The sequence below is a fragment of the Streptomyces sp. NPDC002088 genome, assembly GCF_040296605.1.
Taxonomy (GTDB): domain Bacteria; phylum Actinomycetota; class Actinomycetes; order Streptomycetales; family Streptomycetaceae; genus Streptomyces.
On record NZ_JBEOXO010000024.1, the window covers coordinates 1 to 115,343 of the forward strand.

Consider the following 115,343-nt stretch of genomic DNA (forward strand, 5'->3'; position numbering starts at 1 on the left):
GCCGGACGGGCCGACGATCGCCAGCATCTCTCCGCGCCGGACCATGAGGTCCGCGTCGGCGAGGGCCCCGCCCCTCCCCCGTCCCCGGCGTCTCCGGACCGCCCGCGAAGTACGGCCCGGGCCGCTGCTCGGTCGATCCCGCCTCGCAGCCTGGTCGCCGCCACCATGCTCATGATGGGCCGGCTGCTGCCGGCCGGCGCCCGACCGCCCCGCGTTCCGTACCGCTTTGCCGCTCGTCGAACTCCATCGCCCCCGGGGCGCGCATCATCGAAGGAGGGAAGACAGTCGACGAGGAGTGGCGATGAGGTTGTCGTTCCTTGATCCCCTCTACGCGGAGCCGGGCCCGTTCGCCTCCGTGTACCTGGACACCTCCCGAAACGTCGAGCATCCCGAGCGGGCGATCGCGCTGCGCTGGCGGCGGCTGCGCGAGAGTCTGTCCCGTCAGGGCTCGGACCGGGCGCTGCTGAACGTACTGGAGGAGGTGGTCGGCGCCGACACAGAGGTGCCGGGGGTGCACGGTCAGGCCATCTTCGCCGCCCACGGCACGCTCGTCCTGGACGGGGAGCTGCCCAGGCCGCCCGAGCACGACTCCGCGCGCTACAGCACCCTGCCGGACGCGATGCCCCTGGTCACCCAGCACGTTCCGGAGATCCCCTACATGGCCGTAGTCGTCCACTACGGCGGCCTTCCGACCGCCGAGACCCACGGCTGGGTAACTCTGGAGGCGGAGACCGGCACCTGGCCCGCGTCCACCGTCACCCCGGGTGAGCGACTGCACCTCAGGGTCACGGTGGCGACCTGGCACCGCACCTCCCTCCGGCTCGGCCACCGGCTGGACGAATGGGCGCGGCGCGCCCATGCCGACGCCGTCGTCGTGGGCGGGGACGAGTGGGCGTGCAACGTACTGATCCGCCGCCTGCCGCACACCCTGCGGGACAAGGTCGTACGCGTGGGTGGCCGGACCCCCACCGACACCGGACGCGCCCTGTTGGAGCCGCAGCTCGACGGTGTCTTCCGCGGCCGCATGGCCGCGCACGACCGGGAACTCGTGGACATCTTCATCGGCCGGCGTGCCCTGGACGGACCCATGACGGAGGGGCTGGCCGCCACCGTCGCCGCCCTCCAGCGCGGCCAGGTCGCGGCACTGCTGCTGAACCGGCCGCCAGAGTCTTCGCTGCGGCTCTGGGCGGGCTCCCAGCCCACTCAGCTCGCCCTGACCGAGGCGGAGCTGGTGTCCTTCGGCGTGCGGGCCCCGCGCGAGGAACGCGCCGACGAGGCCCTCGTCCGGGCCCTCGTCGGCACCCGTGCCGAGCTGGTCGTCGTACCGGAGAGCGAGCTGAGGCTGTACGAGGGCGTGAGCGCCCTGCTGCGGTACAGCGACCCGGGGACCCCGTCCTGACGCCGGCGCGCTGCGCAGGACGGTCACCGCGGCCAGGTTCGTCCGGCTGTACGGCGCCCATGGCTACGACCAGCGGTGACGCGCTCAGCGCTGATAGGTCCCGACCAGGGTGCCGGAGGCCAGCTCCCTGCCCTTCAGGGCACGGTGCACGTCCTCGGCGCCCGGGTGGTCGTGCAGCGGCAGCGGCTCGGACAGGGCGTACAGGCGGAAGAAGTAGCGGTGCGGCCCGTGCCCCGGTGGAGGCATCGGCCCTCCCCAGCCCATGCGGCCGAAGCCGTTGGGCCACGGCAGGCCCCCGTGGGGCTTCTGGCCCTCCACCGTCCCGGTGGTCCCCGGATCAATGCCGGTCACCAGCCAGTGCAGGAAGGTCGTCCCCGGCGCGTCCGGGTCCTCGCACAGGAGCACCAGCTCCGTGGCCTCGTGGGGCACCCCCGACCAGGTCAGGGGCGGTGAGATGTTCTCACCCTCCCCGCTGTACCGACGGGGGATCACCGTCTTGTCGTCGAACGCGGTGCTGCTGAGTTCAATTCCGCTCATGGGCGCCGCCCTACCCGCAACGGCGGCACCGGCACCGGTCCGCACCCCAAAACCCCCGTTCGGCCGAGCCCACCCGGGCCGCCGCCGGAAGCGCGGGGAAGATGGCAGTGTGCCGACAAGGATCCTGCTCGAGAGCCGCCCTGGCGCGGGCAAGACGACCGCCCTCCGTCGGCTGGCCGCGCTGCTGCCCACCCACGCGGCCACCGGCTTCACCACCGAGGAGATCCGGCAATCCGGCGCCCGCGTCGGATTCGCCCTGGAGACTCTGGCAGGCCGGCGGGAGGTACTCGCCCACGTCGACCTGCCCGGTCCGCCACGGGTAGGGAAATACGGCGTCGACCTGGGCGTCATGGAGCGACTGGCGCTGCCGTCGCTTCGGCCGGCAGCAACCGAGGAGGGTGCGGGGCGGCTGGTGCTCATCGACGAGCTGGGGCGGATGGAACTGGCGTGCACGGCGTTCCGGGACGCGGTCGACGCGCTGTTCGTCGCAGAGGTCGACGTCGTCGCCACGGTCCACGCGCACCGCGATTCGTTCACCGACGCCCTCAAGCGGCGCGCCGACATCGAGGTCGTCCAGCTCACTCCGGCAAACCGGGACGTCCTGCCGGGGGAGCTCGCGGCCCGGCTGCAGCAGCCCAGGACACACGGAAGGCCCCCCTCTCGCGGATGAGAGACCGGCCTCCGGCCCGCTCCTCGGTCGTGCGGATCACGGTGGCCTGGTAGTCGGCGACGCGCTCGATGAAGAGGGCTGCGGGATCGTCTCCGGCGTGACTGCTCCGGTAGTCGCGGGGGACGGGCGACACGCTCGGCATTCCGGTGGTCGGCCGGCTGGACCGCCGGCACGACGACGAGCCCGTGAGGCATGGGAGAAAGCTGAGGTCGGGTATCCCGGCCGGGCGTCCCGTGCCCGGCCGGGGTGTCCGGTCGCGCGCTCAGCGTCCGCCGAGGGTGGCCGCCAGGTGGTCGCCGATGATCCAGCCGAAGCCGAGGGCGGTCAGCAGGCCGTTGCCGGACATGTAGCCCTCCGAGGAGGGGCCTGAGATGCCTGCTGCGGAGCCGCCGCCCGCGTACAGGCCGGGGATCGGGTGGCCGCAGTGGTGCTGGACGCGGCCGGTGGTGTCGACGAGCAGGCCGCCCTGGGTGGTGAGGACGCCGGGGGTGACCCAGCCCGCGTAGAGCGGGAACCGTAGGGGGCCGTGGTCGGTGCCGGCCGGGTCGTCCACCACGGAGACCGATCGGAAGCCGGCCAGCGTCTCGGCGAGGCGGGAATCGGAAAGGCCGGTGGCGGTGGCCAGGTCGGCCAGGGTTTCGTGGCGGCGGAAGGCCCCTGCGGCGGCGGATTCGCGCATCAGCTCGGAGTGCATCGCGGCCTTGTGGGCGCGTTCGTCCCAGATGAGTACGGCGCGGCCGCCGGGCTGCTCGGCGATGACGCGGCCCAGCTTGGAGTAGCCCTGGGCTTTCTCGTCGACGAACCGCCGGCCGTCGGTGCCCACGAGCAGTGCGCCCAGGAACGGCAGCACCGGGTTGAGGCGGGTGCCGTGGCCGGGGACCACCAGGCCGTGCCCGAGGAAGCTGCCCATGGTGCGGGTGGTGGCACCCAGTTCGAGGCCCCAGCGGATGGCGTCGCCCGTGCTGGTGCTGACGCCGCCATAGAATGCGCCCGCCGCGTCGGGGCAGAACTCGGCCATCATGTCGGGGTTGTTGGCGAAGCCGTCGGCTGCCAGTACGACTGCCTGGGCGCCGGCCCGCCGCTGCTCACCGCCGTCCAGCACGTGTACGCCGGTTACGGAGCCGTCCTCGGCGGTCAGCAGCCCGGTGCCCGGGGCGTTGTCGACGAAGACGATGTTGTCCGTGGCTTCGACGGCGCGCCGTAGTGTGCTGATCAGCCGCGCTCCCCCGGCACGGCCGGTGTCGGTGTGCAGCCGGGGCACGCTTTGGCCTGATCGGGCCATGTCCATGCCCAGTTCGACGGGGTGGCCCAGCTCGTCGGCCAGCCACTCGACGTAGTGGGGCGCGACCTGGCACAGGGAGGTGACGATCGGTTCGGCCTCGGGGTCGCCGTTGACGGTGAGGATGTCGCGGGCGTGCCGCTCGGGTGAGTCGTCGATGCCGGCGGCCCGCTGGTAGCGGGTGCCTCCGGCGGCCAGGCTGCCGCTGGAGAACTGGGAGTTGCAGCCTTCCTTGGTGCTCTTCTCGAACACGGCGACGAGGAGGTCGGGGTTGCGGGCGGCGCGCAGGGCGGCGACGAGGCCGCACGCCCCGCCGCCGACCACCACGACGTCCACCTCGTAGTCGGCGTCAGACGTCATGTCCGCCTCCCGCTGCGGCTCCCGCTCCCGCTCCGGCTCCGGCTCCGTAGTAGAACTCCCGGGCCGCCTTGACCAGTGCCGCGTCCGGCCGTGAGAAGTACAAGCCGGTGCGCGCTGGGTGCAGCCCGGTGCGGCGCCAGGCCTCGGCGCGGACCTCGGCGAGCGCCAGGCCGGTGCCGAGCGAGTCGATGACGGGGACGTCGTCGACCCGCGACACGCCTTGGTCGGCGAGGAACACGTTGAGCGGCCCCTCCCCCGGCACGATCACGTCGGCGCCGAGGGCGATCGCTTTCCGGGCCGCCGTCCGGAACGCCTCGAGCAGCGGCCCGGGGTCGGTGTACGCGGCCATCACATCGGTGAACTCCCGCTCCACCTGCACGATCGGGCCGACCAGCCGGTCGAATCCGTACGTCGCCATGTTCCGCCGCAGCTGCGGCTCGAGATCCGCGATGAAGTTGACGATCCCGATCCGGCTGCCCAGCGTGGCCGCGTACGCCACCGAGGCGTTGCCGAAGGCGACGACCGGGATGTCCACGAGGGTGCGGATCTCCTCGAAGGCGGTGTCGGGGATGGTGGCGATGAAGAAGGCGTCGTACCCCTGCTCCTCGGCGGTCAGGGCGGCCCTGACGAACTGCTCCTTGTGCAGGTTGGTGAGGTAGAGGTGGCCGATGTGGGTGCCCGGATAGGCGCTCGGGTAGGTGCCGGGTGCCATTCCGTGCAGCTCCACGGTGGTGCCCGTGCGGGCCGCGGCGGTCAAGTGCCGCTTCAGGGCGTCGCGGTAGTGCGGCACATCGTCGAGGACGGTGAAACTCTGGTGCCAGATCCGCATGTCAGCTCCCCACCGCTGCGGCCGCACGCCCGGCGATGCGGCCGAAGACCGCGCCGCGCAGCACCGAGGTGGAGCCGGTGTAGTTGGTGTAGTACATGCCGGTCAGCTCTCCGGCCGCGTACAGGCCGTGGATCGGGTTGCCGTCGAGGTCCAGCACCTCGGCCCGCTCGTTGGTCTTCAGGCCGCCGAAGGTGAAGACGTTCGAGGCGATGATCGGGTACGCGTGGTAGGGGGCGGTGTCGACCGGCCGGGCCCAGTTGGACTTGGGCGGGACAAGTCCGTCAGTGGCCAGCCCGTCCGTCTCCAGCGGCCGGAAGTCGCCGCCGGTGCACGCCTTGTTGTACTCGGCGACGGTGTCGGCCAGCGCCCGCGCGGGGATCTCCAGCTTGGCCGCCAGCTCCTCCAGGGTCGCCGCGGTGATGGCGGGCTGGTCGCTGCGCACCGCCGTGGCCAGCCCCGGTACGTCCGCGCTGCGGGCGTCGAAGACGGCGTACGCGATGCCGTCGGTCTGGGCGTGGATGCGCCGGGCGACCCGCTCGTACCAGGCGTCGACCGGACCCGGCGCCTCGTCGGTGAACCGGCGGCCCTCCTTGTTGACGAGGATGCCGTACGGGAAGGAGAAGACGGCCGCCTCGGGGACGCCGGAGCGGGGGTCCACCGGCTCGGCGTGGAAGAGGCTGAAGTCGCCGGCGGTGGCGGCTCCGACGGCCAGGCCCATCAACAGGGCGTCGCCCTTGTTGTAGTGGCCACCGCGGGCGACCGGGCGGGTGTGCCGGCCGCCGCGACCGTGGTAGCGAGCCATCAGTTCGGCGTTGCCCTCGTACCCGCCGCAGGCCAGCACCACCCGGCCGCGCAGTTCCCGGACGATACCGCCAAAGGCCGCCCGTACGCCGATGACCAGGCCGTCGGCGTCCTGCACGAGCGAACGCGCGGTGGTCTCGTACGAGAACGTCACCCCGGCTGCCTCCGCGGCGGCCGTGAGCGCCTCCACCAGGGCCAGACCGCCGCCGACCGGCATCAGCCGGGTGGTGGACGTGGTCAGGAACGGCGTGGGCAGGGCCTCGAACCGCACCCCGTGGGAGGCGATCCAGCGCAGCGTCGGGCCCGCGGATTCGGCCAGCTCACCGACGAGCTCGGGGCTCGCGGTGCTCAGCGACTTCAGCGGCGCCGACCAGGAGGCGGGGGCGCGCAGCGACTCGACCAGCAGGGACGGGTCCGGGTAGCCCATGAAGTCGCCGAGCAGCCGCTCCTCGAAGTCGTCGGAGACCTCGTCGAGGGACTTCATGCGCAGGAACGCCTCGGTGTGCCGGGTGTTGCCGCCCGCGTCGTGGCGCGGAGCCCGCTCCACGACGGCGACCCGGGCTCCGGCCTCGGCGGCGGCGAGCGCGGCGGTCAGCCCGGCGATGCCGCAGCCGACGACAACGACGTCGTACTCGGTCTCGGGCGTGGTCATGCGGTCCTCCCACTCAGCTCGGCGATGATCTCGTCGGCCGTACGCACGGCCGCGAACATCGGCAGGATTCGGGTGATCGCGATGTCATGCAGTTCGGGGTCGAAGGAGGCGCACATGTCCTCGACGACGGTCACCTGCAGGCCGCTGTCGACGGCGTAGCGGGCGGTCGACTCGACCACCAGGTTGGTGGCGACGCCGCCCAGCACGACATGGCGTACTCCCGCGCCGAGCAGCATCTGCAGCAGGGGTGTGCCGTTGAAGGCGCCGACCCCGCCCTTGTCCACCACAGGCTCGGCGGGCAGCGGGGCCAGAGGGCTGACGATCTGTGCGCCCGGCGCGGTGGTGAGCATGGCGCGCTCGCGCGGGTAGGCGTCGAAGCGGGCGGAGCGGTTGGTCCGCAGCTCGTAGGAGGGGTCGAAGGCGAGGCGGACATGCACCACATAGGCGCCGGCGTCGCGGGCGGCGGTCAGCACCTTCTCGGCGGTGGCCAGCACGCCGCGCTTGTCGACCTGTTCTGCGAGGGCGGGCATGCGCAGGTGCTCGCCCTGCTCGCAGAGGGCGACCTGGTAGTCCAGCATCAGCAGGGCCGTGCGGCCCGGCGGGGTCTCGGTCATCTCGGGACTCTTTTCGTTCCGTGCGGAGTACGGGTCGGCACGCGTCGTGCGGTACGGGTCACCACGCGGACCAGCCGCCGTCGACGTAGACGATCTGGCCGGTCATGTAGCGGCCGGCGTCGGAGGTGAGCAGGAGGAGCGGGCCGTCGAGGTCCTGGCCGGGTACGCCGAGCCGGCCGAGCATGGTGCGCTCGGAGAACCAGTCCAGGCGTTCGGGGTCGTCGCCCAGGGCGGCGGTCATCTCGGTGGGGTAGAACACGGCCGGGGCCAGGCAGTTGACCCGCACTCCCTGCCGGCCGAGCTCGGCGGCCATGGCGCGGGTGAGGTTGCCGATGCCGGCCTTCGAGGCGTAGTACGCGGACTCGGGTACGGGCCCGACCCGCTCGGCGTAGACGGTCGAGAAGTTGACGATCGTGCCGCGCTTCCGTCCGGCCATGAGCCGGCCCGCCGCCCGGTTGAGCAGCCAGGTGCCGGTGAGGTTGACGTCGAGGACGCGCCGCCACTCGTCGAGAGTGGTCTCGAAGGCATCCTTGCGGAGCATCACTCCGGCGGCGTTGACCAGGATGTCGAGGCGCCCGTCGGGGTCTGCGGCGTGCGCCACCAGGGTCTCCACCTGGTCCTCGCGGGTGACGTCCACCCTCAGCGCGCGGGCCTTCGCTCCGGTCGCGAGGAGGGTTCCGACGGTGGCGTCCAGGTCGGCGCCGCGCGACGGCAGGTCGGCGACCACCACCTCGGCGCCCTGCCGGGCCAGTGCGAGTGCGGCGTACGCGCCGAGGCCGCCCTTCGCCGCGCCGGTGACCAGTGCCCGCCGCCCGGTCAGATCGAACAGCTCGCCGCTCATACGGACTGTGCCTCCTCGCTCGCCGACAGCCCCGCGATCCGGCCGAAGATGGCGGCCTTGCCGATGGAGGTGCCCGTGACATAGCCGGCGCCGTGCAGGCCGCCGGTGATCTCGCCCGCCGCGTACAGGCCGGGTATCGCCTCGCCGTACACGTCGAGGACCCGGGTGCGGGGGTCGATGGTCAGGCCGCAGTACGTGGCCAGCACGACGGCGGTGGACGGGTGGGCGTAGAAGGGCGCGGTGGCGATGGGGGTCTGCGTCCCGACCCGGCCCGACAGGGTTCGCCTGCCGAGGTGGTCGGGGGTGCCCTGCTCGATCGCGGTGTTGTACTGCGTGACCGTGGCGGTGAGCGCGTCCGCGGGGATGTCCAGTTGCTTCGCCAGCTCCTCCAGGGTGTCGGCCTGCAGCAGCAGGCCGTTGTCCAGCCGGGCGGCGAAGTCGTAGATCGGCACGCCGGCGTCGCTGAGCGCCATCACGCGGGCGTCGAAGATCTGGTGGGCGATGCCGCCGTTCTGCGCCAGGCAGGCGTCGCCGATCACCTTGTACGGCAGCGACTCGTCGATGAACCGCCGCCCACTGCCGTTGACCGCGATCGCGCCCTTGTAGACGGCGAGGATGCCGGTGCCGCCCTCGGCGCCGCCGGGGTCGGGGTGGATGCCGAAGGTGCCCTTGATGTACGGGGTGTCGGTGACCCCGGCGCCGGCCTTCCAGGCCATCAGCAGCCCGTCGCCCGTGCTGCCCGCGCCGCCGCCGCGCAGCGCCCGCTCCATCTGCGGGGCGAACCGGGTCAGCAGGTCGGGGTTGCGGGAGAAGCCGCCGGAGGCGAGGACCACCGCCCGGGCGGCCAGTTCCCCGCCGTCCGTGGCGATCCCGACGACCTGGCCGTCCTCGACCAGCAGCCGCCGCACCGCGGTCCCGGGCAGGAAGTCCGCGCCGAGCTCCCGTGCCCGGTCCAGCAGCGTCCGGACCAGCACCCGTGTGTCGGTGGGGTGCGAGCGCGGCACGCTCTGCCCGGATGCGGCGTGCACCTCCCCGTACACGATGCCCATGCCGCGCAGCCACCGGTACGTGGCCAGCTGCTCGGCGCAGTACGTGTCGACCAGGGCCGTGTCGTTGCGGTGCTGTCCCGTCTCCAGCAGGTCGCGGCGGAGCACCTCGACGTCATCGGCGACCCCGTCGGCGGCCTGCTCGTCGGTGCCGGCGAAGGCGGACAGGCCCGCGCTGAGCACCGTGCTGCCGCCGATCTCGGGTTGCTTCTCGCAGATCACGACCCGGGCTCCGGCCTCGGCTGCGGCCACGGCCGCGGTCAGCCCGGCCAGTCCCGCGCCGACCACCGCCACATCAGTCATCGTTGAACTTCCTCTCCAGTGCGGTGTATTCGGGGAGTCCGAAGAGGGACTGCCGGTCGGCCCACGGCAACAGATACGGCGTACGGCTGCTGGTTTCGCCCGCGGTCCGCAGGTGGGCGAGCGCCTCGCGGCCTGCCTGCAGCATGCTGCGCATCAGGTAGTTGGCGAACAGCGCGACGGAGAAGCCGAGTTCGGCGAGCTCGGCGGCGCTCAGCTCCGGGGTCTTGCCGCCCTCGACGATGTTGGCCACCAGCGGCACGCCCGCCAGTTCGGTGCCGATGGTGCGCATCTCCTCGACGCCGCGCGGCGCCTCTATGAAGATCACGTCGGCTCCGGCCTCGACATAGAGGTGGGCGCGCCTGATCGCCTCGTCCAGGCCGAGCACCCCGCGGGCGTCGGTCCTGGCGACGATGACGAGCTGGGAGTCGCCGCGGGCGGCGACGGCGGCTTCGATCTTGGTCCGCATCTCGTCCGCGGTGACGAGCTGGTGCTCGTCGAAGTGGCCGCAGCGCTTGGCGAGCACCTGGTCCTCCAGTTGCACCGCGGCGGCACCGGCGGCCTCCAGCAGACGGACCGTACGCATCACGGACAGCGGTCCGCCGTACCCGGTGTCGGCGTCGACGATCAGCGGCAGGTCGGTGGCGGCGGCCAGTCGGACGACGTGGTCCACGACCTCCCGCTGTGAGATCAGCCCAATGTCGGGCAGCCCGTACTGGGCGTTGGCGAGGCCCGCCCCGGTCACGTACGCCGTGGCGAAACCGGCCTCCTCGACCAGCCGCAGCCCGGCCGCGTCCGTCACGCCGGGCGTGATCAGCGTCTCGCCCGCGGTCAGCAGCCGGCGCAGCTCGCGGCGACGCTGCTCGGCCGAGAGTCCGGGGAGGGCTGCATGTGTCCTCACAGGTGGACCCCCGGCCGGTCCTCGGCGCCCAGGTGCAAGGCGCTGAAGGCCTGGCCCAGCGGGTCGGCGAGCAGGAATGCATGGCCGACCGCGGCGGTGACGTCCTGGAAGCGGCGGTGCAGCGGGTGGTCGAGGTAGGCGACCCGGCCGCTGGAGGCGCGCATCAGGCGGGTGACGGCGGCACCCGCCTCCTGCGCGGCGCGGGCGACGTCGTACCGGTAGAAGGCGCGCGCCTCGCGGCTCGGCCACTCCCCCGCCTCGGCCGTCTCGGTCAGCTCGACGGCGGCGCGGCGCAGCTTGAGCAGTCCGGCGTCGACGGCGTAGAGGTTCTCGGCCAGGTGGTTCTGGATGAGCGCGTCGTCGCGGAGCATCCCGCCGTAGTTGGAGCGGCGGGTACGGGTGGCCTTCACCCACTCGTCGACGAAGCCCTGGGCCGCGCCGAGCGCGCCGGCCGCGATGATGAGGTTGAAGACGACGGCCCACGGCAGCCGGTACAGCGCACCGGAGTTGAGCTCGCGCCCGGGCAGCGGAGCACCCAGGTGGTACGTGTAGTCGACGTGCGACTGGCCCCGGTGCTCGGGCACGAACAGCTCGTCCACCACGATGTCGTTGCTGCCGGTGGCGGCAAGGCCCGCGGTGTGCCAGGTGTCCTCGATCCGGTACTGCTCGCGGTCCAGGATCACCGAGGTGAAGTCGGCGACGTCGTGGCCGTTCCACTCCCGGGTACCGGCGATGCCGCCGAGGATCACCCCGTCGCAGTGCAGGCTGCCCGAGGAGAACGACCAGCGGCCGGAGACCCGGTAGCCGCCGTCGACACGCTCGATCCTGCCGGTGGGGGTGTAGGAGGAGGCGATCGCCCGGTCGGGTTTCTCACCCCAGATCTCCTGCTGGGTCCGCTCGGGGAAGAGCGCGATCTGCCAGGGGTGCACGCCGACCACGGCGGTGACCCAGCCGGCGGCCGGGTTGGCACGGCCGACCTCGACGACGGCGTCGAGGAACTCGGCCAGGGGCACTTCGCCCCCGCCCCAGCGGGCGGGCTGCAATGCGCGCAGCACGCCGGTTTCGTTCAGTTGTTTCCAGGCGACGTCGGTGAGGCGCCGCTGTTCGGCCCCGGCCGCGTCCTCGGCGGCCAGGGCGGGCGCGGCGGCGCGCACCGCTTCAACGAGGGACATGAGTTCCGGCCTCCAGAACGGAGTGAATGCAGTGAGCGAAGTAGCGTTCACTACAGAGAGATGGGCGCACGAGTACCAGGTCCTCCGGCCAGGAGGAGGGTACGGCGCTGGAGGAAGGTACGGCGCTGCAGGTAGAAGGGGATGCTCGCTGCGCGCTCAGGACGCGAGCTGCGTCCGGTAACCGCCGTAGCTCCCGCGGTAGAAGATGAGCGGGGCGCTCTCCGGCCTCGCACCCAGGTCGAGGACCCGTCCCAGCGCGAGGAAGTGGTCGCCGGCCTCGTCCACGCGTTCCAGCCGGCAGTCGATCCAGGAGATCGCGTCGTCGAGGACCGGGGCGCCGGAAGCGCCGGGTGCCCAGTTGAGGGAGCCGAACTTGTCGGCGCCACGCGTGGCGAAGAGTCGGCAGAGGCCCTGGTGGTCCTCGCCCAGGATGTTGACGCAGAAGGCGCCGGCCTGCCTGATACGGGGCCAGGTGGTCGAGGAGGCGTCGGGGAAGAATCCCACGAGCGCGGGGTTGAGCGACACCGAGGTGAAGGAGCCGACAGCCATGCCGACCGGCTCGTCCTCGTGCATCGCGGTGACCACCGCCACTCCGGTCGGGTAGTTGCCGAGCACCCGCCGGAAGTACGCCGGGTCGATCTCGCTGTGGACCGGCTCCGTCTCGGCGGCCGGGCCGGTGCCGTGGTCCTCAGAGATGGATGCGGGAGGCTGCTGATGCAGGGTTTCGGACATCGATGTGTCCCTCTCAGTCATGCGGCGGCAGGTGCTCAGAACTCGCCTCGGACGAAGCCGGAGACCAGGTGGGCAAACATCTCGGGGTACTCGATCTGGCTCCAGTGACCGCACTTGGGGACGATGTGCAGCCGGGCGTTCGGAATGTGCTGCGCGAGGTAGTGGCTGCACTCGACGGGCACGATCTTGTCCTCGCGGGCCGCGATGACGAGCACGTCCTGCTCGATCTTCGCCAGCTCCTCCGGCGGCCAGCCGATCTTCGGTCCTGCGGTGAAGTCGAACGTGGCCAGGTGCGAGCGCTTGACCTCCTCACGGGTGGCGCGGGGGACGCGGACCGCGGCGATCTCGTTCAGCTGGTCGCCGAAGGAGGCGGGGTCGTAGACGAAGAGGGACAGCAGCTCGGCCATCTCCTGCTCGGTCGGGTTGTCGTAGAAGTTGACCAGCTTGGCCAGGCCGGGCAGTGGCTTGAGGCCGGGCATGCCGCCGCTGCCCATGAGGATGACCTTGTTGATGCGTTCCGGCCGCTCCAGGACCATGGCCAGGGACATCTGGCCGCCGTAGGAGTTGCCGACGAGGGTGACCTTGTCGACGCCCAGCTTGTCCAGCAGCTGCCAGGTGGCGGCGAGCCGCAGCTCGGTGAAGGCGGCCATGCCGCGCGGCGGCGGGTTGGGGTGGTCGGAGTCGCCGAAGCCCAGGGTGTCCGGGGCGATGCAGTAGTAGCGGTCGCCCAGGTCGCCGATCAGGCGCTCCCAGTTGGACAGTCCGGTGACGCCGGGACCCGAGCCGTGCAGGAAGAGCAGCGCCTCAGCGGAGGGGTCGCCTGCGGTGCTCACGTGGAGGGTGTGGTCGCCGACCGGGATGTCGGTGGTGGTGATGGGGGCGGTCATTCCGCGTTCCTCTCAGGGGCGTTCGACTCGGGGGCGTTCGACTCAGGCGAGTTCGGCTTGTTGAACAGGGCGAAGGGCAGCTCGTCGCGGTGCTTCGTGCCCTGGTGGCCCCAGATCTTGGTGCGGGTGTACGTGGCCGGCTCCCAGAGGCTGTCGTCGACCTGCAGGCCGCCGTGGCCGTACTCCAGGTGGAACCCCGCCGGCGTGTAGAGGTAGAAGGACGTCATCAGGTCGTTGGTGTGCCGGCCGAGCGTCAACACGACCGGTACGTCGCGCTCCTCGCACAGGTCGTACGCGGTGCCGACGTCGTCGAGCGAGGCGACCTCGACCATCAGGTGCTGGAAGCCGCTCGCTCCCGGCACCTCGGCGATCGCCAGCGAGTGGTGACGGCCGTTGACGTGGTAGAACTGCGCGTTCAGCGGCGGGTCGATGATCCGGTCGGACAACCTGAAGCCGAGCACATCGGTGAAGAAGTCGTTGGCCTGCTGCATGTCCGGGACGACCAGAACCGCGTGCCCGAGGCCCTGCTCGCCGGTGACGAAGCCCGAGATCGCCCGGCCCGGGCGGAAGCTCGCCGGGTGGCGGGACTGGCCCCAGGTCAGCTCATGGCGGTTGCCGAACGGGTCGATGAACCAGGCCAGGCCCGCGACCGCGCGCTCCTGCAACAGGTCCGGCTTGCCCTCGTGCACCTCGATGCCGTACTCGGTGAGGCGGCGCACCAGCGCGTGCAGGTTGTCGGGCGTACGGACGTTCCAGCCGAGGTATTCGTTGGCGTGCTCCTCGCCGGGGTGAATGGCGAGCCGGTAGTCCGCGTCGTCGACCTTCAGACGTACGGCGCCGTCGGGGCCGCGCCCGGCGACCTGCATGCCGAGCACCTCGGGACCGAACGTCAGCCACTCCTCGTAGCCGGGAGAGGAGAAGCCGATGTAGCTGAGCGAGTGGATCACAGTTGTACCTCCGGAGGAGTCGCGCCCAGCTCGCGGGCGGCATAGGCGAGGCCGACCGCGTCCGGAACGAGGAACGCGTGGCCGAGGGCGGTGACGATGTCCTGGTAGCGCCGGTGGAGCGGGTGGTCCACGTAGGCGACCCGGCCGCTGGAGTTGCGGTACAGGTCGGCGATCGCGTCACCGACCAGCTCGCAGCCGCGGGTGATGTCCCAGCGGTAGCGGGCCCGCACCGCCTTGGAGACGTGCTCCCCCCGCTCCGCGGCCTTGGTGATCTCGATGGCGGCGCGGCGCATCTTCATGGTCGCGGCGTCCAGCGTCCAGTAGGCCTGCGCCAGATGACGCTGGGTCAGCGGGTCATCGCGGTAGAAGCCGCCCCAGTTTCCCCGCCGGGTGCTGTTGATCTCCGTCCACTCGTCGAGGAAACCCTGGGCCATGCCGAGCGTCGGAGCCACCAGCACAAGGTTGAACAGCGTCGCCCACGGGAGGGCGTACCGCGGGCCGGGGTTCGTCTCCTGGCCCGGTGCGCGGACGCCCGGCACGTACTCGTAGCGGATGTGCGAGAGGAACCGGTGGGCGGGGACGAAGGCGTCCTCGACCACGATGTCCTTGCTGCCGGTGGCCTTGAGACCCGCGGTGTGCCAGTTGTCGTCGATGCGGTACTGGTCGCGCAGCAGGATGATCGAGCCGTAGTCCGGGACCCGGACGCCGTCCGCGACCTCGGTCTCACCGGCCACGCCGCCGAGGATCACACCGTGCCCGTGGTCGCATCCCGACGAGAAGGACCAGCGGCCGCTCACCCGGTAGCCGCCGTCGGCCGGGATGATCTTCCCGGTCGGCGCATAGGAGGACGACAGCATCCGCGAGGCGTCCTCGCCCCACAGCTCCTGCTGGGTCTCCTCCGGGAACAGCGCGCTCTGCCAGGGATGCGACCCGACCACGCCTGCCACCCACCCGGCAGCGGGCGCGACCCGGGCGATCTCGAAGACCGCGTCGAGGAACTCGGCCAGCGGCAGTTCCCCGCCGCCCCAACGGGCGGGCTGGAGGGCGCGCAGCACGCCGGTCTCCTGCAGGTACTTCCACGTCGTGTCGGTCAGGCGGCGCTCGTGGGCACCGAGCAGTTCCTCGGCGGCGAGCTCTGGAGCGAGCTGCTGAACTTTGTCAACGATCGTCACAGATGACCCCTTCCGCTACATCGATGTAGCGAGAGCCGTTCCCTGTAGCGATCGCTACAGGGAGTTCATGAGCCGGAAACTTAGACCTGCTGGGAGGCCTTGGCAAGACTTCCGGTCGCGAGAACTGCGCGGCACCTTGCGCACGCAGGTCCCCCGGAAACCGCGTGATAGAAGGTTCCTGTGGCCAGAAAGACGGAGCGGACCCACCAGCAGGGCGACGAGTCACGCCGCCGGATACTCGACGCGACCCTGGAGATCGCCGCGGAGCGCGGCTACGACGGCACGTCCGTCGCACTCGTCACCGAGCGGACCGGCCTGCCCGCGAGCTCGATCTACTGGCACTTCGGCAACAAGGACGGGCTGATCGCGGCGGTCCTGGAGCACAGCTACCGGGCGTGGCGTGAGCACGCGCCGGACTGGGACGGCGACGCCCCACCGGAGCGGCGCGGCGAAGCCCTTCAGGACTTGCTGCGCGAGGTCGGTCAAGCCTTCGTCGACAAGCCGGAGTTCTGGCGCCTCGGCCTGATGCTGGCTCTCGGCAAGCACCCCAAGGAGCCGGCCGCCAGGACACGCTTCCTGCAGGTGCGGGCCGAAAGTCTGGAGCGGGTGGCCGGCTGGTGGACCCGGGTTCTGCCCCCGGACGCACTCGCCCAGGCACCGGACACCCCCCGCATACTCGCCCTGCTCAACGTGGCCACCACGGACGGGTTCTTCCTCGCGTCCCGGGCCGGCGGCAGCTGGGACTTCGTCCAGCTGCTCAGCCTGTTCGCGGTGGGGCTGGATGCCGCGGCCACGTACCTCGTGGAACGTGCGCCGGCCGGCGACGCGCCCTCCCCCGGACCCACCCCGAAACCGCACCGGAGTGCCCCCGACTCATCCGCCACAGAGGCGGCCGGCTCCCGGATGCGGATCCTGTCCGCCGCCGCGGAGATCGCGGCCGAGAGGGGTTACGAAGGGACGTCCATCGCCCGGGTCTGCAAGCGGTCAGGGCTGCCGGTGAGCTCCCTGTACTGGCACTTCAAGGACAAGGACGAACTGCTCGCTGCGGTCGTGGAACACAGCTTCGAGCAGTGGTCGGCAACGCAGGCCACCTGGGAGCCGGCGCCCGATCCGGCCGGACGCGCGGCCGGACTGCGCGCAACCCTCACCCGGTCCCTGGGCAGCCTCGCCACCGCACCCGACTTCCTGCGGATCGGTCACCTGCTCGCGCTGGAACAGAGGGAGGCCGAGCCCACCGCCCGGGTGCTGTTCCTCGACGTCCGCCACCGTGTCCTGCGCTCGATGGCCGGATGGTTCACCGCGAACCTGGACACGGACCTGACGGACCACGCCCCGGACCTGCCGTTGCAGCTGGCCATGCTGCTCATGGCGTTCTCCGACGGCCTCTTCATCGCCGAACAGGTCGGGGACGACTGGGAGCTCGACACCTACGTGGAGGTCATCGTCGAAGTCATCCAGGCGGTCATCGCCAACGCCAGGACAAACCAGACAGGTTGACCTCCAGGCGTGTTCGCCGGCAGACGGACAGGACGTCAGGGATCCCGGACCACGACAGGGCCGCATCCGATCGGCGAGGGAGCCGATCCGCCCCGATCCGTCTTCCGGTGGGTACAGCCTTCATATCGAGAGATACTTCCCTTATACGCCGGTCTGTCCACTCATGCGTGTTCCCGTGGGCGGGCGGTGAAGGCCGGGGTGCGCGTGCGGTGCGTCGCGGGGAGCGTCGAAGATGCGAAAACCATTGACTTGTCTCACCAGCGCGTCGATACCCCCGGACGCGGCAGAGGAGGCGGCGTGACATGGACACCAGGTCCGCTCGCGAGCAGGTGGAGTACCGCGCCGCCGAAGCCGTTCCGCTCGCCCCGGGATCCCTGCTCTGGGACATCACCGGTGACATCAGGACCCTGTTCTCCCTGCCCGCGGCCATGGTGCTCCAGGTCGCCCACCCGGCGGTCGGTGCCGGCGTCGACGACCACTCGGTGTTCCGCACCGATCCCTGGGGGAGACTCGAACGCTCCCTGACATCCCTCCAGTTGTGGGTCTACGGCAACGATCGCGCGCTGGAGGAAGGCCGCAGGCTCCGCAAGCTGCACCAGGCCATCTCCGGCACCGACGCCCACGGCCGCCCCTATCACGCCCTGACCCCCGCCCACTACGCCTGGGTGCACGCCACCGCCTACCCGATCTTCCTGCGGACCGCGCGCTACCTGTCCCACCCGCTCGACGAACGCCGCCTGTATGACGAGTTGCTCCAGCTCGGCGACGTCCTCGGCATCACACGGCACGACATGCCGAAGACCCCCGAGGAGTACTGGCCGTACTTCGAGCGAATGGTCCGCGAGGAACTGGAGCTGACCGTCGTCGCCGCCGAACTCCTCGACCCGCGCCGGCCGATCCCGCCCCCGCCCGGCGCCCACGCCCTGCTCCGCCGTATCTGGCCGGTGCTGTGCCCGCCGCTCGCCCGCCTGCACGTCTTCGTCACCACCGGCCTGCTCCCGCCCGCCGTCCGCGACCGCCTCGGCCTGCCCTGGACTGCCTGCGACGAGCGCCGGCTGCGCCACCTGTGCGCCGCCGTACGCACTCTCTTCCCCCTGCTCCCCGAGCGCCTGCGCTACTTCCCCCTGGCCCGCGAGGCACGGCGCGCGGCCCGGCACGCAGGCCGACCGCGGCCGGCGCAGTCCTGATCCCACCCCGGCGTCACCGCTCGGGGCGGCATGCCTGAAGGGCCCGCGGGCAGGATCGTCCGGTGACTCATCTCGGGCTGGTGACCCTTGTCGTGCGCGACTACGACGAAGCCATCGCCTTCGTGACGTCCGCGGGCGCGACCACGCGCGGATGCGGGCGGCCGGGGTCGTCTTCGAGGAGGCGCCCCGGCAGGAGCCGTACGGCACCGTCGCCGTCTACCGGGACCTGTACGGCAACCGGTGGGACCTGATCCAGCCGAACAGGCCTGACAGCGTTGCGGGTTGAGGGATCGGGCCGACGCCGGTCTTTTGGACCGACCGGCAAATGGGGGGCGGCGTCGCCCATTTGCCGGTCGGTCTTGGTCGAAGACGGCCGTGAGTCACGTACCCGATGCCCGTGATGCGGCGTGCCGCGGATGGTCCGGCCCCCTCAACTCGGCATTCCCGCCCCGGACATGGCACCCATCCGGAGCACCGCGAACCGAACGACACCAGTCTCAATTGATCACTGGGAAACAAGAAGGACATCCGGGTGATCAATAGCGGTGATGATCTGCGTGCTGTCCGGCGTCGCACCGGACGTGGCATTCGCCCTCCCCGTGCGGCGTCGATCACGCACGAGAGGATCCGCCGCATGTCCATACCGAGTCCCCGCCGCCCGAGACGGCGCCGGGCCGCAGGCCGGGTGCGGGTAACCGTCGCCGCCCTCGCCCTCGGCCTGAGTCTTCCCCTGACCGGCACCTCCATGGCGGCATCGGCCACCCCCGAGCCCGTTGCCACCACCGTGACCGGCTCCGCGGCCGACCGCAGCTGGTCCGTCACCGAGTCCGGCGACGGCTACCACCTCACCCTGGAACTGAACGACCCGCTGCCCGTACGCGACGCAGTCCCCGAGATCGCCGTCGACGGCGCCTCCCTCGGCTACGCCCGACAGACCGCCGACGGCCGCACCCTCACCCTGGTCACCACCGACCCGCGCGCGGCCCACCCGGACGACGTCCAGGTCGCCTGGAACGGCACCGCCGACACCACCACCTCGTCGCGGCATGCGCCCAAGGGCACCGGCCGCCCGGGCAAGCCCACCGCCGACGCGGCCGCACTCACCGCCGCCGCCACCGCGCAGGGCCCCTACACCGTGGCTCGCGCCGACTACGACTTCGGCGACACCGCCGTCACCCTCAGCGGCCTGAGCGATCGCAGCGTCGAACTCCGCGCCGCCGTCTGGATACCGACCGACGCCAAGGGCGAACGCCCCGTCGTGCTCTTCCTGCACGGCCGGCACTCCGCCTGCTGGAACGCGGACACCGCCAAGACCAACAACACCGCCTGGCCCTGCCCCGACGGCTACCAGCCGATCCCCAGCTACCTCGGCTACAACGACGCCGCCCAGACCCTCGCCTCCCAGGGCTACGCCGTCGTCTCCATCAGCGCGGACGGCATCAACTCCCAGGACGCCTCGTACACCGACGACGCCGGCACCCTCGCCCGCGGCCAGCTCGTCCTCGACCACCTCGACCTGCTCGCCCGCGCCGACAAAGGCATCGCGCCCGGCATGAGCCCCCTGCTGAAGGGCCGTCTGGACCTGTCCCACGTCGGCCTCATGGGCCACTCCCGCGGCGGCGAGGGCGTGGTGAAGGCGGCGCTGCTCAACGCCGGCCGCGCCCACCCGTACGGCATCGAGGCAGTGCTCCCGCTCGCCCCCATCGACTTCGGCCGCGAGACCCTGCCGGACGTGGCCATGACGGTCGTCCTGCCCTACTGCGACGGAGACGTCTCCAACCAGCAGGGCCAGCACTTCTTCGACGACACCCGCTACTCCGGTGCCGACGACGACGTGCTGCGTTCCTCGCTCATGGTGATGGGCGCCGACCACAACTTCTTCAACACCGAGTGGACGCCCGGCGCCGCCGTCGCCCCCGCGAGCGACGACTGGTCCGCCTCCACCGACGCGGTGTGCGGCAGCGGCTCGTCCACCACGACCCGACTGACGGCCGCCGAACAGTCGGAGGCCGGAACGGCCCTCATGTCCGGCTTCTTCCAACTCACCCTGGGCGGTCAGGACCGCTTCCTGCCCTTGTTCGACGGCAGCCAGGGCGCGTCGACGACGGTCGGCGCGGCCACCGTGCACACCGAGGTCCAGGCCCCCGGCCGCAGCCGCTCGGACATCGCGCCGCTGACCGGCCCGTCGCCCGACGTCACCGTCACCGGCGGCACCGGCACCTACTGCGCCGGCTTCACCGGCCGCCCCACCATCAGCGCCCTGGGTGCCTGCACCACCTCCACCTACACCTCCCGCTTTCCGTCCTGGACCCCTGCCAACTACGCGGGCAACGTGGAGGCGACCCCGCTGCTCCACTTCACCTGGCCGGACAGCGCGGAGACCCGCGCCGAGGCGGTCGTGGACGTGCCCAAGGGCTCGCGCGACGTCCGCCGGTACGACAGCCTCGCGTTCCGCGCCGCCGTCGACGAGACCGGGCCGGACACCGACCTGACCGTCCAGCTCACCGACGGCCGGGGCCGTACGGCCGCCGTGGCCGTCTCCTCGCTCAGCGACGCCCTGAAGGGCAACCCGTCCTCCGGCACCAGCACCCTGCTGCCCAAGACCTGGCTGCAGACGGTGAGTTGGCCGCTGCGTACGGCACGCGGCGTCGACCTGTCGGACATCCGCCGCATCACCCTGACCGCCCCGGCCACCGCGGGCGGTGTCTACCTCTCCGACGTGGCCTTCCAGACCGTCCGCGCGGGCAGTGGCGGACCGAGCGACCTGCCTCAGGTCTCGGTCGCCGGTGCCTCGGCCGCCGAGAACGCCGGCACCGTCCCGGTCACCGTCACCCTGTCCTCGGCCTCCCGCACCCCGGTCACCGTCAACCTCCAGTCCGTGGCCGGCACCGGAACCCAACTCGCCACCGCCGCGCAGAAGATCACCTTCCCGGCCCGCACCACGTCCCGCACGGTCCGACTGCCGGTCGTGGACGACACCGTCGTCCAGTCCACCGCGGACACCGTCTACAAGATCTACGTCTCGGTGCCCGTCGGCGCGGTGATCGGCCAGGACTACGCCCGCGTCACCGTCCACGACGACGAGTCCACCGCCTGACCCACCCTGAACGCGCCCACCGCACCGGGGCCCACGAAGGTCGCGGTGCGGCGGGTACGGCGACGGCGGCCCGGCCGAAAGACCTCGGACGGGCCGCCGTTCTTGCCGTCCGGCACGACACCAAGTCGCCTCGTGACGAGGGGAGTTGGGGCGGTTACTACGCTGCCCAGGTGACCGACCTCAAGCGGACGGGCGGCGAGTGGTTCGCCGTCCTGGCCGGCGGCATCAACCACTTCGTGCTGCCCGCCCTGCTGGAGGTGGCGGTGGAGGCGGCCGTGCTGCCCGTCGCGCACTGGCTGTACTCCTGCCCACGCCCGGAGCGGCGGAACACCCCGGTGTCCCTGGCGGGCCCGCTGTGCACCCCGGAGGACATCCTGGCCAGGGGCATCACCGCGGACCGGCTGCGGGTCGGGGACATCGTGGTCTTCCCGACGGCGGGCGCGTACGGCTGGGAGTTCGCCGTACGCGGCTTCCTGGGCCACCCGCCGGCGGTGCGGGCGACCGCTCAGCCGACCTCGGTGCGCACCTCGGGGGCCGGCGTCCCGGCCGGGGGTGTCTCCTCCCGACCCGAGTACCGCAGCAGCCACAGCCCGGGCAGCCCGGCCAGCGCGACCATCACCGCCGCGGTCCAGCCGATCCCGCCGTGCAGCAGCAGCGGTGCGGCAATGGCCGAGCCCACCGGGGAGGTGCCCTGCATCAGGGTGCGCAGCGCGGCGAAGGCCCGGCCGTGCATCTCTGACGGGATCCGGCGCATCCGCAGGGACTGCGCCCACACCGTCATCGGCGCGCTCAGCAGACCCACGCAGAAGTACCCGATCCCGACCACCACGGGCTGAGACACGGCCAGGACGGCGAGGAAACCCAGCGCCGCGCCCGCCTGGCACCAGCCAATCCGGCGCACCGACCCCCGGCCCGCGCGGGCCCCGGCCAGCGACGCCCCCACGAACTCGCCCGCCGCGAGCGACGCCATCAGCGCACCGAGCGCGGACGCCCCGCCCAGTTCGTTCTTGGCCAGCCACGGGCCACTGCTCGGTGAGCAGACGGACCGCCAGTTCGAAGCCGTCCGCGCAGCCCGGCACGCGCAGACCCGGCGTCGCCCGGACCAGCGGACCCAGCCGGGGGTCCGGGCCCAGCGCCTCGGTCACCGCGGCAGGGTCGGAGTCGAGATCGAGGAGGTCGCGGCAGCGCCGTACCGCGGCGGTGACGTCCCGCAGGTCCGACAGCCACAGCCGCACGGTCACCTGCTGGTGCTTCGCGTCCCGGTCCGACCCGGCGCCGGTGAAGTCGAGCTCCGCCCGGCCGCCGCCGCGCGGCAGCCGCAGGGTCCGGTGGAGCCGACGGTCCCCGACGTCCTCCACGCCGGGCAGCGCCATGTCCCGGAACCAAGAGAGCAGGGCGGCCGCCGCGAGCGGAGGGCGGTAGCGCAGCCGGAGCACCAGCGGCTCCGCCTGCGCCCCCTGTGCCCCGTCGGCCCCTGTCCCGGACGGCGCCGCGGCCTGTCCGCTCCCCCGCGTCTTCCCGGTGCGGCGCAGTTCCCGCGGCGAGCAGCCGAAGGCGGCGCGGAACCCGTCGTTGAACTGGCGGATGCTGGAGTACCCAGCGGCGAAGGCGACGTCCAGCAGCGGCAGCGAGCTGGACTCGATCAGCAGCCGCGCCACCTGGTTGCGGCGGTTCAGGGCCAGGGCGAGCGGGCCGACCCCGACCTCCGCGACGAGCTGACGGTGCAGATGGCGCTCGCTCACGGCGAGTTGTGCGGCGACGCCCGCCACGCCGATCTCGTCCACGGCGCCGCGCGCGATGAGCCGCAGCGCGCGGGCCACCAGGTCGCCGCGCACGTTCCACTCGGGTGAGGAGGGGTGAACCTCGGGACGGCAGCGGCGGCAGGCCCGGAAGCCGGCTGCCTCGGCCGCCGCGGCGATACGGAAGAAGCGCACGTTCTCCGGCTTCGGTGTGCGTGAGCCGCACACGGGGCGGCAGTAGATGCCCGTCGTGGTGACCGCCACGTAAAAGGTCCCGTCGAACCGGGAGTCTCTGCTGGCCATGGCTCGGTAGGAGGTCTCGAAATCCAGCACGCCGACATTTTTGCCTCACTTCCGCCGCCGCGTCTGGCGGGAATCGGACATGGTGATCCGGGGCCGGGCGCGTGCCATGGCCGCGGAGGACCTCAGCAATTGGAATGATCGTCCGATCGAACCCGCTCCAGGATGTCCCCTACCGTCGGCCGAACGGCCGCAGTGAGGACGTCCGATGACAATCCGTCAGGGGGGAGGCGGAGTGCGCTCCGGGAATTGGGTGGTCGATCTCGGCGAGGCTGAGGCGTTTTTCCGCCAGTACCACCAGGAAACCGGCCGCGGCGACCTGCTGTATCCCCGCCTTGCCGAGGTGCGCCGGCAGATGGACGAGACCGGAACGTACCGGCACACTCCCGAGGAACTCACCTTCGGCGCACGCGTGGCCTGGCGGAACTCCGCCCGCTGCATCGGCCGGCTCTACTGGCAGAGCCTCCAGGTGCGCGACCGCAGAGACGTCACGGACGCCGCCGAGGTGGCCGCCGAGTGCGTCGCCCATCTGCGGGCCGCCACCAACGGCGGCCGGATCCGGCCGGTCATCACGATCTTCGGCCCGGACGACGCCGCCGGTCCGCCCGTACTGATCTGGAACGAACAGCTCGTCCGGTACGCCGGCCACCTCAGGTTCGAGGGCGGCTACACCGGAGACCCGCGTGGCTTCGGCCTCGCCGAACTCGCCACCCGCCTGGGCTGACCGCCTCCCGGCACATCGTTCGACGTGTTCCCCCTCGTCATCGAGACCGGGGAGCAGGGCCTGCGCATGTTCGAGATCCCCGACGAGGACCGTCCTCGAAGTCCCGATCGTCCACCCCGCCCTCGGCTGGTTCGCCGACCTCGGCCTGCGCTGGTACGCGGTGCCCGCCATCTCCCACATGCGGCTGCGCATCGGCGGTCTCTCCTACCCGGCAGCGCCCTTCAATGGAACCTCATGCGGGACGAAGAGGTTCAAATTTGGACTCCCAAGTACCGTGCGGTGCACTGGGCATGCGCACGCCACCATGCCTCGATACCGTCCACATGCTGGGAATGAGCCGCTCCGGCCGTCCGTCGCACCGAGCGAGGACTACGCTGCTGTGCAGACGTCCCAGACCCCGGCGGCATGTCGTTGCTGAGCACGGATCGCCGCGGGGAGCGGGCCCTTCGCCCGTCGCCCGGCGCATCCCTGGAGGGAACCGGGTGGGTCCGCAGTTCTGCCGCGCAGGCCGGCCAGTCGGCCGTTGCCCGACCTCCGCCGAATGTACTCCGCTGCCGGAAGTGGGGCGACGGTGCCGGGAGCCCGGCGCCACCGCGTCCGCTGCCGGACGGGCTTCCGAAGCGAGGCGTCATGACCCTTCCGCCGCTCACCATCTACCGTCACGACCGAAAGAATCGGGCACTGATCACGCTGGCCGGTGAGATCGACCTGGAGACGGTGCCCCTGGTGCGCGCATCGCTGGAACGGTGTTTGCGCGACGGCATCCGCACCATCGACGTCGACCTCACCCCCGTCACCTTCTGCGACTGCAGCGGCCTCAACGCCTTCCTCAACGCCTCACAGCGCATCACCGCAGCCGGGGGGACACTGCGACTGCACCATCCGCCGCCGACGCTGGTCCTCATGCTCGACGTCGCCGGATGCGAATTCCTGCTCCTGGGCCTTCCGTTCGGGCATCTGCCGCCTCCTCCCGAGAAGGCCCCGGCCACGACCGCCCCCGTCCCGCCGCATCGGCCTGTTCCGCCTGTGCCTGCCCTCGCGGGCGGTGCGGTGTGATGGCTCGGCCGCATCAGGGACGGTCACGGCAGCCCCGCACAGACGAGAAGCCCCGCGTGAACTCCAGCGTGAACTCCAGCGTGGATACCGGCGCGGACGCGGTGCGGTTGCGCCGGGTGAACCGATGGCTCGTGGAGGACATCCGTGAGGATCTCGGGAATCTGTACGAGGAGTCCTGCGCGACGGGATCCGGTAAGGCATACCGCAGTCCCAGCCGCCAGGACTTCCTGAACCATCTGGCGGGCGACATCCGCCGGCCGGGGTTCGCCATGGTGATCGCGGAGACGGACAGTCTGATGGGGTGCGCCTTCGGGTTCCCCCTACTCAGCGACGGCCGCTGGTGGCTCGGTTTCGACGGTGCGCTACCACGCAGCATTGAGCGGATCACCAAGTCCAGCAGTGTCTTCGCGATCAGCGACACCCTGGTCCGCCCGTACCCGCAGGACCAGAAGCTGGCCCACCGTCTGCAGGAGAGGCTGCTCACCGACCACCAGGCCACTCTCGGCGCCACCTTGGTGGATCAGGCCGATCGCCCGACTCTCGACTCGCTCCGCTCCTCGGGATGGCTGGACGTCGGAGAGGTTCGGAGGCCGACAAGCCCCACCACGTTCCGTGCGCTGGTTCTCCCCCTCGGGGAGCGGACGGCGGCAAGGCTGGAGGATCTTGTGCACGAAGCCTGGATACGGTGGCCCGGGTGAGGTCCGACAGCCGGTCGGCCCGGATCCAGGTACTGGTCGCCGAGCAGGCGGCCCGACGGGGTGCCCGGGTCGGCGTGGTGGATGTGTGCACCGCTGCCGTGGCCGCACTGCCGGTCGGCGGGGCCGGACTTTCCGCGATGTCCAGATCCGCGGCGAGCCATCCGTTGTGCAGCACCGACGATGTCAGCGAGCAGTTGGAGGAACTCCAGCTCACCTTGGGCGAGGGGCCTTGCGTGGATGCCTTCATGCAGGGCTCGGCCATACTGACGCCCGATCTGCTCACCGCTGAAGTGCAGAATCGCTGGGCCGTGTTCGCCGACGCGGCCCTGGAAGCCGGGGCACGCGCCGTCTTCGCCTTCCCTCTGCAAATGGGGGCGATCAGCCCTGGAGTTCTGGACCTGTACTCCCAAGTCCCGGGCCGGTTGAACGCGGGCGAGCTGGCCGACGCGCTGGCTTTCGCCGACACCGCCACTCTGGTCCTGCTCGACTCCCGAATCGACGGAGAAGAGGACCTGGCCGGCGGATGCTCGACGGACGGTCGCTACGAGGACCTGGGCGCGTACCGGGCGGAGATCGACCAGGCGACGGGCATGCTCACGGCCCAGCTCGGAGTCAGTGCCGAAGAAGCCTTCGTCCGGCTGCGCGCCTACGCCTACGCGAGAGGACGCCGCCTCGCCGCGGTGGCCGCCGACGTGGTCGCCCACCGGCTCACGTTCCCCCCGGGCGCGGACACGGATCAGACCCACGATGAAGCCTGACACCTTTGCCGGGCCAAGAAGCCGAACAAGCCGAACCAGGAAACCGGACAAAGAAGTGAGTTGCGCTTCCCGTCCCTTCACCCGGGCCGGGATCAGTCTCAACGGAGGGTGTGCACGATGAATCAGCGACTCCTGGCCAAGACCTTCGTCGAGCTGGCGGACAACCTGGTCGCCGACTTCGACCTGATCGATTTCCTGCGCCTTCTGACCGACCGCTGTGTGGGCATGCTCGGCGCGAGTGCCGCAGGCGTGCTGCTCGCGGACCGCGACGGCGAACTCCGCGTCATGGCCGCCTCCGACGAACAGGTGCGCCTGCTGGAGCTCTTCCAGCTGCAGAACGACGAAGGGCCCTGCCTGGACTGCTTCCGCACCGGCGCACCGGTCATCGTCGCCAACCTGAGCGGGGAGTCCGACCGCTGGCCACGCTTTGTCGCGACGGCCCACCGCAGCGGGTTCGGGGCGGTCCAAGCCCTGCCGATGCGTCTACGGGACGAGGTCGTCGGGGCCCTGAACCTCTTCCATGCCACCCCAGGCCCCTTCGAGCCGGACTCCACGCCGCTCGCCCAGGCCCTGGCCGACGTCGCCACCATCAGCCTGCTGCAACAACGCACCGCGCAGCGCAGCACCGTCCTCAACGAGCAATTGCAGAGCGCGCTGAACAGCCGCGTCCTGATCGAACAGGCCAAGGGGAAACTCGCCGAACGCCGGGGCATCGACATGGAACAAGCCTTCACCACACTGCGCGGTTACGCCCGTGCTCACAACCGGCGCCTGTCCGACCTGGCCCGCGCGTTCATCGACGACTCCGAAGCCCTGCCCGGCCTGAGGTCCTGACCGATGTCTCGGCCGGTCAGCAGCAGCTCCCCGGCTGTGGTTCACGGGCTGCGGTCCAGGAGCTGCGATTCACAGACTCTGCTTCCCGGACCGGACGGCCGCCGCCGATGGTGTTCGGCGACGGCCGTGGTCGCGACGACGCGAGGCCCCCCGGCCATCGTGTCATCGCGCACTGTCCTCCGCGGCGACGGGGTGGCGGGAGCACCCCGAGTGGAAAACGCCAGGAGGACGGAAGCTGGAGCCGCGTTCTCCGGCGATGCGGCTCCGGCCGGCCTCGATTGCGACTCGGGGGCTGGGAGCCTGAGTGGGGGACTTGCCGGTCGCGTCGATTCCTGACACGAACGCAGTCCCGCCTGCCTTGCTCTGACCGTAGAGCAGATGCACGACGAGCGGAACAGGGCATGACGTACGCGTTCTGGCCTCGATGCCGTTTCGGAACGGACCTGGCGGCAGCGGCCGGCCACCGTTCGCAGGCGGCGCCGGCGGACACCTTGTCGGTCACCCGCGGCGCTCGCGATCCCGCCGGTCCTCACGGTTCCAGCGCGCTCGGTGCTGTCGGCTGTAGCGGCGATCCCAGCGGTCCTGACGCTCCCGGCGGTCCCGGTAGTCCTGGTACTCACCGAAGTCGGACCCCCCGCCGCGGCCTCGGCCCCCGCGGCCGTAACGGGCGGCTCCGAAGACCAACACAGCTGCGGCGACCCACCACATGGGATGGAGGAAACCGAAGCCGAACAAGACCACGATCAGGACGAGAAGCAGAACGAACACAGCGGGCCTCCCCGTGAGCGGAACACAGCATCGGTACCGGGGACTGGGGCCTCACCCCACAGCGTAGTCCTGCCCGAGGACTACCGATAGGTCCTACCCGAAGGCTGCCGACAGTGACCGCCGGACACCTTCACCGAAACCTCCTTCACCTCAGCGGCCCCAGACCCGCCCCAAGAACTCCCCTGTGCCGAAGTCCCGTTGACGCGGGAGGATGCCGGGCGTTGACTGACAGCACGGCGTAGGGCCATGCCACTCCGGATCGTTCGGGCGAGGCGTTCCCCCTTCCCGCTCCGCCCGGCCCCCGCGGAACCAGGAGATTCCCGCGATCCGGAGGTCCGGCGATGTCACGGATTCCTCTCCTTCCGCTGATCCGTTCCGACGGCGGCCACAGGTAATCAAAAGCGAGGCACGCCTTCAGACGGTGACCACGAAAGCCCCGGGTGGTGCCGTAGTCGTGCGGACACCACCCGGCAGGCATCTACGCGGAATTCTCTAGGAGGAATTGGGGAATGGCAGCCGTGTTCATCGTGGTGATCACCGTCCTGATCGTCCTCGCGACGACAGCCGTACTCGTGGGACGCGGACCGGTCCGGGACGGCGGTCGGGGACCCGGCGAGCACTGAAGCCGCACGGCTCCCTCCGGAACGATCACCGATGCGCGTCCGGCCGACACCATGCACAGGCAAGCGGCACACGATGATGTACGACCAGACGCGCGCCCGGCAGACCCCGGACCAGCGACCCGCTTCCGCTGGACGCCGCACCCCGGACCCAAAGCCGCTGCGAAGGGGCCGGCCGGGGGAACGTCCGAGCCGTGCGGACCGCAGTATCGTTGGTTATGGGTTGGTTCACTCTCACGTGAACCGCCCGGAAGGGCGGCTCCGGCGTGTTTGCGCCGGAGCCGTTGGCACGTGCCTCGTGAGGGTGCCGCGCCCGGAAGGGAGGGGGCATGATCCAGGCAGCCGATATCCGTGAGTGGCGCGACCATGATGTGGTGGACGCGAAGGGGCGCAAGATCGGCGTGCTCGAAGCGATCTATGTGGACACCACCACCGACGAACCGGCCGTGGCCACCGTGCGGGCCGGGCTGCCGACCCGCCACCGCCAGGTTTTTGTCTCCCTCGACGAGGCAGTCCTCGGGCCGGGCTATCTCAAGGTCTCCTACGCCAAGAGCCGACGTGGCCATCGCCTACGTCCGATGGTCCCGACGCGCCGGCCGTCGCTCCATCCGAGGCCGCCATCGGCCGCGTGCCGATTCCGGCGGCAGCCATGTGACGGACATACAGTCGTCCCGATCGTCCCAGGCCGGGCGTGGGTGAGCCGACGGTCTTGACGCTGCCTGGCGACAGGGCGTGCTCCGGCCTTCCCGGCCCACCTCAGCGTCTTTCGCCGCGGGGTCCTTTGCCGCGACTGGACGCGCTCGATCGGCCCCGGTGTCGATGAGGATCTGTCCGGCCGCCAGACGGACGAGGTCTGAAGCGACCCGGGCGGACCCGCGCGGTGCATGATGGCGCGGCGCGTGATGGGCGGCGTTCGGAACCGGTGCCTCGCCGGGGTCCATCCGACGTGCCGCGGGAGTAGCGTGGAGGCATCGAGAGTATTTCGCACACCAGCCGCCATGCCGGTGTCGTTCTCGGCGAGTGACAACACCGGGCCGCCGCCCCAAGCAGCGGCCGGGAGACAGGTGCGCGCGATGTCCGCGACCACCGACCGACCCCCGCTGCGGATCGTGCCCTTCAGGGCTCCGACCGCTCGCCTCGCGCTGAAAACCGTGAGCACGTCCCGAGGACCCCTCGACGGTGCCTGGTGGCCCCGCTCCCGGGATCTGACACACGAACTCTCCGCTCTGGCCGACGTACTGGACCCCCTGTCCGGACGGATCACCCGGATCGCCGTCAACCCGACGTACTGGCCTACCATCCCGAGCCGAGTGCCCGTCAACGGTCACGTGGTGAAAGTCGGTTGGTTCACTACAGAGCTGGACCCCCACAAGATCCTGCTGCTGTCCCACACCACGGGCAGCTGGAACCTGCTGGTGATACCACCGGAGACCAGCGCCCCGGCAGCCGCCCGCTTGATGGCCGGCGCGAGCGACAGCGCCCGCCCTCCGACGACCGCGAGCGCGCTCATGGCAGCGGAACACGCCCTCCACGGCAGTTCCCATGCTGACCGGGACCAGGATTCCGAGGACACCTGGGAGGACTGGGATGCCGCCTCCTCCTACCGGGCGGCTGCCGCCCGGCCGTACCGCCTGATCACGGCGAAGTAAGCGTCATGGTCACCGCCGTGGCCTTCAGCGCCCTACTGATCCTGACCGTCGCGGCCACCCTGGTGATCACCCGGCTCAACGCAAGCACGCGGAAAGCAACGGTCCCCACTCTTACGACACCACCTACCTGGAGAAACAACCCAGGCAAGCCGTCGCCGAACCCGCGTCGTCGGCCGCCCCCGAGGCCGGAGGCCGCCGGAACCACTCCCCACTCCCCAGGGGCTCCCGCACACGGACGGCCACGCGGCCCCACTCCGCCGGCTTCCTTCACACACCGGCTTCCGCGCTGGTGCCGTTCTCGCCGATCCATTGCAACGGACGCTGAAAGACCCGCCATCATGGCAACACTGCACGAGCGGAAGAACTACCGCCAAGCGATCATGAAAATGCTGTACGAGGCCACGGAAGGCAATCGCCTCCTCGGCGTCACCGGGGCGAGGCTGCGTGACGATCTCCAGGTCCCTGAGCAGGATCTGGCCGCGGCCTGCGCATATCTGGTGGGCGAAGAGCTGATCACCGTCGACTGGGCGCAGGGAAACACACCCGCGATGGTGATGTTGACGCATCAGGGGATCCGGCTCATGGAGGCCGAGGAGGAGGAACGCGACTGACGCGACCCTGGAGCCGGTGCGGCGAGGCGACTGCCCCCAGCAACAGGGACGGGGCTACGAGGGCCGTGGCCGCCAGCCGGGTACGTACCAACACCATCCCGTCTCCTCATGGCGTGAGATGCCGACCAGAATTGTCGGGCAGGTCACGATGACCATGGGGGATCGCGGAGCCGGCTCTACCGGCAGCGTGTTCGCGGCAGCGGGTCTACGGGCCGTCGGCTCGGTCCATGGTGGTGCGGCTGTCGGCTCACTCCAGGACGGCAAGGTAGTCGGCTGCGCCCCCGCGCCATTCGATCAGGAAGAGGGTCGCGTCGTCGCTGGTGCGGCCGCCCCGTTGCTGCTTCAGGGCGTGGGAGAGCGAGCGCACCACCGCTCGTACTCCCTTCTCCCCGTGTTCGATGCGGTTGACCCAGTGGATGAGCTGTTCCTCGCCGAACTGTTCTTCGCCGGCCTCGTGCTCCTCGATCAGGCCGTCGGTGAAGCACAGCACTCGGTCACCGCGTTGGAGCATCTGCTGGCTGATCTGGGGCTCTTCACCGCCGAAGCCGACCGGCAAGGTGGTCGGGCCTCCCAGCTGCCGGACGACCCGGTGGTCGCGGATCAGCAGTGGTGCGGGGTGGCCGGCGTTGACCCACTGCAGGTGACCCGTTGCGATGTTCAGACGCATCATCTGCGCGGTGACGAAGTGGTCGGGCCCGAACTGCTCGGCGATCGCCCGATCCATGAACGCGTAGATCTCGGACAGGCCGATGTCGGCACGTCTGGCGTGCCGGTAGGCCCCGACGGCGACGGTCGCCATCGTGGCGGCGTCCAGGCCGTGGCCCATCGCGTCGACCATGGCCACGTGCAGGATGTCCTCGTTGAGGGCGTAGTCGAAGCTGTCGCCTGCGACGTTGTAGGCGGGCTCCAGGATTCCGGCCACCGCGACCTGCGGGATGGACATCGCCAGCGGCGGCAGCAGGGACCACTGGATCTCCGCGGCCACGCTCATCGGTTCGCGGCGCCGGGCAAGGAAGAACTGGTCCGTGTAGCTGTGCTTGGTGACCAGCATGTCAGCAACCAGGCCGGCGAGCCTGCGCAGCAGCCGCCGGTCGTCGTCATCGACGGTGTCCAGGGTGAGGGCCATCACGCCCACCTGGTCGCTGCCGTCCAGCAACGGCAGGTACATCCGGACGCCGTCGGACTGCGGCACCTCGGCGACGGTCGCGTACAGGAAGGCCGTGCCGGCGGGAGAGTCACCGATCGGCTCGGGCTCGCCGACCATCAGCCGCCGACCCGGCAGCGGCACCAGCACCAGCTGGCCGTAGTCCTGCAGCAGGATCGAGACGTCGCGGCCACCGACCCTGGCCACCTCTTCCGCGATCAGCGGGGCGATCAGCTGCGGCGGCATCTCGTGTGCCCGGTCCAGCAGCACCCCCAGCAGCCGCTCACCGAACCCTTCCGACCGGTCCACCATGCCCTTGTCGGGCGGCCGCTCACCTTCCGCCACAGCCGAACCCCCGCACCGGCGACTTCAAAGCCTCGACCACCGTGTCCCTGCTCATCTCGTGCCGCGGATCCAGCGACCGCCCCGACGTCCTCGGGTCCATCCGACAGTCACGGCGGATGCGCTTGACCCGCTCACGTGATCTGTACACACGAGCTCCTGACACGACCGTGATCAACCCGCACAGAGTGACGCGGCCGGCCAACCCAAAGAGCCCATTACGCCACATGCGGCATGTCACGCGCGGTCAGAACAGATTGCTCTCCATGTCGTTGTGACGCCTGGCAGGGTGTGCTCGCCTACAGTGGGGAGCAGCGGCGCCCGGTGGCAGACCGATCCGCGTAGGTACGGCGGAAGCCGTCTGCCCTGACCTGCACGAATGCCAAACAGGCGGGTGTGGATCCCGCCCGAACCTCATTCGGGACGAAGAGGTCGTGGGTTCAAATCCGCCGCCCGACCGCGCAGGACCATGACGCTCACGGGCTGATCACGCACGAGGCGGGCTGCATTCGGTGCGGCCGGAATCCGACGCTACAGTTCCGTCACATACATCAGCCAAGGAAGCTCAGCCGCACCTGACGGTTGGCATTATCCGCATTCGTATCCACCAACCTTCGTTAAGGCAACCCATAGTTCAGCTGACCACAGCGGCACAACCGCTGGCGGCAGAGACCTGCCACGAAGTCCTGTCCCGGCATCGCAGTGATCACCATGCCTGTGTAACGGCCGTCCCCCGATCCGTCCCACAAGAGCCCGGGCAGGTCGGCAACCCGCAGAAGGCCAACACTGCTGCCGCCTTTCGCACGTCACCGCGGCGAACACCGACGAGCAGAACGCCTTCTGCGGCGAGGCGCTGGACCACTTCGCCCGGAGTTCGATTGGCGTGCCTCCCCTGGCCTGCCTCGTGGATACCGTGGTGACCATGGGCAAGCAGCGGAATAACACACAGCTCGACGACCTGGTCGCACAAGCCACCGTGGATGCCTACGCCGAAGAGGAGCAGCTCGCTGGGTTGTTCACCATGATCGCAGAGCATCTCGCCGTCCCGTTCGAGACGGTCGTTCTCGGGGTTGAGGTGACGGTCAGGAAGGTGGACCTCGTTCCCGGCGGCCAGATCGTAGCGGTCTGCGCGCGCGGCAGGCATCGGCAGACGATCGGCATTCTCGATCTTCCGTTGCCCACCCCGGCCCGTGAGGGAGCCGAGTGGATCGAGGCATACCGGCACTGGGGCCCGTAAGGCCTCTGTGGGGCAGTGGCCTCCTGGTGATGCGGACCTGTAGCCGTGGTCGGCGAGCCGGCCCCGGGCCCGGCCCAACCGTCGTTCCTCCGCGGTTCGGCGAGCCGGCGGACACAAGGCCGGGGCGCGGACGGGTCCCCGCGCCCCGGCGTTCCGGGTCAGGCGCCCGGAGCCAGACGGCCGGAACGGATGGCCGCGACGACACCGCCGTCCACCAGTAGGTCATTGCCGGTGATGAAGGTGGCGCCGGGGCCGAGCAGGAAGGCGGCGGCCTCGGCGATGTCGTCAGGAGTGCCCAGACGACCGGTTCCCGACGCGGAGATCATGGCGCGCATCATCTGGCCGCTGTCCCCGTCGAGTTCCTGCTGTCCCATGGGAGTGGCGATCACGCCGGGGCTGATGGAATTGATCCGGGCTCCCCGCTCGCCCCAGGAGGCGCTGGCGGCCTGGACACGCAGCCGGTTGCCGTACTTGGCCAACCCATAGGCGCCCCGTCCCACGACATCCGGATCGGTGAAGGGCAGGTCCAGCAGATCGTCGGCGGGCGTGTGTGCGAGAGCCTGCTCCTGCTCTGCGCTCAGGGGGGCGGGCAGCATGTGACCGGCCATACTCGAGATCACCAGGCCGGCTCCGCCGGGCGCGATGACCCGCCCGAACTCCTCCAGGACCAACGCCGTGCCGAGCAGGTCCACCTTCAGGACAGCGGGGGCGGGGGCCTGAACGGGAGAGAGGCCCGCGGTGTGCACGACCTGGGCGACGGGCCCGAGCTGCGCCGCCGTGTCCGCGAGAGCGGCGACCGAAGAACGTGAGGAGACGTCGACCGTCTGCGTGACGATGTCGTGCCCCTGCCCGCGCAGGAGATCCGCGACGGAGGCGAGAGTCTCCTCGTTGAAGTCGGCAAGCAGCACCTTGTTGCCCATGCCCTGGCGCCGGGCGATGGCCTGTCCCATTCCGCCCACACCGATGACGACGACCACGTTCGTGCCCACAGGCACCCCTCCCATTAACTTTACGATACGTTTCGTAATTGAAGTCTACCTCTCGTAGGATGGGCCGCTATGGATGAGGTGCGGCGGCCTGGACGGCCCCGGGACGCAGGCAGGGACGAGGCCATCCTCGACGCAGCCCGGGAAGTCCTCCTGCGCGACGGCTATGCCGGTCTGTCGATGGAGAAGGTCGCTGCCGAGGCCCGGGTCGGCAAACCCACGGTCTACCGGCGCTGGTCCTCCAAAGCGGCCCTCGTCGGCGACGCCGTGCTGCACAGCTTTCTCGCTGCCGTGCCCGGCATCCGCCCGCCCGGCCAGCACATCGCCGACGGCGCCGCCCAGCAGCTGACCGCCTGGTTCCGGGCCTACGCCACATCGGTCCGCGACCCGCACCATGCGGCCATGATCCTCGCTTTGACCGCTGCTGCCGCCGAGAGCCCCCACGACGCCGAAAGCCTCTACCGGCACCACACCCGCACGCAGCACGAGACCGTCGTGAGCTGCCTGCGCGCGGGAGTGACGAGCGGCGAATTCCGCGCCGACGCCGACCTCGAAGCGGTCGCTGACGCTCTCATCGGCTCTGTCCTCTACCAGCTCCTCACCCGCACAAGCAACGCCTCACCCCGACGAACCGAGCACCTGCTCGATGTTCTGCTGGCCGGACTGCGCACCGCTGATCACTGACTGAAGCATGATGTCGTCATGGTGGGGCAGGCCAGAGCCCAGTGCCAGTACAGAGTTGGCCGCCCCGTGCGGGCCGTTTTGAGGACCGGCCCGCACGGGGCGGGAAGGGTGTGCTCAGCTGCGGTAAGCAGTGATCACGGCGCCTTCTTCAGGGTGAAGTCGCCGATGGTCGTCTCTCCCTTCTCGATCTTCACCTTCGCGGTTGCGGGCTGGTAGCCGTCCTTGGTCACGGTCACGGTGAGCGGGGCGTCCCGGGCGTCCAGCCACAGGGCGAAGGTGCCGTCCTCGGCGGTCGTCAAGGTGTGGCTCGACGTCTTGGCGTCGAGTCGGACGGTGGCCCCGGCGAGCGGAGCGGTGCCGCCCGCGCCGTCGGCGCCGAGGACCGTACCGGCGTACTTGCCCCAGTGCTTCGGCGGGTTGACGTGCATCGTCACCGGGATGGCAGGAACCCGGTACGGGGTGTCGGTGCGTACGCTCAGCTTCGCGGTGTACGCGCCGGGCTGGGTGATCTCGGCGACCGTGGCGTCCAGGGAGACCTCCACGGTGGTGCTGGCCCCCGGGGCGAGGGTCGCCTGCCGGGTGTCGAAGCCGAGCCAGGTCACATCCGCGCTGCCATCAACCTGGTCGTACCCGGGCAGCACCTCGACGGTGGCGACCGACGGGGACCCAATGGCGTTACTGCTCTTGCCGCCGACGGTGTAGAAGCCGGGGGCTCCTCCGCCGCGGTAGACCGGTGCGCCGGCGTTGGGCAGGGCGGTCCAGGTGCCGGCCTGCGGGTCGAAGGCGAAGCCCTGGTTGGTGATGCCGCCGGGGGTCCTGCCGCCGATGGTGAGCAGCAGCCCGTTCGCTGCGGTGGAGGCCGAACCCCAGAGGGTGGTCGGTAGATCGGCGATCGGCGACCAGCTGTCGGACTCGGGATCATATGCGTAGCCGTGCTGTGTGGAGCCGCTGTCAGCCGTACCGCCGGCGCAGTAGAGCATGCCGTTGATCGCACCGCAGGCGGTCCAGGAGATGGGCTCGGGATACGGGGCCATCTCCGACCAGCTGTCGGTGGACGGGTCGTAGGCGTAAACGTCGGTGGTGTTGCAGGAGGAGGCGGTGCAGCCGCCGACGACGTACAGCTGGTCGTCCAGGACCGCGCTGCCGGAGGCCGCGTAGGGCTTGGGTGAAGGGGCTCCGGTGGTCCAGGTGTCGGACGACGGGTCGTAGATCTCCAGCTTGGCGTCGGGCGAGCCGTCGGCACCCCAGCCGCCGACGGCGTAGAGCTTGCCGTCGATGAAGCCTTCGGCCGGTGCCTCACGGGTGTCGGCCGCCGAGGCCAGCTTCGACCAGGAGCCCGAGTCGGGGTCGTAGGCGTACAGGTCGCTGGTGTCGGCGCTGCCGGTCCAGCCGAAGGCGGAGTAGAGCTTGCCTCCGCCCGCGGCGACCGCGTTGCTCGAGACGGCCACCGGCAGGTCCGCCACCGGTTTCCAGGCGTCACCGGCGGCTGCGGGCGCCACCGCTGACCGCGCTGGCTCGGTACCGGACTTGTCGGCCTGCTCCTGCAAGGGCGAGTAGTCGCCCGGTACCAGTTGGAGCGGTGCGCCCTGGGCGGCCTGCGTCTGGAAGCCGCCGGACTGCTCGCGGAGGGTGAAGGTGGCGGGGGCTCCTCCGGTGTTCTTCACGGTCAGCTTCTGGGTGCCGGTGCCGTCCCAGGGCAGCGTCTTGTCGACGGTTGCCGGGGTGATGGTGAGCTGTCCGGCCTCGAGGGCTTGGCCGGCCTCGGTGATGCTGTCCGCGGCCACTCGCACGCTCTTGTCCCCGGAGGCGTACCTGCGCTTGGCCACCGTGAAGGAGTGACTGCCGACGGTGTCGGAGAACAGCCAGTAGAAGCCGTCGGCGAGCTTCGGGTCGTCCGGGGTTGCGGCGGTCACGGCCGACTGCGCGGTGGCGTCGGCGTTGGTGACGGTTGCTCCGACGACGCCGTCACCGGTGTTGGCGTCGGTGACGGTGCCCGCCACCAGGCCGCCGGTCACCGGGACGTAGGGCCGGTTCCCGACGAAGATGTTGTCCAGTTCCCACCAGTAGCCCCAGGTGGCGACGAAGCGGAACCGCAGCTGGACGGCCTTGGCACCGGCATAGTCGGTGAGCGGGATCTCCACATGGCCGCCCAGGGGGGTGTTCCACGTCCGCACGGTGGTCCAGGTGGCACCGCCGTCGGTGGTGATGTCGACGGCGGCACTCTGGCCGTTGTAACTGACGTAGTTCGTGTCGAACGAGATCCGGGGCCTGGTGTAGTCGCTGAAGTCGTAGACCGGGCTGAGCAGTGAGCTGTCCTGGTGCTCGCCGGCACCGATGTGGTCGCTGTCGACTATGGCGAAGCCCCCGCTGCCGCCGGTGCGGTTGTAGCGGTGTCCGGGGTCGGAGAACTCCCAGCCGCCGGCGGTGTTGTCGGCGTTGACGACGCTCCAGCCGGCCGGCGGGGCGGTCGTGGAGTCGAACGGCTCCGTGGAACCGGTGATCTGCAGCTTGTAGCCCGCAGCGGTGGCCGCCTCGGCGTCCACCGGGACGGCGATGTCGACGGTCTTGGCCGAGGTGCCGACGGTGACGTTCCTGGTCACCGTCTGGTAGCCGGGGTACCGGGCGGCGACCTTCAGCGTGTAGTCATGGTCCTCGGGGAGCTGGAGCTCGTAGGTTCCGGTGTAGGGGTCGGTGAAGACCGGTGCGCCGGGCACGCCGTCGACGGTGACCGTGGCGTACAACGGCCAGCCGTGGCCGGAGCCGTCGGTGACCTTGCCGGTGACGGTCTGGCCGGCCGCCGCGTCCAGCGCGAAGCTCTCGGTGACCGATCCGCCGTCGGTGACGTCCACTGCGGTGGTCGTCCTGCTGCGGTAGCCGTAGGCGGCGGCGGTCAGGTCGTAGCTGCCGGGCGGCAGCGTGAGGGAGTAGTGGCCGTCGGCGTCCGTCGTGGCCTGGTAGTCGCCGGCGGTGATGGTGGCCCTGGCCAGCGGAGCCCCGGCGGTGCCCGTGACGGTGCCGCTCACCTTGCCGTGCGGGTAGCTGCGGAAGGCCGCGGTGCCGTTGGGGGTGCCGAGGCCTGTCGGACCGTCGTAGCCGAGCCTGGCGGTGCACAGATAGCTGGTGGTGCATGTGCCGTTGGCGCCGCTGGTCACGTCGTTGAGGGCGGACGGCTTGAAATACGGGTAGGAGTTGGGGTAGCTGTCCTTGGCGGGAGCGCCGGCGGCCGCGTATGCACCGGCGATGATCGGGGCGGAGGCGCTGGTGCCGCCCATCACCCCCCAGCCGCTGCTGCCGTAGGTCTGGTAGACCGCCACACCGGTGAGCGGGTCGGCGACCGCCGCCACGTCCGCCACCGATCGCATGTCACAGCCGGTGTCGCTCTGGAAGGCGGGCTTGGGCTCGTACGCCGAGCAGCCCGACCCGGTACCGCCGTAGCCGTTGTGCCACACCGACTCCGACCAGCCGCGGGTGGTGTCGTCTTTCTTCAGCGCGGTGCCGCCGGCAGCGGTCACATACTGCGAGGCGGCCGGATAGGTGACGCCGTAACCGAAGTCGCCCGAGGAGGCGACCATCGCGACGCCCGGGTGGTTGTAGTGGGCGTCGAACTCGGCGGTCTCGGCGGGGTCCTCACCGCTGCCGGGCGTGCTATCGTACTCGCTCCCGTAGGAGTTGGAAACGTACTGGGCTCCCTGGGCAACGGCCTGGTCGACCGCGGTGAAGATGTCCTCGAAAGTGTTGCTGTCGGCCTCGACCAGCAGGATATGGGCACCGGGCGCGGCCGCGGAGACCATGTCCAGGTCGAGCGAGGCCTCACCGGCCCAGCCCGCGTGAGGCTCGGGATAGTCGGAGCCTCCCCGCTGGTCGATCTTACGGAAGCAGCCGTTGGCAGTGGTGCACTCCGGCAGACCGTACTGGGCACGGTAGACAGCCAGGTCGGACTCGGCCGTCGGGTCGTCGTAGGCAACCACGACGGCCACCGTCCGGCCCTCGCCCCCGTCGCTCGGCAGGTTGTACGCACTTTGCAGATCCGCCGCGCCGTAGCCGCTGGGCGTCACGGTGGCCGGCAGGACCCCCTGTCTTCCGCCGACGTCGTTGCGCCGCAACGCGAGACACCCGACCTTGCCGGGCTGGGGCGTAGTGCACACCTGCTCGACGGACGGCTTGTTCCCCCGTGACGACGTGCCGGCCGGCTCCGCTCTCGCGATCGAGGCGAGGGGCAGCCCCGCACTCACCACCGCCATCACAGCAGAGACGACAACGGCCAGGCGTCTGGGCGTGCGCCCGGTGCCTGGTCTGAACGGCCTTGATATTCGCAACGTGTGGCTCCTGTGCGGTTACGCGCTGGGGGCGACCTCTTGCACGGCCCAGCGGCCGACGACGAACATACGTTCGCCGTACATTTTTTCGCAGATGAATTAATGAAACGTCAAGCAAAGTCCTGCAACAAGCGGCATGTCAGAAACGCGTCACTCCACTGGCCACGGCAACAGCGATCCCCACCACCCCCACGAACCCAGACACTACGACCGCCTTATCGCACACCATGAGTGACATGGCGCCAGGCACTCACGGCCCGCAGAAGGATCTCCAGGAGTATGCGGGCTCGCCACAGGCGCTGCCGAATGAGGGCCGGTGCCTCGTGGCGTTGACCAACGCCCGCGACGAGTAAGGGCTTCACTCCCACCGATGCCCTGTAGACCTGCGCCCCGAGCGGCCCGGAACGTGGTCGCCCTCGTCGACCGGGCGCATTTCCGGGCACGGCAGTTGCGGGCCCAGGGCCACCCGCCACACCTGGGACCCCGCTCACCGCCCCCCGACACGACCCCGGCCGACGCTAGGGTGGTCCTGGTGGACACCCGAGCAGATGACCGGCGCCGTGCTCAACAGCCCCGACGCGGTACGGGTAGAGACGGACACGGTCACGAAGGATCTGCTGAGTTCCTGGCTGACCGCCATGGTCCGGGACGCCGGCGCCGAGCGGTACACCCTCCAGGCCGACGGTGCTGTTGATGATGGCGGTGCGGTCGCCGCTGCCAGTGCCGAAGAACATCTGCGGCTGGTGGTCGACGAAGAGCATGACCGCGTTGTCCGGGGTGAGCAGGTCGGGGCCGGGGGCAGCCTTCACCTGGGCGAAGTCGACCATGAGGGGTTCCTCTCTGACAGGAGTGTGACCGCGCCCGCGGGGAAGCGCGGGGCGGATGGAGCGGCGACGCCTCGGGCCGCCGCTGGTTGGCAAGGTGGACGGACCGCTCTCCCGCGCACCGGTCGGGGCGGGATTCGGCGGCCTGACGCCACATCAACGAAGCTAGTCCGGTGGGACGGCCGCTTCTTTCCTCACGGCGCCCTGTGCTGTTCCCGTACTGCACAGCACCGGACGTGCTCATCCGCTCCCGCGATTTCTGCCTGTGTTTCTGCCTGGAGAGAGGGATGGTCCGCTGCTTGGCTGTTCGGTGCGGGCGGGAACCCGGGCCTCGCCGAAGCGGTCCGGTTGCGCTCCAGCGAGGTCGCTGCCCGTACGACGAGCCGTCCGGCCCTGCCGGGCACCGGCCGCCACCTTCCGGGGAGGTGGAGCCGTCCGTCCTGTTCCCGTCCGTTGCAGCCCTGGAGTCATTTCCCCTGGGGGGAGAGCAACTTGAGTTTGGTGTTGACGACCGCTTCCGTGCCGGACCGGGACAAGGTCGCGTACTGGAACGATGCGGTGAGCAGGACGCTGGTGCCGATGACGGTCGCCCCGCGGGGCGACGGCCCGTTCGACGGCCGGATCGCCACCGACCGCCTGGGGTATCTCCAGGTCTCCACCATGGAGGCCGACGCGGAGCGGGTCAGCCGCACCCCGGCGCTGATCGCCCGATCGTCCGAGGCGCTGATGGCGGTCGGTGTCCAGATATCGGGCACGGCCACCTTCATTCAGGACGGCCGGCGGGCCGAGGTAAGCGAGGGAGATCTCGTGGTGTACGACACGACCCGGCCGTACTCCTTCGACTATCCGCAGCGGTTCGCCACGCACGTCTTCCAGTTGCCCCGCCGCATGCTGGGCGTTCCGGACAGCGACATCCGTCAGGTCACGGGGAACGCCATCGGTACCGGGGACGGCTTCGGCGCGATGCTGCTTCCGTTCCTGGCCACCCTGGCCTCCTCGGCGGACGGCTACCCGCCGGCCGTCGCGGACCGGCTGGCCGGCAACGTCGTCGACCTGTTCGCCACCCTGATCGCCGAGCGGGCCCACCCGGACGGCACGGACGCCGACACCGCCCGCAGCCACCTGCTGCTGCGCGTCCGCGACCACATCAACCGGAACCTGGGCGACCCGGACCTGTCACCGGAGAGCATCGCCCGGACGCACCGGATATCCGTCCGCTATCTGCACCGGCTGTTCGAAGGCGAGGGGACCACCGTCAGCCGGCTAATCCAGCAACGGCGCCTCGAGGAGTGCGGCCGCGAACTGGCCCGCCGTGGCAGGACAGTCCCCACCGTGTCCGCCGTGGCCCAGCGGTGGGGCTTCGTCAACCCCGCCCACTTCAGCCGGGCCTTCCGCGCCGCCTACGGCGTCTCCCCCCGTGAATGGCGCCACCTGCGCACTGCCCAGAACGACGGTGGGCGGTCCCCGGCGCTCACCTCGGCGCCGTCGTCCACCGTGGCCGACCGACCGGGGGCTGACCTCACACCGTCCGGGGGGTAAGGTGCCCGCTCGGAGCCGTGCGGGCCGCCCTGCGCCCGCGGCGGCAGTGCCCCGGCCCGGTAGCCGCACCATCACGTTCGGCCGCGCGACCCGGTACCCGGTGCACCGAACAACCCTTTTACCTCAAGTTCCCTTGACCCTCTCCGCAGGAGACCGTGTGACCGACTTCGCCCCTTCGTCTGTTCGGCACCCGGTCCTGGACCACCCCACCCGAGTGTTCGTGGACAGGCACACCTGCCCGCCGTCGGCGCACGACCAGGACCCGGTACAGGCCCGGCTGAACCTGGCCCGTCTGCAGGGCGAGGACGAGCCTCTCGACGATGAGGCCACCTCCACGGAGTGGTTCACGCTGCCGGGCGGGCCGACCGGTCACGTACGGGTGAAGGTTGTCAGGCCCGCCGACAGCTTCGGCGACATCCCCGTCGTGCTGTTCCTGCACGGGCTGGGCTGGGTCCTGGGCGACGCCGGCACCCATGAGCGCCTGGTCCGCGCGTTCGCCCTCGGTACGGACGCGGCCGTGGTCTTCGTCGACTACGAGCGAGCCCCCGAGGCGCAGTACCCCATCGCCGTCGAGCAGTGCTACGCGGTCGCGAAGTGGATCTGCGAGCGAGGCGGCGAGATCGGTCTGGACGGAAGCCGGATGGCCGCCGTGGGCGACTCGGCGGGTGGCAACCTGGTCGCGGCGCTGACCCTGCTCGCCAAGGAACGCGGAGGGGTGCGGCTGCTGCAGCAAGTACTGCTCTGCCCGGTCACCGACGCCGACTTCGACACCCCCTCGTACCAGGAGTTCGCCAAGGGCTATTTCCTCGGCCGCGAGACCATGCGCTGGTTCTGGGACCAGTACCTCCCCGACGTACGCCGGCGCAGCGAGGCCACCGCATCACCGCTGCAGGCCTCCCTGGAGCAGCTCACCGGACTCCCCCCGGCACTGGTGCTCACCAGCGAAGCCGATGTGGTACGCGACGAGGGTGAGGCCTACGCGGCCAAGCTCCGCGCAGCCGGCGTCGCGGTGGTCTCCATGCGCTACCACGGGACGATCCACGGCTTCATGGTGCTCGATCCGCTGCGCGACACCAACGCGGCCCGCGCCGCTCTCGTCCAGGCCCTCGACACCGTGCACGTCGCCCTGCACCGGCACCGCGGCTGATTCCTCCGCTCCAGGACAGGTGCACGAAGGTGCGCCCACGGCACATCCCCCGTGCGCGAGCAGGCAGGTGCCGCCGACCGTACCGGGTTGGCTTCGGGATGCGGCCGCGGGACGGACAACGGACCGGCAGGAGCCGCAGAACACGCCCGAGAGACGAGGAAGACCACTGTGGAACCCTTCAAGATCGTGGCTGTTTCGGCCGGCCTCAGCCAGCCCTCGTCGACACGCCTGCTGGCCGACCGACTCGCCGAGGCGACCCGACGGTCGCTCGAGGAACGGTCGCCCCGCCCCGTCGACGTGCGGGTCGTCGAACTGCGCGAGCTGGCCGTCGACATCGCTCACAACCTGGTGACCGGATTCCCCGGCCCCGCGCTGCGCGCGGCGGTGGAGGCGGTGACCGGCGCGGACGGCGTCATCGCCGTGACACCGATCTTCAGCGCCTCGTACAGCGGGTTGTTCAAGTCCTTCATCGACGTCATCGACAACACCGAGCTGATCGCCAAACCGGTGCTGATCGGGGCCACGGGGGGCACGGCCCGGCACTCGCTGGCCCTGGAGCACGCACTGCGCCCGCTCTTCGCCCACCTGTGCTCACATGTGGTCCGCACCGCGGTCTTCGCGGCTTCCGAGGACTGGGGCGCGGGCGACGCCCAGTCCGACAGCCTGGGCGTGCGCATCACCCGAGCCGGTCAGGAACTGGCCGAACTCGTGCTCCAGCAGCCGAGCGGCGCCAAGTCCGATGCCGCCCTCGTCCCCTTCGAGCAACAGCTGACGAAGCTTCGGATCGCGCAGTAGGAGCCGTCCCGCGGGCCGCACCACCTGGCAGCGACCTCGGTCAGCCGCCGTAAGATCCTTCTCGCCGCTGGACGCCTCGCCGTGTTCGGGCACGATGTCGGAGCCGTTCGGGTGCAGGCGGTGCGAGGGGCGCCGGGCGCCCCGGGGCCGGGGGAGTCAGTGGCTGGGGTCCTCGCCGCGCGCCATCGCTTGCCCGCATGTGCCGGCGCACCGGTCGCAGGGCGGCGGGGGCTCGCGGGCCGTGGCCGCCGAGTCAGCGGCACGGACAGGTCAGAGGCAGGGCACCGATGGACAAGGCGGCCAGGCTGATCGCTCTTAGTGTCCTGTGCGTGGCTGCGGCTCCACTCCGTCGGATGCCGCCGCGCGCAGGTCCGGCCCGGCGAAGCCCTCTGGATCGGCTTCCGCTGACATGCAAGCACCGGGCCGGCGCACCACACATGTTGGCCGCCCCGTCCGTCCAGGGGCGATCCGTCCGACCGCACCCTTAGGAAGTGAATCGTGGACTCACCGATCTCCCGGCGTACTGTCACCGTTTCCCTGCTCGCCGGCGCCGCCGTCCTGGGAATCCCCGGCGTCGCGTCCGCCGTACCCGGGCCGGCCGCCGGCCGACCGGAAGATACGGACCAGCAGCCGGCCAGGCCCACCATCGTCCTGATCCACGGCGCGTTCGCAGACGCCTCCAGCTGGAGCGCTGTCATCACCCGTCTCCTGCGGCAGGGACACCGCGTCCTGGCGCCGGCACTGCCGTTGCGCGGACTGGCGAGCGACGCCGCCTACATCCGCAGCGTCCTGGACAGCGTTCCGGGCCCGATCGTGCTCGTCGGCCACTCCTACGGCGGATCGGTGATCAGCGCGGCCGCGGCCGAAGCTCCGCAGGTCAAGGCGCTGGTCTACGTAGCCGCCTTCGTCCCCGACATCGGCGAGAGCGCGCTGGAGCTCACCGACAAGTATCCCGGCAGCACCCTGGCACAGGCCACCTCCACGCAGCTCTACCCCCTACCGGGCGGCGGTGAAGGCGAGGAGCTGATCATCAAGAGAGACCTGTTCCGCGACCAGTTCGCGGCGGGCATCCCGGTGGCCACCACGCGGGTGATGGCCTCGGGCCAGCGCCCGATCACCCTGGCCGCGCTCCAGGAAAAGGCCACCGCGGCCGCGTGGAAGAAGATCCCCAGCTGGTACCTCGTAGCCGGAGAGGACCGCAACATCCCACCGGCCGCCGAGCGGTGGATGGCCGCCCGCGCCGGCGCCCGCACCGTGACCGTCCGCGCACCCCACGCGGTCGCCGTCAGCAACCCCGACGTCGTCACCAGCCTGATCCTGCGTGCCGCCCGCACCGTCCACTGACACACCGAAAGCGCGCCCTTGACACGCGGCCTCCCTCCTGGAACAGCGTGCTGAACAACGCAGCGCCACGAGGCTCCCGTGGTGAACGGCGGCCTACGTCGTCGGTCCACGTCGGGAGCCTCGTCGCTTTGCCCCGTACGGCGGTCAGTCCGGTGTCACGCGGAGCCAGGGGTGACGTCCGCTGCTGGACGGTCCTGTCGAGTCGCCCTCGTCGGCGGACCAACGTGTCGGCCCCCTCGCAGCCGGCCCGTCACTCGCCGCCCGCCAGGAGTTCGGCCACAACGCGGTCGATGTCGATGTACTGTCCCTCCGCGCCCGGTGGCACGACCATGCGGGCCCGCTCGAGGAACGCGGTGACCGCCGAAGCGGCGATGTCCAGCACGGCGGCCCCCGCCGGAGACCTGACGACGATCCGCACCGAATGCCGTTGGCAGCCGTGCCGGGGTATCACCAGGACATCTCCGACACCCGTCGGCCGGCGCATTCCCTCCGACAGGAGACTGCGCGCAAACACCCACTCGACCGTGCCGGTCGACGTCGTGCCGAGGGAGAGGCACACGGCGTAGGGGTCCGACCTGTCGTAGCGCAACTCGGCGGGCAGTGACACCGGCGGTTCGTCCGCGACGGCGATGTGCGCAACCACCTCATGGGTGACCGAGGTTTCGGCGGCGCTGGGAAACGGCTGAGTCATGTCTTACCTCGTTCAGCGAATTGTTGGAGGGAGCGTCTGTGCGCATGACGCTAAAACCGCTGGTGAAAAAAGCTTGCCGAGGAACGTACGAAGCGTTGCCCGCGGAAGCACCGAGTGCGGACGCCGGCGCATTCGCTCCTGGTCAGTCGTTGCCCCCGGGCGAGTGCCCTGGCCAGCGGCTTCCGGCACGACTTCACATGACGTGCGGGGGTCGACTCGTGTCCGCGCATCCCCCAGCCCCCGACCAGCGACTCTCTGCCGGCCTATACCATGTGTGGTCGCCGACTGACGCTCAGAGACAGGGGGTTTCCCGGGGCCGCCTGATAGGGGCCCAGGTCCGCGTGTCACGTCGGAGCGGTTCGGGTGCAGGCGGTGCGAGGGGACAGGGTGGGGCGGGGTGGCCGACGCGAGTGGTGCGGAGTTCGGGTCGCTGCTGCGGCAGTTGCGGTTGGAGGCGTCACTGACGATCGAAGCACTCGCGGAGGCGTCGGGGGTGAGTGTCCGCGGAATCGGGGATCTGGAGCGGGGGCGGCGGGCGACTCCCCAGCGGGGAACGGTCGCCGCACTCGCGGACGGACTGGGGCTGGGCGAGGCGGAGCGGGAGCGGCTCCTGGCCGCCGCCCGATCCGGCCGCAACCCCCGCCACCACCCAGCCGGGTTGCGCGCCTTCCCCCGCGGCATCGACGACTTCGTCGGCCGGGAGACGGAACTGGCACAACTGACGGCACTGGCCGGGCAGGCGGCCGCCGGGTCGCCGGTGGTGGTGGCTGTGTCCGGGCCACCCGGGACGGGCAAGACCACCCTGGTCCTGCACGCCGCCCGCGAGCTGGCCGACGGCTTCCCCGGCGGGCAACTGGTGGTCGACCTGCGTGGCATGGAGGACAACCCACCCGGCCCCGCCGAGCTGATACTCCGCGTGCTGAAGGCGTTGGGGGTGGCCGACCGGGACCTGGCCAAGGCGGGCCCGCAGAGACACCCGGAGCTGTACCGGCAGGCACTGGCCGAACGACGCTGCCTGCTGGTGCTGGACAGCGCCCGTGACGAGGCGCAGGTCCGGCCGCTCCTGCCGAGCGCGGGTGCGGCCATGGTGGTGATCACCAGCCGAAGGATGCTCACCGGCCTGGAGAGCATCCACCGCCTGCCCCTCGGCGAACTCTCCCCCGCCGACGCCGCCACCTTCCTGACCGCCCTGGTCGGACGAGAACGTGCGGACGCCGACCCGACCGCGCTCGCCGAGGTCGTCGACCGGTGTGCCCACCTGCCACTGGCGCTGCGCGTGGCGGGCAACTGGCTGGCCACCCGCACCGGCTGGACCGTGCGCCGCCTCGCCGACCGCCTCGCCCTCGAAGAACGCCGCCTGGACACCCTGACCGCCGGCGACCTCCACCTCTCGTCCGCCTTCGACCTGTCCTACCGCCAGCTCACCCCCACCGCCGCCCGCCTGTTCCGGCTCCTGGCACTGGTCGACGGTCCCGACGTCAGCGCCGCCGGCGCAGCCCAGCTCACCGGACAGCACCTCTTCGACACCGAGGACACCCTCGAGGAACTCGTCGAGACCGGCCTGCTCGGCACCGACCAGGACCGCTACCGCTTCCACGACCTGCTGCGCCTGTACGCCCGCAGCCGACTGAGAGCCGAAGAGCCCGACGGCAAGGCGGAGACGGCCCTGTCGGCACTGCGCCGCTGGCTGCTGGAGACCGCCGTCGTGGCCGGCCGCTGGTACGAACCCGACCACGGCGCCCCACCGGCCACCTGGCAGGGCACCGTCGACCTGTCCACCGCCGAGCACGCCCGCCAGTGGCTCCAGGCCGAAGGCGACAACTGGCTCGCCGCCCTCCGCGCGGCCGCCACCGCAGGCGCCCACGCCACCGTCGTCGAGGTCGCCGAAGCCCTGCACTGGTTCTCCGACCAATGGATCTTCTGGGGACACTGGCCCGAGGTCTGCCGTACCGCCGCGCACTCCGCCCAGGCCCTCGGCGACCCCCGCCTCGAAGCCTTCCACCTCAACAACCATGCCTGGGCCCTGCTGATCTGCGAAAGCCGCCCCCGCGACAGCCTCGAGCGCTCCGCCCAGGCCCTCGCCGCCGCCCAGCGCGCCGGAGACCTCCCCCAGCAGGGCTGGGCCCACAGTTACACCGCCTGGGCCCTCGGTCTGCTCGGCGATCACACCGCGGCGGCACATCACAACCACGAGGCAGCCAGGCTCTTCGAAGCCGCCGGCGACCTCCACGGCACCCTCCACGCCATGAGCAGTACAGCCCAAACCCTTCTCGTGGCGGGCCGGTACGAGGAATCCATCGCGGAGAACATCCGCGCCCTCGCCTTCCTGGAGCAGGCCAACGACCGTATCGAACGGCACAGCGCCGACTTCAATCGTGCGAACCTGCAGACGTCCATCGGCCAAGCCCACATCTTCATCAAGAACTGGTCCGAGGCCGCCGACCACCTGCGCACCGCCGTGAACCTCTGCCGCACCAGCGGCCATCCGGGGCTGGAGAGCCGCGCCCTGGCCCACCTCGGCGACGCCCTGCTGGCCGCCGGGCACCGCGACGAGGCCCGGGACGCCTTCACCCAATGCCTCACTCTCGGCTCGGCAGCCAACCCCCAGCACGTCGCCACGGCCCGGGAACGCCTCGCCGACCTCGACGCCCGGTGAACCGCCGGGGTCCCTCAACCGCCGACGCCCCTCAACGGACCGCAGTCCGCCCGCCGCCCCGCGCGGTGACGACGGCGGCCAGCAGCGCCACCAGCAGGATCCCTGTGACCAGGGCCGGCGCCGGGGAAAGGGCGGCCAGGAGGACCAGGACGGTCGTAAGCAGGAAGGGCGCCCCCTCTGCGCTTCGCCTGTGGTGGGGCCTCAGATGCAGCGCCCACACGGCGGCCAGGAAGACGGCCGCCGGTACGGCGACCATGGCGCCCGCGGCCTGCGGGGTGATGTCGGCGCGGTGGGTGACCCGGTCGGCGTTGACGGCCAAGCCCGCCCCGACGGCGGCCGCGGACGCGAAGATCAGGTAGTGGCCGTAGGCCCACGGGAACCTTCTGCCGGGCCCTCGGTGCGTGGTGGCGAGCAGGGTGTGGGCGGGCCGGGCGAAGTACAGCCACCACATGGCGAAGACCGTCAGCAGGCCGCCCGCCGCCACCGCGCACAGCGGTCCGCTGCCGCGATGCTCGTCGAATGCGGTGCGGACGGCGGCCGTCGCGGAGGCGACGGACTCGCCGAGCACGATCAGCGTGAACAGCTCGTACCGCTCGGCGATATGGTGCGGATGCCAGGGCGTCATTCCGGCGGACTGCGCCCACACCGGGACGCAGACCTCCGCCACCACCAGCACCGCGATGCCCGCCGGGCGGATTCCCCCGGGCAGGAGCAGCAGCCCCACCCACCCGATCTGGCATGCCACCACCCCGACGGCGAAGCGCAGTGCGGTCCTGCGCCGCAGCGGGTCCGCCCGCGCGGCGCGCAGCCACAGCCCGGCCAGCGCGCCGCGCATCACGACGTATCCCAGGGTGATGATGCTCAGGTCGTCTCCCTCGAACGCCCGTCGCACCCCTGCCGCGAGGATCAGCGATCCGGTGATCTGGACGAACACCGTCAATCGATACGGGGTGTCGTCCGGGTCGTAGGCGGAGCCGAACCAGGTGAAGTTCATCCACGCCCACCACACGCTGAAGAAGACGATCGCGAAGTGCAGCACACCCGCCGCGCCGTGCCCCCCGGCCACCGCGGCGCGCAGTCCTGCGGACGCCTGGCTCACAGCGACCACGAAGCACAGGTCGAAGAGGAGCTCCAGTGAGGTCGAGACCCGGTGCTTCTCCCCGGGATCCCGGGCTCGCATGGCGCCCTCCCGGCGCCGCTGCTCCGCAGCCACATGACGCGTCGTCATACCAAGGCCGTGCTGGGCACGCAGCCCCGGTACGGGCACTCGCCCCCGACGAGTCCCGCCTCCCCCATGACCGCGTCCGGCCCGGCCTCGGCCAGGGTGCCCGCGAGGTACTCCCGGCTCGTCCCCGGGCCGACCGCGACCACGTCCGTCTGCTCGCTCACGCCCGTCCTTCTCCTCCGGTGACGGCTCGCCCGCCCGATACGGGAGCGGCCGCATGCCGACGGTAGGCCGGTGCGGCGGCGCCGACGTGTCCGTCAGCGCCCGCGACCTTGCCCGAGAGCGCACCGTCGTACGCGGTCACTTCTCCAGGAAGGCGAGGAGTGCCGCGTTGACCTCCTCCGCGTGGGTCCACAGCAGGCCGTGCGGGGCACCCTCGACCTCCACGTAGTCGGCGGAGGGGAGTGCCCGGTGGAACAGGCGCGCGGTCCCCTCGGCGGGCAGGATCCGGTCGGCCGTGCCGTGCAGGATCAGGGCCGGCACGTCGATGGCCGGGATGTCGTGCCGGAAGTCGGTGTACCAGGTCGACGGCGCAGCGGCGGCGGCGAAGAAGCCGCCGCCCGCCGCCACGTTCCAGCTGTTGCGGACCGCCTCCTCGCTGATCCTGGTGCCGAGGTTCTCGTCGAGGTTGTAGAAGTTCGCGAAGAAGTCGGTGTAGTACGCGTAGCGGTCCGCCTTGACGGCCGCGACGACGCCGTCGAAGAACTCCTTGGGAGCGACCCCGTCCGGGTTGTCGTCGGTCTTGAGCAGGTACGGCTCGAGCGAGGCCAGGAAGGCGACCTTGGCCACCCGGGCGGAGCCGTGGGCGGACACGTACCGGGCGACCTCGCCGGTGCCCATCGAGAACCCTACGAGGACAGCTTCCCGCAGGTCGAGGGTCTCCAGCACCGTGTTCAGGTCGGCCGCGAAAGTGTCGTAGTCGTATCCCGTCGTCGGCCGGCTGGACTGCCCGAAACCGCGCCGGTCGTAGGTGATCACGCGGTAGCCCGCTTCGAGCAGCACGGCGCTCTGCCGCTCCCAGGAGTGGCCGTCGAGCGGGAACCCGTGAATGAGGACGACCGGCTGACCGGTTCCGTGGTCCTCGTAGTAGAGGTCGATGGGGGTGGAGTTCTCCTGGCCCACAGTGATGTACGGCATGGGTGTCTGCTCCTTCGTCGGGGAGTACCTGAGCGTCACGGAATGCCGCCACGCTAGGAGGGGCTCCCACCGCTGCTGTCCCCCACGCGCACCGCCTCTTGCCCGCGAGTGCCCTCCGGCACCGATTGCCCCCATGAACCGAACTCATGAGCAAAAACGTCGAGTTGGGCGCGGGCAGACCAGAAACAGGTCACCGACGGCAAAGTGCTGTGCCGAATCGCCCATAGCGTCCTGTCCGAACCTACGGCTCCCGATCCGGCCGGACGGCCGCGCGCCCAGGTCCGGCCTGCCCAGCCCTATCTCGCAGGAGGCAGACAGCCATGTCCGATGATCTCACCACTCCGGTCACGCCCGTGTTGGAGACGGCCGCCGCGGACTTCGCCGCGGCCACCGCCAACCCGCCCTACCTGTTCCAACTGCCGCCCGCCGAGGGGCGCAAGGCGGTCGACGAGGTGCAGTCCGGCGAGATCGCCAAGCCGGCGGTCGACGAGGAGTGGATCACCGTCCAGGGCGGCCCCACCGGTTCCGTCCGCGCCCGCATCGTCAAGCCCGCCGGTGCCACCGGCGTGCTGCCCGTCATCATCTACATCCACGGCGCCGGCTGGGTGTTCGGCAACGCGCACACCCACGACCGCCTGGTGCGCGAACTGGCGGTGGGTACCGGGGCCGCGGTGGTGTTCCCCGAGTACGACCTCTCGCCGGAGCACCGCTACCCGGTCGCCATCGAGCAGAACTGGACCGTCGCCCGCTGGATCGTCACCGATGGTGCGAGCAAGGGCCTGGACGCCACCCGCATCGCAGCCGCAGGCGACTCGGTGGGCGGCAACATGACCGCTGCCCTGACGCTCATGGCCAAGGAGCGCGGCGGTCTCCCCCTGGTCCAGCAGGTGCTGTTCTACCCGGTGACCGACGCCTCGTTCGACACGCCCTCGTACCACCAGTTCGCCACGGGGTACTTCCTGCGCCGCGACGGCATGCAGTGGTTCTGGGACCAGTACACCACCGACCCCGCCGAGCGGGCCGAGATCACCGCCTCCCCGCTGCGGGCCACCACCGACCAGCTCGCCGGCCTGCCGCCGGCGCTGGTCATCACCGGCGAGGCCGACGTCCTGCGCGACGAGGGTGAGGCGTACGCCAACAAGCTCCGCCAGGCCGGGGTTGCGGTGACCGCCGTCCGCTACCAGGGGATCATCCACGACTTCGTGATGCTCAACGCGCTGCGCGGCACCCACGCCGCCGAGGCGGCCATCGCCCAGGCCGTGCACACCCTGCGCACCGCGCTCCACGCCGACTGACCCACGCTCCGTCCTTCGAAAGGAAGTTGAACCATGTCACGTCCCGACAGTCCGACCGTCGTCCTGATCCACGGCGCGTTCGCCGACGCCTCCAGCTTCGCCCGCGTCATACCAGAGCTGCTCGACCGCGGCCTGAACGTGGTGGCCCCCGCGGTACCCAACCGCAGCCTGCTCGGCGACTCCGACTACATCGCCTCGGTCGTCCGTCAGATCCCCGGACCGGTCGTCCTGGTCGGCCACTCCTACGGGGGCGCCGTGATCACGGTCGCGGGAGTGGAGGAGAACGTCAAGGCGCTGGTCTACCTGGCCGGTTACGCTCTCGCGGAGGGAGAGAGCCTGGGTGAGCTGCAGGGCGGTTTCCCCGACTCCGACCTGGCCGCCGCGCTGGTCTACACGCCCTTCCCGATCGAGGGCTCCACCGAGTCCGGCACGGACGTCTCGGTGCAGGTCGACAAGTTCCACGCGATCTTCGCCGCCGGCGTGGACCCCGATCTCGCCGCGGTCCTCGCCGTCTCCCAGCGCCCGCTGGCCGCACAGGCCTTCGGCGAGAAGGCCCCGGCCGCGGCCTGGAAGACCAAGCCCTCCTGGGGCCTGGTCGCCTCGTCCGACCACACCATCAACCCCGATGTGGAGCGCTACGGCTACCAGCGGGCCGGCATGACCACCGTCGAGGTCGACTCCTCGCACCTGGTGATGCTCGCCCATCCCCGGCGCGTCGCCGACCTGATCGAGGAGGCCGTCCGCGCCGTCAGCTGACCAACCGCGGGCCTGTCTTCGGCGCAGCGCTGAGGCCCCCGTGGTGAACGGCGACTTGGAAAAGTCGTCCGTCCGCCGCGGGGGCCTCTCCTTTGGGCAACCAGGCCTGCAGGCGTCAGGCAGACGCCGCCGACCCGTCTCCGGGCTCAACCCGCGGACAGGCCGCTCCTCGCTCGCCGGGCGAGCCGCCTGCGTTCCGCCTCGGTCAACCCGCCCCAAACACCGTATGTCTCACCCAGCGTGAGCGCGAACTGCGCGCACTTCTCCTGTACGGCGCAGGTCCAGCACACGCTGCGCGCTCGCTCCTCACGGCTGCGCCGGTCGGTGAAGCCCTCTCCGTGAGGGGAGTAGAAAAGGGTGCTGTCCAGGTCCCGACAGGCCGCCTCACGCTGCCAAGCCCACAGATCGACAAGGGGGCGGTTCCCCTTTTTCGCACGCATCGATCACACCAACTTCCATTCGGTATGGTGGCCAATTGACCCGCCCGATGCAGCTGATCGGACTGCTCATCACGCTAGAGGAACCGGCCCCTACCGCATGATCGAGTGTGCATAACCACCACACCCCCTGCGAACTGCTTTTTCGCAGGGGGTGTCAGCGTCAGGATGCGTGGACCTGTTGACGGCGGGGAATGTCAGCCCAGTGCCTTGTGGAGCCACTGCCTGACGTCCCGGGTTACCGGGTCGGCGATGTCGGCGAATTCGCCGTGCTTCTGCAGGAATCCCGCCACGTAAGGGCAGACCGGCACGACGCGCTTTCCTGTTTTGCGTACGTCGGTCAGGGCCTGCTGGACCAAGCGGGACGCGAGACCCTGTCCGGCGAAGGTCTCGTCGATTTCGGTGTGGTAGAAAACGCGCTGCTCGTCGCGGTCCAGGTACTCGGTGAAACCGGCGAGTTCGCCGTCGACAAGGATCTCGTAGCGGTGTTTGTCATCCGCTCGTTCGACGACGGGAGTTGCGGGCGTGGCCATGGGATGCCTTTCAGGTACTGGGGGTGCGGGATTCCTGCCCGGGTCGATGGCGGCGTTGGGCAGGGAGAGCGGGCGCGCGGTCCCCGCCGTGGCCTTCGCGGTGAACCGGAGCATGTCCGTCACAGGAAGCAGGGGTCGTACAGCTCCGTGCCGCCCTCCGGGGTCAGACCGCGCCGCACGCGCCACTGCCGGTGCAGTTCCGACTCGGCAACGGCCTGCCCCAGCAGCTCCGCCTGCCGGACACCGGAGCTGCGCGGCGCGCCGGCGGCCTGGTAGCCGCCGAAGTGGGCCACCGGGCTCCACTCGGGGCTGACGGCCGGGAGTTCCTCCGCCATGCCCTCGTACTCGGCTTCGGCATGCACGATCCGGCCGCCGACCACGGTCAGCACGGACTCGATGTGCGGGATGTCCTGCTCCGGCACGGTGAAGTAGTCGTCGGACAGGACCGCCAGGTCGCCGTAGTAGCCGGCTCGCAGGATGCCCTTGACATCCTCCTCGCCGGTCAGTGCGGCACCGGCGCGGGTGTACATGGCCAGCGCGGTCTCCCGGTCGACGCGGTTCTGCGGTTGCCGGAGGGCCAGGCCGCCCAGGGTCCGGCCGGAGACCAGCCAGTGAAGGGCGACCCAGGGGTTGTAGCTTGGACCCGGGTGGCGTCGGTGCCGGCGCCGACGGTCAGCCCACGTTCCAGCATGGCCCGCACCGGCGGGGCCTCCGCGGCCGCGCCAAGCTCGTCGTCGGCACCCTGCTGTCCACCACCTGGATCCTGTCCGCCAACAGTTGGATGCAGGACCCCGTGGGGTTCACCGAGGTCGACGGCCAGTTCCGGGCGAACGACTGGTGGCACGTGCTGTTCAACCCGGCGTTCTCCTACCGGTACCCGCACATTCTGCTCGCGGTGCTGATCAGCGCCAGTTGGTTCATCGGCGGGATCGCCGCCTGGTATCTGGTCAAGCGGCGTGCGCTGCCCTTCGCACGCCGCACTCTGTCCATCGCCCTGGGGGTGCTGGCCGTCCTGATGCCCGTGCAGCTGTACATGGGGGACGCCACCGCCGTTTTCATGGGTGCACACCAGCCGGCGAAGCTGCAGGCCTTCGAGGGCAACTGGAAGACCGACAACAACGGCTACAACCTGCTCGTGGTGCCCAACTCGGACAAGGGCAGGAACGAGTTCCATGCCGAGATACCGCACCTGGGCGCCGTCATCGGCAAGGATCTGTCCGGCAAGGCGAACGTCCCTGGGCTGCTGCAGACGCCGAAGGACGAGCGCCCCAACATGTGGTCCGCCTTCTACGGCTTCCGGGCGATGTACTTCACCGCTCTGGTGATGTTCGGCATGGCCTTCGCCGGAGTGGTGTTGCGGCTGCGCGGCAAGCTGTACACGGCCCGTCGGTTCCACCGGCTCATGGTCTGGATGGCCCCCGCCGGTGTGGTGGCCATCAGCGGCGGCTGGATCACCGCGGAGACCGGCCGGCAGCCCTGAGTCGTCTACGGGCTGATCCGCTCCAGTGACGCCGTCTCCCAGCTCTCCGTCGGCGCGGCGATCGCCGGCCTCACCGGCTTCGTCGCCGTCTACGCGCTGCTGCTCGGGCTGTGGATCCGCTACATCGTCCGCACGGTGCGGACCGGCCCCGAGCACCTGGTGACCGACGACGGCACCACCGTCCACCCCTCGGAGGTCAGCCATGCTTGAGTACGCGTCATACGCCTTGGTCCTGCTCGCACTCGGTGCCTATCTGCTGCTCGACGGCTACGACCTCGGCATCGGCATCCTGAGCCTGTTCGATCGCAGCGACCAGCGGCGCAAGGAGTACAACGAGCTGATCGCCACCGCCTGGGACGCCAACGAGAGCTGGCTCATCCTGGCGGGCGTGGCGCTGTGGGCGGGCCTGCCCGGTGTCTATCTGCCGCTCATAGGCATGCTGCTCGCCATCGTGCTGCGCGGCACGGCCATCGAGCTGCAGAGCGCCGCCTCCGGCTACCGGCGCGGTTGGGGGCTCGTGTTCGGGATCTCCTCACTGGTGGCCACTTTGTGCCAGGGGCTCGTGGCCGGGGCCATGCTGTCCGGACTGCCCCACCGCGACGGGGTGTTCACCGGCGGCTCCTGGGACTGGCTGACGCCCTACAGCGTGCTGTGCGCCCTGGGGCTCGCGGCCGTCCACCTGCTGGCAGGTGCCGCATGGCTGCAGGACAAGACCACGGGTACAGCCCACGACCGGGCGGGTCGAGTGGGCCGACCACTGCTCGTGGGGGTCGCGGTGGCCTCCGTCGTCCTGGGATTCGGGCTCCGACTCGCCGACCCACAGCACCTGCGTTTCGACCAGCCGCTCCGCGCGGCCCTGTTCGGCCTCGCAGTGGCGGTGACCGTCGTCTGCGGGGCGATCGCCTGGTACGGCTTCGGCCGCCGACCGGACTGGCGTCCTTTCGCCGCCGTGGCCGGTGCGGAGGCCGCGGGCCTTCTCGCGCTCGTCGCCGTCACCGCACCCGTCGTCGTCCCTCCCGACCTGACCGTGCACGCCGCGGCCGGCCCGCACGGGTCGCAGCTGTTCCTGCTCATCGGAGTGGGCGGGTGCATGCCGGTCGTCCTGGCCTACAACGTCTACGCGTGGTGGGTCTTCCGCGGGAAGTTCGCCCAGCCACCGGCCCACACCGACGCGGCCGGCCCATCCGACACATCGGCTGCTGCGGAGCGGCCCGCGGCGGCTTCACCGACCGCGGGTGACGGTCCGTGGGCGGCCGTTGTCGCCCGGCGCGTGCTCCTGACGCTCCTGGCCGTCGCGGTAGCCGCCCTCTCGCAGGACGTCTTCGGTGGCGTCCGCGTGTGGATCGCCCCGGCTGGGGTCGCGGTGTGCTGCGTGACCGCACTCGCCGTGTGGATCCGATCCGACCGCCGCTCCGCGGCCGCCGGCGAATTCGACCTCCGGGCAGCCGAAAAGTGAACGACATCTCCGACCAGCTCGCCCGGCTCGGCCGGGACGACGAAGGGCAGCAGCGGACAGCCAGGCTCCTCACCGCATGGGCGGCGGTCGGCGAACCCGCGTTCCGGCAAGCCGGCACTCTGCGGGGACTGGCGGCCGTGGGCCATGCCGTGGGTGTCGGCGACGACAGCACCCTTTGGTCTACGGTGATCGACCCGCACAGCGTCATCCTGGTCACCGGGCCCAACGGCAGTGGCAAGAGCACCCTGCTGGAGACTCTGGCGGGACGCATCACCACAGCCGCCCCCGGGTCGGTGCTGCTCGGCGGCGTGCCCGTCGAGTCCCTGCCCGCCCGTACGATCGCCGATACGCTCACCCTCGTTGAGGCGGAAGACTGGATCGCGGACGCGACCGTCGCCGAGAACCTCCGGCAGGCCGCCCCCGGCGCGAACGACGACACGCTCCGGGCCGCGCTGGCGGCCGCGGCCTTGGAGCAGATTCCCCTCCACACCCCGACGGGCCCGCTGGGCAGTGCGCTCTCACAGGGCCAGCGACGCCGCCTGGTGATCGCGAGAGCGGTGCTCCGGGCCCCCTCGGTTCTCCTGCTCGACGAACCGACGGCCGGCCTCGACGACCACACCGCGGTGCGGATGCTGACGGGTGTCCGCCGCGCCCTGCCGGACAGCGCGCTGGTGATCGCCCTGCCGGAACGGCACCACGAACTGCTTCCCTTCACCCCCACCGGCACACTACGGCTGCAGTCAAGTTCCCGACAGCCACCGAGAGTTCGGGGCCAGTAGGACTCCGTCAGGTCTGGGCTGGGTCCCGGTGGCCGAGATGACGACGTCTTGCTCGCCTCGTCTGCCTGGTCCGGCTGCCCGACGAGCCGCCCACGCCCGCTTCCTCGAACGGCCGAACAGGCCTGGCTCCAGGGGGAGATCGAATAGGTCAACGAAAAGCCTTCCAGGACACCGGGAAAGAAAAGATTGAGTATATCCGGGCCCGGCCGGACGAAATTGCGTCCCGACACCGGACACATCCGCTCTGCTCTCATTCTGCGGCGCACCGAACAGCCCCGGCAAGCGTGATCAGCAGGACATTCGTGAGGCTGCGCAAATGAGAAGCAGCACCGCCACCAGGGACGTCGGAAGCACCGGCGCGAAATGCACACTTAACAAAGAAATCGTTGACACCCGATCGAACTCCGGCGGCTAATGGATCGTCCACGCAAATGCATGGACGATCCATTCTCTTTTCCATTCGCCCGAATTGAGGGCCCGTCATGACAGGTGATGCGTGAGAATAGTCAAGCGCGTCGGGGGCACACCCCACGTTCCCCGCGCACTCCGCCGCGGCGCCGCGGTCCTGGGCCTCACAGCCCTGGCACTCGTCGGCGTCCAGCCCGCCGCCCAGGCCGAGACCCCGGCCGGCTCCGGTCCCACCGCCGCCACCACAGCCACCGCCACCGCGCCGACGCGACTGGCCACGGAGCCCGGCACCGCCGCCGTACCCACCTCCGACGAACCCGCTACCGACGAACCGGCGGCCGACCTCGAACCCGTCTGCGGCGCCCCCGCCAAGGGCCATGCCCGCTGCTACGCGATGCGCGCCACCGACGAAACGCCCGTGATGCGGCTGAGCGCGGCGCAGACACCGGACGGGCTCGGCCCGCAGGACATCCAGAGCGCCTACAGCCTGCCCTCGGACGGCGGTTCCGGGCAGACCATCGCCATCGTCGATGCCTATGACAACCCCAACGCCGAGGCGGACCTGGCCGTCTACCGCAGCCAGTACGGGCTGCCGCCGTGCACCACGGAGAACGGCTGCTTCAAGAAGGTCGACCAGCGTGGCGGCACCAACTACCCGACGACCAGCGAGGGCTGGGCGGGCGAGATAGCCCTCGACCTCGACATGGTGTCCGCCGCGGCGCCGAACGCGAAGATCCTGCTCGTGGAGACGGACAACGATGGCCTCGAGAACCTCGGGGCAGGCGTGGACCTGGCCGTCTCGATGGGCGCCAAGTACGTCTCCAACTCCTACGGCAGAGACGGTGACTTCGCGACCGACGCGGCCACCTGGGGCAGCCACTACGACCACCCCGGCGTCGCTGTCGTCGCGGCCAGCGGTGACTACGGCTACGGGGTGGCCTTTCCCTCCACCCTCTCCACGGTGACCTCGGTGGGCGGCACGAATCTGGTCGCCGACCCGGACAGCCCCCGTGGCTGGTCCGAGACCGTGTGGCAGCGGGACTTCTTCGGGCCGGGCTCCGGATGTGCCGCCTACCAGCCCAAGCCCGACTTCCAGAAGGACACCGGCTGCGCGGGACGCAGCGTGGCCGACGTCTCGGCGGTCGCCGACAACCTCGCCGTCTACCACACCTTCGGCTCGACGGGCATCGGCTGGATGCGCTACGGCGGCACCAGCGCCTCGACTCCGCTGATCGCCGCCATCTACGCCCTGGCCGGCAGCCCGCGCCCCGCCACGTACCCCAACTCCTATCCCTACGGGTCCCAGGGCGCGGGCCTGAACGACATCACCACCGGTTCCAACGGCACCTGCGAGACCGCCTATCTGTGCACCGCGGGCGCCGGTTACGACGGTCCCACCGGTCTCGGCACGCCGTCCGGTCTGGCCGCCTTCCGCAGCGGGCCCAGCGGCACCCTGTCCGGCGTCGTGACCGACGCGAAGACCGGGAAGCCCGTCGCCGGGGCCACCGTCGGATCCGGTGCCGACGTCGCGACGACCCTCGCGGACGGCACCTACTCCCTCAACCTGCCGGCCGGCACGGTCGACGGGCTCACGGTCAAGATGTTCGGCTACACGACCACCGAACCGATCACCGTGGAGATCGCCGAGGACCAGACCCTGACCCACGACTTCACCCTCCAGCCGCTCCCCCGCGTTCACGTCCGGGGGACGGTCAAGGACGGTTCGGGACACGGCTGGCCGCTCTACGCGCGGCTCTCGGTCGAGGGTTCGCCGGAGGCCGCGGCATGGACCGACCCGGCGACCGGTGAGTACGACATGCTGCTGCCGAAGAACGCGGACTACTCCCTGGACATCACCGCCGCGCTGCCCGGCTACGAGGCCGTGACCCGCGAGGTGACGGTGGGCGGCCGCGCCGTGACCGCCGACGTCTCCCTGACCGCCGACCCGGACGCCGCCACCGCCGTCGGCTACACCCAGCAGGTCACCGACCACACCGAGCCCTTCGACTCCAGCACCGCCGCCCCGACGGGATGGACGGTGACGAACGCCGAGGGCACCAGCACCGGCTGGCAGTTCGACGACCCGATCCAGCGCGGCAACTACACAGGGGGCAGCGGCGCCTTCGCCGTGGTCGAGAGCGACAACGGACCCTTCGGTCCGCACCAGGACAGCTATCTGACCACCGCCGCCTACGACCTGTCGGACGCTCAGTCCGCCGAGCTCACCTTCGAGACCGCCTACCTGGCCAACATCAACAACCAGCACATGACCGTGGACGCCAGCACGGACAATGGCGACACCTGGGAGAACGTCTGGGCCGGACCGAAGGTCAGCGGAGGTGAGCAGAAGCTGACCGTGCGGGTCCCGCTGCAGAAGTACGCCGGCGAGTCCTCCGTGAAGCTGCGCTTCCACTTCGTTGCGAATTGGGGCTACTACTGGGCCATCGACGACGTGAACGTCCTGGCCCGGACGATGCTGCCGGTCGCCGGCGGACTCGCCGTCGGCACGGTGCGCGATGCGGGCACCGGCAAGGGCGTGGTGGGCGCCACCGTCGCGGACGCCTCCGCTCCGGACACCGGAGCCCTCACCACCACCACCCCGGACGACCCGGCCGTCGGTGACGGGTTCTACACGCTCTTCCTGGCCGACCCGGGCCGGCACACCCTGACCGTCGGCGCGTCCGGGTACGACACGGTCACCCGCGGAGTCGTGGCGCGGGCCGACCGGGTGATCACGGAGAACGTCAGGCTGAGAACGGACGGCTGATCTTCGGCCCCCTGATCCGCGCCCGTATGCCGATCCCGCGCCCGGGCGCAAGGCGGCGCCGCACCCCCACAAGGGGTGCGGCGCCGTCCGTTGCCTGTGCTGTGTTGTCAGTACCTCATCCGCTGCAACCCGTTCGCCCACGGATTGACGAGGTACACCGTGCGGGTCTCGGGGTCGAGGTGGAGCCCTCGGCGGGAGGTCGACTCGAAGTTGGTGAGGCCTCCCATGGTGTTGACGAGATTGGCGAGGGGGTGCCGGGCGAGGACCTTTCCGGTGTCGGGTTCGACGACGGTGATCTCGCTGAGGGCGTTGTTGTCGCCGGTGGTGGCCTCCTCGTAGAGATGCGCGACGACGGCCACGTTGTTGCGCGTGTCGAGCGCGGGCCAGACCACGCCTCGGGTGCCCAGGTCTGCAGTGGTGCCGGTGGCCAGGGTGTGCTGGTCGGCGGCGCGCCAGGTGCCGGTCGGGAAGGAGCCGCTGTTGTAGTCGGGCGTGGCGGGGCCGGCGGCGACGTAGATCTTGTCGCCCTTGCCGTCGGGCACCAGGCCCGCGGTGCACTGCGGCATGGTGCCCATCGGGGACACCGTGCGGGCCTCGGGGTCGAAGCTGACGGCGGCATAGGGGACGCGAGCGTTGAGGCAGGGGCCCTGGGTACCGGTGGTGGCGACGAAGAAGGTGCCGGTGGACGCGTCGACCGAGACATTGCTGAAGGCACGGCCGGGGCTCGACTGGTTGACGGGCAGAGGCTCGGAGACCTCGCCGCTCTTCATGTCGACGGTCCACAACTGATCGATGCCGGAGACCGCGTTGTACGTGACGATCACGGCACGATGCCGGTCGGGGTCGACGGCGCCGCCCTGGTAGTAGACGGACTTGGTGCCCGCCTCCGGGTCCAGCGTGGTGGTCCTGACCTCGGCACCTGTCTCCGTGTCACGCAGGTCGACCTCCGGAAGGACGCCTCCCGCGTACGGCCTGTGTGCGATGAGGGTGTTGCCGGTCGTGGCGTCGGCGCCGACCACCATGCGCATCATCGGCGTGCCGGTGCCGGTATCCGTGGCGACGGCGGAGCCGAGGCTGCCGTCGGCCAGCGAGTAGCTGGTGACGCCGCCGCCGGTGAGCTCGCTGTCCTCGGAGAAGACGTCGGTGGCGAGCAGCGCCGTGTCGCCGGTGACCTCGAAGTTCTCCAGGACGCCGGAGACGAGGTCGCCGTCGAGGTACTCCAGGAAGGAGGTCGGGGAGGCTTGGCCCACGGGCTTGCCGTCCCGGGTGGCGATGATCCGTACGGGGTACTGGAGGCCGGTCGGCAGGCCGAGCGCCTTCAGATCCAGGCTGGTACGGCCCTTGGCGGACGGCAGCGCCCGGAACAGGGTGGAGGCGTGGTCGACACCGTTGTCGTCGCGTCCGCTGCCGTTCTGATTGGTGGTGGTGTTGAGCGCGCCGTACAGGGTGGGCGCGGGGGTGAGGAATTCGATGGCGGCGCCGTTCGCGCCCCGCGCGCCGCTCGCGTCCCAGGAGACCGTCAAGGTGCGCTGCCCGTACGTGAGTTGTGTCGAGTACCCGGTGGCGGAGCCGTGGCCGAGCTGAGGCGCCTCGGGGCGCTGGTCCGCGTCAGCGCCGACGGTCAGGGCGCGGAAGTCGCCGTACACCTGTCCGCCGTGCAGGGTGATGCCGACGCCGTAGAGGCCCGCGCCGCCCGGTTCGAAGGCGGTGGCGGGGATGGTCACGGTGCCCTTGGTCGCGGTGAGCGGGGTGCTCCAGGTGGCGCGCCACTTGTCGGCGGTGGTGAACGGCGTCCAGTGCCCGACGGACGAGAGCACCAACTCGGGGTCGGTCGTGTCGCGCAGGCCGGTCAGGTCGTAGTGGACGGTCACGGACCTGCCGAGCGGGGTGGTGCCGGGCGCGGTGGGCGCCTGAGGCTGACTGTAGGTGCCGTCGGTGGCGGTGAAGGTCAGTGTGCGGCCCGCCGAGGCGACGACGCGGCCGTGGTCGAGTGCCTCGAAGGTGACCTTGAGGCTGCGGGACTCACTCGAGGTGAGCGGCAGCCCGGCGGCGGCGAACAGTTCGCGGGGCAGGAGGCGCAGGCTGGGGCCGGTGGCGGGGATGGTTTTGCCGCCGTCGACGCGCAGCCGGTAGGTGAGGCCCTCGCGGGCGCCGGTGAGGTCGAGGCCGAGGGTGATCGGGGAGACGGCGTTCTGGCCGATGCCGTTGCCGTCGTCGTCGCGCGGTCCGCCCAGGTCGATGGCGTCCGGGTCGGTGGCCTCCACGAAGTTGGTGGTGGGTGTGACGGACATCAACTGCCGTTCCGCGACCGAGAGCCGGGCCGCGGCGGGGGTGATGTCGTGCTTCTCGGCCAGGACCTTCTCGACGGCGGCGGTGACGTCGAGCTGCGGGCCCATGGTCAGTTCCTGGTCGGCCTGCGGGGGCTGGGCGAGCGGGCGCCCGGTGTCGACGAGCAGGTCGCGGACCTGACGCGGGGTGAGCTTCTGCCCGGTGGCCTCGGCGGCCGACAGGACGTTCGCGGCCGCGGCGGCGATCATCGGGGCGGAGGCCGAGGTGCCGCCGCTGAGGACGACGCCGGTGCCGCTGGGGATGTGGATGAGCGAGGGCAGGTTGTCGCCGGGGGCCGCGAGGTCGATACGGCTGCCGAAGCCGGAGGAGTAGCCGGCCGAGCCGTTGTAGCGGGTGGTGGGGTAGGCCGAGGTACGGACGTCGCCGGAGGTCAGGGTGTCGTCGGTGGTGCTGCCACCGGCGGCTATCACGCCCGTGTCGCGGACCTTCGAGGGGACGGTGGTGGCTGCGACGTCGTCGATGCCGGTCTCGGACTTGACGCTGGTGGTGCGCTCGGTGGGGGTGCTGCCGCCGTCGGGTCCGACGGAGACGGGCAGGCCGAGCCGGGTGCCGTCGTTGGAGGAGACGACCACGACGATGCCCGAGTCCACGAGCTCGCGCAGGGTCTCGCGTATCTCCGGGTCGTCCTCCAGCCAGCGCGACGGGAAGCCGATGGAGCCGTCGGTGCCGAAGCCCAGGCTCGCGGTGATCACGTCGGGCCGGGGCTTCTGGGCGGCGGCGGCGCGCAGGGCGGCGGCGATGCCCGTGGTGGACGGCTCCTCGGGGATGACGAGGCGGTAGTCGGCGCCGGGGGCGATGCCGAGCAGGTCGGTGGCGCCGCTGCCGGTCGCCCCCGGGCGCTGCCGGTCGTGCGGCAGCGGGGCCATCATCGAGAAGTCGAGGAGGACTTCGCCGAGGTTGGGGTCCTGCCCCTCGATGGTTCCGGCCGGGTCGAGGTGGCCCTCGTTGTCGCTGGTGTAGGTGGGGATCAGCGGCAGGGACGGGTAATCGAGGTAGCGCCGGCCGTCTTTGACGATCGTGGTGGGCCCGTACTGCTTGACGTACGCGTCGCCCGCGTCGGCCATGGACTGGTCGGTGAGGTCGCCGAGGGAGACGTTGGTGATGATCTGCCCGGCGCCGGGGAGGGCGTTCAGGTAGGTCGCGGTGTCCTGGAAGGCGCCAATGGCGTTGACTCCGCCGGCGTTGAGGTACGACTGGAAGGACGTGGTCAGGCCCGCGTTGGTGGGCAGGGCGCCGGCGACATCGTTGTCGTCGGGGGCGGCGTCGGGCGCGGCTTCGGGTGCTGTTTCAGGCGCGGTGGAGCGTGCGCCGGCCGCCGCCGGGGCGAGGTCGTCGATGGCGGAGCGGACCTGCTCGGGCAGCTCGACGGCGCCGGTGTTCATGGTCTGGGGGCGGACGGCGGAGGAGGCCGAACCGACGCCCGACTTGACCTGATACGGCGTCGACTTCGCCGCGTCGGCTCTTCGTTGCAGCAGTCCAGCGGACGGAGTGAGCTGCTCGCCGAGCCCGCTGCGGCCTGTGCTGCCGGGCACGGGGAAGAGGCGGGTGGTGCCGTCCTTGGCGGTGAGTGTGCCGGTGCCGTCGTCGCTCCAGCGGACGATCGAGCCGTCGGCGAGGGTGATGCTGTGGGTCGCGGACGAGGAGGCGGAGGCGACGGCCTGCGAGCCGGGCCGGGCGGACCCGGCCGCACGGGCGGCGGGGTCCGCCGTGACGGCGATGAGCAGGGCCGCGAGCACCGCGACCGGTGCTCTGAGATGGCGTGGTGACATGCGACGCCCTTCAGGAAGGTTCTTCGCGGGAGGAAGAAAGGGGGACGTCCAGCCGCGTCTTCGGGACTGGTGGGGCGTGCGGGTGTCGTGCGAGTGCGTGCGGGTGGGGTGCAGGTTGTGTGATCAATCTCCCGGGACGCGGCGGCCGGAACAAGACCGCCGGCGCGCGCGTTCGCGCAATTGCCCACATGTGCTGAGTCGTCCTAACGGACCTACTGTCGGAGCCCGTTGAGCGTCAGCATCGGTTCGGACCGGCCTCGCCCCGGCCCCTCGCACAGGAGTGTCAGGCCACATGAACGTCATCCCGGACAACCCATGGGCGGCAGCCGGTCTGGACGCGACCAGCGGGCGGGTGCTCGAGCACCTGGTGGGCGTGCCATCGGCGGACACGGCCACGGTCGCGGAGGCCGCCGGAATTTCGCCGCGCGAGGCCGAGGAGGCGCTGCGGCAGCTGGAGGGCGCCCTGCTGGTGATACGGCTCGACGGGCGGCCGGTGCGCTGGGCCGCGAGTCCGCCGCGCTCGTCGCTCGGCGCGTTGCTGACCCGCCGCCGGGCCGAACTCGCCGCAGTCGAAGGGATCTTGGAGCGGCTCCAGGATGTGTACGAGGCGATGTCGGGCCCCCGGGCGGCGCACCTGATGGAGGTGCTGGGGCATGAGGAGGAGGTGTCCGCGCGCTACGCCCAGCTCCTGAAGCAGAGTTCGGTGGAGGTGCTGCACCTGGCGAAGCCGCCGTACGTGACGGGCGCCGAGGTGTCCTCGGGCGAACTGGGCGTGGCGGCGGGGGTGCGGCTGCGTTCGGTGTACGAGACGGACGGGTTCACCGACGCGGTCTCGCTGGAGACGGCGCTGCGGGGTACGGCGGAGGGCGGGGAACTGCGCCTGTCCTCGCGGCTGCCGGTGAAGCTGGTGGTCTTCGACCGGACGGCGGCGCTGCTGCCGGTGCACAGCGACCGGCCGGAGTCGGGGTCGCTGGTGGTCCACTCCCCCGCGCTGGTGGAGGCGTTGGCGGCGCTGTTCGAGAGCGTGTGGGCGGGGGCTACGCCGGTGTCGTTGGAGAGCCGGGACGACTGGCCGGTGCCGGTCGGGGCGAACGGCCCCGGCAACGCGGATGGTTCACAGGGCCCGAGTGGCCCGGACGTGCCCCAGGTCGACGAGCGGACACGTGAGATCCTCCGGCTGATGGCCACCGGACTGAAGGACGACTCCATCGCCCGGGTGCTGAAGGTGAGCCGCCGCACCGTGCAGAAGCACGTCACCGACGCGGGCAACGCGCTGGGCGCGAAGACCCGCTTCCAGATCGCGCTGCGGGCGGCTGGGCGCGGGTGGCTGGGACCGAAGCACGGGGCAGGCGGCTGAGGCCGGCGCTCCTGTGCTTGACGAACCGGACCCGCCACCTCCCGCCGCGTGGGGAGTCGAACCAAGCCGGGCGGCAACGCCCTTGTCGATGGCACCCTCTGCGCGTACATCCGCGTGCAAGGCCGATCCCGGAGCAGCAGCTCCGTCCCTGTTCTCGGGGAACTCGGACGATCAACACCATGCCGGTCGACCACATCGCCGGCAGTAGGCACAGGCCGGCCTTACGGCAGGCTTGGCCGCTCTGGTCACTGTGGTGATCGACGCCTGGCCTTCCCGGGCAATGGCTCCGCCCCTCCGCGGCCGCAGCGCCAGGCCCTGCGCGCCCGCCCCTGCCCGCTGGCCGTCTGCGACCGCCACATCGGCTACGTCCGCCTGGAGACGCTGCCGCTGTACGACGTGTTCGCCGGCGGGGTCCTGGAGCGGATCCCTGCCGGTCCGCTTGCGTCAGGTCCTGATGCCGGGCAGGCCGCCCACGGGATGCGCGTGGGCGGCCTCTCGGTGCCGGCGAGTTCACCCGGCGACCCTCACGGGCCACCGGGTGAACTTGTCACGGCGTCATCTCGTCATGCCGCGTCACTGCGCGGCGCCTCACCCTCCGATCCCCGCCGCCCGGACCACCGTCTGCGTGACGGAGTTCCCGCGGTCGTCCTCCGCCCGCACGCGCAGCGTGACGTACTGGGCCGAGGCAGGTGCCTTCAGGACCGTGCTGACCTTTCCGGCGCCACGGCCGGTGAGGCGGGCCGTGGTCCAGGTGGCACCGTCGTCGTAGGAGAGTTCCACCTTCCGCGTGTGCAGTGCGGTGTGCGGGCCGCCCGTCAGGTGGAGCGGGGTGACCAGCAGTGTCGCGCCGGGGGCCGCCTTGCCGTCGGCGTCGGTGGGCAGGGCGTAGTCCAGTTGTACCAGCGGGAGTTGGTCCGTCTCCGTGCCACGCGGGATGGCCGAGGCGAAGGTCCACTCCGTTCTCGTGGACGTCGAGTACGGGAACTCGGCCGTGGCGTCCCGGCTCGCCGAGAACACCAGCCGGTAGCTGCCCTTGGCGGCGGGCACCGCCGCCGACAGATAGCTGGAGCCGGTGGCCAGCAGGGTGCCGTCCCGGTACAGCTCGGTCTTGCCGGTGCTGTGGGCGCTGCCGAACGGTGCGGAGTTGGCATGGTTGCCGCCGGAGTCGCCCCAGGCCGGGATGCTGACCTCGATCCGGTCGCCGGTGCGCTCAGGCGCCTGGACGCTGTTGTTGAGCCGCGGCCGGATCACCGGGCCGAACCAGTTCACGTCCGTTGTCCTGCCCGCCGGGTACCGGACCGGGCCGGACGTGCTGTACGCCAGCGGGAACAGCAGCGTCTCCTCGGACCAGGAGAAGCTGTTGTCGGTGCTGACGTAGTCGGTGCGGTGGGTGCCCGCCGTGCTCAGCCGGCCGATCTCCACGTTGTACGCCGTCCACGGGTGGACGTCGTAGCGGTACTCGTAGACCTCACGGCCGCCCGGGTTGGTGAAGTTCTCTTCCACGCGGGCGAGTTGGCGCTCCTCGGGGGCGTAGGTGAGGTCGGCGGGGATGCGTCCCTTCCAGGTGTGGACCATGTCGTACAGGTAGTCGGTGTCGGGGCGCGAGGCTGCGGTCAGGGGCACGCTGCCCGAACTGCTCGCGTCCACCCGGGAGATGAGCTTCTCGCCCTCGGTGCGGGACAGGCCGACGACCTCGATGGTCGACTTGATGATCGCTTCGCGCAGCCGTCCGTCGAGGTCGTTGACAAACAGCAGCAGCTTCACGCCCGCCGCCTGCGCGGCCCTGATCCGGTCGTCCGAGCTGTCCTCGTCGCTGGAGTCCCAGCGCACCACGGCGGCCTTGCCCGCGGCGTCGACGCCCTTGTAGTCGGCCGCCAGACCGTCGCCGGGGTGGATGAGGTCGAGGCCGTACTCGCCCTCGGGCAGCTTGGTGGAGCCGGGCATGATCCACAGGTCGTCGAAGTCCTGCACGCCGGCCGTGACGGTCAGCAGCGGCTCCTGGTCGCGCCAGCGGACCGTGAGGTACTGCTCGCCGTCGTCGCCGGGCGCCGCGGGTGCCGTCCACAGGCTGTCGTAGCCGTCGCCGACCAGGACGCTGTCGGTCACCGAGCTGCCGTCGCCGAACGCGCGGTGGTAGTCGAGGCGGGTGGCGAAGGTCTCCGTCTTCTTCGGTGTGACCGCGGTGACCTGGCGTAGCTTGGTGCCGTCGAGCACCAGGTCGGTGTCGCCGGTGATGTCCACCTCCGGCAGGACCAGCCGCGCGTAGCCGGCCGAGGCCGGGCCGTGGGTGCCCTCGACCCGGAAGTCGGCGTAGACGGTGTAGGTGCCGGGCGGCAGGAGTTCCTCGGTACCGCCGTTGCCGTACCGGTAGAAGCCCGCGTACTCGTCGCCCTTGCGGTAGAAGGTGAGGGTGCCGTCGGTGAGTTCGCCCGAGCGTCCGGTGACCTTGGTGCTGACGTGGAAGAGCCGCTGGCGGGTGCTGACGCCGAGCAGGGTGCGGGTGCGCACGCTGCCGTCGGCGGTCGCGGTCAGCCGGCCGGTCCAGCGCTGCGCCTCGCCGGCCTGGGTGAGGTCGGTGGTGACGGTGACGCTCGCGGTGCCGTGCGCGGGGACGTCGAGCCGGTCCTGGGAGATGGTGAAGACACCGGCCGGGACGCCGGGCGCGTCCACCGCCAGGTCGACGGTGACGGCCCGGTCGCCGGTGTTGGTCCAGGTGACGGTCTTGTCGACGGTGCCCTCGTCCTCGCCGGGCGAGTGGATCCCGGCGTCCGCCTTCGCCGTGGCGGTGAGGGTGGCGGTGGCCGCCGCGGCGGCGCCGACCCGGCCGTTGCCGCCGTCGTCAACGCCGATGTACGGCGTCGGGTGCACCGTGCTGACCAGGGCGTCCTTGATCTGGCTACCCGTCCAGTCCGGGTGTGCGGCGGCCACCAGGGCGGCGGCGCCGGCCACGTGCGGGGTGGCCATGGAGGTGCCGCTCATGGACAGATAGGAGCCGGTTCCCTCGGCCGCGTACTGGGACCGGGCGGCCAGGATGCCGACGCCGGGTGCGGTGATCTCCGGCTTGAGCGCGTCGTCACCGTAGCGCGGGCCCCGGCTGGAGAACTCCGCGATGGCGTCCGTGGAGTCGACGGCTCCGACGGTCAGGGCCGCGTCGGCGGTGCCGGGCGAGCGGACGGTCTGCGTGTACGGGCCGTCGTTGCCGGCCGCGATGGTGAACAGGGCGCCGGTCTCCGCGCTCAGCTCGTCCACGGCCTGGGCGAGTACGGTCTCGCCGTCGGCGTTCCTGCTCTCGCCGAGGCTCATGCTGATGACCCGGGCGTGCTCGTCGCGCGCCGCCCATTCCATGCCGGCCAGGATCCAGGAGTCGTATCCGTAGCCCTCGTCGCTGAGAACCTTGCCGATGTGCAGGTCGACGCCGGGCGCGACGCCCTTCTCCTTGCCGTCGGAAGCGGCGCCGCTGCCCGCGATGGTGGAGGCGACATGGGTGCCGTGGCCGTGGCGGTCGGTGACGTCCTCGCCGGGCACGAAGCTGTCGCTGTCCTCGACGGCGTCCTTCAGATCGGGGTGGTCCGGGTCGTAGCCGGTGTCGAGGACGGCCACGTCCACGCCCTCGCCGGTGTTGCCGCCGGACCAGACCTCGGGGGCGCCGATCTGGGCGACCGAGTCGCTGAGCGTGGCCTCGGCCCTGCCGTCGAGCCACACCTTGGCAACGCCGCCCGTGAACTCGGCGGTGGGGTCCGCCGCGGCGGCGCCCGCCCCGGCGGAGTCCGGTTCGGTGCCGGTCAGCCCGGACCACAGGGCGCCGGTGTCCTGGCGGTCCGCGGCGAGCGCGACGCCGTTGACGCTGGTGAGCGGGCGTATGCCGGTGACGTCGCCGGGCAGCACGTCGGCCCGGCGGCCGAGGGTGGCCGCGCCCGCCTTCTTGCCCTCGTACGTGACGATCAGCGGGAGCCGGTCGAGGTGGGCGTCGTCGTAGCCGTCGGCCACCAGCCGGGTCACGTCGAACAGCTGCTTGTCCAGGGTGCCGGCAGCCAGGTAGGCGCGGGCCGAGTCGGGATAGACGTAGGTGTCGCCGCCCACGGTCATGACGCGTGCCCCGGTGGTCTGCCCGTCGGGGCCGCGCACGGCGATGTTGTCGGGGGCGCCGTCCGCGCCGGGGGTGACGGTGACCTTGTCGCCGGTCACCAGGGTCACCACGGACGGGGTGGCCCCGGACGGTCTGGCAACGTTGTCGAAATGCGCGGCGGATGCCGCGCCGGGGGTGGTCCTGGTGTCGGCGGACGCGGCCAGTTGCGGGGTCGCCGCGGTGACCAGGAGAGCGGCCGCCGATACGAGCAGGCGCCGTCCTCTGCCGGAGGAATGGTGTGTCAACGGATTCCCTTGACTCGGAGGGTCCTGCGGGCCCACGGACACATGCGTCCCCGGGGTCTGGGCTCGCGGCGGGCGCCGCAGGAAGGGGCATCGGGTTGTCGACTTGCTTACCGGTGGTGCCAGTGGTGCTCGTTGGAGGAGGCGCCTTGCGAGGGCCGGGACCGGCGCTCGCGGGGCGCCTCCACCCGCGGTCCCGCCGCCGGCCGGGTGGGCCGGCGGCGGGACCGCCGATCCCCGTGGGGACCGGCCGGTTCCCCGGTGCGGGAGCGACCGTCCCCTGCCACGAGGGCTATCTCACCGTGAACTGCCCAGTGAGCGGCCCGAGTCGCAGGCTGTAGGTGCCGGCGGCATCGCGGCGCACGGTGAAGCTCACCAGGGCGTCCCGGTCCTCGCCGACCGTGACGGAGCGCTGTTGCTCGGGCTCCCCCGCCACCGTCAGTTCGGCCTCGTACGTCCCCTTCACCTCGCCGACGTTCTTGACGTGTGCCGTCACCCGGACCGGTGCTCCGGGCCGCGCCCGGGACGGGGTCACCGTCAGGTCGCTCAGCGCGAAGAGCGGTTCGGGGCCGGAGACCAGGTCGTGGACGAAGACGTCCGAGTGACGGTTGGTGTCCTGGTCCACGAGGTTGGCCGAGGTGCTCTCGAAGGCGACGGTGCGGCCGTCGCCGCTGAGGGACGGGAGGTCCGAGAACCCGTCGCCCTCGGTGTCCTCCAGACCGCCCGAGATCCGGGTCGTGGTGCCGGCGGTCCGGTCGCGCACGAAGACGTCCGGCCGGCCGTTGGTGTCGCCCGCGCTGAGGTTGGCCGCGTAGCTGTAGAAGGCGACCTTCGTGCCGTCCTCGCTGAGGGAAGGCGCGAAGGCCCAGTCGTCGGCCGTCTCACCGCTGCCGGTGACGGAGATCTGTTCGTTCTTCCCCGTCTTCAGATCGCTGACGTAGAGCTGCCAGCCGTGGGTGAAGGCGACCACCTGTCCGTCGCCGCTGATGCACGGTCCGGTGTTCTCGCCCTCGGGGCCGACCAGGGTGGTGGTGCCCGTCACCCGGTCGTGGACGAAGACGTCGAGGGCGCCGTCGGTGTCGCCGGGCACGAGGTCGCCCGCCGAGCTCTGGAAGGCGATGTACCGGCCGTCCGAACTGATCGACGGTTCACGGGAGTTGCCGGCCGCCGGGGCGCCGTCCAAGTTCTGCGAGACGAGGACCGTCTCGCCGGTCTGCCGGTCGTGCAGGAAGACGTCGGTGGCCTTGTTGGTGTCGCCGGGCACCAGGTTGTCGGCGTCGCTGATGAAGGCGGCGTAGCGTCCGTCGCCACTGAGCGAGGGCGCCGACGACAGGCCGTTGGCGCGGGTGCCGTCGGAGGCCACCGACACCACTTCCGTGGTGCCGGTCGACCGGTCGTGGACGAAGGAGTCCGTCTGCCCGTTGGTGTCGCCGGGCACCAGGTTGCCGGCACCGCTGTTGAACCCGACGTAGCGGCCGTCGCCGCTCAGGGACGGGCTCAGCGAGAAGTCGTCTCCCTGGGTGCCGTCGGAGGCGACCGACACCCTTTCGACGGCACCCGCCTCCCGGTCGGAGACGAAGATGTCGAGCGCGCCGTTGGTGTCGCCGGGCACGAGGTTGGTGGCCGGGCTCGCGAAGGCGACGACCTGGCCGTCGTCGTTCACGTCGGGCCACCAGGCGTCGCCGTCGAGTTGGCCGCCCTGAGCCGTGAGGGAGGCGCGGTCGGTGGCGGAGGGGCGTGGCAACTCCAGGTCGGCGTGCTTGACGGCAGCGGACCGGCCGCCCACGGTCACGTTCAGCGGCGTGGACCGGGAGATGCCGGATGCGGTGGCCCGGACGCCGTAGGTGCCGACGGGCACGTCGTGGATGGTGTAGCGGCCGTTGCGGTCCGTCACGGCGGTCAGCTCGTCGGGGACGTCCAGAACGGCGACGGTCGTGCCGGGCACCGTCGATTCGGTGGGCCCGTAGGTCACCGTGCCGCTGATGGTGCCCCAGCGGGTGCGGGCCAGGCGCGGGTTCACGTCGGTGTAGCGGTCGGCGACGACCCGCTGCCGGGTCGTGGTGGTCACGTATCCGAAGCGGGACAGCTTCAGTTCGTGGGTGCCGGGTGCGAGCCGGATCGAGAAGTGGCCCTGTGCGTCGGTGGTCACCGCACGGCCGGTGTCGGTGCGGGTCACCGTGACGCCCGCGAGCGGCTTGCCGGACTTTCCGTCGGTGACCGTGCCTCGCACGCCGCTGCGCAGGGACGCCTCCGCCACCGCCGCGTAGGCGTCGATACGGCCGTATCCGTGGCGGGAGTTGGGGCGCGCGCCGTAGCGGTCGTCGAAGAAGGAGGTGCCGGTGAGGATGGACAGGGCCTCCTCGGGGGAGAGGTCCGGCTCGGCCTGGAGCATGAGGGCGACTGTGCCGGAGACGTGCGGGGTGGCCATCGAGGTGCCGGCGAGGAAGCCGTATTCGCCGCCGGGCAGCGCCGACAGGACATTGACGCCGGGCGCGGAGACGTCCGGCACGACCCAGCTGTCGGGCCAGTCGGCGGGCGGGGCGTCCCAACTGCTCTTCTCGACGACCTCGCCGCAGGAGAACTCGGGGACGTTGTCGTCCTCGTCGGTGGCGCCGATCGACACGGCGTCGTAGACGTTGCCCGGGCTCGCCGAGCCGTCGAGGCACTCGTTGCCGATGGCGAAGGACGGGAAGGCGCCGGCGCGCAGGATGTTGCGGGTGGGCTCGATGAACTCGTCGGCGTAGCCGTCGGCTCCGAGCGACATGCTGACGACGTCCGCGGGCTTCCCGGCGGGGGTGCCGTCGGCCGCGTACGGGGCGACGGCCCACTGCATGCCGGCGAGCACCTGCGCCAGGTTGCCGCTGCCGCCGGGGATGACGACCGCGCCCATCAGGTCGACGTCGGGGGCGACACCGATCTGGGTGCCGGAGGCGGCGCCGCCGGCGATGGTGCCCGCGACATGGGTGCCGTGGTAGCTGGTGTCGTGCGGTTCGGAGTGGGGTACGGGCTTTCCGTCCTCGTCGAACTCGATCCAGCCGCCGGGGTGGGTCGGGTCGTCGGGGTCGTCGCCGGTCAGCTTGCCCGCCAGGTCGGGGTGGCTCGCGTCGATGCCGGTGTCGAGCACGGCGACACGGACACCGTCACCGGTGAGGTTCCGCTCGCTGTGCACCTTGTCGGCGCCGATCCTGGCCAGGCCCCAGGTGGTCGGCTGCTCGGTGGCGGCGGCGACGGCCGAGGCGCTCTTCTCCACGGTCTCGGCGGGCGGCGCCTGGACGGTGAAGTTGGGGATGATGTGGTCGACGAGGGCTAGCCCCGCGAGCCGGCCGAGGGTGTCGGGCGTGGCCTTGACCAGCACCATGTTCTTCAGCCAGAACGTGTTGAGCACCTGGTCGTCCTGGGCCTCGACGAGGTCCACGACCGGCTCCTGCACCGACTCGGCGGCGTCGGTCAGTTCGTCGCGCACCTCGGCGGGGGTGCCACCGGGGTCCGGGGCCGCGGTGGTCTGGCGGAGGACGACGGCCGCTTCGACGCGTCCGTCGCCGCGTGCCTCGGCGGCGTTCATCCGCTTCAGCAGGCTGGGGTCGATCTTCGCTTCCGCGGCCGCCGGCAGGGACGGGTCAGCGGGGTCGGGGGTGCCCTGCGCCATTGCAGGGGTGGCTGTCAGCACGGTGGCGCATATGCCCAGGGCGGACAACATCCGTCTGTAACGGTGTTGCCCGCGCGGCGGACGAGCCGGGAGCGGCATAAGGGCACTCCTTCTGCGACGTGTGTTCACGTCGGGGTTTCGGGCCGATCACGTATCCGTTCGAACGCTGACATCCGCTTCGAGCTCCTGACAAGATCAACCGGAGGCGACTTCACGTCAGTTGACGGGAAAATGACAGGGATGCGGCACGCAGGGAGACATGTGCGACGCGAGGAGAGGTGATGTGCCGTGCTGGAACCGATCGGCCTGGACAAGCGTGACGAGGCCGTCTACGACGCCCTGATCCGGCGGTCGCGGGCCACGAGGGCCGAACTCGCCGCCGACTGCGGCCTTTCCGCACAGGCGACGGGCCGCTCGCTGCGGACCCTGGTGGAGCTGGGTCTCGTGCTGAACGTGCCCGGCCGGCCCGTCACCTACGTGGCGGTGTCGCCGGACAGCGGTCTTGAGGCCGTACTGCGTGAGCGGGAGCGGGCGTTGGACGGTGTCCGCTCCCATCTCTCCGCCCTGATGGCCGCGTATCGCGCCGGCAGCCGCTTCGCACAGCCCGACCAGCTCGTCGAGGTCATCTCCGGACGGGACGACGTCAACCGGAACTGGGTGGAGATGCAGCGGGCCTCGCGCACCCAAATGCGGGGCTTCGACAGCCCGCCGTATGCCGCGGCGGCCGGCCACTCCGAACCCAACGGCATCGAGCTGGAGTTGCTCAGACGCGGCGTCAAGTACCGCGTGATCTACGACAGCTCGGTGCTGGAACTGCCGGGTTGGCTGGACGACGTCACCACAGGGATCCGCCTGGGCGAACAGGCCCGGATCGCCACCGGCCTGCCGACAAAGCTGGCGATCTCCGACGACCGGGTGGCCATGCTCCCGCTGCTGCGGCCGGGCGACGACACGGTGACCGCCTCGTACGTCATCCATCCCTCGCCGCTGCTGGACGCGCTGGTGGCGCTGTTCGAGACGGTGTGGGAGCGCAGCGTGCAGATACGGCCGTCGGCCACCGTCTCCCTCGACGACGGCTCGGCCCGGCTGACCCAGGAGGAGACAAAGCTCCTGACGCTGCTGTCGTCGGGAGCCACGGACAAGTCGGCGGGCCGGGCCCTGGGGTGGAGCGAACGCACCGTGCAGCGGCACATCACCAAGCTCATGCGGCGCTTCGGGGCGCAGACACGTTTCCAGCTGGCCATGGAGGCGACGCGACAGGGTTGGATCTGACGCGCGGGCGGGGCTCGACCGGACCTGACGAACGGACGCAGCTCGGCTCCCCGGCCGCACGAGGACAGACACAGGGTGGGTCCAATGACCGATGGCTGTCGGATTTCCCGGACCTACGCTCGCGACGTCCCCGCATCCCGTCCCGGCCATGTCCCTGAAGCCCGCTTTCGGCGGCGCAAAGTCGCTGAGGCCGCTGGGCTGTCGCCGACCCGGAGCCGCCAGGTCGGCAAGGACGCCGACGTCGACGAACCGGACGCCGCCCTCGGGCAGCTGCGCGCAGCGGGCTGGCCGGCGCCGAAGGATCCCGACAGCAGCGACGACGAGGAACCGTCGGCGATGCGCCGGGCCCGGCTGCTGCTGCGGCTGGGTCGTGGCCGACTGTTCGCGAGCCGTTGGGATCTCCTGTGCGCCATGAACCTCAGCCGGGTGTTGCAAGCCGCCTGCAGCATGTCTCCCAGCGAGTGGCGGGACACCGTCGGCCTGGGGTGCGCGGCCTCGCGGACGGTGGAAGGCGTCGGCCCCTCACCCGCGATTCGGATGAGGGGCCGACGCCGCGTTCACGACTGCGGCCTGATCCAGGCGGCGTCGGAGGCCGAGAGGCGATGGGTGGTCACGGAGGTCACCGCGAGCAACACCAGCGCCAGGCCCAGGGTGAGGGCGAGTTCGGCGTGCAGCAGGAGCGCGCCACCGGCGAAAGCTCCAAGGAACATGGCCAGCACGGACAGGATCCGTCGGCCGGGCCGGGGTGCCGACCCGCCGGCCGGGGTGGAGTCCGCGGCCAGTCCCGTCAGGGTCAGGGTCAGCACGGTCGTGGTGAGGTCCGGGACGCCGAGCCGCCGGGCGACCGCATTCTGCAGCCCCATGGCGAGGCCGAGGAGCACGATCAGGGTGTACTGAACCGTGGTGGTCACCTTGCCGTGCGTGGCCGCGGCCGTGATGACGGCCGCGGCCACGAGCACCGCCTGCAGCGCCGTGGCGATGGTCAGCAGCCGCCCGCGGTGTGCCGCGAACCGGGTGCCGAACCGGCCTCCCGCCAGCGCGCCGGCGAGGAACGCGGCCATCGATACGACGGACGCTGACGCGGACAGACCCTCGGCGCCTGCCAGAGCGAACCCCAGGAAGACCACGTTGCCGGTCATGTTGGCCACGAAGACATGCCCGAGCGACAGATAGCTCACGGCGTCGACCAGCCCCGTCACCACGGTCAGCGTCAGCAACAGTGGCGGCAGCGGGCCGTGCCGGTCCCCCCTCGGCGGGGCCAACGTGCGGGCCGCGTCAGTCAGCAGCTTGTACATGCGCAGTCCTCTTGCCGGGAGTGGGCGGGCGGTGCAGTACCACTCGGGTGAGCAGTCCGCTGGCCGGGCCGATGACGATGGCCGCGAGGCAGATCCACAGCGGCCAGGGGGTCAGCCCCAGAGCGTGGTCGGCTGACCAGCGGCCTGGACCGGTCAGGGCCAGCACCGCGGAGACGATGACGAGGACCATCGGGTACTCGTAGCCGTCGTTCTGTACCCAGAGCCCGTTGTGCCACTTGACGGTGCCGGCGACCGTCATCACTCCCATGGCGGCCATCGCCGCCATGGGAGTGAGCAGTCCGGACGCCAGGAACAGGCCGGCGCCGATCTGGCCGGCGCCCGCGGCGAGCGCGGTGAGCCGGCCGCCGCGGAATCCATCGTGCCTGAACTCCTCGGTACCGCCCCCCAAACCGTTGCCGCCCAGCCGGAAACTGACCTTCTGCACTCCGTGCCCGGCGATGAGGAGACCCGCCACCAGCCGGAGGACCAATAGTCCGGTGTCCATTGCGTTCCTGCCTGTTCCTGACGTTCCGTTGATGACCGTTTGCCGAGGTCAGCCGGCCGCGTGGGCGCCGATGACCGCCTGGGCGTAGACGAGCCCGAGACCGTAGGCGCCGCCGTGCTCCTTCACCACCTCCGTGACGGGAACGTACGTCTCGGTACGCGCCCAGTCGCGCTGGAGCTCAAGCAGCACCTGCACCCAGGTCACCGGAATCGCGCCGCCCTGGACCATGCGCTGGACGGCGTGCTCGTGCGCCTGCGGGCTGACGCCACCGGACGCGTCGGTGACCACGTAGACCTCGTAGCCCTGGGAGATGGCGGACAGGGTGGGCAGCACGACGCAGACCTCGGTCCACAGACCGGCGATGACGAGCTTCTTGCGGCCGGTCGCCTTGACGGCCTCGACGAAGTTGATGTCCTCCCAGGCGTTCATCGTGGTGCGGTCGATGATCTTCTGCTCGGGGAAGACGTCGGCCAGCTGCGGCATGATCGGGCCGGAGAAGGACTCGGCCGCCACGGTGCTCAGCACGACCGGCACGTCGAAGACCTTGGCGGCCTTCGCCAGGCCCAGGGTCGAGTTGATGATGGCGGTGCGGTCGCCACTGCCGGTGCCGAAGAACATCTGCGGCTGGTGGTCCACGAAGAGCACGGCGCAGTTGTCGGGGGTCAGCAGGTCGGGGCTGGGGGCCGCGGTGACGTCGGAGATGTTGACCATGAGAGAGCCTTTCGATGAGTTATGTGATGGCGGACGGGCGTCCGCTGTTGAGAGCAACTGTCCGTGGAACAGTGCGAGTTGGGGGGTGGTGTCCCGGGAGGGGCGGCTCGTGACCGGGCCCCTCCCGGGAGATCAGAACGAGAAGCAGGGGTCGAAGACCGTGCTCTCGGTTTGTGGGGCCAGTCCGCGTCGGTTGCGCCACTGGCGGTGCTGCTCCGACTCGGCGACGGCCTGGCCGAGCAACTCGGCCTGGCGCGCGCCCGACAGGCCCGTGCGAGGCGTGGCCTGGTAGCCGCCGAAGTGCGCGACCGGGCTCCAGCCAGGGCTGATCGGCGGCAGCTCCTCGTCGAGGCCCTCGTACTCGGCGGTGGCGTAGACGATCCGGCCACCGACGACCGTCAGCAGGGACTCGATGTGCGCGATCTCCGGCTCGGGCACCGTGAAGTAGTCCTCCGACAGGACCGCGAGGTCGCCGAGGCAGCCCGGGCGCAGGACGCCCTTGACGTCCTCCTCGCCGGTCAACGTGGCACCCGCTTCGGTGAACATCGCCAGCGCCGTCTGCCGGTCGACGCGGTTGTGCGGCGGGCGCAAGACCAGGTCGCCGACGGTCCGACCGGAGACCAGCCAGTGCAGGGCGATCCACGGGTTGTAGGTGGAGACGCGGGTGGCGTCGGTGCCGGCTCCGACGGTCATGCCGCGCTCCAGCATGGCCCGGATCGGAGGGGCGTCCGCGGCCGCACCGGGGCCGTAGCGGCGTACGAACGCCTCGCCCTGGAAGGACAGCCGGTTCTGCACGGACATGGCGCCGCCAAGGGCCGCGATGCGGTCGAGGCTGTCGGCGGAGACGGTCTCCGCATGGTCGAACAGCCACCGGTTTCCGGCTGGGAAAAGTCCTTCCGCGGCGAGCTTCTCGAAGACCGCGAGGTCCCGGCGAATGGTCTCGTCATAGGTGGCGTGCAGTCGGAATCCCCAGCCGTTCTCCATGAGGAGCCGTACGGCCTTCTCGAATTCTGCCTCATAATCGCCGTGTTCTGGGCGCGGTTGGGCGAAGTTCTCGAAATCGGCCGCCGCCCAGGTGAGGTTCTCGCCCGCGCCGTTGAGGCGCAGCCATTCGTCGCCGTCCTCGGGGCGAGCCATTTCGATCCAGCGGGCGAGGTCGTCGATTTCCTGGCCGGCGGTCTGCGGGAAGAGATGATAGGCGATGCGCAGCGACAGTTGGCCGGCCTTGGCCAGTTCGACGACCGTGCTGTAGTTGTCGGGGAAGTTCTGGAATCCCCCGGCCGCGTCGATCGCCGAGGTGAGCCCGAACCTGTTCAACTCCCGCAGGAAATGACGGGTGGAGGTCTTCTTGTCCTCACCCTCCAGCACCGGGGCCTTGGCCAGGGTCGAATAGAGGATCAGGGCGCTCGGGGCGGCCAGCAGCATGCCCGTGGGCTCACCGTCCCGGCCCCGTACGATCTGACCGCCCTTGGGATCGGGGCTGTCTTTGGTGTATCCGGCGGCCTTGAGAGCCGCCCGGTTGAGTACCGCCGACTGGTACAGGTGCAGGACGAACACCGGGGTGTCCGGCGCGGCGGCGTTCAGTTCGGCGACGGTCGGCAGCCGCCGTTCGGCGAACTGCTCGGCAGACCATCCCCCCACCACCCGCACCCACTGGCCCTTCGGGGTCCGGGCCACCTGCTCACGCAGCATCGCCAGGCCCTGGCGCAGCGTGGGGACTCCGTCCCACCGCAGCTCCAGCACGTAGTTGAGCCCGCCCCGGATCACGTGCAGATGGGCGTCGTTGAGGCCGGGGATCATTCGGCGGCCGAGGGCGTCGACCACTTTCGTGGCCGGGCCGACATGCGGAGCCACATCCTGGTCGTCACCGACGACCGTGATGACTCCGTCGCGTATGGCGACCGCCGCGGCCTGCGGGCGGCCCGGGTCTCCCGTGTGAATCTTCGCGTTGCGGACGACGAGGTCCGCAGCGTTGTCGGTGGCGCTGGGAACCAGCCCACCGACTGGCATCGTGGACACCTTTCGATAACCTCCTGTGGCATGAACAGCGTCGATTTCCATCTGCATCGACTTCCGACTGGGGCGACAGTTGCGGGTGAGGGTGACCGGGGAACTCGCAATCAGTGCGCCCACGCTCAACCGAACTGAGTCCTGAGTGGGATTTCCGTGCGATGCACAGGCCCGGACCCTCGCAGTCCGCAACTGCTGGGCCGCCAGGCTATTTCGAGCCGAAGCGTATGTGTGTCCCGGCAGCGCACTGGATTCGTTCCGACCGTGCACTGCAGCTCCATTTCCATGCATTGTGGGGTCAGCGGCGGTGCGCTGGTGGTCATTTTCCGCCCCCTGCGCGGTTTTAGCGTGGTGACCGGCGGTGGCGCAGCGTCCGCTGGCCGCTTCGGCATTCACGGAGACGGCCTCGGCCGCCGCGTGGAAGACCAAGCCCTCCTGGGCACTCGTCGCCGCCGCGGACCAGGCAATCAATCCCGAGGTCCAGCGTTTCGCCGCGAAGCGGGCCGGGGCGACGATCGTCGAGATCGAGGGCGCATCACACGCCGTCGCCGTGTCCCAGCCCGAGCAGGTCGCCGATCTGATCCGTGACGCGGTGCGTGCCACGGGCTGACGAGGCGGCAGGCGGCGCGGGCGGCCGCGCGGACGGGTTCCGGCCGAGGCTGGACGAACCGGTCGAAAGCCCGTGCCCGTCGGCGCACGGATGGTTGTCCGAGAGCGAACGACGGGTACGGGGCGCCGCGCACAGTGCGTTGGCGGGCACCACCACGTGCGCTGCCGGGCAATGCGCCCTCCGTGCGGGCACCTAGCGTCACTCGGGTACACACCGCACGGCACCGCAGGAGGCGGACCATGACCACCAGTTCCGAGCCCGTGAGCGGCAGCCAGCCGTGGCTGCACCAGAAGGGCAAGGTGATCCAGGAGTTCGGCACCGTCAAACAGTTCCCGATCGGCCTGTCCTACGAGGCGCGCATGTACTCGTGCCAGCGCCTGAACAAGGTCCTGGCGGACACGCAGATCCTCTACGGCCTCTACAAAAAGCATCACTGGCTGATGCGCGGCGCCACCTTCTACCAACTGCACCTGGTCCTGGACAAGCACGCGGGTGAACAGCTCGAACTCATCGACACCATCGCCGAGCGCGTCCAGTCCCTGGGCGGCGTCGCGGTGGGCGACCCCCGGCACGTCGCCGAGATCACGTCGATTCCACGGCCACCGGACGGCGTGGAGGAAGTGCCGGCGATGCTGTCACGGCTGCTGGAGGCCCACGAGACCATCCTCATCGACGCCCACGACGCCGCCACCCGGACCGGTGAGCTCGGTGACGACGGCACCAACGACCTGCTGGTCTCACAGGTGATCAGGACCGGGGAACTGCAGGCGTGGTTCCTCGCCGAGCATCTGGTCGACACCCCGCTGGTCCTCGCCTGACGGACCCCTCGGCCCGCGACTGAACAGGCGTGGGCCCATGCGAAGGGCACGAGCGACGCCCGTACAACGGCCCGCCGTCCACTTCTGCCGTTCGAGGACCACTCGATCACCTATGAATGGAGGAACCTTGCAATTCGGGATCTTCAGCGTCGGCGACGTCACACCGGACCCGACCACGGGCCGTGCACCGACCGAGCACGAGCGCATCAAGGCCATCATCGCCATCGCGCTCAAGGCCGAGGAGGTCGGCCTGGACGTCTTCGCGACCGGCGAGCACCACAACCCGCCGTTCGTGCCCTCGTCGCCGACCACCATGCTCGGCTACATAGCCGCGCGGACCGAGAGGCTGATCCTCTCCACCGCCACCACCCTCATCACCACCAACGACCCGGTGAAGATCGCCGAGGACTACGCGATGCTCCAGCACCTGGCCGACGGGCGCGTGGACCTCATCATGGGGCGCGGCAACACCGGGCCCGTCTACCCGTGGTTCGGGCAGGACATCCGGGAGGGCATCAACCTCGCCATCGAGAACTACGGCCTACTGCGGAGGCTCTGGCGCGAGGACGTCGTCGACTGGGACGGCAAGTTCCGCACACCGCTCCAGGGATTCACGTCCACGCCTCGCCCACTGGACGGCGTGCCACCGTTCGTCTGGCACGGCTCCATACGCTCCCCGGAGATCGCCGAGCAGGCCGCGTACTACGGCGACGGCTTCTTCCACAACAACATCTTCTGGCCGCCCGACCACACCAAGCGGATGGTCGAGCTGTACCGGGAGCGGTACGCACACTACGGTCACGGCACCCCTGAGCAGGCCATCGTCGGCCTCGGCGGCCAGGTGTTCATGCGGAAGAACTCGCAGGACGCGCTGCGCGAGTTCCGGCCGTACTTCGACAACGCGCCCGTCTACGGCCATGGCCCCTCGCTGGAGGAGTTCACCGAGCAGACCCCGCTGACCGTCGGGTCCCCGCAGCAGATCATCGAGCGGACGCTGACCTTCCGCGAGTACGCCGGCGACTACCAGCGCCAGCTGTTCCTGATGGACCACGCCGGGCTGCCGCTCAAGACCGTCCTCGAACAGCTCGACATCCTCGGCGAGGAGGTCGTGCCAGTGCTGCGCGAGGAGTTCGCCAAGGAGCGGCCGGCCGGAGTGCCGGACGCGCCGACCCACCACTCACTGCTCGCCGCCGCCACGGAATCCGAAGAGGTGTCCGCCGCATGAAGCTCATCGCAGTATCGGCGGGGCTGAGCGTCCCGTCCTCCACACGGCTGCTCGCCGACCGGCTCACTGACGCGGTCCGCGAAAGGCTCGCGGATCAGGACCACAAGGTGGAAGTCGACGTCGTCGAGCTGCGTACCCTGGCCGTCGCCATCGCCAACAACCTCGTGACCGGTTTTCCGTCGCCGCAGCTGGCCGCCACGATCGACACGGTCACGGGCGCCGACGGCCTGATCGCCGTGACGCCGGTGTTCTCCGCGTCGTACACGGTCTGTTCAAGTCCTTCTTCGACCTGATCGATCCGGACGCCCTCACCGGCAAGCCGGTCCTGATCGCAGCAACAGGGGGCACGGCCCGCCACTCACTGGTCCTGGAACACGCCCTGCGCCCGCTCTTCACCTACCTGCGCGCAGTCGCCGTCCCCACTGCGGTCTACGCCGCGTCCGAGGACTGGGGATCCGGCAGCGAGACGTACACACAGGGCCTGCCCGCACGCATACGGCGGGCAGGCGCGGAGATGGCCTCGCTCCTGGTCGCCAGGGCAACCGACCCCATACCCGAAGGCAACATCACCGACAAGCAGCTCTCCGATCTGCGCTTCGACTGAGCCGGCCCAGCATCGACTTCTTGGTACCACCTGGGAGATCACCCCTCCGTCTGCCGGCGCAGACATCCGGGCCTGGGTACTACGCGCTGAGGGGACCGCTCGCCACGGGCACTTGCGCCGTCCGCTACGAGTCCCGGACCACGGTCCTCACACCCCCCGCTGCGCCCACCACGAACACCTACCTCAGCGGCAACGTCTCCCGCTTCACCTCCGTCGTAGGCATAGACGACTTCTCCGCCCGGCAGAGCACGGTCGGCGCCACTGCCGCCCAGGTGTGGGGCGAGACAAGCGGCAAGCAGCGCTCCTCTGACGGCGCCGAGTACTCAAGGCCCACACCCTGGCCCAGCTCTGCTTCGGCACTGCGCTGGGAGCCGTCGCTGCTTCGCATTCGTGCGAATGACGACAACGCCAGGAATGCGGAGACCCCAACTCCCAGTAGATCGCCCAGAACCGAGACGCTGCGATTCTTGTCCCACCACTGCACCCAGGCTCGTACCGCCGTCGGCCGACTGGTCCGTGCTCCCCGTTCCCCGCGTGCCCGACCGCCGCCTCAGCTCAGCAGTCTGCGCAGGAAGGCACCGCCCTGCCGCACGGCCGCCCGCGTGGGCGGGCTGTCCCGCAGCGCGGTGAGTGAGGCGAAGTCGTGGATGGTACCCAGGAAACGGGCCGCGGTCACCTCCACTCCGGCACGGCGCAGCTGTCGCGCGTACTGCTCCCCCTCGTCCCGCGTCACGTCCGCCTCTGCCGTGATCACCAGCGCGGGCGGGAGTCCCGCGAGTTCCTCCGGGCCGGCATGCAGGGGGGACGCGGTCGGCTCGGCCCGCTCCCGGGGATCGTCGGTGTACTGCTGCCAGTACCAGCGAAGGGCGTCTCGGGTGAGCAGATACCCCGTGGCGAACTGATGCTGGGAGGGGCTGTCTCCCTGTGCGTCGGTGATCGGGTAGTACAGCAGCTGGGCGCGCAGTGCCGGGCCGCCGCGCGACTTCGCCATCATGGTGAGCGCCGTGGCCATGGTCGCGCCGACGCAGTCCCCGGCGACCGCCAGCCGGCTCGCGTCCAGGCCGAGTTCGCCGGCGTTGCGGACCGCCCAGGTCATCAGGGCGTAGCACTCCTCGATCGCCACGGGATAGCGGGCTTCGGGGGTGCGGCTGTACTCGGGGACGACGGCGGCGATACCGGCGCCGGTCACGAGTTCGCTGATGAGCCGGGCGTGGGTCTGCGCGTCTCCCAGCATCCACCGGCCCCCGTGGATGTAGAGCATGGCGGGGATCGGCTGGCTCGCGCGGGTCGGTTTGAAGATCCAGAAGCCCACCAGTGCGGACGGTCCCACGGGTACGACCTGGAAGGTGGCGTCCACCTCGAAGTCGCCGATGTGGTGGATCTGGGATTCCCTCAGCACCTGTCGGGCGTCGACCGGTTGCAGCTCGTGCAGAAAGGGTGGGACCGAGGACGCATCGACCAGCCGCTGCACCAGCGGATCGAGAATCATGGCGGACGGGGACGCTCCTCCCACCCCATCCCTGGGGTCCGACGGCATGCAATACACCTTTCGCTGAGCCCACCGGGATCCGGTTCGTCGCTCAACGGTCGAGGAGGACGAACGCCGTGCACCGTGCGCCGGGCCGCCGGCGCCGCGTCCGCTGTTTCGTCTACGTCAGCTGTGCTGCACAAACATGTCGCGCAGTTGGTGGCGGCTGCTGATGCCGAGCTTCGGATAGACATTGTAGAGGTGCGAACCCACGGTACGCGGCGAGAGGAACAGCCGTTCGCCGATCTCCCGATTCGACAGGCCGTACGCGGCCAGCCGTACGATTTGCTGTTGCTGGGCGGTCAAAGCGGCCACCTGGTCCGTCGACGCGGGAGTGTCTGCGACCCCGCTCGCGCGCAGCTCGCCGCGGGCGCACGTGGCGAGATGCCGGGCGCCGAGCCGGGACGCGACCTCCAGGACCGCGGTCAGCTGGGTGCGCGCCTCCAGGGGCCTTCTGCGCCTGCGCAACCAGATCGCGTAGTGCAGACGGGCCTGCGCTCGTTCCAGGGGCCACTTGTCCGCCTCCGGGTTGACCAGGGCCAACCGGAAGTGGTGTTCGGGGTCGGCATCCTCGTCGACGAGGGCCGCCGCGTGGTGCATGAGCAGGGTCATCCGGGTCGTCGGCCGCTCCCCCTGGCGTTGCCGGACATCCTTGAGAACGCGCGCGGCCTCCCGCTGCCGGCCGGTGCGCTGGGCGGCGGCGGCGAGTTCGGCCGTGCAGCGGGGGGAGAGGAAGGAATCGAGGGGGGAGCAGTCGTCCGCGAAGAGGGCCCTTAGGTGCCGGAAGGCGCTGTCGCCGTCCCCCAGGGCCATCGCCGTCAGACCGCGTGCCCGCAGTATCCGGGCATGTGTGGCCCGGTTCTCGTCCAGGCTGGCAGAGCGCCGGTTCAAACCGGTGAACCGCGTGCCCGGTTCGCTCTCGCCGCGCAGGGCGCTCAGGGTCGCCCGCAGGGCTTCGAGGTCCATCTCGGTGCGAGTCCACCGGTGGACCACGGCGTGGGCGAGGCCCTCCTCGATCAGCGTCTCGGCTTCCGTCCACCGTCCGACACTCAGGAGTGTGTCCACCTGGGTTGGAAGGGTCCAGGCGCGCGGGCCCAGGATTCCTTGCGAGCGAAACAGCGCGTCCGCCTGTCGGAATTGCTCCGCGCACAGGTCAGGTTCGTCGGCGTAGTAGGCAACTGAGGCGGTCGCGAGCAGCCGGGTCAGCCGGCCCGGACCATCGGGAGTGCCGGGGCGCGGAATCGTCAGCCCTCGCAGCGCGCCGCCGGCGTGGGCCGCCGGATCGATTCCGGTCGATACGAGCGCCTCCAGGGACGCGAGGACGTCGGGCTGGGCGAGCTCGGGGAAGGCACGGCCCGCCTGCCCGGACCGGTCCTTCTCCGTCCGTGCGGCCCGAGCCGCCTGGTCGAGCAGGAGAGGCAGCTGCAGCCGGTGTTCGGGGAGGCCGGACCGACAAGCGATCCCCGTGGCGACCACCGCCACCATGAAAGCGGTTGTGGCGTCGGCCGGTGGCGTGTGCCGCGCCACCCCGAGCAGGAGATCGAATGCCTCCTGGTGGAACGACAGCAGTGACAGTGCCCCACTCATGGCACAGGCTGCGACACACATCAGTTCCGGATCGCGGTTCACCCGGGTGAACCGTACGTACAGGTCGCACACCCATTCCGGGTCCCCGGCATCGCTCGCGGCGGTCAGTGCCTTGGCGAGACGGCGGGCCCGGTCGTGGTCGAGCGGACTCAGCCGCGCTGCCATCTCCAGTGCCTCGGCCACGGCGAAGCACTCCCCCGACTGCTCGGCGTGGCTTGCGCCTTCCTCCAGAGCCGCGGCCACGGACTCGTCCGGCCCGATGGCCGCTGCCGCCAGATGCCGCGCGCGGTGCAGTAGGTGGTGACCGTTCGTTGCCGCCAGATCCCGGTGGGCCCGCTGCCGGAGCTTCGCGGCCTGCCACTGGAATGCCGCCGTGCGTATCAACGGGTTGCGGAACGCGAGACGGTTGTCGGTGATGGTGATGAGGTCGGCTTCCTCCGCCGGGGCCCACACCCTGAGATCATGGGTGCCCAGGGCGGCCATGACGGTCGCGAGCTCCTCCTGCCGCGAAGCGGCGGCGTACAACAGTGCGCGCTGTGTGCTTTCCGGCAGCTCCCTCAGCCGTGCCGCGAACATCTGCTGGATTCGCGCGGCCCCCAGCGGTTCCGTACCCGTCGGTGAAGGCCCGGTCCGGCTGCCCGCAGCGGCCCGGCTGAGCTCGATGATCGCCAGCGGATTGCCCTCCGCTCGCCGGAACAGTTCCAGCCTGGCCCGTCCGGTGGGCGCGCCGGGCTGCGCGTCCAGAAGCCGAGCCGCCGCGCCCCGGGACAGCGGCCCGAGACACAGGACGGCAAGATCCGCGGGAGCCCAGGGCGGGCGAGCCTCTCCGCGCGCCGTGAACATCACGGTCACGGCCCGGCCGGTCAAGCGTCGCGTCACGAAGAAGAGGACGTCCATGGAGTCGCGGTCGCAGTCCTGGATGTCGTCCACGGCCAGCAGGACCGGGCTGGTCCGCGCGAGATGACCCAGCAACGTCAGGACTGCGGTACGCAGCGCCTTTCCGTCCGGCGGTCCGGACTCCGGTGCGAGTCCGAAGGCGCTACGGAGCGCCAGTCGCTGATGTTCCGGCAGGGCGTCGAGTTCGCCGAGCACCGGGAGGAAGAGCTGGTGCAGAGACGCGTACGCGTGCAGCGCCTCCGAACCCCAGCCGTGCGCCGACAGGACCCGGGTCCGGCGTTCCCCAGCCTTCTCCTCGGCGAACCGGAGCAACTGGGTCTTGCCGGTGCCCGCTTCACCCAGCACGAGCAGGGCGTGTGGCGCGCCACCGTGCGCGTCGAGGGAGTGCAGAACCCGGTCCAGCTCCGCCTCGCGGCCGATTGGTGACGTACCCCTCGATCCTGTGTTGTCCGGGTTGGCGTCGGCTCCCCCATCGGCGGCCACTGCACCCCTCACTTCGAATCTCCCCTTTCCACCGCGCTCAGCCACACCCGGCCGAGGCCGCCACAGGGCGGACACGAGCCGCCGCACGCGGGGCGGCGGCGCGCGGATGAGCGTCCGCGCGAACGGCCCCCGGATGTCCCCTGCGGGAGCGCTTCCGCGTCCTGCCCGGGTGTTCGGAGGCTGTCAGGGACGCGGGCAGGCGCGCTTCTGTCACATGACCAGTCATGCGCACCCGCCCGTGGAACCCTCCGCCGGACGCTCCACGCGACGGACCTGGCAAGATTCCCGTCAGAGCGACGAGTGTGTGCGTCGCTCCACGCCACTTGGGTGGGTGATTGGCAGGGACGGAGAAGACGGCATGGACCTCGGCGCCAAGACGGCACCCGGGCTGGAGATCCTGGGCAGGGATCGTGAGCTGTCGCGGATCACTCAGCTGGTCGACGCTGCGGCCGGAAGTGGCCCGAAGGTACTGGTGCTGATCGGCGAACCGGGGGCGGGCAAGAGCACCCTGGTGGACTGGGCGGCTTCGCATGCCGAGGCCCGCGGTCGGCTGGTGCTCCGGGTACGGGGCTGCGAGGGCGAGAAGGATCTCGGCTTCGCGGGGGTGCATCAGCTGCTGCGTCCCCTCCCCGGCGGTGTCGAGCGGCTGCCGTCGCGGCAGCGCGAGGCCCTGAGCCACGTGTTCGGCATGGACGAGACCGAAACCTCAAAGGCGCTCGACCCGATGCTGACCCGGCTCGGCGTGCTGAACCTGCTTTCGGACGCGGCGGCGGAACGCCCGTTGCTGATCGTCGTCGACGACGCCCAGTGGCTGGACATCGGCTCGCTGGACGTGCTCGCGTTCGTCGCCCGGCGTCTTGAGGGCGAACCCGCCGCCCTGCTGCTCGCCGCACGCGACGAAGCGGTACCGGAACGTTTCGACCGCGACTTCCCCCACCTGACGGCCGGCCCCCTGGATCGAGCCGCCGCGGTGCTCCTGCTGGACGCACAGCCGCACCCGCCCCGAGGCAGGGTCCGGTCCCAGATCCTCCAGCAGGCAGCCGGGAACCCGCTGGCCCTCATCGAGCTCACGCGCGCCTTCGCCAGGGATCCGAGCCGTCGTGACAGGGGGGCGATCGATTCTCTTCCTCTCACCGCCCGGCTGGAGCACATATTCGCCGCCGAACTCCCCACCCTGCCGGAGGCGACGCGGCGGGCCCTGCTCCTGGCGGCGGCCGCCGACACCGCTCAGCTCTCGAACGTGCTCCACTCGGTCCCGGGCCTGGGCGTGGGCGAGCCACAGGTATGGCTGCCCGCCGAGCAGACGGGACTGGTACGCATCGAAGGCGGCCAGGTGCGCCTGCGCCATCCGCTCGTACGTTCCGCGATCTACCAGGCCGCCACCTTCTCCGAGCGCTGCGAGGCCCACCTGGTGCTCGCTGCCGCCCTCTCGCACGAACCCGATCGCCGCGCCTGGCATCTCGCCGCAGCGGCAATCGGCCCGGATGCCCAGGTCGCCGACGCCCTGGCGGAGAGCGCGGAACGCTCGCGGCACCGGGGCGGATACGCGGCCGCCGCCGCCGCGCTGGAACGCGCCGCGGAACTCACCCCAGAGCTGGAACAACGCGCCCGCCGCCTGCTGGCCGCGGCCAAGTTGGCCATGTTCGCAGGGCATCCGCAGTGGGTGAACGAGATAGCGGCCGGACTCGACGCACTGACAGACGACGCGCAACTCCTCGCCGATGCATCCCTTCTCTCGGGATGGTCCCTGGCCGTCACCTTCCGGTACGAAGACTCCCTGGCCTACCTGCTGCCCGTGGCCGAAGCCATGGCCACCCAGGAACCTGTCCTCGCTCTGGACGCGCTGGGAACGGCAGCGACTCCGGCGTACCGGTCCGGCGACCCCTTCTACCGGACCGAACTCCAGCGGCTGAACGACCTCATCGTGGAGGAACCGCACAAGGTCGACCGCGTCTGGGCACGAGCGTCGGGCGCCCCCTTCACGGACCGCGACCGGACGATCAAGCTCTTCGATCACGGGGTGGAGAACCTGCCGAACGGCTCGTTGTCCGACCTCGTGATGCTCGGCGGTTCGGCCTGGGTACTGGACGAGACCGACCAGGCCGTACGCCTGCTCGGCCAGGCCATGGACCATCTGCGACGGGCCGCGACGGCCGGCTCCAATGCCACTGTCGCGTTCTCACTCGCCAACGCACTGTTCGAGAGCGGCGCCTGGACGGCGGCCCAGTCCACTGCCGAGGACGCGTTCTGGATGGCGACGGAAGCGGGCGCGGAGTACATGACCGTGGGGTCGCCCCTCCTCCAGGCCACGCTGCGCGCCGCTCGCGGAGACCACGTGGGCGCGCGTACGCAGGCGGGCAATGCGGTACGCACCATCGACCTCCGCAAGTCCCCCAGCCTGTACGTTTCCCACCGGCGCGCGCTCAGCATGGCGGCCCTCGCGGAGGGCGACCACCGGACGGCGTACGAGCAGCTCCGCCATACCTTCACCCGGGACTTCCATCCTGCACCCGTGCACTACCACGCGTCCCTCTACTGCCTTGCGGATCTCGCCGCCGCCGCCGTCCGCGCCGGGCAGGCCGACGACGCCCGCACCGTGCTCCACGCAGCTGAAGGCACCCTGGGCAAGTTCCGCTCCGTACGCCTGGACGCGATCGTGCACCGCGCCTGGGCCCTGCTGACCGACTCCGACGACGCGGAACTCCGCTTCCGCGCGGCACTCGCCGATCCGGCCGGCGCCCAATGGCCCTTTGAACACGCTCTGGTACACCTGGACTTCGGCGAGTGGCTGCGGCGTCACCGGCGCAGCGCCGAGGCACGCCCTCTGCTCGGCACCGCGCTCGAGTTCTTCGAACGGCTCGACGCGCGCCCCTGGATCGAGCGCACCGCCGCTGAACTCCGAGCAGCGGGCGTGGCCGTGGCTTCCTCAGCGGCCCCAGGTGCCGTGGCCGACCTGACACCGCAAGAGCTGCAGATCGCCCACCTTGCCGCGGAGGGCCTCACCAACCGGGACATCGGCGCCCGGCTCTATCTGTCCCCCCGCACCATCGGCTTCCACCTGCACAAAATCTTCCCCAAGCTCGGTATCACCGGCCGTACCCAACTGCGCGACGTGCTCGGCCACCTTCAGCGCTCGGACTGATCCCCGCGTGCGGGCCGGCCAGAACTCACGCCCACAGGGGCCGTCCGGCCGACGCGCCGACGGCTATCCTCACGAGCGAGTTCCGTGTGCACTTCAGTGGGGTGCGGCACCGCACCCGCTCGTGATCGTGTTACGAGCTCTCAGGCGTCACTGGCCTGAGAGGATTCCACGGGAATGAAGCGCTGCCGCAATTCGCCGATTCCCGTTATCGAGCTGACAAGTTCGTCGCCGGCGCTCAGCCAGCGAGGGGGGATACGCCAGCCGCCAGCACTTCAGGGTGGCCAGCGTGAGCCCGGTTCGCTCGGCTATCCGGCTGGGCGCCCGATGCCTTGCCGCCTCCGCTCGCGGCGAGCTGCGCGCGAGCAGGGGCGCCCACGCTCCCGCGTCGGCGGACCGGTTGGCCGACTTGACCGCCCAGTCTCCTTCGACGCTGGGCGATGAACCAGAGCCCAGAGTGCCGAGTGGAAGGTGTACCTGATGGAGTGGGACTCTGTGGAGGACAGGGGAGGGGAGTATCCGTCCTCCGTGGTTCTCGATCCGCTGGTGCAACGGCTCGTCGCCGATTCCTCGGCCCCGCCATCCGGCGTGGAAGTGACCGCGGCTCGTTTCCTGGGCACGGTCCACGACTTCGTGTCCCTGGCGGCATTGCGCGACAGCCCGCCGACGCGGGCGGCCTTACGGCAGGGCGGTGCATTCCTGCGCAGGTGGCTGAACCGAGAGGCGGCCAGGGCCGCCGGGTGGAGAGCGCAGACCAGTCGGCCGACTGATGCGTCCGTCCCCTGCGCAACGGCACGCTTGCAGCATGTCAGCGATCTTTGGTTCCTTCACGCAGAACGGCGGCCCCGGCCTCGACTCCAGAGCGAAGCAACGCGGTGAGGTGCTGTCCACGAGTTCTGCGCTGATGTCAGGCGCAGCGCAAAGGACGGCGCCGCGAAGGCCCGCGCCCAGCACGGAAACCAGCCGCCGGAGTACCGGACCGCACGGGCATCGTCGAAAGGTGACCGGCGCGGACGCTCTCGGCTCTCTGCGGACCTCCGTCCTGTGTTCCAACGAGGAATGCGCCCCCGTTCTGCCCTGGCTCTCGGACGCCGGCTATGAGGAAGTCCTGTACGTCGCCCTGCATGTCCACGGTTCTGTATCGGTCCCCCAAGACGGAAGCGAGGTCTTCCTGGAACCGGGCGACATGGTCTTGTGCGATGCGGGTCTGCGTGACTCCCCACGCTTCGGCGACCAGTTCCGGATGACGGTCTTCCGTGTGCCGCGACGCCGCTTGGAGATCGCCGAGTCCGATCTGCGCCGGGTCATGGGGGTGCCCCTGCGCTGCGGAACTGGTGTGGGGGCACTGGTGTCGAACTTCCTGTCCTCGCTCGCCTCCGAGACGGCTTTCCACCAGTCGCACATCGGTGACCGGCTCGCCCGTAACGCCGTGGATCTCCTCGCCGCACTCGTGACAGGGTTCGTCGAAAGGGAGCAGGCCGACGCCTCAGGCGTCGGTGCGCAGACGCTGTCACGTATCCGGACCTTCATCGAACTGCATCTGACTGATCCGGACCTGTCGCCGGAGTCGATCGCGCGAGCCCACCACGTTTCCGTCCGCTATCTGCACAAGCTCTTCCAGAGCGAGGGCACGACAGTGAGTCAGTTGATACGCCTGCGCCGGCTCGAGGCATGCCGGTACGAACTCGGCCGGTCACCGCGTCGGAGGCTCGCCGTGGCCGCCGTAGCGCACCGTTGGGGTTTCGCCAGCGCATCACACTTCAGCCGGGTCTTCCGGGCCGCCTACGGCATGTCGCCCAGCGAGTGGCGGGCTTCGGCGTGGGCTGACTCGGACGTGCCCGTTCATGACCGTTCCCTCGGAGGGCATCTACGCCCCGGGGTCGTCATCGCGTCGCCCGTCTCGGGCACCACGGGTCCCACCGCGGCGTCGAAGGCATGGGGCACCTCCGGCGCGGTGCCCTCGACGAGCAGTCGGCGGGCCCTCTCCTCGTGACGAGGGTCGGGGGTCGTGAACCGGCTGTGATGCTGGCCGAGATGCTCCGAGCAGCTGGTTCTCGACAAATCGGCTCGGATCGCTGCCGTCCTGGTAGAGGCCCCGAGTGAGGGCGCCCGTGCGCCGGCGTGAACGGGCCACCTGGTCGATGCAGTCGATGAAGGCGGCCCTGTTTGCTCTCGCGCCTGACGCTCCGTCATTCCCGACGCTCCGATCTCCGGATCAGTGAAGGCGACGCGGGGCAGCGCCCGGTAGTCGACATCGGGACCGGACGGTCCGAGTATGTCCCGAACGGAGACTTCCGCCTGGTACATCGAGACGTGGGTGAAGGCGCCTGTTCGGAGAGGACTCCGAAGTCCTCACCGTCGAGTACAAGATCAACCTCCTCGCGCCCGCCGCCGGCGACCACCTCGAAACGATCGGCACCGTCCTCAAACCCGGACGCACCCTGACCGTCTGCCAGCTGGAGGTCAACGGTGTCCAGGCCGACGGTGCCCGCAAGCTCGTAGCCAACGGTCAGCAGACCCTGATCCGCATGAACAGGCCCGCCGCATGAGCCCCCAGCCGTTCCTGGGCCGCTCAGGGAGACGCCGCCGTTCCGTCCCGCGCTGCGGGAACGACCCGGCGCCAGGGCATCTTGTACGCGCCGCCGCAGATCTGGCAGCGGGCACCCCTTCGCCGTCGACGAGGAGAAGCGGGTCGTCGTCAGCGGGTGCCGGCCTCGGCGCGGGAGTAGAACGCGGCGAGTTCGTGGGGGTTCTTGGTGTAGACGTCGATCTTGCGCACCGTGCCATCCTCGACCTGGTGGATTTCGACCATGGTCAGGGGAAACTCCTCGCCTGTGGTGTGGGCCGTCAGCGTTCCGGTGAGGGTTCCGACCACGCCGGCCGAGCCCTCGAACACCTCGGCATCGGTGATCGCGACGTTGGCGTGGCTCATCATCGTGCCCAGGATCGACTGCACGAACACCTCGCGGCCCCGGTGCACGCCGCCGTAGGGAAGCTGGTTCGGCTCGTCGACGATCACGTCGGCGTCGAGCTTGGCCAGGACACCCGGCACGTCCTTTGCTCAGCGCGTCATACAGCCCTCGCACGACATCCGCAGGGCTCTCCGCCACTGTCGTGTTCTCGTTGCTCATCGTGTGTGCCCTTCAGTCTTGTTCCGGTGCTCAAGCCCGCATGCGGAACTCGGTCCTGGAAAGGCCGGCCGGGGCGCGTGCGTCCTCGCACCGGTCGGGCCCCGCGGTATCGGGGCAAGCACCATGCAACGGGAGACGGCCGTCGCGGAGGAGTCTCTGTTGCGAGGGGTACTGGCAGGGCCCCCCACCCGTCGCGCGGTCTGCCTACCCTGTGCTCATGGACAACCGGGAAGCAGTCAGCGCATTCCTCCGCTCCCGACGCGCAAGGATCACGCCCGAGCAGGCGGGTCTGCCGGCGTACGGCCAGCGGCGGGTGCCCGGACTGCGCCGGGGAGAGGTCGCGACGCTCGCCGGGGTGAGCGTCGAGTACTACACGCGCCTGGAGCGCGGAAACCTCAAAGGCGTCTCCGACAGCGTGCTGGACGCCCTCGCCCACGCCCTGCGGCTCGACGACACCGAGCGCATGTACCTGTACGACCTGGCCCGCGCCGCGGGACCCGCACCCGGTGCGCGGACCCGGCAGCGGGCGCTTCGGCCGACGGTGCGGCCGAGCGTGGCGCGGATTGTCGAAGGCATGCCGGAGCTGCCGGCGTACGTGATGAACAACCGCCTCGACACGCTGGCCGCCAACCCGCTGGGCCGGGCCCTGTACTCGGAGATGTACGCCGATGCGGCCTGCGGAGCGAACGTCGCCCGGTTCGCGTTCCTCAACCCCGCAGCCAGGCGCTTCTACACCGACTGGGAGCGCATGGCACGCTTCGCCGTGGGCGCGCTACGCATCGAGGCGGGCAAAAACCCCCACGACCGGGCACTGACGAACCTTATCGGTGAACTCTCCACCCGCAGCGACGCCTTCCGCGTCCTGTGGGGATCTCACGACGTGCATGTCTTCCGCGAGAGCACCAAACGCCTCAACCATCCGCTCGTCGGCGCCCTGGAACTCGACCAAGAGACCATGAGCCTGCCGGACGAAAGCGGCCTGAGCGTGGTCGTCTACAGCGCGCCCCCCAAAACCGCAGCCGAGGACGCCCTCATGCTGCTCGCCAGTTGGTCCGCCACAACCGGACGGGGGCAGGACGCGGAATCCACAAGCAAGCCGTCGACCCGGCAGCCTTGACAGGCGTTGGCTGTGGATGTGTGCGGTTTCCGGTGCCGGGCGGTTTTCAGGAGAGTGGCCAGTTGTGTAGCGCGGCGTTTGCCATCGTCTGGAGTTCTGCGCCGCTAACGCCGCTCGCGGCTTGCACAGCGATGCCGAAGGCCAGGGTGGTGACGTAGCGAGCCAGGAGCGCTGGATCTGCCTGCGGAGGCAGGTCGCCTTCGTCGATGGCTTGCTGGAACCGCTGCCGTAGGCGGGAGCATCCGTTGTTCCGCCAGGCGGCGAGGAGGTCCCGGACTGCCTGTCCGGAGTCGCTGGTGGCCAGGGCGCTCTGCACGCCCATACAACCGTGGGGGCGGGCCGGGCCTGTGGTGGTCCGGATGGTGCCGGTCAAAATCGCGGTGGCGGTGGCCAGGGCGGTCGGTTCCTCCAGGGCGCGGTCCAGGTACGCGCTGGGGCCTTCGGTGTAGCGCTCCAATGCCTTGCGGAACAAGTTCTCTTTGTTGCCGAAGGCCGCGTACATGCTGGTGGTGGAGATACCCATCGCTTCCGTGAGGGTGGCCAGGCTGGCGCCCTCGTAGCCGTGTTCCCAGAAGACCAGCATGGCGTGCTCAAGAGCCTCGTCGGCGTCGAACCCCCGTGGCCGGCCGACGGAGCGGTTCTGTTTGGTGCCCACGCTCCACAGACTACCATTTCCGTATCGATCGATGCGGAAGTGGTACGTTCGATTTCCGCATCGATCGATGCGGAAATGCTTGGGGAGGGTACTGCTGTGGGACTGCTGGAAGGAAAGACCGCTCTCGTCACCGGGGGCAGCACTGGTATCGGCCTGGCCAGCGCTGTGAGGCTGGCGGCCGAGGGAGCGCATGTGTTCATCACCGGCCGGCGCAAGACGGAACTCGACGCGGCCGTCGAAACGATCGGCTCGGCGACCGCCGTGGTCGGCGACATCGCAGACCTGGCCGATCTGGACCGGCTCTACGAGGCGGTCCGGGACCGTGGACAGGGACTGGACGTCCTGTTCGCGAACGCCTCCGCCGCCGCGTTCGTACCGCTGGAGCAGATCACCGAGGAACACTTCGACACCCTCTTCGGGATCAACGTCCGAGGCACGCTGTTCACCGTCCAGAAGGCGCTTCCTCTGCTCAACGACGGCGCCTCGGTGATCCTGAACGGTTCGACCAACGTGGACGTCGGCGCAGAGGCGTTCGGCGTGTACGCGGCCTCCAAGGCCGCCACCCGGTCCTTCGCCCGGACCTGGGCCAATGAACTCAAGGGCCGAGGCGTCCGGGTCAACGCCGTCACGCCCGGCCCGACCGACACTCCCGGCCTGTCGGGACTCGTTCCCGGTCCCGAGCAGGCCGGCCTACGGCAGCACCTGGCGGCGCAAGTTCCGCTGGGCCGGCTCGGGCGCCCGGAGGAGATCGCCGCGGCCGTGGCCTTCCTCGCTTCCGAGCAGAGCAGCTTCATCACCGGTTCGAGCTTGTACGTCGACGGCGGCATGAACCAGATCTGATCTCGACGACGGCGGCGCCCGGCCGGGCCGAGCCTGTTCCGGCATGCACGTCACAAGGCCCCGGCCCGGCCGCACGGGCACCCTGATTCCGGTCGTCAGAGCGGCGGCCGGAAGAGTCCGGCACGGCCGTCGGTCAGAGCGTCTCAGCATCCTGGCCAACGCCCTCCAGCGTGCAGCCGGAAGGCGGAGCCCCACCCGGCCGTCCACGGACGTCGAGCAACGCCACGCCGCCCCCACGGCACAGCCTCCCCACCGCACACAGGGACGAGAGACCATGACAGTGATCGGCATCATCGGCGCGGGCGAAGTCGGCAGCCAGATCGCCCGTGCGGCGATCGTGAACGGCTACGACGTCGTCATCGCCAATTCACGGGGCCCCGAGACCTTGAAGGACCTCATCGACGAGCTCGGTCCGTCAGCGCGCGCCGCGACCGCCGCCGGCGCCGCCGCCGCCGGGGAGTTCGCTGTCGTGGCGGTTCCCCTCAAGGTGATCAACGACATGCCCGTACACCAACTGACGGGCAAGACCGTGCTGGACACGAACAACTACATGATCTGGCGCGACGGCCATATCCCGGCCATCGACTCGGGAGAGAAGACCGTGCACGAGCTCCGCCAGGAGCAGCTGCCGCAATCCAAGGTCGTCAAGGCTTTCACCCATATCCAAGCCCCCCGCATTACCACAGCGGGCAGAACGGCAGGCACCCCCAGCCGGCTTGCGCTGTCGGCCTCCAGCGACTATCCCGAAGCCGTGGAGCTCGTGACCCGCCTGTACGACCAGTTCGGGTTCGACACCGTCGACAACAGCCCCCTCAGCGAGTCATGGCGCAGCGGTCCCGGCCAACCCGCGTGGCTCGCACACGAGCACCAGACCCGCGACGAACTCATCGCCAACCTCGCCAAAGCACGACGAACCGTCTGAGCCGAGCCTCACCTGTAAGAGAGGCGGGCCAGGCCAGTGTCCGGGCACACGTCGCACGGGCTGACGACCTCCCCCGGGCCGGGCCGGCGATGGGTGACGAACACCGGGCCGCGGGTACGGCCGCGCAACAGGCGGGGCAGGAGCCGGGCGGTGCCCGGGTCCCAGTAGATGGTGTCCAGCACGAAGTCTGCGCGGACCTGCCCGCGGCGGCGGGCCATGCTCGGGGCGCCCTTCGCCTTCACGGGCAGCGGCGGGCGGCGAGGTCCAGGTCCTCGATGTTCACGCCGAGGATCTCCTCCGCGCGGGCGGCGGTCTCGTAGAGCATCCGCCACAGCGTCTTCTGTCGGGCGATGAGCCGGTCCACGGCCATCTTCGAGCGGGCCGGGGTCTCGGAGTCCGGCCCGCCAGCCGCTTCGTCCAGGCCGGGACCGCCGGGCCGTCGTAACCGTATTCCTTGCACCCAGCCCAGCCACGACAGAACCGCAGCCCGGCGGGCGTTCCTCGCGTTGAGCGCCGCGGCGCCCCACATCAGCTCCAGGGCCTCGCCGATCTCGTCGTCCGTGACCGACCCGAGCGGGCGATCCTCTCCGATCCGCTTGGCGGTCTTGCCGACTCCGGTCGCAGAGCTGCGGACCGTGTTCGGGTTGCGAAGCGAGTCGAGGAAGGAGTCCGCCGCCGCGCGGACGGTCAACGCCTTCCCGGCCGGCAGTTGCACGACGTTGAGCACCGCTTCCCCCCTTGCCACGGATAGCCGCGGGTCCGGCCGCCGATGCTCCGTCAGGCGCCCACCACGGCCGACCGATCCTCAGCGCACGATCTGACATGGATGTTCCTCAACCCCTCCGTCCCTATGCACGCAGGACGGCTGGAGCCTCAGCTCGATTTGGAGCGCTGCACTAATTTGGCACGGCGCTCCAAATGTTTCATAGTGGAGGCATGGCAACGAGAACCCCCCGGCCTCAGCGGCGTAACCAGGTGCTCTCCCGGGAGCAGATCATCGAGACTGCGATGGAACTGCTCGATGCGGGCGGCGAGGGCGCGCTGACCACTCGTGCGCTGACCGAGCGGCTGTCGACCGGGTCCGGGGCGGTCTACTACAGGGTGGGCAACCGAGAGGAGCTGCTGGACACGGTCACGGAAACGGTCGTCACGGCAGCCCTAGCAGCAGAGCCCGTACAGGCCATGGCCACACCCGAGGACGAGATCCGCACCGTCGCGCTGGCCCTGTTCGACGCGATCGCCGAGCACCAGTGGCTCGCGACTCGGCTGACCCTGCAGCTCGTCCGGAAGCCGTTCGGTCCGGTGACGGTGGGGATCTTCGAGAGGATCGGCCGACAGGTGGGCGCGCTGGGGGTGCCGCAGGCTTCCTGGTTCGACGCCGCCTCGACGCTCGTGCACTACATCCTCGGGGCCGTCAGTCAGAACGCCCGGATCGACGGTGACACCCCGGCCGTCGAACCCGACCGCGCCGAGTTCCTCGATGCGACGGCGGCGGCCTGGCAGGGGTTGGATCCCGAGGACTACCCGTTCATGCACGCCATCGTCGGCCAGATCAACGAGCACGACGACCGTGAGCAGTTCCTCACCGGTATCGGCGTTGTCCTCGACGGCCTCACCCGGCTCGCTTGACCCGTCCGGTCAGGCCGGGTTCTCCCCAGCGTGCGTTTTTTCAGAAGGGAATCTCTCATGCGTGACGCAGTGATTGCAGGCGGCGGTCCGGTCGGTCTGTTCCTGGCCACTGAGCTCGCCCTGGGCGGCTGTTCCGTCCTGATCCTGGAGCGGGACGAGGAGGTCACCTCGCAGTGGAAGGCGCTCCCGCTGGGAATGCGCGGCCTGAGCGCCGGGTCTGCCGAGGTGCTGTACCGCCGCGGCCTGCTCCAAGCGGTGATCGACGCTTCTGGCGCCGATACGGCGAAGGTCGGCGCTGCTCCCGACGCAGTCGAGGCGCCAGGCCCCCGCGACGTGAGCCACTTCGCGGGCATGGGTTTGGACGCGGCCGACATCGACGTGTCCGCTCTCCCGTACCGGCTGCCCAGCCCGGCGATGGAGGGCTTAATGACCAGCCTCGAAGCGGTCAGCTCGGTCATGACCCAGCGCGCCACCGCTCTCGGCGTGGACATCCTCCGTGGCGCACCCGTCACGGCCGTCACGCACGACGGCGAGTCCGTCACCGTCACAGCCGGCGGACAGGAGTACCAGGCGCGCTACCTGGTGGGGTGCGACGGTGGGCGCAGCTCGGTGCGCGACCTCGCGGACTTCGACTTCGCCGGCACGGAGCCGTTGTTCACCGGCTATGTCGCCAAGGTCACCTTCGCCGACCCCGGGCAGCTCTCGCTCGGCTTCAACCTGACGCCGAACGGCATGTACCTGCGCACGCCCTTCGAGGGGCACCTGGGCATGATGGACTTCGACGGCGGCTCGTTCGACCGCTCCAAGCCGCTGACCCGTGAGCACCTCCAGGAGGTTCTGCGCCGCATCACGGGGACCGACGTGACGCTGAACGATGTGCATCTGGCATCGAGCTTCACGGACCGTGCGATGCAGGTGACGACCTACCGCAAGGGACGCGTGCTGCTCGCCGGGGATGCCGCGCACATTCACTCCCCCCTCGGCGGCCAAGGGCTCAACCTCGGCATCGGTGATGCCGTCAACCTCGGCTGGAAGCTCGCGGCGACCGTGCAGGGCATCGCGCCCGAGGGCCTGCTCGACACCTACACCAGCGAGCGCCACGCCGTTGGCGCCGCGGTGCTCGACTGGTCGCGCGCCCAGGTGGCGACCATGAAGCCGGGCCCCAACGCCCCCGCGCTGCGGCAGCTGGTCCACGAGCTGCTGAGCACCCCTGACGGAGCGACCTTCGCCTATCGCAGGACGACAGGGCTGTTCAACCGCTACGACCTGGGCAGCGCGCACCCACTCGTCGGTAGCACCGCCCCCGACTTCCGCTTCGAGGACGGCGCCCGCCTCGGCGAACTGTTGTGCCAGGGCCAGGGCGTCCTGCTCAACTTCCGCGCCGATCACGCGCTGCAGCGTGCGGCCACGAACTGGGAGGACCGCATCCGGTACGCGGCCGGCCCGGCGCGCAACGACCTTGGGTTCAGTGCCGTGCTCGTACGCCCCGACGGCGTCGTGGCCTGGGCGAGTGGAGAGGCCCTGGACCTCGACACGTTCGAGCAGGCAGCCGCCCGCTGGTTCGGCAGCCCGCAGAACTAGGGCGTGTTTGCAGCCCCCCAGCCGCCCGGAGCGGCAGGACCAGTCGAAGGGTGCTCGTGAGTCACCCGACGCGGGCAGTGACACACAACCCGTCCCAGAGCCCACAGAGGTTCTGGCACGCGCAGCTTCGATCGCCATCGGACGGTCACCAACACCCAGTAGCCCACGCGCTTGGCCGAGACACTCCGCAATCTCGACGCAAGCTGGCAGAGCCGACGGCTCGGGTCGTCTGGTAGATGTCGTAGGTACCGCCGTCGCTGGTCACCGTTCCCTTGTAGGTGCCCGTGGGCCGGTAAGTGCCCCAGTTGTCGACGATGTAGTACTCGTCGAGGGGGTTCGTGCTCCACCCGTAGAGCGCCAGATACGCGTTGCCGGAGGGGTTGAAGCTGCCGGAGTAGGTGACGCTCTTGCGGCCATCGGTGATCCACCCCTTGCCGCCGACCCAGTTGCCGGTGTTGCTCCATGAGGAGCTGTAGCTGCCGCCGGAACTCAGGGTCATGGAGACCGTGCCCGGTGCGTCAGTCCAGAACGAGTAGTAGTAGCCGTTGTCCGTGCCGGTCTGGTTGGTGGTGATGACCGTGTCGGCGCTGGCGCTGGCGGGCAGGAACAGGGAGACCAGAGCGGCCAGTGCCAGGACGCAGGCGCTCCGGACGAACAGGGTGACGCGCCGGCGTTGTCGGTCCTGGTCGCGGCAGTGGTCATGTGATTCACGTCCGTGCCTCCTCCTTCACGGAATGGTGGTGCGCGAAGTGCGGCGTTCCCTCGGGCAGTTGTGGAGAGGCCGGGAGGGAAGGCCCCGGTGCGTGGCCGGACGTCGCGGGGAGGCGGGTCGGCGTGTGCGGCTGAGTGACCGGGCGGCGGTGGCCCGTCGGTGCACCGGCGGACGGCTCCGCCCGGCCCGGTGCACCGACGGGCCCCTACCGCTGTCTCCGGTCAGCAGGTGGAGTTGGCCTGAGTGAGCAGCCCCATCCGGTAGGGCAGTTGCGAGTAGTCACCGTTGGAGCTCGGGTCGCGTCCCTGGTAGACGTACTGCAGGTGGCAGGGGTCGATGGTCAGCGTCTGATCATTGCCTGAGCGGATCATTTCGCCGTGGCTGATGTCATTGGTCCAGGCGGTGCCGTTGAAGGAGACGTTGGCCTTGCCGGCGAAGGGCGCGCTCTCGGTGGAGGCCAGCGGGGTCCAGGTGCCGGTCAGGCTGGTGGAGGTCCAGGAGCGGAAGTAGCGGCCGTTGGCACCGATGGCTTCGACCAGCAGCAGGTACTGGTTGGTGCCGGACACCTTGTAGACGTTGGAGGCCTCGAAGAGGCTGTACTGGGAGTCGCTCATGACGATGGTGGTGCTGCCGAATCCGTTGGGGAAGTTCGCCAGCGTGGTCTGGGCGCGGTAGAGGTGGCCGTTGTCGTCGCTGAAGAACAGGTAGCAGTTCGCGGAGTCGCAGGTCGTCCAGAAGTCGATCCAGCCCCCGTTGCCCTTGTTCTGCGTCACCACGGAGGGTTCAGAAGAGATGAATGTCTTGGGGGTGGACCAGGAGGTGGGGTTTGTGGGGTCGGTCGTCGTGGAGTAGGTGGGCGGACCGGTCTGGTAGACCATGTACCAGAGGTTCTGCGGGGCGAAGTAGAAGACCTGCGGTGCCGCCCGGTAGCCGGTGCCGATGGCGGAGGAGTCCAGGTAGTACTGGGTCGCCGACGAGGCGTTCGCCCACTTGTCGAAGCTGAAGTACTCCAGGTTCCAGCCACCGGACGTGCTCGCCGTGGTGGCGTAGACGTGGTACTTGCCGTTGTACCGGATGACCGAGTAGTCCTTGATCGACGCCAGACTGTGCGACGAGTTCGACTGCGGGCCGGCCAACACCCCGGTCGACACCCACGAGTAGGAGGAGGGCAGTGAGGTCGAAACCGTTGCGACCTTCACCAGCTGCCACTGCTGGCCGGTCCCGTCATAGTCGGTGTACTGGTCGACGGCCGCCCCGTCGGACGTGGAGGCGCCTGCTACCTCGACCGCCTTGGCGCTGTTGCGGTTGATCAGGCGTACGTACCCGCCGGCGGAGTCCGCCAGGCTGAACTGCTGGTTGGTCGCGTTCGCATCGTCCCACTGCTGGATCCGGGCCCCGTTGGCCGTCGACTGGGCGGGCACGTCGAGCACCTTGCCGGTGAAACGGGACCGCAGCCGGTAGTAACCGCTTCCGGAGTCGACGAAGCGCCATTGCTGCCAGGCCCCGTCGTTGCGGGTGTACTGCTGGAGCCCCACCCCGTTGTCGGCGTCCCGGTTGGTGACGTCCAGCGCCTTGCCGCTGGTGCGGTTGACCAGGACGTACCAGGCGCTGGTGTCGACCGAGGCTGCTGACGCCGGCGTCGCGGTGAGGGCGAGACACAAGCCGGCGAGCAGCGCCGTCACCGCGATCCCGACCACGCTTCGTCGCCAGCGCCACAGCGCGCCTTCGTGTTTGTTCCTGCCTGTAGCCATGTGTCTTCTCTCCTGAATTCGCGGTTCTGCCGTCTCGCGGCGCGAGGCGGGTGCGGGGAACGTCCCGTCGGGCATTCGCCGTTCGAGCACGTGCGAGTGCGACGGTGCGCAGCGGCGTCCGGATCTCACGCCGCTGTCCGGATCTCACGCCGCTGTCCGGAGCGTGGCGGGCCGGGCGCGTTCGATGAGTGCGAAGACGACGAGGTGGTCAGGGAGTGCTTACTTCGAACCGCGTGACCCGGACCGAGCCGCCGAGTGCCTGAGTGGCGAAGTTGAAGAGGGCGAAGCGGTAGCCCATGAAGAACTGCCAGGCGTTGTTCAGGGTGAACGCGGGCCCGAATGAGGTGAAGTTGGTGCCGTCGGTGCTGTAGGAGAACGTGGCGGTACGGTTCGCACCAGGAGTGATGTCAGCGTTCACGCGGAGCCAGATGCGGCCGCCCGAGACATTGGCGCTCGCCCTCACGGTGCCGGTGCCCGTGGTGTTCCAGCCGGTGTCCATGGTCAGACCGTCGACCATGACCAGGCGAGTGCTCGTGCTGCTGTCACGTATGAGGCCGATGCAGGCGGAGGAGTCCCGCAGCAGCGCCAGGCCTGACCGGTCTCCGTCCCACATCCCCGTGTATTCCAGCAGTGCCGTCGCGGTGGAGGTGGGCCCCTGAATACGGTGAGTGAGGGTGTTGCGGGCCCAGTACAGGTCGCCGGTGACGCTCGCGGTGCTCAGCGTGAGACCGTTGCCCACCGACCACTTGCTGTTGTCGGGGTTGTGGTTCCACTCCCACTTGGGTGCCAGGGATGTTCCGGTGAAGTAGTCGACTCCCGTCATCGGCTCGACCCTGCGGGGCGGAGTGGGAACCACGGGGCTCGTATACGAGCTGGCCCACGCACTGTTGACGAGCTGGACGACAGGCCAGCCGTCGGAGGTCCAGGTGACCGGGGCCAGGACGGGGATGCGGCCACCGGGGTAGGCGTCGACGAACGCCATGTAGTACCAGGCCCCGTTCTGCGTCTGGACGAGGCCGCCCTGGTGGGGAACTCCTCCGCCGGTGACCGGGCCGGGAAGGTCGAGCAGGACCTGCCGGAGCGTGTAGGGCCCGAAGGGTCCGCTCGTCGACTTCAGGATGTACTGGCCGTTGGCGGGGCGGGTGAGGAAGATGTAGTAGTTGCCGTTGATCTTGTAGAAGCGTGAGCCTTCCAGGGTGCCGATGCTCGACGGTGTGCTGAACACCTGCTGGGTACGGACCTGGGTGCGGCCGTCCGCGGAGAGCTGGGCCACGTGGATGGCGGTGTTGCCGTACGCCACGTACAGGGTGTCGTCGGTGTCGACGAGCATCCCCGCGTCGTAGTAGGCGGTGTCGAGCGCGGTCAGCCGGCTCCAGGGTCCTTCGACGGAGGAGGCTGTGTACAGGTAGGTCTTGGCGAAGTCGATCTGGCCCACCCAGTAGAACGTTCTGTTGGACGGGCGGTACGCCAGTGACGACGCCCAGATGCCCCGGACGTATCCGCGGGCGCCGTTGAGGTCGTACTTCGCACCGAAGTCCAGTACGGGCACCGAGTGGCCGGCGATCTCCCAGTCGATCAGGTTGTACGAGCGCAGGATCGGCGCGCCGGGCGAGTAGTGCATGGTCGAAGCCGAGCAGTAGTACGTGTCGCCCACGCGGATGATGTCGATGTCCGCGAAGTCCTGCCAGAGGACGGGGTTGACGTAGGTCGCGGCCAGGTCCGAGGAAGACGTCGCGAGCTGTGCGGCGGACGCCTGTCCGGCCGTAGCGACGGGCAGGACGCTTCCCGCCAGCAGACCGGTGCCCGTCGCGAGTACGGCACGACGGTTCACAGAATGACGCGTCCATGACATGTCGATACTCCTTGCGACATCCCGGGCCGGACGGAAACGAGGGCCCCGAGGGCTGCGTGTTCGATGTTTCGAACGCGTAACGGCAGTTCGGACGACAAGGATGGTGTGTGACACCTGGAGCCCGTCAACCCCCCTGCATCATTCGATCAGTGTGTCGAAATGTTTCGCTCGCAGGGTGATGGTTGAAATATCGCCCCGCCGTTCGGTCAGCTCCTGGGAAGCTTCATCCACCCTGCAGGTGAGGCGCATACAGGACGGCGTCCGACAATCGTTGCCCGTAACGAACGGCGCACTGCTCTTGCCATGGAACAGTTGGCTGCTGCGTCACCGCTCGAGCCGACTGCTGTGGATTCACAGCGACTCATTCGATCGGTTCAACGATCGTTTCGAGCTTGGCCGGTCTTGGTGGCCTTCACTTGTCGTGGTTCGGCGGGGACGTCAGATCGCCCACTACGGTCGTCCGCTGCCGAAGGCGGCCGCGCACCACCTTTCGCGGGAGGACCGCTTCGGCGGACGCTGCCGCGCCCTGGTCCGTGCGGGACGCAGCGTCCCGCACGGAGATGAAGCCCGTCGCCGACGAACAGGAACGGCCGACGGTGAACACCAGGCCGCACGGCGCCACTTCATCCAGGTCCTGCGCCTCGCCCACGCAGACGACGGCCTCCGGGCCGGAGCCAGGGCGGCCCCGGCGTTCGGGTGATCGTGAGACCGGACCTCAATCAGGCCGTCCGGTCCGGGCGATCTCGTGATCAGCTGGACCCTGTGATCAGCACGCTGTGGTCGGGCCCTGAACTGCCGCTGGATGGCGCCGGCCGTGTCGACGGTGCCCGGCCGAGGCAGCAGCTGGGTGACATCGTTGCGGTGCCGCCCGGCAGCAGGACCGCGAGCCAGGTGCCGTGCCCGTCGGTGATCACGTGGTGCTTAGAGCCGGCCCCGATCGACCGACGACGGGCCCGTGTGCTGCCCCCTCCAACTTCTCGACCTCGGACCACACCGAGGCGACATCGGCCACACGCCGGGCGGGGAGACCTGTGGCCTCCTCCGGAAGAAGCTGCGGAAGCAGATCGGCCGGCTGCGCTCCCAGCACTGCCGCGATGCGCACAAGACGGTACAGCGAGGGCGCCTGTGTCCCACCTTCGATGTTCGTGATCGACCCGCGCGAGAGCCCGGACCGCCTCCCGAGCAGTTCCTGGGTCAGCGCCGCCCGGGTCCTGGCCTCACGGATCAACCGCCCCACGGACGCATTGAACGCCTTTCCTCCACACCGCCCCCAAGCGATGCCAGCCTCACTGACAACCCACTTCCCCAACTCCGGTGCTGCCAGGCTCCATAGCGAACAGACGATCGGTCGCCCCGCGCGCCCGGCCGTGCGGCGTCCCGAAGCAGAACACCGGGAAGTTCCGGCATGCGAGAGCCGACAACGCCATTCACCGACGGTTACGGACGCCCCCACCTCACACTCGACAGCACGCAAACTCGATACACCTGGAAGCTGTCGGCTGCGAGACGGAAGGATGCCGGACCATGAGGGGCCCACACCAGGCTCGATGCCGACCAACTCCTGCCGCTTGCCGAAGTCCACACCTCCGGCGCCCCCAATGGACTCCGAGGAAAGCAAGTCGTACGCGAACGACCTGGACGGTCCCCCGCGACTTGAGCACCGTGTCCACGACCAGCAACCGGTCCAGGGCCGGCAAGGACCCTGGCGAGTGGCAGCTGCCACATGCCGGCTACCACCGCAGGTACGTCACCGACTGAAATCGCCGGTCAAGTTGGCGACCGCCGGGAGATCACGCCCCACGTCGAAGGACGCCCCGCCTTGCCAGCGGCTGCGTCACCCCACGATCAAGATCCGGACCATACGCGGGCCAGAGCCCCTCGACTCGCTCACCTTTGACACATTCACACTGGTCAAACACCTACAGGCGCTGTACCACCAGCAGACGGAGAACCTGCTGGCAGGCTTCGCACGCCCATATGGCAACTGGGCGCGCTGCTCAGTTGGTGCGGCCGGACTTTCCCTCTGCAGTCCCACCGAAGCGACTCACTGGCCGAAGAAGCTCAACCGAACCTGACGGTTGGTGTTGCTCCTGTTTGTGTCCACCAGGCACACCGACTGCCACGTCCCCAACTCCAGCCTCCCGCCCAGCACCGGCAGCGTCGCGTGGGGCGGGACGAGCGCCGGGAGGACGTGGTCGCGGCCGTGGCCGGGGCTGCCGTGGCGGTGCTGCCAACGGTCGTCGGCGGGGAGGAGGGTGTGGAGGGCGGCGAGGAGGTCGTCGTCGCTGCCCGCGCCCGTTTCGATGATCGCGATGCCCGCGGTGGCGTGAGGGACGAAGACGTTCAGGAGGCCGTCACGGCCGCCGGCCGCCTCCCGCAGGAATGCCTCGCAGTCACGGGTGAGGTCGACGACCCGCTCTTCGGAGCCGGAGGCGACGTGCAGGACTCGGGTGGTGAAGGCGTCTGACATACCCCCATCCTCACCCATGGGCCCGATTCCGCAGGCGGCTGGCGCCCGCCCCGCGACCTCGCTCCAGCGCGTCGCGGCCGGACTGCTGCCCGGCACGGTCATCGGTACCGGACGCGCCCTCGTCTCCGGTCTGTTCAGGATCGGCTCAGGATCGGCGAGGACCTCGTGGACGCCCCCCGTCCAGATGCTGCGCATCGTGCCCTTCGCGGGTCTCGTTCCGCTGTTCATCATCTGGTTCGGCATCGACGAGACTCCGAAGGTCGCGATCATCACGCTCGGCGTGACACTCCCGCTCTGCCTCAACGTCCGCGCACTACCAGCTGATCACCTCCCTGAAGCGGGCGGCGCTGAGCCTGAGCGACGTCAAGGTCAAGTACCTCCAGGCGGCGGACGCGCTCGCCACGTTCGCCTCCGGCAAGGTCGACACGTGGGCGGTGTGGGACCCGTACACCTCACAGGTGCTCCAGGCCGAGCAGGGCCGTGTCCTGACGACCTGCGACGACGTCACCAACGGGCTCACCTTTCAGGTGGCGGCGCCCGTCGCGCTAAAAGGGCACCTAGAAGGCCGCCGCCGTCAAGGACTCCTGGAGCGGCTGCGCCGGGCCACGGCGTGGGTCCACGACCACCAGGAGGAGTCGGCCAAGGTCTGGGCGAAGGACACCGGGCTGCCCTGCGAAGTGGCTCCGGCCTCGGTGAATCGCACCAACTCCACCGGGTGGCCGTCGCGGTCGACAAGCCGCTCATCGCCTCCGGGCAGGAGATCGCCGACAGCTCACCGAGCCCTGCATCGAGCTCGCACTCATCCCGCTGAAGGTCGACTTCGCCGGCTTCGTGAACGCGCGGTACAACGACGACCTGCCGGCATGGACGACACGACGGCCCTCGCCTCCACGGGCTCGTGAGCGACGTCACCTCCCCACTCCTCGGGGGAAGATCCACGACCGAACCCCTGTTAGTGGAAGCGTGAACAATACGCGCGAGGTCGAGGTAGTCGTCCTGGGCGCTGGTCAGGCCGGCCTGTCCAGCGCCTACCACCTGCGGCGCACCGGATTCCTCCCGGAGCGCGACTTCGTGGTTCTCGACCACTCCCCCGGCCCGGGCGGCGCCTGGCAGTTCCGGTGGCCCTCGCTGACGTACGGCAAGGTGCACGGGATGCATGCGCTGCCCGGGATGGAGCTGACGGACGCCGATTCCGCGCGGCCCTCCTCCGAGGTGATCACCGAGTACTTCGACCGGTACGAGCGCACCTTCGACCTGCGGGTGCGGCGCCCGGTCGACGTACGGGCCGTGCGCGAGGCCTCCGGTGACCGGCTGCTCGTGGAGACGTCCGACGGTGTGTGGTCGGCTCGCGCGCTGATCAACGCGACCGGCACCTGGGACCGGCCGTTCTGGCCGCGCTACCCCGGCCAGGAGACCTTCCTCGGACGGCAGTTGCACACCGCGCGGTATCCCGGGCCCGAGGAGTTCACCGGGCAGCGGGTGGTCGTCGTGGGCGGCGGGGCGTCCGGTACCCAGCACCTGCTGGAGATCGCCCCGTACGCGGCCGCGACCACCTGGGTCACCCGGCGGCCGCCCGTCTTCCGTGAGGGCCCCTTCGACGAGGACGCGGGCCGGGCCGCCGTGGCGCTGGTGGAGGAGCGGGTGCGGCAGGGGTTGCCGCCGAGGAGTGTCGTCTCCGTCACCGGCCTGCCCCTCAACGACGCGATCAGGCAGGGGCTGGCGGACGGCGTCCTGGACCGGTTGCCGATGTTCGACCGGATCACCCCGGACGGGGTGGAGTGGAAGGACGGGCGGCGCGTGACCGCCGACGTCATCCTGTGGGCGACCGGCTTCCGGCCCGCCGTCGACCATCTGGCACCACTGCGGCTGCGCGAGCCGGGCGGCGGGATCCGCGTCGACGGGACGCGCGCGGTCGCCGACCCGCGCATCCACCTCGTCGGCTACGGCCCGTCGGCGAGCACGATCGGCGCCAACCGGGCCGGACGTGCGGCGGTACGGGACATCAGGCGTCTGCTCGCGGGAGAACCGGTCGCCGCCTGACGTCCCGCCCGCTCACTTGGTCGTGGGCTGCGGGCTCGTAGTCGTGGGCTGCGAGCTCGCAGTCATGGGCTGCGGGCTCGCGCTCTTCTGCAGGGCGTTGAACTCGGCGACGTTGCGCAGGTGCTGCTGATAGTCGGCTGTGAACCGGGTGTCGCCCGGCTTGACGGTGACGAAGTACAGCCAGTCGCCCGGCGTCGGGTTGATCGCCGCCTTCATCGCCTCCTCGCCGGGGTTGTCGATCGGCGTGGGCGGCAGACCCATGCGCTGGTAGGAGTTGTAGGGGCTCTCGATCCGGGTGTCGTCGGCCGTGGTACGCAGGGTGGAGCGGTTGAGCGCGTAGTTGATGGTGGAGTCCATCTGGAGGGGCATGCCGCGCCCCAGCCGGTTGAAGACGACCCGGGCCACCTTGCCCATGTCGGCCTTCGTGGCGGCCTCGGCCTGGATGATGCTGGCGATGGTGACCGCCTGGTAGACGTTCATAGCGTTGCGCTGCGCGCCGGACGCGATGGGCACCTTGTTGAAGTTACGGTTTGCGGTGTCGACCATGGCCGACAGCAGCGACTCGGGGGTGGCCTTCTCGGCCAGCGGATACGTCGCCGGGAACAGATAGCCCTCAGGATTGCCCTCGGCGTCGTTCGGCAGCTTGAGGCCGGCCCTCGCGAGCGACTGTCTGGTGGCACCGGCGGGCAGTTCGAGGGCCTTGTCCACGGCGTCGTAGACCTGGCTCGCCCGCCAGCCCTCCGGGATCACCAGCGAGGCGGGCCTGGCGGGCTCGTCGTCGTCCAGGCTCAGCAGCGGCACCGCCACGGCGGTGCCGGCCACGACGGCCCCCGTCGCGATGAGGGCGAGACGGCCCCGGCGCGTCAGTCGAATCGTGCTCCGTGGCGGAGTGTTCATCTGCATGCGGGCACGGTAACCCGTACACCGTCACAAACCCGGCATATCTTCAGCTTGTCGGCTCCAGTTGGGCGTCCCGGCGTACGAGGGCCGCATATCGCCCGTCCCGCTCCAACAGCTCCTCGTGCGTGCCCCGCTCGACCGCACGTCCGGAGTCCAGGACCACGATCTGGTCGGCACCCCGAATGGTGGACAGCCGGTGCGCGATGGTGAGCGTCGTGCGGTTGGCGGACAGGGCGTCGATGGCCTCCTGGACGGCGTGTTCGGTGCGGGTGTCCAGGGCGCTGGTCGCCTCGTCGAGGATCAGCACCGGCGGATCGCGCAGGATCGTGCGAGCGATCGCCAGGCGCTGTTTCTCACCGCCCGAGAAGCGGTGGCCGCGCTCGCCGACGACTGTGTCGTAGCCGTCGGGCAGGGACGCGATGTGGCCGTGGATCTGGGCCGCCCCGGCTGCCGCGTACAGCTCCTCGTCGGTGGCGTCGGGCTTGGCGAAGCGCAGGTTCTCGGCGACCGAGGCGTGGAAGAGGTACGTCTCCTGCGAGACGACGCCGACCGCCCGGGCGAGGGTGTCGAAGTCCAGGTCACGGACGTCGACGCCGTCGAGGGTGACGCGGCCGCCCGTGACGTCGTACAGGCGTGGCACCAGATAGCCGAGCGTGGACTTGCCCGCGCCGGTCGCGCCGACGAGCGCGAGGCTGCTCCCCGCGGGGACGGTGATGTCGATGCCGTCGAGGACCGGGCCCCCCTTGCCGTCGTAGCCGAAGGTGACGTCCTCGAAGCGGACCTCGCCCTTGATGCGGTCGAGGTGGACGGGCTCCTCGCGCTCGGTGATGTCGATGGGCAGGTCGAGGTACTCGAAGATGCGCTGGAACAGCGCGAGCGAGGTCTGGATCTGGACGCCGGTCGACAGGAGGCTCACGGCCGGGCGGAACAGGCCCTGCTGGAGCGAGACGAAGGCGACGATGGTGCCGATCGAGACATCGGGGCCGCCCGCCTGGAGGGCGAGACCCGCGGTCCAGTAGATGACGGCGGGCATGGCGGCCATGACGATCGTGATCACGGCCATCCGCCAGCGGCCGGCCATGCTCGAGCGTACTTCGAGGTCGACCAGTTGCTCGGACTCCTCGGAGAAGGACCGGGTGAGCGAGTCGGAGCGGCCCATGGTGCGGCCGAGCAGGATGCCGCTGACGGAGAGCGACTCGGTGACGGTCGCCGCCATCGCGGCCATCTGCTTCTGGCGCTGGGTGGTGATCTTCTTGCGTTCGTTGCCGACGCGGCGGCTGATCCACACGAAGACCGGCAGCAGGAGCAGCGAGACGACGGTCAGCCGCCAGTCGAGGGCGATCATCGCGACGATCGTGGCGACCACGCTGGTGAGGTTGGAGACCAGGGAGGTCGCGGTGGAGGTGACGGTGGCCTGCATGCCGCCGATGTCGTTGGCGATGCGGGACTGCACCTCGCCCGTTCGGGTGCGGGTGAAGAAGGCGAGCGACATGCGCTGCAGGCGGCCGTAGACGGCGGTGCGCAAGTCGTGCATGACGCGCTGGCCGACGGTTGTGGAGATCAGGGTCTGCAGGACGCCGAAGACGCTGGTGAGGACGGCGCTGAGGATCATGCCGAGCGCGAGCAGGCTCAGCAGGCCGGTGCGGCCCTGCGGGATCGCGACGTCCAGCGTCTCCTTGAGCAGGAAGGGGGTCGCGACGGTGACCAGGGACGCGGCTCCCACCAGCAGACCGACGATCGCGAGTCGGCCGCGGTAGGGCTTGAAGAGTTTCAGGATGCGGCGCACCTGCCGAGGCTGGTCGGTCGAGGTGCCGGGGGACGGGGTCCAGTTGATGTCGTCTCGGGGCATGGCTCCTACGGATGGTGAGACGGAAAGGGTTCACGGAGCATAGCTCATTGTTACCTATACTCACAATGAGCCTGGTCCTGATATTGTTCCCGCATGACCACCCCCGACGCCGACCGGCTCGCCGAGCAACTGGTGCTGCTGACCCGGCATGTGCACCGCATCCAGAAGCGCCATCTGGAGGAGCGGGACCTGGGCGTCACACCGGCCCAGTCCCGGCTGCTGCGGATCCTCGCGCACTGCGCCTCACCGCCGCGCATGGCCGATCTCGCCGAGCGTCTGGACGTGGTGCCCCGGGCGGTCACGACCCTGGTCGACGGCCTGGAGGCGAACGGCAAGGTGCGCCGGGTCCCCGACCCGACCAACCGCCGGGTGATCCGCATCGAGCTCACGGACGACGGACTCGAGGCGCTGCGGGAGCTGCGCGGCGCGCGTACGTCCGCGGCGAAGGAGATCCTGGGCCCGCTGTCGGGCGAGCAGCGGGAGGTTCTGGGCGGGCTGCTGGACACGCTGGTGGGCGGGATGCCCGGGCGGGAGCACCGGCACGGAGGACGCACTCATGCGGACGGGCCGCGCGCTTCGAATCCAGAGGTACGGAGTTGAAGCGCGCGGCCCGTCCGGGCGGTGGGGTCAGCTGACGTCGGAGGCAGACTCCTCGGCCGGCTGGGCCGGGACAGCCGCGGGTTCGAACGCGTCGGCCTGGGGGACCTCGGGCGCGTCGGCCTTCAGGACCTCGGGCGCGTCGGCCTTCAGGACCTCGGACTCGGTGACCGCGTCGAGGGCCTCGCCGTCCAGCACCTTCTTCGCCCGCTCCGTGTCCAGCGCACCCTCCCAGCGGGAGACGGCGAAGACGGCGACGCAGTTGCCGAGCAGGTTGGTGACGACGCGCATCGAGTCCATGATGCGGTCCACACCGAGCAGCAGGGCGACGGCGCCGGCCGGGACGGCCCCCAGCGAGGAGGCGGTCGCGGACAGGGCGAGGAAGGCCGAACCGGGGATGCCGGCCATGCCCTTGCTGGTGAGCATGAGCACCAGGATCACGGTGATCTGCTGGCCCAGGCTCAGGTCGACGCCCACGGCCTGGGCGATGAACAGTGTGCCGATGGACAGGTAGAGCGAGGCGCCGTCCAGATTGAAGGAGTACCCCGTGGGCAGCACCAGGCCGACGGCATCGTCGCGGGCGCCGGCCCTGCGCAGCTTCTGCATCACGCGCGGCATGACGGACTCGGTGGAGGCGGTGCCGAGCGCGAGGAGCATCTCCTCACGGATGTAGCGGAGGAACTTCCAGAGGCTGAGCCCGGTGACCATCTTGAGGGCGACGGCGAGCAGGGCGACGAAGAGCGCCGCCGCCATGTAGCACAGGATGATCAGCTTGGCGTAGGTCTTCATCACGCCGAGCCCGTACTGGCCGACCAGGACGGCCATCGCGCCGAACACGGCGAGCGGGGCCAGTCGCATGACGAAGCCGACGACCGCGAAGACGATCTCCTGGGCCTGTTCGACGGCGGGCAGGACCTGCGGCACCCTGGTGTGCCCGAGGTGCAGCAGTGCCGCGCCCACCAGGCAGGCCAGGATGAGCACCTGGAGCAGGGAGTTCTCGGCGAAGGCGCCGATGAAACTGGTGGGCAGCGCGTTCACGATGAACTCGGTCGTCGAGGGCAGTGAGCCCCCGCCCGTCTTCGCGTCGACCGCGGAGGCGTCGAGCGTGGCAGGGTCGACGTTCATCCCCGAGCCGGGCTGGACAACGTTGGCAGCGACCAGACCGATGAGCAGGGCGGCCGTGGAGGCGACCTCGAACCAGATCAGGGCCTTGAGCCCGATCCGGCCGAACGCCTTCAGGTCACCGGCCTTGGCGATGCCGACGACGACCACACAGAACACGAGCGGCGAGATGATCGTCTTGATGAGCCGGGTGAAACCGTCGCCGAGGGGCTGGAGATCGGTGGCCACGTCGGGCCACAGCTTTCCGACGACGACTCCGAGCACGAGCGCGCAGGCGACCTGCGCGAAGAGTGAGGTACGCAGTATGCGTGCGACGCGTCGCGGCAGGGACGGGACGGACGGCGGCACGGGCACTCCTTGGGGGGACGGGGGGGAGCACAGAAGCCCGGAGGGGACCGACTGGACTTCTGCAATGCGGAAAGCGGCTTCCGCGATGATCACCTTGGAGGTGCCGTTTCTCCCGCAAGAGGCCGCCGCGTTGCAGCCGTGTAAATCACGCCCCGAGTGACGCATCGCACACAACTGGCCTCAGCAGCCGCCCCGGTCCTCCGTGAGCACCCCCTGAACGGTGGTCAGGGAACGGTCGTAGCAACCGTCCGAGCCGTACCACCGGTAGTGCTCACCCGTCGTAGCGACCGCGTGCCGCTGGTCGCGCGGCACGTTGACGGTGAACGTGGCGTCACCCGTGTAGGTGTCGTCGAGCCGCGACCATGCCGTGCGCCGGCCGCCGCGCGTCTCGACGACCGCGGCACGGTCGCCCAGCGTCAGCACGGTGCGCAGCCGATCGTCCCCGCCGATCGTGGTCGTGCCGTCCATCGCGTACGTCCGGTGCGTGCGCGTCGTGCGGGCCGGTCCGCGTCCGTCGACGGTCACCGACTCGTCGTCGGTCCAGGTGGCGTCCAGGCCATCGGTGTTCTCACCGTCGGTCCAGCGGTGCGCGGAGGTGTTCGCCAGCGAGCGGTTCACGGTGGTCGTGACCCGGCCGTGCGAGGTGTCGACGTACCCGGCGACGGTGAGCCGGTGCCCGCCCTCGGTGTCCACCCGGTGCTCCGAACCGGGCGCGTATGTCGAGGAGTTGGCGAGGTCGTCGGACTTGTGCACGGTGAGTTCGCCGGTGACGTGCGCGCGCCGCGCGTCCTGCCAGACGAGCACGTTCACGGGGGTGCTCCAGCCGGCCTGCCCCGCGGGCACACCGACGACGGAGACCTCGACGTGGTGCGGGCGGCCGTCGTTGAGGATCCCGGCGAAGGGGGTCAGGTCGTATTCGATCGGCTTGATGTCGAAGGCGCGCGGTCCCGGAACGACGTACCAGAGGAAGGGGTTGGACCAGCCGCCCGTCCACACGGT

General features: G+C 70.2%; 84 protein-coding genes and 12 pseudogenes (1 of these 96 running past the window's edge). 48 read left to right on the forward strand and 48 right to left on the reverse strand.

The window, feature by feature from the left end; genetic code table 11:
- The first annotated feature begins 301 nt into the window (after positions 1–301).
- Positions 302–1,399, forward strand: coding sequence for a baeRF2 domain-containing protein (locus ABT114_RS37425; RefSeq protein ID WP_351147841.1), 1,098 nt, complete (start codon positions 302–304; stop codon positions 1,397–1,399).
- An 84-nt stretch (positions 1,400–1,483) separates the two neighbouring features.
- Here ABT114_RS37425 and ABT114_RS37430 read toward each other — a convergent pair whose 3' ends face one another.
- Positions 1,484–1,936 carry a YbhB/YbcL family Raf kinase inhibitor-like protein gene (locus ABT114_RS37430; RefSeq protein ID WP_351147844.1) on the reverse strand — a complete coding sequence of 151 codons (453 nt, stop codon included), beginning with the start codon at positions 1,934–1,936 and terminating at the stop codon, positions 1,484–1,486.
- A 109-nt stretch (positions 1,937–2,045) separates the two neighbouring features.
- On the opposite strand from ABT114_RS37430, the gene ABT114_RS37435 reads away from it, so the two are divergent.
- Positions 2,046–2,606: a nucleoside-triphosphatase gene (locus ABT114_RS37435; protein ID WP_351147847.1), complete on the forward strand. Its 561-nt coding sequence runs from the start codon at positions 2,046–2,048 to the stop codon at positions 2,604–2,606.
- 262 nt (positions 2,607–2,868) lie between these two features.
- Here the strand turns inward: ABT114_RS37435 and ABT114_RS37440 are convergent, their stop codons facing one another.
- From ABT114_RS37440 to ABT114_RS37495, 12 genes are all read right to left on the reverse strand, one after another.
- Positions 2,869–4,245 carry an FAD-dependent oxidoreductase gene (locus ABT114_RS37440; RefSeq protein WP_351147850.1) on the reverse strand — a complete coding sequence of 459 codons (1,377 nt, stop codon included), beginning with the start codon at positions 4,243–4,245 and terminating at the stop codon, positions 2,869–2,871.
- Positions 4,235–5,074, reverse strand: a complete 840-nt coding sequence (locus ABT114_RS37445; protein WP_351147853.1) for an aspartate/glutamate racemase family protein — start codon at positions 5,072–5,074, stop codon at positions 4,235–4,237. The genes ABT114_RS37440 and ABT114_RS37445 overlap by 11 nt, the downstream gene beginning before the upstream one ends.
- Position 5,075: 1 nt before the next feature.
- On the reverse strand, positions 5,076–6,527 hold the full coding sequence (locus ABT114_RS37450) for an FAD-dependent oxidoreductase (protein ID WP_351147855.1): 1,452 nt from the start codon (positions 6,525–6,527) through the stop codon (positions 5,076–5,078).
- Positions 6,524–7,141 (reverse strand): cysteine hydrolase family protein, encoded by a 618-nt coding sequence (locus tag ABT114_RS37455; RefSeq protein ID WP_351147858.1) that lies wholly within the window; start codon positions 7,139–7,141, stop codon positions 6,524–6,526. Before ABT114_RS37455 ends, ABT114_RS37450 begins: the two co-directional genes overlap by 4 nt.
- A 58-nt stretch (positions 7,142–7,199) precedes the next feature.
- Positions 7,200–7,982 (reverse strand): SDR family NAD(P)-dependent oxidoreductase, encoded by a 783-nt coding sequence (locus ABT114_RS37460; RefSeq protein WP_351147861.1) that lies wholly within the window; start codon positions 7,980–7,982, stop codon positions 7,200–7,202.
- Entirely contained in the window at positions 7,979–9,331 is a 1,353-nt protein-coding gene (locus ABT114_RS37465) for an FAD-dependent oxidoreductase (protein ID WP_351147864.1), read from the reverse strand. Before ABT114_RS37465 ends, ABT114_RS37460 begins: the two co-directional genes overlap by 4 nt.
- On the reverse strand, positions 9,324–10,229 hold the full coding sequence (locus tag ABT114_RS37470; protein WP_351147867.1) for an isocitrate lyase/PEP mutase family protein: 906 nt from the start codon (positions 10,227–10,229) through the stop codon (positions 9,324–9,326). The genes ABT114_RS37465 and ABT114_RS37470 overlap by 8 nt, the downstream gene beginning before the upstream one ends.
- On the reverse strand, positions 10,226–11,401 hold the full coding sequence (locus tag ABT114_RS37475) for an acyl-CoA dehydrogenase family protein (protein WP_351147870.1): 1,176 nt from the start codon (positions 11,399–11,401) through the stop codon (positions 10,226–10,228). Before ABT114_RS37475 ends, ABT114_RS37470 begins: the two co-directional genes overlap by 4 nt.
- 156 nt (positions 11,402–11,557) lie before the next feature.
- Positions 11,558–12,133 carry a flavin reductase family protein gene (locus ABT114_RS37480; RefSeq protein ID WP_351147872.1) on the reverse strand — a complete coding sequence of 192 codons (576 nt, stop codon included), beginning with the start codon at positions 12,131–12,133 and terminating at the stop codon, positions 11,558–11,560.
- Positions 12,134–12,168: 35 nt separating this feature from the next.
- Complete coding sequence (locus ABT114_RS37485; protein WP_351147875.1) at positions 12,169–13,020, reverse strand: alpha/beta fold hydrolase; 852 nt, start codon at positions 13,018–13,020, stop codon at positions 12,169–12,171.
- Positions 13,017–13,967, reverse strand: coding sequence for a VOC family protein (locus tag ABT114_RS37490; RefSeq protein ID WP_351147878.1), 951 nt, complete (start codon positions 13,965–13,967; stop codon positions 13,017–13,019). The genes ABT114_RS37485 and ABT114_RS37490 overlap by 4 nt, the downstream gene beginning before the upstream one ends.
- Positions 13,964–15,139, reverse strand: coding sequence for an acyl-CoA dehydrogenase family protein (locus tag ABT114_RS37495; RefSeq protein ID WP_351147881.1), 1,176 nt, complete (start codon positions 15,137–15,139; stop codon positions 13,964–13,966). Before ABT114_RS37495 ends, ABT114_RS37490 begins: the two co-directional genes overlap by 4 nt.
- A gap of 180 nt (positions 15,140–15,319) precedes the next feature.
- Between ABT114_RS37495 and ABT114_RS37500 the strand changes: the two genes are divergently transcribed.
- The 5 genes from ABT114_RS37500 to ABT114_RS37520 all read left to right on the forward strand — a co-directional run bounded on the left by ABT114_RS37500 (position 15,320) and on the right by ABT114_RS37520 (position 21,756).
- A complete protein-coding gene (locus ABT114_RS37500) occupies positions 15,320–16,636 on the forward strand; it encodes a TetR/AcrR family transcriptional regulator (protein ID WP_351147884.1) in 1,317 nt (438 codons plus the stop codon).
- Between the two features lie 302 nt (positions 16,637–16,938).
- On the forward strand, positions 16,939–17,823 hold the full coding sequence (locus tag ABT114_RS37505) for an oxygenase MpaB family protein (protein WP_351147887.1): 885 nt from the start codon (positions 16,939–16,941) through the stop codon (positions 17,821–17,823).
- Positions 17,824–17,974: 151 nt separating this feature from the next.
- Positions 17,975–18,109 (forward strand): VOC family protein, encoded by a 135-nt coding sequence (locus ABT114_RS37510; protein ID WP_351147890.1) that lies wholly within the window; start codon positions 17,975–17,977, stop codon positions 18,107–18,109.
- Between the two features lie 348 nt (positions 18,110–18,457).
- On the forward strand, positions 18,458–20,920 hold the full coding sequence (locus ABT114_RS37515) for a hypothetical protein (protein ID WP_351147892.1): 2,463 nt from the start codon (positions 18,458–18,460) through the stop codon (positions 20,918–20,920).
- On the forward strand, positions 20,917–21,756 hold the full coding sequence (locus tag ABT114_RS37520) for a type III PLP-dependent enzyme domain-containing protein (protein WP_351148201.1): 840 nt from the start codon (positions 20,917–20,919) through the stop codon (positions 21,754–21,756). The genes ABT114_RS37515 and ABT114_RS37520 overlap by 4 nt, the downstream gene beginning before the upstream one ends.
- Positions 21,757–22,041: 285 nt before the next feature.
- Here the strand turns inward: ABT114_RS37520 and ABT114_RS37525 are convergent.
- Positions 22,042–22,962, reverse strand: a pseudogene (locus ABT114_RS37525) (bifunctional transcriptional activator/DNA repair enzyme AdaA); the annotation flags it as partial.
- 232 nt (positions 22,963–23,194) lie between these two features.
- On the opposite strand from ABT114_RS37525, the gene ABT114_RS37530 reads away from it, so the two are divergent.
- From ABT114_RS37530 to ABT114_RS37555, 6 genes are all read left to right on the forward strand, one after another.
- Positions 23,195–23,683: a nitric oxide synthase oxygenase gene (locus tag ABT114_RS37530; protein WP_351147895.1), complete on the forward strand. Its 489-nt coding sequence runs from the start codon at positions 23,195–23,197 to the stop codon at positions 23,681–23,683.
- Positions 23,643–24,101 (forward strand): nitric oxide synthase oxygenase, encoded by a 459-nt coding sequence (locus ABT114_RS37535; RefSeq protein WP_351147898.1) that lies wholly within the window; start codon positions 23,643–23,645, stop codon positions 24,099–24,101. The genes ABT114_RS37530 and ABT114_RS37535 overlap by 41 nt, the downstream gene beginning before the upstream one ends.
- 212 nt (positions 24,102–24,313) lie before the next feature.
- Positions 24,314–24,739 carry an STAS domain-containing protein gene (locus ABT114_RS37540; RefSeq protein WP_351147901.1) on the forward strand — a complete coding sequence of 142 codons (426 nt, stop codon included), beginning with the start codon at positions 24,314–24,316 and terminating at the stop codon, positions 24,737–24,739.
- Between the two features lie 56 nt (positions 24,740–24,795).
- The gene (locus ABT114_RS37545) at positions 24,796–25,437 is read left to right on the forward strand and encodes a hypothetical protein (RefSeq protein ID WP_351147903.1); all 642 of its coding nucleotides are present in this window, start codon (positions 24,796–24,798) and stop codon (positions 25,435–25,437) included.
- Entirely contained in the window at positions 25,434–26,195 is a 762-nt protein-coding gene (locus tag ABT114_RS37550) for a GAF and ANTAR domain-containing protein (RefSeq protein WP_351147906.1), read from the forward strand. Before ABT114_RS37545 ends, ABT114_RS37550 begins: the two co-directional genes overlap by 4 nt.
- A 117-nt stretch (positions 26,196–26,312) precedes the next feature.
- On the forward strand, positions 26,313–27,029 hold the full coding sequence (locus ABT114_RS37555) for a GAF and ANTAR domain-containing protein (protein WP_351147909.1): 717 nt from the start codon (positions 26,313–26,315) through the stop codon (positions 27,027–27,029).
- 498 nt (positions 27,030–27,527) lie between these two features.
- Here ABT114_RS37555 and ABT114_RS37560 read toward each other — a convergent pair whose 3' ends face one another.
- Positions 27,528–27,797, reverse strand: coding sequence for a hypothetical protein (locus ABT114_RS37560; protein WP_351147911.1), 270 nt, complete (start codon positions 27,795–27,797; stop codon positions 27,528–27,530).
- A gap of 949 nt (positions 27,798–28,746) precedes the next feature.
- Between ABT114_RS37560 and ABT114_RS37565 the strand changes: the two genes are divergently transcribed.
- From ABT114_RS37565 to ABT114_RS37575, 3 genes are all read left to right on the forward strand, one after another.
- The gene (locus ABT114_RS37565) at positions 28,747–29,130 is read left to right on the forward strand and encodes a PRC-barrel domain-containing protein (protein ID WP_351147914.1); all 384 of its coding nucleotides are present in this window, start codon (positions 28,747–28,749) and stop codon (positions 29,128–29,130) included.
- Between the two features lie 360 nt (positions 29,131–29,490).
- Positions 29,491–30,066 carry a DUF5994 family protein gene (locus tag ABT114_RS37570; protein WP_351147917.1) on the forward strand — a complete coding sequence of 192 codons (576 nt, stop codon included), beginning with the start codon at positions 29,491–29,493 and terminating at the stop codon, positions 30,064–30,066.
- Between the two features lie 338 nt (positions 30,067–30,404).
- Positions 30,405–30,677: a hypothetical protein gene (locus ABT114_RS37575; RefSeq protein WP_351147920.1), complete on the forward strand. Its 273-nt coding sequence runs from the start codon at positions 30,405–30,407 to the stop codon at positions 30,675–30,677.
- A gap of 247 nt (positions 30,678–30,924) precedes the next feature.
- Here the strand turns inward: ABT114_RS37575 and ABT114_RS37580 are convergent, their stop codons facing one another.
- Positions 30,925–32,166, reverse strand: coding sequence for a PP2C family protein-serine/threonine phosphatase (locus tag ABT114_RS37580; RefSeq protein ID WP_351147923.1), 1,242 nt, complete (start codon positions 32,164–32,166; stop codon positions 30,925–30,927).
- Positions 32,167–33,085: 919 nt separating this feature from the next.
- On the opposite strand from ABT114_RS37580, the gene ABT114_RS37585 reads away from it, so the two are divergent.
- Positions 33,086–33,400: a hypothetical protein gene (locus ABT114_RS37585; protein ID WP_351147925.1), complete on the forward strand. Its 315-nt coding sequence runs from the start codon at positions 33,086–33,088 to the stop codon at positions 33,398–33,400.
- Positions 33,401–33,558: 158 nt separating this feature from the next.
- Here the strand turns inward: ABT114_RS37585 and ABT114_RS37590 are convergent, their stop codons facing one another.
- Positions 33,559–34,389: an SDR family oxidoreductase gene (locus ABT114_RS37590; RefSeq protein ID WP_351147928.1), complete on the reverse strand. Its 831-nt coding sequence runs from the start codon at positions 34,387–34,389 to the stop codon at positions 33,559–33,561.
- A 69-nt stretch (positions 34,390–34,458) separates the two neighbouring features.
- On the opposite strand from ABT114_RS37590, the gene ABT114_RS37595 reads away from it, so the two are divergent.
- Positions 34,459–35,070, forward strand: coding sequence for a TetR/AcrR family transcriptional regulator (locus ABT114_RS37595; protein ID WP_351147931.1), 612 nt, complete (start codon positions 34,459–34,461; stop codon positions 35,068–35,070).
- A gap of 134 nt (positions 35,071–35,204) precedes the next feature.
- Here the strand turns inward: ABT114_RS37595 and ABT114_RS37600 are convergent, their stop codons facing one another.
- Both ABT114_RS37600 and ABT114_RS37605 read right to left on the reverse strand, forming a co-directional pair.
- Positions 35,205–39,311, reverse strand: coding sequence for a carboxypeptidase regulatory-like domain-containing protein (locus tag ABT114_RS37600; protein ID WP_351147934.1), 4,107 nt, complete (start codon positions 39,309–39,311; stop codon positions 35,205–35,207).
- A 719-nt stretch (positions 39,312–40,030) separates the two neighbouring features.
- Positions 40,031–40,213: pseudogene (locus ABT114_RS37605) on the reverse strand (hydrolase); the annotation flags it as partial.
- A 489-nt stretch (positions 40,214–40,702) separates the two neighbouring features.
- Between ABT114_RS37605 and ABT114_RS37610 the strand changes: the two are divergent.
- From ABT114_RS37610 to ABT114_RS37625, 4 genes are all read left to right on the forward strand, one after another.
- On the forward strand, positions 40,703–41,749 hold the full coding sequence (locus ABT114_RS37610) for an AraC-like ligand-binding domain-containing protein (protein WP_502988457.1): 1,047 nt from the start codon (positions 40,703–40,705) through the stop codon (positions 41,747–41,749).
- A gap of 157 nt (positions 41,750–41,906) precedes the next feature.
- Positions 41,907–42,896: an alpha/beta hydrolase gene (locus ABT114_RS37615; protein ID WP_351147937.1), complete on the forward strand. Its 990-nt coding sequence runs from the start codon at positions 41,907–41,909 to the stop codon at positions 42,894–42,896.
- A gap of 168 nt (positions 42,897–43,064) precedes the next feature.
- Entirely contained in the window at positions 43,065–43,691 is a 627-nt protein-coding gene (locus ABT114_RS37620; protein ID WP_351147939.1) for an FMN reductase, read from the forward strand.
- Between the two features lie 498 nt (positions 43,692–44,189).
- Positions 44,190–45,035 carry an alpha/beta fold hydrolase gene (locus ABT114_RS37625; protein WP_351147942.1) on the forward strand — a complete coding sequence of 282 codons (846 nt, stop codon included), beginning with the start codon at positions 44,190–44,192 and terminating at the stop codon, positions 45,033–45,035.
- A gap of 250 nt (positions 45,036–45,285) precedes the next feature.
- Here ABT114_RS37625 and ABT114_RS37630 read toward each other — a convergent pair whose 3' ends face one another.
- Positions 45,286–45,726, reverse strand: coding sequence for an SsgA family sporulation/cell division regulator (locus ABT114_RS37630; RefSeq protein ID WP_351147945.1), 441 nt, complete (start codon positions 45,724–45,726; stop codon positions 45,286–45,288).
- A gap of 397 nt (positions 45,727–46,123) precedes the next feature.
- Here ABT114_RS37630 and ABT114_RS37635 point away from each other — a divergent pair, with 397 nt between their 5' ends.
- Positions 46,124–48,382 carry an ATP-binding protein gene (locus ABT114_RS37635; protein WP_351147947.1) on the forward strand — a complete coding sequence of 753 codons (2,259 nt, stop codon included), beginning with the start codon at positions 46,124–46,126 and terminating at the stop codon, positions 48,380–48,382.
- A 31-nt stretch (positions 48,383–48,413) separates the two neighbouring features.
- Here ABT114_RS37635 and ABT114_RS37640 read toward each other — a convergent pair whose 3' ends face one another.
- From ABT114_RS37640 to ABT114_RS37650, 3 genes are all read right to left on the reverse strand, one after another.
- Positions 48,414–49,610, reverse strand: a complete 1,197-nt coding sequence (locus tag ABT114_RS37640) for a low temperature requirement protein A (protein ID WP_351147949.1) — start codon at positions 49,608–49,610, stop codon at positions 48,414–48,416.
- On the reverse strand, positions 49,607–49,771 hold the full coding sequence (locus ABT114_RS37645) for a hypothetical protein (protein ID WP_351147951.1): 165 nt from the start codon (positions 49,769–49,771) through the stop codon (positions 49,607–49,609). The genes ABT114_RS37640 and ABT114_RS37645 overlap by 4 nt, the downstream gene beginning before the upstream one ends.
- Before the next feature lie 136 nt (positions 49,772–49,907).
- Positions 49,908–50,744, reverse strand: a complete 837-nt coding sequence (locus ABT114_RS37650) for an alpha/beta fold hydrolase (RefSeq protein ID WP_351147954.1) — start codon at positions 50,742–50,744, stop codon at positions 49,908–49,910.
- 320 nt (positions 50,745–51,064) lie between these two features.
- Here ABT114_RS37650 and ABT114_RS37655 point away from each other — a divergent pair, with 320 nt between their 5' ends.
- Positions 51,065–52,039: an alpha/beta hydrolase gene (locus tag ABT114_RS37655; RefSeq protein WP_351147956.1), complete on the forward strand. Its 975-nt coding sequence runs from the start codon at positions 51,065–51,067 to the stop codon at positions 52,037–52,039.
- A 33-nt stretch (positions 52,040–52,072) separates the two neighbouring features.
- The gene (locus ABT114_RS37660; RefSeq protein WP_351147959.1) at positions 52,073–52,795 is read left to right on the forward strand and encodes an alpha/beta fold hydrolase; all 723 of its coding nucleotides are present in this window, start codon (positions 52,073–52,075) and stop codon (positions 52,793–52,795) included.
- Positions 52,796–52,941: 146 nt separating this feature from the next.
- Here ABT114_RS37660 and ABT114_RS37665 read toward each other — a convergent pair whose 3' ends face one another.
- The 3 genes and pseudogenes from ABT114_RS37665 to ABT114_RS37675 all read right to left on the reverse strand — a co-directional run.
- Positions 52,942–53,235, reverse strand: a complete 294-nt coding sequence (locus ABT114_RS37665; protein WP_351147961.1) for a WhiB family transcriptional regulator — start codon at positions 53,233–53,235, stop codon at positions 52,942–52,944.
- A 194-nt stretch (positions 53,236–53,429) separates the two neighbouring features.
- Positions 53,430–53,879: a GNAT family N-acetyltransferase gene (locus tag ABT114_RS37670; RefSeq protein WP_351148206.1), complete on the reverse strand. Its 450-nt coding sequence runs from the start codon at positions 53,877–53,879 to the stop codon at positions 53,430–53,432.
- 5 nt (positions 53,880–53,884) lie between these two features.
- Positions 53,885–54,489, reverse strand: a pseudogene (locus ABT114_RS37675) (amidohydrolase family protein); the annotation flags it as partial.
- A gap of 57 nt (positions 54,490–54,546) precedes the next feature.
- Here ABT114_RS37675 and ABT114_RS37680 point away from each other — a divergent pair.
- From ABT114_RS37680 to ABT114_RS37695, 4 genes and pseudogenes are all read left to right on the forward strand, one after another.
- A pseudogene (locus tag ABT114_RS37680) lies at positions 54,547–55,455 on the forward strand (cytochrome ubiquinol oxidase subunit I).
- Positions 55,448–56,701 (forward strand): cytochrome d ubiquinol oxidase subunit II, encoded by a 1,254-nt coding sequence (locus ABT114_RS37685; protein WP_351147963.1) that lies wholly within the window; start codon positions 55,448–55,450, stop codon positions 56,699–56,701. Before ABT114_RS37680 ends, ABT114_RS37685 begins: the two are co-directional and overlap by 8 nt.
- Positions 56,698–57,480: an ATPase, T2SS/T4P/T4SS family gene (locus tag ABT114_RS37690; RefSeq protein ID WP_351147966.1), complete on the forward strand. Its 783-nt coding sequence runs from the start codon at positions 56,698–56,700 to the stop codon at positions 57,478–57,480. Before ABT114_RS37685 ends, ABT114_RS37690 begins: the two co-directional genes overlap by 4 nt.
- Before the next feature lie 496 nt (positions 57,481–57,976).
- The gene (locus ABT114_RS37695; protein ID WP_351147969.1) at positions 57,977–60,655 is read left to right on the forward strand and encodes a carboxypeptidase regulatory-like domain-containing protein; all 2,679 of its coding nucleotides are present in this window, start codon (positions 57,977–57,979) and stop codon (positions 60,653–60,655) included.
- A gap of 107 nt (positions 60,656–60,762) precedes the next feature.
- Here the strand turns inward: ABT114_RS37695 and ABT114_RS37700 are convergent, their stop codons facing one another.
- Positions 60,763–64,773 (reverse strand): S8 family serine peptidase, encoded by a 4,011-nt coding sequence (locus ABT114_RS37700; protein ID WP_351147972.1) that lies wholly within the window; start codon positions 64,771–64,773, stop codon positions 60,763–60,765.
- 292 nt (positions 64,774–65,065) lie between these two features.
- Here ABT114_RS37700 and ABT114_RS37705 point away from each other — a divergent pair, with 292 nt between their 5' ends.
- On the forward strand, positions 65,066–66,130 hold the full coding sequence (locus tag ABT114_RS37705; RefSeq protein WP_351147975.1) for a helix-turn-helix transcriptional regulator: 1,065 nt from the start codon (positions 65,066–65,068) through the stop codon (positions 66,128–66,130).
- 306 nt (positions 66,131–66,436) lie between these two features.
- Positions 66,437–66,569: pseudogene (locus tag ABT114_RS37710) on the forward strand (STM4011 family radical SAM protein); the annotation flags it as partial.
- Positions 66,570–66,718: 149 nt separating this feature from the next.
- On the opposite strand, the gene ABT114_RS37715 reads toward ABT114_RS37710, so the two are convergent.
- Together ABT114_RS37715 and ABT114_RS37720 are read right to left on the reverse strand one after the other, a co-directional pair.
- Positions 66,719–70,501 (reverse strand): S8 family serine peptidase, encoded by a 3,783-nt coding sequence (locus tag ABT114_RS37715; protein WP_351147978.1) that lies wholly within the window; start codon positions 70,499–70,501, stop codon positions 66,719–66,721.
- A 289-nt stretch (positions 70,502–70,790) separates the two neighbouring features.
- The gene (locus ABT114_RS37720; protein WP_351147980.1) at positions 70,791–74,144 is read right to left on the reverse strand and encodes a S8 family serine peptidase; all 3,354 of its coding nucleotides are present in this window, start codon (positions 74,142–74,144) and stop codon (positions 70,791–70,793) included.
- A 288-nt stretch (positions 74,145–74,432) separates the two neighbouring features.
- Between ABT114_RS37720 and ABT114_RS37725 the strand changes: the two genes are divergently transcribed.
- Positions 74,433–75,416 (forward strand): helix-turn-helix transcriptional regulator, encoded by a 984-nt coding sequence (locus ABT114_RS37725; protein ID WP_351147983.1) that lies wholly within the window; start codon positions 74,433–74,435, stop codon positions 75,414–75,416.
- 557 nt (positions 75,417–75,973) lie between these two features.
- On the opposite strand, the gene ABT114_RS37730 is transcribed toward ABT114_RS37725, so the two are convergent.
- The 4 genes from ABT114_RS37730 to ABT114_RS37745 all read right to left on the reverse strand — a co-directional run bounded on the left by ABT114_RS37730 (position 75,974) and on the right by ABT114_RS37745 (position 79,937).
- Positions 75,974–76,711 (reverse strand): YoaK family protein, encoded by a 738-nt coding sequence (locus tag ABT114_RS37730; RefSeq protein WP_351147985.1) that lies wholly within the window; start codon positions 76,709–76,711, stop codon positions 75,974–75,976.
- A complete protein-coding gene (locus tag ABT114_RS37735) occupies positions 76,692–77,216 on the reverse strand; it encodes a DoxX family protein (protein ID WP_351147988.1) in 525 nt (174 codons plus the stop codon). Before ABT114_RS37735 ends, ABT114_RS37730 begins: the two co-directional genes overlap by 20 nt.
- Before the next feature lie 48 nt (positions 77,217–77,264).
- Positions 77,265–77,927 (reverse strand): hydrolase, encoded by a 663-nt coding sequence (locus ABT114_RS37740; RefSeq protein WP_351147991.1) that lies wholly within the window; start codon positions 77,925–77,927, stop codon positions 77,265–77,267.
- A gap of 132 nt (positions 77,928–78,059) precedes the next feature.
- Positions 78,060–79,937: an amidohydrolase gene (locus tag ABT114_RS37745; protein ID WP_351148208.1), complete on the reverse strand. Its 1,878-nt coding sequence runs from the start codon at positions 79,935–79,937 to the stop codon at positions 78,060–78,062.
- A 358-nt stretch (positions 79,938–80,295) separates the two neighbouring features.
- On the opposite strand from ABT114_RS37745, the pseudogene ABT114_RS37750 reads away from it, so the two are divergent.
- The 4 genes and pseudogenes from ABT114_RS37750 to ABT114_RS37765 all read left to right on the forward strand — a co-directional run.
- Positions 80,296–80,547: pseudogene (locus tag ABT114_RS37750) on the forward strand (alpha/beta fold hydrolase); the annotation flags it as partial.
- Between the two features lie 239 nt (positions 80,548–80,786).
- The gene (locus tag ABT114_RS37755; protein ID WP_351147993.1) at positions 80,787–81,365 is read left to right on the forward strand and encodes a Dps family protein; all 579 of its coding nucleotides are present in this window, start codon (positions 80,787–80,789) and stop codon (positions 81,363–81,365) included.
- A 127-nt stretch (positions 81,366–81,492) separates the two neighbouring features.
- A complete protein-coding gene (locus ABT114_RS37760; RefSeq protein WP_351147996.1) occupies positions 81,493–82,590 on the forward strand; it encodes an LLM class flavin-dependent oxidoreductase in 1,098 nt (365 codons plus the stop codon).
- Positions 82,587–83,194 (forward strand): annotated as a pseudogene (locus tag ABT114_RS37765) (FMN reductase). The gene ABT114_RS37760 and the pseudogene ABT114_RS37765 overlap by 4 nt, the downstream one beginning before the upstream one ends.
- Positions 83,195–83,744: 550 nt before the next feature.
- Here the strand turns inward: ABT114_RS37765 and ABT114_RS37770 are convergent.
- Entirely contained in the window at positions 83,745–84,683 is a 939-nt protein-coding gene (locus tag ABT114_RS37770; protein WP_351147999.1) for an alpha/beta hydrolase, read from the reverse strand.
- A gap of 165 nt (positions 84,684–84,848) precedes the next feature.
- Positions 84,849–87,701, reverse strand: coding sequence for a helix-turn-helix transcriptional regulator (locus ABT114_RS37775; RefSeq protein WP_351148002.1), 2,853 nt, complete (start codon positions 87,699–87,701; stop codon positions 84,849–84,851).
- 346 nt (positions 87,702–88,047) lie between these two features.
- On the opposite strand from ABT114_RS37775, the gene ABT114_RS37780 reads away from it, so the two are divergent.
- The 3 genes and pseudogenes from ABT114_RS37780 to ABT114_RS37790 all read left to right on the forward strand — a co-directional run.
- On the forward strand, positions 88,048–90,831 hold the full coding sequence (locus ABT114_RS37780; protein ID WP_351148004.1) for an ATP-binding protein: 2,784 nt from the start codon (positions 88,048–88,050) through the stop codon (positions 90,829–90,831).
- A 997-nt stretch (positions 90,832–91,828) separates the two neighbouring features.
- A complete protein-coding gene (locus tag ABT114_RS37785; protein ID WP_351148006.1) occupies positions 91,829–92,821 on the forward strand; it encodes a helix-turn-helix domain-containing protein in 993 nt (330 codons plus the stop codon).
- A 334-nt stretch (positions 92,822–93,155) separates the two neighbouring features.
- Positions 93,156–93,377 (forward strand): annotated as a pseudogene (locus ABT114_RS37790) (PaaI family thioesterase); the annotation flags it as partial.
- Positions 93,378–93,526: 149 nt separating this feature from the next.
- Here ABT114_RS37790 and ABT114_RS37795 read toward each other — a convergent pair.
- On the reverse strand, positions 93,527–93,880 hold the full coding sequence (locus ABT114_RS37795) for a nuclear transport factor 2 family protein (protein ID WP_351148008.1): 354 nt from the start codon (positions 93,878–93,880) through the stop codon (positions 93,527–93,529).
- A gap of 296 nt (positions 93,881–94,176) precedes the next feature.
- Between ABT114_RS37795 and ABT114_RS37800 the strand changes: the two genes are divergently transcribed.
- Complete coding sequence (locus tag ABT114_RS37800) at positions 94,177–95,076, forward strand: helix-turn-helix transcriptional regulator (protein ID WP_351148010.1); 900 nt, start codon at positions 94,177–94,179, stop codon at positions 95,074–95,076.
- A 46-nt stretch (positions 95,077–95,122) separates the two neighbouring features.
- Here ABT114_RS37800 and ABT114_RS37805 read toward each other — a convergent pair whose 3' ends face one another.
- A complete protein-coding gene (locus ABT114_RS37805) occupies positions 95,123–95,731 on the reverse strand; it encodes a TetR/AcrR family transcriptional regulator (protein ID WP_351148012.1) in 609 nt (202 codons plus the stop codon).
- Positions 95,732–95,827: 96 nt separating this feature from the next.
- Between ABT114_RS37805 and ABT114_RS37810 the strand changes: the two genes are divergently transcribed.
- Positions 95,828–96,571, forward strand: coding sequence for an SDR family oxidoreductase (locus ABT114_RS37810; protein ID WP_351148014.1), 744 nt, complete (start codon positions 95,828–95,830; stop codon positions 96,569–96,571).
- 274 nt (positions 96,572–96,845) lie between these two features.
- Complete coding sequence (locus tag ABT114_RS37815; RefSeq protein ID WP_351148016.1) at positions 96,846–97,493, forward strand: NADPH-dependent F420 reductase; 648 nt, start codon at positions 96,846–96,848, stop codon at positions 97,491–97,493.
- A gap of 14 nt (positions 97,494–97,507) precedes the next feature.
- Here ABT114_RS37815 and ABT114_RS37820 read toward each other — a convergent pair.
- Positions 97,508–98,220: pseudogene (locus tag ABT114_RS37820) on the reverse strand (site-specific integrase); the annotation flags it as partial.
- Between the two features lie 209 nt (positions 98,221–98,429).
- Here ABT114_RS37820 and ABT114_RS37825 point away from each other — a divergent pair.
- Positions 98,430–99,122: a TetR/AcrR family transcriptional regulator gene (locus tag ABT114_RS37825; RefSeq protein WP_351148019.1), complete on the forward strand. Its 693-nt coding sequence runs from the start codon at positions 98,430–98,432 to the stop codon at positions 99,120–99,122.
- A 57-nt stretch (positions 99,123–99,179) separates the two neighbouring features.
- Positions 99,180–100,703 (forward strand): FAD-dependent monooxygenase, encoded by a 1,524-nt coding sequence (locus ABT114_RS37830; protein WP_351148022.1) that lies wholly within the window; start codon positions 99,180–99,182, stop codon positions 100,701–100,703.
- Positions 100,704–100,923: 220 nt separating this feature from the next.
- On the opposite strand, the pseudogene ABT114_RS37835 reads toward ABT114_RS37830, so the two are convergent.
- The 6 genes and pseudogenes from ABT114_RS37835 to ABT114_RS37865 all read right to left on the reverse strand — a co-directional run.
- Positions 100,924–101,361 (reverse strand): annotated as a pseudogene (locus ABT114_RS37835) (glycoside hydrolase family 11 protein); the annotation flags it as partial.
- 275 nt (positions 101,362–101,636) lie between these two features.
- Positions 101,637–103,166: a non-reducing end alpha-L-arabinofuranosidase family hydrolase gene (locus tag ABT114_RS37840; RefSeq protein WP_351148025.1), complete on the reverse strand. Its 1,530-nt coding sequence runs from the start codon at positions 103,164–103,166 to the stop codon at positions 101,637–101,639.
- 208 nt (positions 103,167–103,374) lie between these two features.
- Positions 103,375–105,018, reverse strand: a complete 1,644-nt coding sequence (locus tag ABT114_RS37845; protein WP_351148028.1) for a glycoside hydrolase family 43 protein — start codon at positions 105,016–105,018, stop codon at positions 103,375–103,377.
- A gap of 412 nt (positions 105,019–105,430) precedes the next feature.
- Positions 105,431–105,667, reverse strand: a complete 237-nt coding sequence (locus tag ABT114_RS37850; RefSeq protein ID WP_351148219.1) for a hypothetical protein — start codon at positions 105,665–105,667, stop codon at positions 105,431–105,433.
- A 261-nt stretch (positions 105,668–105,928) separates the two neighbouring features.
- A complete protein-coding gene (locus tag ABT114_RS37860; RefSeq protein WP_502988458.1) occupies positions 105,929–106,600 on the reverse strand; it encodes a helix-turn-helix domain-containing protein in 672 nt (223 codons plus the stop codon).
- Positions 106,601–107,062: 462 nt separating this feature from the next.
- Positions 107,063–107,488: a secondary thiamine-phosphate synthase enzyme YjbQ gene (locus tag ABT114_RS37865; protein ID WP_351148031.1), complete on the reverse strand. Its 426-nt coding sequence runs from the start codon at positions 107,486–107,488 to the stop codon at positions 107,063–107,065.
- A 19-nt stretch (positions 107,489–107,507) separates the two neighbouring features.
- On the opposite strand from ABT114_RS37865, the pseudogene ABT114_RS37870 reads away from it, so the two are divergent.
- The 3 genes and pseudogenes from ABT114_RS37870 to ABT114_RS37880 form a co-directional block, all read left to right on the forward strand.
- A pseudogene (locus ABT114_RS37870) lies at positions 107,508–107,801 on the forward strand (ABC transporter permease); the annotation flags it as partial.
- Positions 107,791–108,361 (forward strand): annotated as a pseudogene (locus ABT114_RS37875) (ABC transporter substrate-binding protein); the annotation flags it as partial. The pseudogenes ABT114_RS37870 and ABT114_RS37875, both read left to right, overlap by 11 nt.
- A gap of 90 nt (positions 108,362–108,451) precedes the next feature.
- A complete protein-coding gene (locus ABT114_RS37880) occupies positions 108,452–109,528 on the forward strand; it encodes an NAD(P)-binding domain-containing protein (protein WP_351148033.1) in 1,077 nt (358 codons plus the stop codon).
- A 12-nt stretch (positions 109,529–109,540) separates the two neighbouring features.
- Here ABT114_RS37880 and mltG read toward each other — a convergent pair whose 3' ends face one another.
- Positions 109,541–110,431 carry an endolytic transglycosylase MltG gene (mltG, locus tag ABT114_RS37885; protein WP_351148036.1) on the reverse strand — a complete coding sequence of 297 codons (891 nt, stop codon included), beginning with the start codon at positions 110,429–110,431 and terminating at the stop codon, positions 109,541–109,543.
- 43 nt (positions 110,432–110,474) lie between these two features.
- The gene (locus tag ABT114_RS37890) at positions 110,475–112,277 is read right to left on the reverse strand and encodes an ABC transporter ATP-binding protein (protein ID WP_351148039.1); all 1,803 of its coding nucleotides are present in this window, start codon (positions 112,275–112,277) and stop codon (positions 110,475–110,477) included.
- A gap of 93 nt (positions 112,278–112,370) precedes the next feature.
- Here ABT114_RS37890 and ABT114_RS37895 point away from each other — a divergent pair, with 93 nt between their 5' ends.
- The gene (locus ABT114_RS37895; protein ID WP_351148042.1) at positions 112,371–112,877 is read left to right on the forward strand and encodes a MarR family winged helix-turn-helix transcriptional regulator; all 507 of its coding nucleotides are present in this window, start codon (positions 112,371–112,373) and stop codon (positions 112,875–112,877) included.
- A 27-nt stretch (positions 112,878–112,904) separates the two neighbouring features.
- Here the strand turns inward: ABT114_RS37895 and ABT114_RS37900 are convergent, their stop codons facing one another.
- Both ABT114_RS37900 and ABT114_RS37905 read right to left on the reverse strand, forming a co-directional pair.
- Complete coding sequence (locus ABT114_RS37900; protein ID WP_351148045.1) at positions 112,905–114,344, reverse strand: cation:dicarboxylate symporter family transporter; 1,440 nt, start codon at positions 114,342–114,344, stop codon at positions 112,905–112,907.
- Between the two features lie 180 nt (positions 114,345–114,524).
- Positions 114,525–115,343, reverse strand: the 3' portion of a protein-coding gene (locus ABT114_RS37905) for a peptide-N4-asparagine amidase (protein ID WP_351148048.1). It continues 804 nt past the right edge of the window; 819 of the gene's 1,623 nt are visible here — the last part of the coding sequence; its start codon lies beyond the right edge, outside the window; the stop codon is at positions 114,525–114,527.

What these genes read in the sequence shown, in the direction of transcription:
- ABT114_RS37425 (WP_351147841.1), top strand. Translation starts at nt 302, where the DNA reads ATGAGGTTGTCGTTCCTTGATCCCCTCTACGCGGAGCCGGGCCCGTTC.
- ABT114_RS37430 (WP_351147844.1), bottom strand. Translation starts at nt 1,936, where the DNA reads ATGAGCGGAATTGAACTCAGCAGCACCGCGTTCGACGACAAGACGGTG.
- ABT114_RS37440 (WP_351147850.1), bottom strand. Translation starts at nt 4,245, where the DNA reads ATGACGTCTGACGCCGACTACGAGGTGGACGTCGTGGTGGTCGGCGGC.
- ABT114_RS37445 (WP_351147853.1), bottom strand. Translation starts at nt 5,074, where the DNA reads ATGCGGATCTGGCACCAGAGTTTCACCGTCCTCGACGATGTGCCGCAC.
- ABT114_RS37450 (WP_351147855.1), bottom strand. Translation starts at nt 6,527, where the DNA reads ATGACCACGCCCGAGACCGAGTACGACGTCGTTGTCGTCGGCTGCGGC.
- ABT114_RS37455 (WP_351147858.1), bottom strand. Translation starts at nt 7,141, where the DNA reads ATGACCGAGACCCCGCCGGGCCGCACGGCCCTGCTGATGCTGGACTAC.
- ABT114_RS37460 (WP_351147861.1), bottom strand. Translation starts at nt 7,982, where the DNA reads ATGAGCGGCGAGCTGTTCGATCTGACCGGGCGGCGGGCACTGGTCACC.
- ABT114_RS37465 (WP_351147864.1), bottom strand. Translation starts at nt 9,331, where the DNA reads ATGACTGATGTGGCGGTGGTCGGCGCGGGACTGGCCGGGCTGACCGCG.
- ABT114_RS37475 (WP_351147870.1), bottom strand. Translation starts at nt 11,401, where the DNA reads ATGTCCCTCGTTGAAGCGGTGCGCGCCGCCGCGCCCGCCCTGGCCGCC.
- ABT114_RS37480 (WP_351147872.1), bottom strand. Translation starts at nt 12,133, where the DNA reads ATGTCCGAAACCCTGCATCAGCAGCCTCCCGCATCCATCTCTGAGGAC.
- ABT114_RS37485 (WP_351147875.1), bottom strand. Translation starts at nt 13,020, where the DNA reads ATGACCGCCCCCATCACCACCACCGACATCCCGGTCGGCGACCACACC.
- ABT114_RS37505 (WP_351147887.1), top strand. Translation starts at nt 16,939, where the DNA reads ATGGACACCAGGTCCGCTCGCGAGCAGGTGGAGTACCGCGCCGCCGAA.
- ABT114_RS37510 (WP_351147890.1), top strand. Translation starts at nt 17,975, where the DNA reads ATGCGGGCGGCCGGGGTCGTCTTCGAGGAGGCGCCCCGGCAGGAGCCG.
- ABT114_RS37515 (WP_351147892.1), top strand. Translation starts at nt 18,458, where the DNA reads ATGTCCATACCGAGTCCCCGCCGCCCGAGACGGCGCCGGGCCGCAGGC.
- ABT114_RS37540 (WP_351147901.1), top strand. Translation starts at nt 24,314, where the DNA reads ATGACCCTTCCGCCGCTCACCATCTACCGTCACGACCGAAAGAATCGG.
- ABT114_RS37555 (WP_351147909.1), top strand. Translation starts at nt 26,313, where the DNA reads ATGAATCAGCGACTCCTGGCCAAGACCTTCGTCGAGCTGGCGGACAAC.
- ABT114_RS37565 (WP_351147914.1), top strand. Translation starts at nt 28,747, where the DNA reads ATGATCCAGGCAGCCGATATCCGTGAGTGGCGCGACCATGATGTGGTG.
- ABT114_RS37570 (WP_351147917.1), top strand. Translation starts at nt 29,491, where the DNA reads ATGTCCGCGACCACCGACCGACCCCCGCTGCGGATCGTGCCCTTCAGG.
- ABT114_RS37575 (WP_351147920.1), top strand. Translation starts at nt 30,405, where the DNA reads ATGGCAACACTGCACGAGCGGAAGAACTACCGCCAAGCGATCATGAAA.
- ABT114_RS37585 (WP_351147925.1), top strand. Translation starts at nt 33,086, where the DNA reads ATGGGCAAGCAGCGGAATAACACACAGCTCGACGACCTGGTCGCACAA.
- ABT114_RS37595 (WP_351147931.1), top strand. Translation starts at nt 34,459, where the DNA reads ATGGATGAGGTGCGGCGGCCTGGACGGCCCCGGGACGCAGGCAGGGAC.
- ABT114_RS37600 (WP_351147934.1), bottom strand. Translation starts at nt 39,311, where the DNA reads ATGGCGGTGGTGAGTGCGGGGCTGCCCCTCGCCTCGATCGCGAGAGCG.
- ABT114_RS37630 (WP_351147945.1), bottom strand. Translation starts at nt 45,726, where the DNA reads ATGACTCAGCCGTTTCCCAGCGCCGCCGAAACCTCGGTCACCCATGAG.
- ABT114_RS37640 (WP_351147949.1), bottom strand. Translation starts at nt 49,610, where the DNA reads ATGACGACGCGTCATGTGGCTGCGGAGCAGCGGCGCCGGGAGGGCGCC.
- ABT114_RS37650 (WP_351147954.1), bottom strand. Translation starts at nt 50,744, where the DNA reads ATGCCGTACATCACTGTGGGCCAGGAGAACTCCACCCCCATCGACCTC.
- ABT114_RS37655 (WP_351147956.1), top strand. Translation starts at nt 51,065, where the DNA reads ATGTCCGATGATCTCACCACTCCGGTCACGCCCGTGTTGGAGACGGCC.
- ABT114_RS37660 (WP_351147959.1), top strand. Translation starts at nt 52,073, where the DNA reads ATGTCACGTCCCGACAGTCCGACCGTCGTCCTGATCCACGGCGCGTTC.
- ABT114_RS37665 (WP_351147961.1), bottom strand. Translation starts at nt 53,235, where the DNA reads ATGCGTGCGAAAAAGGGGAACCGCCCCCTTGTCGATCTGTGGGCTTGG.
- ABT114_RS37670 (WP_351148206.1), bottom strand. Translation starts at nt 53,879, where the DNA reads ATGCTCCGGTTCACCGCGAAGGCCACGGCGGGGACCGCGCGCCCGCTC.
- ABT114_RS37685 (WP_351147963.1), top strand. Translation starts at nt 55,448, where the DNA reads ATGCTTGAGTACGCGTCATACGCCTTGGTCCTGCTCGCACTCGGTGCC.
- ABT114_RS37700 (WP_351147972.1), bottom strand. Translation starts at nt 64,773, where the DNA reads ATGTCACCACGCCATCTCAGAGCACCGGTCGCGGTGCTCGCGGCCCTG.
- ABT114_RS37705 (WP_351147975.1), top strand. Translation starts at nt 65,066, where the DNA reads ATGAACGTCATCCCGGACAACCCATGGGCGGCAGCCGGTCTGGACGCG.
- ABT114_RS37720 (WP_351147980.1), bottom strand. Translation starts at nt 74,144, where the DNA reads ATGGCGCAGGGCACCCCCGACCCCGCTGACCCGTCCCTGCCGGCGGCC.
- ABT114_RS37730 (WP_351147985.1), bottom strand. Translation starts at nt 76,711, where the DNA reads ATGTACAAGCTGCTGACTGACGCGGCCCGCACGTTGGCCCCGCCGAGG.
- ABT114_RS37735 (WP_351147988.1), bottom strand. Translation starts at nt 77,216, where the DNA reads ATGGACACCGGACTATTGGTCCTCCGGCTGGTGGCGGGTCTCCTCATC.
- ABT114_RS37740 (WP_351147991.1), bottom strand. Translation starts at nt 77,927, where the DNA reads ATGGTCAACATCTCCGACGTCACCGCGGCCCCCAGCCCCGACCTGCTG.
- ABT114_RS37745 (WP_351148208.1), bottom strand. Translation starts at nt 79,937, where the DNA reads ATGCCAGTCGGTGGGCTGGTTCCCAGCGCCACCGACAACGCTGCGGAC.
- ABT114_RS37755 (WP_351147993.1), top strand. Translation starts at nt 80,787, where the DNA reads ATGACCACCAGTTCCGAGCCCGTGAGCGGCAGCCAGCCGTGGCTGCAC.
- ABT114_RS37770 (WP_351147999.1), bottom strand. Translation starts at nt 84,683, where the DNA reads ATGATTCTCGATCCGCTGGTGCAGCGGCTGGTCGATGCGTCCTCGGTC.
- ABT114_RS37780 (WP_351148004.1), top strand. Translation starts at nt 88,048, where the DNA reads ATGGACCTCGGCGCCAAGACGGCACCCGGGCTGGAGATCCTGGGCAGG.
- ABT114_RS37800 (WP_351148010.1), top strand. Translation starts at nt 94,177, where the DNA reads ATGGACAACCGGGAAGCAGTCAGCGCATTCCTCCGCTCCCGACGCGCA.
- ABT114_RS37815 (WP_351148016.1), top strand. Translation starts at nt 96,846, where the DNA reads ATGACAGTGATCGGCATCATCGGCGCGGGCGAAGTCGGCAGCCAGATC.
- ABT114_RS37825 (WP_351148019.1), top strand. Translation starts at nt 98,430, where the DNA reads ATGGCAACGAGAACCCCCCGGCCTCAGCGGCGTAACCAGGTGCTCTCC.
- ABT114_RS37830 (WP_351148022.1), top strand. Translation starts at nt 99,180, where the DNA reads ATGCGTGACGCAGTGATTGCAGGCGGCGGTCCGGTCGGTCTGTTCCTG.
- ABT114_RS37840 (WP_351148025.1), bottom strand. Translation starts at nt 103,166, where the DNA reads ATGGCTACAGGCAGGAACAAACACGAAGGCGCGCTGTGGCGCTGGCGA.
- ABT114_RS37845 (WP_351148028.1), bottom strand. Translation starts at nt 105,018, where the DNA reads ATGTCATGGACGCGTCATTCTGTGAACCGTCGTGCCGTACTCGCGACG.
- ABT114_RS37865 (WP_351148031.1), bottom strand. Translation starts at nt 107,488, where the DNA reads ATGTCAGACGCCTTCACCACCCGAGTCCTGCACGTCGCCTCCGGCTCC.
- mltG (WP_351148036.1), bottom strand. Translation starts at nt 110,431, where the DNA reads ATGCAGATGAACACTCCGCCACGGAGCACGATTCGACTGACGCGCCGG.
- ABT114_RS37890 (WP_351148039.1), bottom strand. Translation starts at nt 112,277, where the DNA reads ATGCCCCGAGACGACATCAACTGGACCCCGTCCCCCGGCACCTCGACC.
- ABT114_RS37895 (WP_351148042.1), top strand. Translation starts at nt 112,371, where the DNA reads ATGACCACCCCCGACGCCGACCGGCTCGCCGAGCAACTGGTGCTGCTG.